The organism is Rhodococcus sp. P4_F3_2 (assembly GCF_056401335.1).
In genome coordinates this window covers 1-115,343 of sequence record NZ_JBFUJN010000019.1, presented here as the reverse complement: position 1 = coordinate 115,343, position 115,343 = coordinate 1, and the positions used below count along the sequence as shown (strand labels likewise).

Here is a 115,343-nt window from a genome sequence, read left to right as displayed (position 1 = left end):
GGTCGCGACGACCTCGCGCTGCGTATCGCAGTGCAGCCCGGCGGCTGTGCCGGACTGAAGTACCAGCTGTTCTTCGACGACCGCACGCTCGACGGTGACCTCACTGTCGACTTCAACGGCGTCAACCTGGTTGTCGACCGGATGAGCGCGCCGTACGTCGAAGGTGCGTCCATCGACTTCCTCGACACCATCGAGCAGCAGGGCTTCTCGATCGACAACCCCAATGCAACAGGCTCCTGCGCCTGCGGTGACTCGTTCAACTGAGTCTGTCGATCACAACTCAATTCACAAACAACTGACGCGGAACCGACATTCGGTTTCGCGTCAGTTGTCTGTGGTGACTCGCCTGCAGACGGTTCCGATCTCACGGCTCGGGCGCCGATACCGGCGCTACGGGCGGTAACGTGAACTTTTGCTCCACTTTCATTCTTGTACTCACTTCGCTGAAAGGCCACGATCCGTGACTATTGCGGTAACCGGTTCCATCGCCACCGACCACTTGATGCGCTTCCCCGGCCGCTTCGCCGATCAGCTCCTCGCCGATCAGCTCGCCCACGTTTCGCTGAGTTTCCTGGTGGACGATCTCGTGATTCGCCGCGGTGGTGTCGGCGGCAACATCGCTTACGCCATGGGCGTGCTCGGTGGGTCCCCGCTACTCGTCGGCGCAGTCGGTGCCGACTTCGCCGAGTACCGCACGTGGCTGGAGGACAACGGCGTCGACTGCAGCGCGGTCCGTATCTCGGACAAGGCACATACGGCGCGTTTCGTGTGCACCACCGACGAGGACATGGCGCAGATCGCGTCGTTCTACCCCGGTGCGATGAGCGAGGCCCGCGAGATCGAACTCGCGGCAGTGGCCAAGACTGCGGGCGCAGTCGAACTGGTGCTGATCGGCGCCAACGACCCCGAGGCCATGGTTCGCCATACCGACGAATGCCGTCTGCTCGGAATCCCGTTCGCAGCGGATCCGTCGCAGCAGCTTGCTCGCCTGTCCGGTGACGAGGCCAAGGCGCTCATCCACGGTGCGAAGTACTTGTTCACCAACGAGTACGAGTGGGGTCTGCTTCAGCAGAAGACTGGTCTGAGCGAGGAAGAGATCCGCGCGCAGGTCGGCATCCGTGTCACCACCCTCGGCTCCAAGGGTGTGGAAATTGTTGACGCCGAAGGTAATTGGGTGCGCGTCGACGTAGTGCCCGAGACCGGCAAGGTGGATCCGACGGGCGTTGGCGACGGTTTCCGCGCCGGGTTCCTGCTCGCACACGGCGCTGGCCTGAGCTTCGAGCGCGCCGCACAGCTGGGATCTTTGGTCGCTGTGCTGATCCTCGAGACCGTGGGAACGCAGGAGTGGGTGTTCAATCGCGACGAGGCCCTCAAGCGCCTTACCGACGCATACGGCAGTGCGGCTGCGGACGAGATCGCGACGATCCTGCCGAAGTAGGGCTCCGCCCCGTGAGTGGTTGAGGAGTCCGGAGACTCCCTGACCACTCACGGGGCCGAAGGCCTAGATGTTGACCGGGTACACCGGTTCCTGGATCTGCGGCACGATGCGCTTCTCCACGAAGATCCCGTGCCAGRCCATGAACGTCAGCACGGTCCACAGGCGTCGGCTGTGGTCGGACACGCCCTCGCGGTGATCGTTGAGCATCTTCACGACGGCCTGCTTGTCGAAGATGTGGTCGGTACCCGACTCCTCGATCTGCAGATGTGCCCAGTCGAAGAGTTCGGTGCCGCGCAGCCAATGGCGCAGGGGAACCGGGAATCCGAGCTTCGCACGGTGCAGAACATGGTGCGGCACAATGCCTTCCAAGGCCTGACGCAGTGCGTACTTGGTTGTGTCCTTCGTGATCTTCTGATCGAGCGGTACGCGTGACGCTACGTCGAAGACCTCGGGATCGAGGAACGGCACACGCAGTTCCAGCGAGTTGGCCATCGTCATCTTGTCGGCCTTGACGAGGATGTCGCCGCGCAGCCAGGTGAACAGGTCGAGATGCTGCATCCGGGCAACCGGATCCCAGTCCCGTGACTGCGCGTAGATCGGCGCGGTGACGTCCTGGTGAGTCCACTCGGGGCGGAAATCGCGAAGGACGGCGCGGAGTTGAGCGTCGTTGAAGCTACGAGCATTGCCGTAGTAGCGCTCCTCGAGGGTCAACGAGCCGCGATTGAGCAGACTCTTGCCGCGAGTACCGTCCGGGATGCGTTCGGACAACTTGCCCGCAGCCCGACGTAATCCCTTGGGGAGGTACTCGAAAGGCTTGAGCGACAACGGTTCACGGTAAATCGTGTAACCGCCGAACAGCTCGTCGGCACCCTCGCCGGACAGCACGACCTTGACGTGCTTGCGGGCTTCCTTGGCGATGAACCACAGCGGAATCAATGCCGGATCGGCTACCGGGTCGTCGAGGTACCAGACGATCTCGGGAATGGCAGCGGCGAACTCGGCGGGGGAGACCACCTTGACGACGTGCTTCGCGCCGATCGCCGCGGCAGATTCTGCAGCGACGTCGACCTCGGAATAGCCCTCACGTTCGAAACCGGTCGTGAAGGTGATCAGGTTGGGGTTGTGGCGCATCGCCAGTGCCGCGATCGCCGTGGAGTCGATACCGCCGGACAGGAACGAACCGACGGTGACGTCGGCGCGCATGTGTTTGGCGACCGAATCCTCGAGTGCCTCGGCGATTTCCTGGTAGCGCGCCTTCTCGGTGCCAGGTGCAAAAGGCTTGGCCGGGAACTTCGGCGTGAAGTACCGCGTGARCGTGGGTTCCTCGCCCGGACGGACCCGAGCGAAGCTGCCAGACTCCAGGCGTCGGATCTCCTTGTGCAGTGTTTCCGGCTCCGGGACGTACTGCAGAACGGTGTAGTGCTCGATGGCGCGCGGATCCAGCTCGGTACCGATGCCGATCAGATCGGTGAGTTCGAGCAGGCTCTTCTTCTCACTGCCGAACGCGGTGCCGCCGGCGCCGGTAGCAATGAACAGCGGCTTGATCCCGAACGGATCGCGCGCGATGAACAGCTCGCGTGTGTCGGTGTCCCAGATCGCGAACGCGAACATTCCGCGTAGGCGCCGGACCGCATCCTCACCCCAGTAGTGGAATGCAGCGACGATGGCCTCGGAGTCGCCCTCGGTGAAGAACTTGGCGTCGTGGTCCTTGACCAGTTCGGCGCGGATCTCCAGGTAGTTGTAGATCTCGCCGTTGAACGTGAGCGCATAACGCTCCGGGTTCTCCGGCGGGCCCCAACGCAGCGGCTGGTGGGAATGAGCGATGTCGATGATCGCCAGGCGGTTGAACCCGAAGACGAGGTGGTCGTCGTTCCACGTCCCGTGTTCGTCCGGCCCGCGGTGACGAAGGCAATGCATCGCCTGGTCGACCCGCGAGACGGCGTCCTCGCTGGTTCCGCCAGATGTCAGTAGCCCGAGCAGTCCACACACAGCGTCCGGTTCCTCGATTCAGAATTTTTGTAGAGAAGGCTCCCGGACACGAGTGTCGGGGAGAGGTCAACGAACTCTTGTCGAAAGTATGCCGCAGATCGACGTCCCTGCCGATCGCGGCGGAACGAATCGACGTGATGTGCGTCGCCGAAACGACCTGAGCCGTTCCTGAGCAGCACCTGAGAGAGCTGTGTGACGTCCGCCGCGACACGGGCGAGGACCCGAGGATGGATAGCGCCCGGCTTTGGTCTACGCTGCGTAGTAATTGGGCCTTCCCTCCGGGCATGCCCTAGTTGAATTTTGTGGCGATCAGGAAGGCGTGAACGTGGCGCAAGGTCGGATCCTTCGGCGAGCGGGGCTGGCAGTATCTCTGGGCATTGCTGCCTTGCTGCTGTCGGGTTGCTCCATCGACAACGAAGTGCTTCGTTTCGGGTGGCCTTCGGGCATCACCCCGGAGGCGACGCGCATGCGTGAGCTGTGGACGTGGTCGGTTGTAGCCGCCCTCGTCATGGGTGTGCTGGTGTGGGGGCTGGTCTTCTGGGCCGTCATCTTCCACCGCAAGAAGAAGGACTCGCCGGAATTCCCGCGTCAGACGGCATACAACGTGCCTCTCGAACTCGGTTACACGGCAGTTCCCTTCGTCATCATCGCGGTTCTCTTCTACTTCACCGTCATCGTCCAGAACCATGTTCTGGACAAGACGGACAACCCTGACGTCGTCGTAGACGTCACGGCATTCCAGTGGAACTGGAAGTTCGGCTACCGCTCCATCGAGTTCGGTGACGGCAGTGCCAAGTACAACGGCATCGACGTCGAAGCCGAAGAGGCTGCCAAGGCCGAGGGCTCCACTGTCAACGATCACGGCGAAGAAGTTCCCGGCCCGATCCACGGCAACAGCACCGAGGACCTGAGCTACCTGCACTACGACAAGATCGAGACTGTCGGCTCCAGCCAGGAGATCCCGATCCTCGTTCTGCCCACCGGCAAGCGGATCCAGTTCGAACTCGCTTCCTCGGACGTCATCCACGCTTTCTGGGTGCCTGAGTTCCTGTTCAAGCGCGACGTTCTCCCGAACCCCAAGGAGAACCACTCGGACAACATCTTCCAGATCAGTGAGATCGAGAAGGAAGGCGCGTTCGTCGGGCGTTGTGCAGAAATGTGTGGCACGTTCCACGCGATGATGAACTTCGAGGTTCGTGCGGTTTCGCCCGAGGACTTCGCCAAGTACATCGAACTGCGCAAGGGTGACGCGGAGGGCAAGGGTGGTCTGACGACCGCCGAGGCCCTGCAGGCAATCGGTCAGTCGCCGGTGGCTACGTCGACCACGCCGTTCAACACCGACCGCGAGTACCGTCAGGCAACCGTCGCCACTGCAGGCAACTGAGCCGGCCAGCCTCTTCACTGAACAAGGACAAGTGCTGATATGAAGATCGAAGCCAAGCTCTTCGAGATCCTGACGATGTTCTTCATTCTCGTCGCGATCATCTACGGAGTGTTCACCGCTCTGTCACGCACAGGTATCGAGTGGGCCGGACTGACGGCCATCRTCCTGTCTGCAGGTCTGACGCTCATCGTGGGTACCTACTTCCGCTTCGTTGCCCGTCGTCTGGACACCCGTCCCGAGGACTACGACGACGCAGAAATCTCGGATGGTGCAGGAGAACTGGGCTTCTTCAGCCCGGGTAGCTTCTGGCCGATCCTGCTTGCCGCCGCAGCTGCACTCGCGGCAGTGTCGCTGGCGTACTTCCAGCCGTGGCTCATCGCAGTCGCAGTTGTCTGTGTGCTCGCCGCAGCCGCAGGCCTGGTGTTCGAGTACTACACCGGACCTGAGAAGCACTAGTTTCACCCGCACTCGAACAGAGGCGCCGCACCCACCCGGGTACGGCGCCTCTGTTGTCGTATCTGCGAGTTGCGGTACGAGGGTGCCGATTACCCAACCGCTCTTTGTCAGTCGTGGAGCGAGTATTCGAGGTCGTAGCGGTGCAGACCGTCGACGATCTCGAGCTCGAGAGTGCCTGAGATCCCCTTCAGCTCGCCGGTTCCGGACCCCGGCACGATCTCGTACAGCAGCTTCTGCGTTCCGTTGATCATCTGACCGAACTGCTGCAGTGCGAACGATCCCACAGCTTCGTCGACCTGCCCGGTGACAAACTCCAAAGCGACGTAGCCCGCTTCACCGGTTGTCGGATCGCCGGCGGACAGCATGAGTCCGGTCGATGTGCCCTCGACGCCGCCGATGAACGTCTTGTCGAACTCGAAGCGCCCGACGCGTCCGGAGAGCTCAGGATCGGCGGGGCGGAGATCGATCTCGAAGGTGCCGCGTGCATGGGATGTCATGGTCCGAGTATCTCACCAGGCGGCAACGCCTCGAGGGGACTACCGAGAACGTGCAACACTCCGTAGATGATCCTCGAACATGCCGTCCTGCAGGTCGATCCGTCGCAGTCAGCGCGATTCGAGGCCGCGTTCGATGTGGCCCGAACCATCATCTCCGAGGTCCCCGGATTCATCAGGCTGCGACTCTCGCACTGCCTGGAATCGCCGGAGCGATATCTCCTGCTCGTCGAGTGGGAAGACGTGGAGTCACACACCATCGGGTTCCGTCAGTCCACGGGATACGAGAAGTGGCGAGAACTTCTCCACCACTTCTACGAGCCGTTCCCGACGGTGGAGCACTATTCAACTGTGCTCGAGGTCTAGCAAGGCGTCGTGGGGCCGCACTGGTCAACTGTCGTCCTTAGTGGAGTTCTCCACTCGAACCATCGGACTTGCCGTTGGTTCGGTTCTGGTAGTCCAGAAGGATCTGAAGCTGCTCGTGCTCAGCTTCGTGATGAGCGGCTTCGAGAGCCTCGCTCTCCTCGACTGGGTCAGCGGTGATGAGGCTACCGCTACCGGGCTTGCCGGCGAGGCCGAGCTTGTTCATCTTCTTCGGGACAGCAGCACCCTGGTACTCGAGCGGGATCGGGTGTCCGTGCTCGTCGACGGGGCCGAGCGGCTGATGGATCTCGATGTACTGGCCGTTCGGCATCCGCTTGATGATGCCGGTCTCGATGCCGTGTTCGAGGACTGCACGGTCACTGCGCTGCAGGCCGATGCAGAACCGGTACGTCACGAAGTACGCGATGGGCGGAAGGATGACCATGCCGATACGGCCGATCCACGTCATTGCGTTCAGCGAGATGTGCAGGTGGTACGCGATGATGTCGTTGATGCAGGAGATCGTGAGCACCAGGTAGAACGCGATGGACATCGCACCGATAGCGGTACGGACCGGCACGTCGCGCGGGCGCTGCAGGATGTTGTGGTGAGCGTCGTCTCCGGTGAGACGCTTTTCGATCCACGGGTACGCGATCAACAGTGCGAAGACGAGGCCCATGATCAGGGCGACGGCGAACACAGCGGGGATCGTGTAGCGGCCGAACAGGTAGATCTCCCACGCCGGCCACAGTCGAGCAAGGCCGTCCGTCCACATCATGTAGATATCGGGCTGGGAACCTGCCGAGACCTGTGACGGGTTGTACGGACCGATGTTCCAGACGGGGTTGATCTGGAACAGACCACCGAGCAGTGCGAGCACGCCGAAGGTCATGGCGAAGAACGCGCCACCCTTCATTGCGAAGACCGGGAGGATGCGGACGCCGACGACGTTCTGTTCCGTACGGCCGGGGCCGGGGAACTGCGTGTGCTTCTGGTACCAGACCAACGCGAGGTGGCCGGCGATCAGAGCCAGGATGATGCCCGGGAACAGCAGCACGTGAGCGACGTAGAGACGCGGGATGATGAGGTCGCCGGGGAAGTCGCCGTCGAAGATCAGCCAGTGCATCCAGGTACCGACGATCGGGATACTCATCGTGATACCACCGAAGGCGGCGCGAAGGCCGGTGCCCGAGAGCAGGTCGTCGGGGATGGTGTAGCCGAAGAAGCCTTCGAACATCGCCAGGATGAGCAGCAGGCAGCCGATGACCCAGTTCGCTTCACGCGGACGACGGAATGCGCCGGTGAAGAAGATGCGAGCGAGGTGAACGATGATCGACGCCGCGAACATCAGTGCAGCCCAGTGGTGAATCTGGCGAACGAAGAGACCGCCGCGCACCTCGAAGGAGATGTTCAGGGTCGTCTCGTAGGCGCGAGACATCGTGACACCGCGAAGCGGCTGGTACGCGCCCTGGTAGACGACGTGTGCCATCGACGGATCGAAGAACAGTGTCAGGAACACACCGGAGATCAGCAGGATCACGAAGCTGTAGAGCGCGATCTCGCCGAGCATGAAGGACCAGTGCGTCGGGAAGACCTTGTTGATCTGCCGGCGCATGCCTGCGGCGAGGTGGTAGCGGGAGTCCATAGCCTCCGCTTGTCCAGCCGCTGCCGCGCTGATCTTGGACGGTTTGGTTGTTGTTGTGGTCACGGTCGACGCTCCCAAAATGCCGGGCCGAGTGCTTCGATGAAGTCACCGTCGGCGACCAGGAAGCCCTCTTCGTTCACTGTAATAGGCAACTGCGGAAGTGCGCGAGCAGCGGGACCGAAGATCGGCTTGCCGTAGGTCAGTGCGTCGAACTGCGACTGGTGGCAGGGGCACAGAATACGGTTGCTCTGCTGTTCGTAGAGCGAGGTGGGGCAACCCAGGTGGGTGCAGATCTTCGAGTACGCGAAGTAATCGCCGTAGTTGAAGCTCTCCTGGCCCTTGCGCTTGGTGACACGCGCGGTGTCTTCCGTGCGGAGGCGGATGAGCATCACCGAGTTACGAATGCCGCGCAGTGCTGCGAGCAGAGCGTGCTCGTCGCCACGGTCGGACTCGCGGAACGGGAAGACCGTTTCCATCGAACCGGCATCGAGATCTTCCGGGCGAACGAGGACGATGTCCTCGGGACGGCCGGTGTCACGACGCAGGTAGATGGTCTCGCCCGGGTAGTTCGGGGTCCAGCCGGACACCCACAGGGGTGAGTCGTCGCCCTTGGCCCACGGGTTCTTGATGAGTCCGCCGAGAGGCATGACCATCATGACGCCGAGTGCGCCACCGCCGAACATCAAGCTGCGCTTGATGGCCTTGCGGCGGGGGAGGGTGGACGTATCGAGGGTGTCGCCGAGCTCGGCGACGATCGTGCGACGATCGACCTCGGTGGATCCACCGTCGTGGCGGTCCTGGATCGAGACCTCTTCGGGGATGAACTTCTTGGTGAACTGAACGGCACCGATGCCGACGCCGAGGATCGCCAGACCCATGGTCAAGCCGATCAGCGGGGTGTACAGGCTGTACTTGCCGTAGTTCTCGTCACCGGCACCTGCATACTCCCAGGGCCAGAACAGGTAGATAGCGATGAACGCGATCGCCGAAACGCCGGCGAGGCCGAACCAGAAGGCGACGTTGCGCTCGGCGCGCTTTTCCGCCCTGGTGCCCTTTACCGACCAACGATCACGGCGGTAGACGACATCGACGCCATCGAGATTGGTACCCAGCTTGACCAGGTCGTCGCGTGACATCGCGTCGAGCTCTTCATCTGTGTACTTCTTAGGCGTATCGCCGCCATGCTGGCCAGCGTCGCTCATGACCTTGCTCCGATCCACAATGCTGCACCGACGACAGCGATGATTCCGACGGCCCACATGGCGAGACCCTCAGAGGCCGGACCGAGGCCACCGAGCCCGTACCCACCGGGGTCCTTCGACTCGCCCGACGACTTGACGTAGGCGATGATGTCCTTCTTCTCCTCGATCGTCAGCTGACGATCCGAGAACTTCGGCATGTTCTGGGGGCCGGTAACCATGGCAGCGTAGATCTGCTGCTCGCTGGCCGGATCCAGGACCGGGGCGTACTTGCCCGAGGACAGTGCGCCACCGCGGCCGGTGAAGTTGTGGCACGACGCGCAGTTGAGCCGGAAGAGCTCACTGCCGCGTCCGATGTCGCCACCGCGCAGCGAGGACTGGGCGATTTCGCCGTTCTCGTCGCGGATGAGCGTCGGGCCGCCGCCGTTGGCCTGGATGAAAGCGCCGAGGGCGTCGGTCTGCGCAGCATCGAACTTGGGGTCCTTGCGTGCAGCCTGGGCCTCGTTGCGAGCTGCGGGCATACGACCAGAGGAGACCTGGAAGTACACGGCTGCTTCGCCGACGCCGATGAGGCTGGGACCGCGGTCCTGCACGCCCTGCAAGTTCGCGCCGTGGCACGTGATGCATGACGTGTCGTAGAGCTGCTTGCCTTCACGAATCAGGGCTGCTGAATCGTCGCTGGCGGTCGCAACCTGCGGAGCTGGTGTCAACGCCGAAGCGAGGAAACCTGCGCTGATCAATCCCATCATCAATACGAGCGCGCCGGTAACGCGCCGGCGGATTTTCCGCTGGCGACGCGACTTCGCGGCATTCGCTGAGTTATCGGATGCGGGAGGGGGGGATGAACTCATCTGTATCCCTTTGGTATGTCGGGACGGAACTGGACGTCAGGGGCTGCCTGGGGCGTACAGCTGATTAACGGATGAAATAAATCGTGGCAAACAGCGCGATCCACACGATGTCGACAAAGTGCCAGTAGTACGAAACAACGATCGCGGCGGTGGCCTGGGCGGGCGTGAACTTGCTGACCCGGGTACGTGCGATCAAGAAGACGAAGGCGATGAGACCGCCGATGACGTGCAGACCGTGGAAGCCGGTGGTCATGTAGAACACCGAGCCGTACACGCTGCTCGAAATCGTGGTGCCCTCGTGCACAAGGTGGTAGTACTCGTAACCCTGGCCGGAGACGAAGAACGCCCCCATGATCRAGGTGATGGTGTACCAGCGACGAAGTCCGAAGACGTCGCCACGCTCAGCCGCGAAGACACCCATCTGGCAGGTGAACGAAGATGCGATAAGCACCAAGGTCACCGGCACGGCCAGATACAGGTTCAATTCGGTTGGCTCCGGCGGCCAATTTCCGTTCTCCTGAGCTCGTGCCACGAAGTACATGGCAAAGAGCCCTGCGAAGAACATGAGCTCACTTGACAACCACACGATGGTGCCAACGCTGACCATATTCGGCCGGTTCAGCGAGTGCACGCGTTGGGTGATTGCCGATCCTGAAGTCCCTACTGCGCTCGTCACAGACAGAAGTATGACGCTTCGTCGTAAGAGACGACCACTCGGGTCCACCATCGGCGCGTCGCTCGGCTCGAGTTCGCGGGATCGGGCGGCGAACGCGCTGGTGGCGTGGTCGGAATATGCTGGCGCGATGGCAGCTACACACAAGAGTAGACCGTGGTTCCTGAGAATTTTCGGCACGAAGATTCCGACGCCGCTCGACGCGGGGCGGTCGGATCTGGTCGTCGTTGCCGAGGGCTTCGACGACGCCGAGGCGAGTTCGACCGCTCTCGAACGTGCCGGCTCCACCGAGCCGGAGTTTCGGGCGGAGTCCGAAGTGGTTCTGCGGCACCATCTCGACCTGCCGGAGGACTCGGTTGCCGATGCCGAGAACATCGTCGCTCAGGACGGATATGTGCGAGGCGCGAGTCGGCCCGAGGACGTGACTCAGGCGGTCGAGAATTCGGTTCGCGTCATCTTCGAGCGTGTCCAAATCCTTGACGCCCTGCATTGCTCCCAGGAGCGATCACGAATGGCCGGTCTGGCGCAGCGACTCGGTGGTTCCGTCGCCGGGTGGGACGCGCTCCAGCCCCCGATTCTTGCGGAGGCGACGCCCAAACGCGGTCGCCGAAAGACCTGAGCGGCCCTATTCGGTTTCCTTGCTACCTCACTGACTAGGCTGCGAGGGTCATCGGCAGCACGAAACGACAGCTCGAAACGACAGCTCGAAATCCAGCCCACATGAACGACAGGGGACCAAGGCACTATGGCCGGCACCGACGCATCCAACGCCGTGAACGTCGATTCGAGTGCAGTGGTGCGGTCGTGGCCGATGATTCTCGGTCTGCTCACGGACGGCAGTGATCTGTCGGAAGCCGACAGTCGGTGGGCGATGGGCGAGATCATGTCGGACAATGCCACTTCCGCTCAGATCGCCGCTTTCGGCGTCGGGCTGAAGATGAAGGGCGAAACCCCCGCGGAGTTGGAAGGGCTCGCCGGCGCGATGCTCGAACACTCCCGGCGCGTGCCGGTCGATTCCGACGTGGTTGACATCGTCGGCACGGGTGGTGACCGCTCCAACACGGTCAACATCTCGACGATGGCCTCGATCGTGGTTGCCGCGTCCGGTGTGCGAGTTGTCAAGCACGGCAACCGCGCTGCTTCGTCCAAGAGTGGTGGCGCCGATGTACTCGAGGCGCTCGGCGTTCGCATCAACCTCGGCCCGGAGCAGGTTGCGAGGTGCGTCGAAGAGGTCGGCATCGGTTTTTGTTTCGCGCCGGTCTTCCATCCCGCACTGCGCTTTGCGGCGGTGCCTCGCAAGGAAATCGGCATCCCGACGGCATTCAACGTGCTCGGTCCACTGACCAATCCGGCTCGTCCGCGTGCCGGGCTGATCGGGTGCGCATTTCCGAAGCTGATCTCGGTCGTCGCGGGAGTCCTTGCGCAGCGCGGTAATTCGGCGTTGGTGGTGCGCGGAGACGACGGACTCGACGAACTGACCACATCGACGACTTCGACGGTTCACATCGTCGGCGGTGGAAGTGTGCGAACTGTCACGCTGGATCCGCGCGACCTCGGAATCGACCGCGTTCCTCTCGAAGAGTTGCGCGGAGGAGACGCCGAATTCAACGCCACCGTCGCCCGAACGCTGCTTTCCGGGCAGAAGGGGCCGGTCCGGGACGCGGTCTTGCTGAACGCGGGAGCGGCCATCGCGGCGTTCAACGGTGTCGGTGACGATCTCGAGGGTGCGATCTCCGCCGGGATGGCTGCAGCCGCTGCCGCGATCGACGGCGGCGCCGGCGCTGAACTGCTTCACAAGTGGGCGGCACTCACCGCCGAACTGGCCGACCAAGCCTGATCGACGAGCTACTCGCCCAGCGAGAAACCGGCCTCGACGTCTGCGCTGGAGAAGGACTGGAAGGCGATGTGTGTGGCGGTTCGGAGAACGCCGGGCACCTTGTTGATTCCTCCGGTGACCACGTCGGCGATCTGGGCGTGGTCACGTACCTTCACGATGGCGATCAAGTCGACGTCACCTGCGCACGAGTAGACCTCCGTCACTCCGGACAGGTCGGCGACGGCCTGCGCGGTTTCCGGGATCCGAGCGGACTCGGCGTGAATCATGACGATGGCGTTGATCATTTCTCTCCTCGATTTCCAGGTGGGTTGTGATGACCCGGTGGTTTCGATCGAGCTTAGGGGTGCCGCCCCGTCGTTACGTCATCGATGTTCGGATTCGGTACCGGCCCGCGCGAGTCGGCACCAGGCTTCCCACTTGCCGGCGCCGCCCGCAGGTTCGACGTAGCCGGATGTCGCCGACACGATTCGGACACCGTCCGATGCGAGCCACCGTGCGATCAGGCCCAGTTCTTCGGGTGACGCGCCGCGGAACGGTGCGTCGTCCGGTAGGACGGTTTCGGCTGCCGCGGTGATGGCGTCGACGACGGGCATCGGGTGAGTTCCACGTCTGGCGAGCCCGGCGGACGCGAGACGTCCGGAACGGATCACCGACAGCTCCCAGCCGCCGTCCCCGGTGGGACGGGCGAGAATCAGTTGTTCGATCGCCGCGACTGCTGCAAGTCGCTGAGTGCGCCGCACTGCGGTAGAGACTGCGACCGTTCGGTCACGCAGACGAGCAGCATTCTCGAACAACGCGTGTTCGGACAGCTCGTCTATTCGCGCCTGCATTTGTTGGAGGGGAGCGTCGTTGGTTCCCCGGAAGAATCCACGCACAGTCTCAGGGGCGGCCGCGTAGTCCTGCGCAGTGAGTTCCGGTGCCCAGGAGGCGGGACACGCCCCCAGTTCGCGAGCGGGGCAGTCAGGGCCGTGAACGGCGCCGCGCCCGAGACGTTTGGTGCACGTGCGTAGGCGGCTGAACTCTGCGACGGTGTCGGCGACTTCGACTGCGTCGCCGCGAGAGGTGAACGGGCCGATCGAATCGGCCGTAGGCGTGCGAACCACGGACAGTCTGGGAAACGCCTCGTCGGTGAGAGTGATCCACCATCCTCTTTTGGGGAATTTGGAGCGACGGTTGTACGGGGGTGCATGCGCGCTCAGTAGTCGTAGTTCACGCACTCCTGCCTCGAGCGCATGGGCGCACTCGACGTGGTCCACACGGGTGGCGAGCGCGACCATTTCCTTCATCCGGCCGCGGGTCTCCGAACCGGTGAAGTAGTTGCGGACGCGGCGTCGAAGGTCGGTAGCAGTTCCTATATAGAGGGCTTCGTCCGAAGGGCCTCGGAAAAGGTAGACACCCGGGCTTCGCGGCAGGTTTGCGGCGAAGGACCGTTTTGCGCGCTGATGTGAGGAAATGTTGGGCAGGTAGTCGACGAGTTCGCTGTAACTGTGGACGCCTTGGTTCCCGACTCTGTCGATCAACCCGTGTAGGACGTCGACGGTCGCACGCGCGTCGTCGAGCGCGCGGTGCGTCGGTTGGGTGGTCACCTGGAAGAGATGGGCGAGTGCGGAGAGTTTGACCGAAGGCGCCTCGTCGCGGGTGAGCACGCGTCTGGCGAGCTTCACAGTGCACAGCACACGGAACGACGGCCACGGGCGTGCGCTGCGTGACGCCGCTGCTTTCAGGAAGCCGATGTCGAAGGGCGCGTTGTGTGCCACCAGAACCGCACCCTCGGCGAATTCGAGAAAAGCCGGTAGGACACGTTCGATGGGAGGTGCGCCGATCAGCATGGCGGTGGTGATTCCGGTCAGTTCGACGATGTACGGCGGAATCGATCGGCCGGGATCGACGAGTGTTGCCATTTCACCGAGCACTTCGCCACCGCGGATCTTGACGGCGCCGATCTCGGTGATGGAGTCCTGGTCGGCGCTTCCACCTGTGGTCTCGAGGTCGACGACGACAAACGTCGTTTCGCTCAGCGGTGTGTCCAGCTCGTCGAAGCTCAGTTGCCGCCCGACGTCGAACTTCTCCCCGTCGGAGAACGGGGACGGAGACGGAAATTCTCGGGCCGAGGCGGGACTCACACCGCAGACAGTAGAAGGACCCCCCGACACGAATTCGAGAGTGCATACGCGGAACCTGGCTCACTCCGACTTCCATTGGGAAAGCAACGGATTGACCCCCGTCAAAAGTACGAGAGACGAGGATCACACTTGCGGTGGGAACTCGCGAATGCGGACTCCTACCTACTTACCGGTAGGGCGATTCGTGAGGGTGTTGCTACGGCGATCAGTCGCCGAAACCGCCTGATTGATCGAAACGGGTTCTAGTTTCAAGTAATCGGCGTTGAACTGCATGGAAGATCGGATTGTCGGGTTTGGTGACCCTTGCCAGTGGGTAGCAAGCGCAGGTTTGCGGGCCAGGTGAGCCTCGCCGAACAGACCTGTTGTTATCTCTTCGTGACCCGTCCGGCGTATCGCGGGCGCGGCAGCATGATTTCCGGCGAATCGGGCGCGATTGTCACGAAGCGGTCGACATCGTCGCGATCATTTCGTAACCTTCCTGAGACCTAACGAAGTCTTGCCGGACCAAACAGGACCGGCATCGTCAGGAACCGCCTAATCGGGATCTCCGCGAGGAACCCGAACCGGGAACCCAAGTTTCCACTGGGGTGAATCCCGCCTGGGGTGCAGCACGCATGATCGCTGCGGACCACGCGGGTAGGGCTGATCTTCCCAGCCCGAACCCGTCAGCTAACTCGGTCGGCGGATGAATGGAAGAAATGGAGCACCCCTTAAGTGGCGTCACAGAGTTTCAAGCGTTCAGCGCAGTGGGCAGTAGCCGGCGCGCTCGCAGTCGGAGCATTTGCTGCAACCGCTGCACCTGCCTCGGCAGACCCCATCACCATCCCCGGCGTCGGCACCTTCGAGGTTCCGGGCGTTTCTATTCCTCAGTTGCCGGTCATCCCGGGCATCACCGACATCGCACCGGCCGCTCCGGCCGCTCCCATCTCCAGTGTTGGTGAGCAGGCAGTTCGCGCCGCAGAGAGCAAGCTGGGCTCCCCGTACGTGTACGGCGCATCGGGCCCGGACGCATTCGACTGCTCCGGTCTGGTCCAGTGGGCATACAAGCAGGCTGGTCTGAACCTGCCTCGCACGAGCTACGACCAGGCCGCAGCCGGCGTTGCCGTTTCACAGTCCGATCTTCAGGTCGGCGACGTGATCTCCTTCTACGGCGGATCGCACTCGGGCATCTACGCCGGCAACGGCAACGTCATCCACGCGTCGACCGCTGGTAATCTTTGATTCGAGGCCCACATTTTCGTTTCGCGACAATTCGCCCGGTACTTCACCCCGACACGCCTACCGGCGAGTAGACACAAACGTATGCCGTTCCGTAACCTTATCGAGACATTGCGCGGCCGAGACAGGTACTGTGGATAGTTGACAGCCAGCTAACAGATCGTCGACCGGTCCCGGTCGACGTCGCTTCACCGAGACGGAGAGTTGCATTCCGTGGTTTCATCGAAAAACAACAGTCGAGTACGCGCCGCATTGACAGTGGGAGTGCTGGCGTTCGGACTCGTCGCAGGGCCTTCGATGCAGGCCGGTGCCGACCCCGTCATCACCAACCCCACCGAGGCGCTCGACAAGCTCGGTGAACTCTCCCGGGTATCCGAGCAGACCAACGAAGCGCTGCACAACGCACAGATCGACCTCGACGCGAAGCTGGCGGTCGCGAATGATGCGGACGCGCGTTCGGCAGCCGATCAGGGTCTTCTCGACGCGGCTTCGGCACGTGTCGCCGAGTTCGCTCCGGCGGTAAACCGTATTGCCACAGCGAATTACCAGGGTGCGCGGACCAATCGCCTCTTTGCGTTGATGGTGAGCGACTCGCCGCAGCAGTTGCTCGATCAGATGTCCGCGCTGGACGTGATTTCCAACGACGCGGCAGTGCAGGTCTCACAGTTCAACCAAGCCACTGCCGAAGCGCGTGCCGCCTCGGAAGCATCGAAGCGGTCGGCCGAAGAAGCGCGGACCGCCGCCGATCAAGCCCGCGCACTCAGTGACGATTTGCAGCGCAAGCAGAGTGAACTGCAGACGCAGATCGCCGACGTGACCAAAGCTTTCCAGAGCCTCACCGACGACGAGCGTAACCAACTGAGCGGTACGCCATTCCCGCCGGATGTCGATCTCAGCAAAATTCTAGCTAACTTGACGCCTGGTTCGGGTGCTGCTGCTCTGCAGGCAGGCCTCACGCGGATCGGTGACCCGTATGTCTGGGGCGCGACCGGCCCGAACGAGTTCGACTGCTCAGGTCTGGTCGTATGGGCCTACAAGCAAATCGGGAAGACTCTGCCGCGTTCGAGCCAAGCGCAGGCGCAGGGCGGTGTACCGGTGTCGAGGGACCAGTTGCAGCCCGGTGACGTCGTGACTTTCTACAGCGACAACTCGCATGTCGGCATCTACGCCGGCGACGGAAACATTCTGCATGCGTCGACGTTCGGCGTACCGGTGAAGGTTCAGTCGATGGCAGGCATGGAGTTCTCCACTGCGCGTCGTTACTGACGGCTTGCTGCGCCCGAGCGGCGTGTGGCCAGCCGCCGTGAAGCGTCGAGTCGAGTTCTCCTACACTCGGCACCGTGCCGACTGAACCGATGACGACGCCCGACGTCGGCGCAGATCGAACACGCCGTTGGGAGTATCCAGCCCTCGTGGCGCTCGGCGTTGCAGTGGTGCTCGTTCTAGGTTTGACGATCTTCCTGACGAACAGGTCCGATTCCGACGAAAATGCGGCCAGTGAGCAGGACGCCGAACGCACCGCGCAGGTACAAGCATTTCTCGATGCATGGGCTACGGCGCAGATGTCCGACGATCCGTCGGGGCTGGCGAAGTTCGTCGACAGTGCTGCGGCACCCGGTGTGCTCGAAGCGGAAGTTCGACGAGCCACCGCTGCGGGAGCGCTCGACTTTGCCGACTGGGGATACGAGATTCCCAGCGGCGGCCTGACACCGGCGCCGCGAACCGGTGCACCGGACGGAGACGTCGAGGTCTGGAATGCGCAGGTTCTGTTGCGATACGCCCTCGACGGCGTTGACGCATTGCCCACTCGCAAGGCAGTGTCCATGACGCTCGCGAAACGCGGCGATCAGTGGTCGGTTCTTGCGGACGGGTCGATCGTCGGACTGGACGGAGCCCGAACGGCGGGCGAATCCTGGAACGGCCCTTGGGACTTCGGCCCGCTGGCCGTCGCCGAAAATACCGCGGGCAATGCACTCGTGATCGGTCACCCGGGTCAGCAGGTGTTCGTCGACGCTTTGGCGGCCGATGTGGACTCAGCCATCGAAAACACGACGCAGTTGTGGGGGCCGTGGTGGTCCGAGCGCGCGGTGCTCATGGTGGCGGGGTCCGCGGAGGAGTTCACCGCACTGGTCGGCTCCCATCACGACGGCGCTTCGATTGCCGCAGTGTCGGTCGCGGATGCAACGGCGGACGGGTCTTCCGACGTGAGCGGCCAGCGGGTGGTCTTCTCACCTGCCGCGGCTTCGAGGCTGACCGACATCACCAGGCGAACGGTGTTGCGCCACGAGCTCATGCACATAGCCGCCCGATCGAAAACCCGCGACGGGTCGCCGATGTGGGTGTTGGAAGGGTTCGCCGAGTACGCGGGAAATCGTGGATCCTCGCGGGCCTGGGGTGAGATAGCGCCGACTCTGGCAGCAGCGGTCCGCGCCGGCGATACTCCGACCGAGTTTCCGGACGACACACAGTTCGGCGGTGTCCCGGTCGTGAGTTCACTGGCGTACGAATCGGCGTGGTCTATCAACGCGTATATCGCTGATCGATTCGGCGAGGCGAAGCTGACCGACCTCTTTCGAGCCCTCGCCTCCGGAAAGATGACGGCCGAAGACCTCGACTCGCGGAGCCGAGCGGTCCTCGGCGTTGGAACCGAGGAACTGCGAGTCGGCTGGGTCGACTGGACCAACAGCCATCTGGGCTGAGCGGTTTGCGGCTGGACGTTCGACTCGGCGAGGTGAGCTTCGCAAGTCTCGAAGCACTGCGTGCCCTTGTCACGACTCCAAGCACAGCGTGCCCTACGGTGGACGGATGCGCCGGACCCTCTTGGTGACCAACGATTTTCCTCCTCGCCCCGGAGGTATCCAGTCTTATCTCCACACGTTTGCCGGGCACCTGCCGGCGGACAAGTTGGTGGTGTACGCACCGCGGTGGCGGGGCGACTCGCACAAGAAGTTCGATGCGGCACAGCCTTTCGAGGTCGTTCGGCACCCGACGACACTGATGCTGCCGTCGCCCTTTGTCGCTCGTCGGGCCGCGAAGCTGGTCAAGAAGCACGACTGTGAGTCGGTGTGGTTCGGTGCGGCAGCGCCCTTGGCGCTGTTGGCGCCGGTTGTTCGACGCGCCGGAGCGAGCCGAGTGATCGCGAGTACTCACGGCCACGAGGTCGGGTGGTCGATGATTCCCGGTGCGCGGCAGTCGTTGCGTGTGATCGGCGATCACACGGATGCGGTGACGTTTGTCAGCAAATACACCCGTGGACGGTTCTCGGCGGCTTTCGGCCCGCAAGCGGCGCTCGAGCACCTTCCGTCCGGAGTGGACACGTCGGTGTTCCACCCGGACTCGGTCGCCCGCGCAGAACTGCGCAAGCGATACGGGCTGGGAGAGCGGCCCACGGTCCTGTGCCTGTCGCGGCTCGTGCCACGCAAGGGGCAGGACATGCTCATCAAGGCGCTRCCGACCATTCGCAAGAGCGTCGACGGGGCGGTACTGGTGATAGTCGGCGGTGGACCGTACGAGGACCACCTCCGTCAATTGGCGCGTAAGACCGGGATGGACGATCACGTCGTCTTCACCGGCACGGTGCCCGCCGCAGAGTTGGCGGCTCACCACACGATTGCCGACGTGTTTGCCATGCCGTGTCGCACGCGAGGCGCGGGATTGGATGTCGAAGGACTGGGAATCGTCTACCTCGAGGCCTCGGCGACCGGTGTTCCGGTCATCGCCGGGCGCAGTGGTGGCGCTCCGGAAACGGTGCAGCAGAACAAGACCGGGCTCGTGGTCGACGGCACCTCTGTTCGTGACGTCGCCGAATCCGTGATCGAGGTGCTGTCCGATCGTGATCGAGCGGCCGCGATGGGAGCAGCCGGCCGGGCGTGGGTTGCCGAAGACTGGAAGTGGGACACGCTCGCTTCGAAGCTGCGTAATCTGCTCGGCTGAGCCACCGGGACTCGAACGCAAACGGCCCGCACCGAATTCGGTGCGGGCCGTTCGTTGCTGCGAGAAGCTGCTTGCCGAAAACCTACTTGGCGTAGATCTTTTCGATGTCGGCGGCAAAGCTCTCGTGCACGACGTTGCGCTTGAGCTTCATCGTGGGCGTGAGTTCGCCTGTGTCCTCGGAGAAGTCGACCGGGAGAATGCGGAACTTCTTGATCGCCTCGGCGTGTGAGACGAGCTTGTTGGCCTCGTCGATGGCGTCCTGGATTTCACCGACCAGTTCGCCGTCCGAAACCAGGTCGGCAGCTGTGGTTCCCGCGGCCTTGTTGTTGCGCTCGTTCCAGGCGGGAAGTGCCTCGGCGTCGATGGTGATGAGAGCGCCGATGAAAGGCTTCTGGTCGCCGACCACGATGGCCTGGCTGATCAGGGGGTGTGCGCGAAGGGAATCTTCGAGCTGAGCGGGGGAGACGTTCTTGCCGCCTGCCGTGACGATGATTTCCTTCTTGCGACCGGTGATCGTGATGTAGCCGTCCTTGTCGACGGTGCCCAGGTCTCCGGTGTGGAACCAGCCGTTCTCGATCGACTCGGCGGTCGCCTTCTCGTTGCGCCAGTAGCCGGTGAAGACCACCGGTCCCGAGAGGAGGATTTCGCCGTCTTCGGCAATGCGAACGGAGTTGCCGGCCAACGGCTTTCCGACAGAGCCGACCTTCTGTGCGCCGATGGTGTTGACGGCGAACGCTGCGGTTGTCTCGGTCAGTCCGTAGCCCTCGTAGATCGTGACGCCGATACCGCGGAAGAAGTGGCCGAGTCGAGCGCCCAGGGGTGCACCACCGGAAATGGCCAGCTGGCACTGTCCACCGAGTGCAGCGCGCAGCTTCGAGTACACGAGCTTGTCGAAGAGGGCGTGCTTGGCCTTGAGAACGATGCCCGCGCCGCCCTTGTCCTGAGCCTCGCTCCACGCGACCGCGGTGTCTGCGGCCGCGTCGAAGATCTTGCCCTTGCCGTCACCGTGCGCCTTGGCGCGTGCGCTGTTGTAGACCTTCTCGAATACGCGCGGCACCGAGAGGATGAAGTCGGGCTTGAACTCGCCGAACGTCGGAACGAGGTTCGGGATGTCGCTCGTGTGTCCAAGCGCTGCACCGGCATCGAACGACGCGATGCTGACTGCGCGAGCGAGAACGTGCGCGAGCGGCAAGAACATCAGGGTGCGAACGCCGGGAGTCTTGAGCAGCGTCCCGAGGTTGGAGTCGAGGATGCCCTTCGACTCCGCAATGAGGTTGGAGTGCGTCAGCTGGCAGCCCTTGGGTCGGCCAGTGGTGCCCGAGGTGTAGATCAGGGTCGCGGGATCGGAGGCCTTCAGTGCAGCGACGCGGGCGTGGACGTCCTCGTCGGAGATGTCGGCGCCCAGTGCGGTCAATTCCTCGACGACACCCTTACCGGCTGCCGCGGCATCGATCTGGTAGACCGTGCGCAGCGCGGGTGCGGCTGCAGCGACGTCCTTCACGGTCGCGGCGTGAGTGTCGTTCTCGACGATGAGGTCGATTGCTTCTGAGTCCTCGAGAATCCAACGAACCTGCTCGGCTGCGGAGGTTTCGTAGATCGGAACCGTCACGCCACCGGCTGCCCAGATGGCGTAGTCGACGAGCGGCCATTCGAAACGCGTCGCCGACATGAGGCCGACGCGGTCGCCCTGCTTGACGCCGATCGCGATGAGGCCCTTGGCGACTGCAGTCACCTGGGCGGCGAAATCGCCTGCAGTGACATCGACCCATGCATTTCCGACTTTGCGCTTGTAGACAACCGCCGCCGGCTTCGTCTTCGCGAAGGCGAAGACCGAGTCGACCGCGGAGGCATCCTCGGGAATGGTGAACGTCTGGGGTGCGCTGAACTCAGGCACGAAATACCTCCGACACTGCGAAATACTGACGAGTAGGGTTTTCGTCTCCTACTGTAGTCGCATGTCCGACGCAGTTGTGGCCAGGCTTACAGTCTGTCCGGTATGTAGTGGTGCGACACCCCCCGACGCTTCGCCGACGCGATATGTGAAGCTACTTCGGTGAGCAGCATTCAGGTCGCAGACCAGACTTTCATCGCCGCCCCGCCCGAGCGGGTCGCCGAACTGTTGTCCTCGCGCGCGCGGTGGCGTCGCTGGTTCAGTGATCTTGCGCTCGAAGTCCGGGAAGATCGCGGTCCCGCAGGATTCCGTTGGGGAGTGTCCGGTCAGCTGGTCGGCACCATGGAGGTGTGGCTCGAACCGGTCATGGACGGGACGATCGCGCACTACTTCCTGCACTGTGAACCGGTCGGCGTATCACCGTCGGATCTGGCGAACCTCGACCTCTCCGGGATGAACCGAGAGCGTCGGGTCGACGGCAAGGTCATGTCCTTCCAGCTCAAGCGCGAACTCGAAGCAGGACGTGCCGCCGGGGTAGCACCGGACTGATAATCGAAGTAGTGCTCGTTGTGCAGGTTCTGGACTTTTGACGAAGGAAGGTAGCGCAGTCGTATGGCCGAGAAGACCAAGGGGTTGATCAGCATCGACGCCCCTGCCGACGCCGTGATGGACGTCATCGCCGATTTCGCGCAGTACCCCGAATGGGTGGCCGCGGCGAAGTCCGTCGAGGTGACGGCGCCGGGGCAGGGCGGCCGCGCGGACCGAGTGCGTTTTGTCCTCGACGCGGGGATGGTGAAGGACACCTACGAACTGCAGTATTCGTGGGCGCCGGACGGTATGGCGGTGAGCTGGGAGCTGATCTCGGGTGAGATCCAGAAGTCCCAATTCGGTTCGTACACACTCGAGCCCGGCCCGAACGGCACCACCTCTGTCACCTACGAGTTGACGGTCGACCTGACGATCCCGATGATCGGTCTCTTCAAGCGCAAGGCCGAGAAGATCATTACCGACACAGCTCTGAAAGAACTGAAGAAGCGAGTCGAGGGCTGAGTGCCGGAGCAACGATCTCGCGTCCAACTGTTCGTCGGTAAAGGCGGAGCAGGCACGACGACGCTTGCCTCGGCGACGGCTGTGTCGGCTGCGTCCGACGGGGCACGAGTGCATTTGGTGTCGATCGATCAGGCAGGTTCTCTCGCGGATGTCGTGGGCGTGCCGGCGCTGCGAACGACTACACCTCTCACCGAGCGCCTCGACGTCCGGCAACTCGACACTTCAGAGCTCCTCGAGGAAAAGTTCCGAGGACTGTCGGGATTGATCGATGCTGCAGGAAATTTCGGAGCGGGAGATCACGAACACGGTTCGTCGTTCGAGGGGTTGGAACCGGAAGAGTTGACGGGATCCCTGGGGATCCAAGACATACTCGGACTCTCCGAGATCGTCGATATCTCGAGCAGCGGTGACTACGACCTCGTGATCGTGGACTGTCCGGCCGCAGCCGAAGCACTGCGGATCCTCGGGTCGCCGTCGATGGTGTCGGAGTATCTCGAGCGATTGTGGCCGCGGCACAGGCGGATGGTCGCCGTGACGGGCTCGGACATGCGAGTGTTGCTACTCGTGTCCGTCATCGAACGCGTGCTCGCGTCGGTGGATCGAATCGCCGTTCACCTCTCGGATCGGGAGAACACCAGCGTGCGCGTTGTGACGTCGGCCGATGGCGTGTCGGCCGCGGCGACTCGCCGGACGTTGTCCGGTCTGGCTCTGGCCGGATTGCGAGTCGACGGGATTGTGGTCAACAACCTTGTCCCGCAGTTCAACTCGTCGGCAGGGAAGGGTGTCGACGATTCGCCGGCGGCGCAGTGGCTCGCTTCGATCAGGGCGTCACAGGCACTCGTCGTCGACGAATTGCGTGGATCGACTGATGGAATGTCCGTCACAACGGTCGAGCGCGCCTGCGCCGAACCGGTAGGGTTGGCGGCTCTGGGCGAGATCGCGGCCACGTTCGAGGGTGGAACGGGCACGGATTCGGACACCGTCGACACAATCGACGCTGTCGACACCGCGGACAACATCGTGGTGTCGTTGGAGTCGGGGGCCGGAGTCGATTCGGTGTACGTGATGCGGATGTACCTTCCGCTCGTGGATCCGTCGTCGTTGTCGTTGGGCCGGGTGGAGGACGATGTGCTGGTGGGAGCAGACGGCGTACGGCGCAGAGTTCGTTTGGCGTCGGTGCTGCGTCGTTGTGTCGTGAACGGGGCGGAGTTGGACGGCAGTTACCTGATCATCCGGTTCAGCCCGGATCCCGCGGTGTGGCCAGTATGAGCGAAGAGCACGAGCGCCTCGTCGCGGAATTTCGTGCGTTGGCGGATACCGTTCTGACGCGCCTGGAACCGGTCTTGCAAAAGGCTGCAGCAGCGACGGCCGACGTTGCGGGTGACTCGGCGTCAGCGGACACGCAGCCGGTGTTCACTGGCTGCAGTTGGTGCCCGGTGTGCGCTCTCGCTGCACTGGTTCGCGGTGAGCACCACGAACTACTGGCGTTTCTCGCGGGTCACGCAGCGGCGTTCCTCGCATTGCTTCGCGAGATTCTCGACGAGTTTCTCGGGGGGCCGTCCGGCCCGGATCGCGGACCGGACAGCGGAGCGACGACGCCAGGTGCCGAGCGAACTCGAACGGCGGCATTTGTCCCGATCAACGTGACGGTCAAGGACTGACTTAGTACCCCGGGTAGAGCTGACGGCCCGAGATGAGCACAATCGACACAATGGTCACCGACGCACGAGGCACCGATACAGGGTGCGCACTCCAGCGGGCGCCGCTCGCGCGGGAATTGGCGCGATGAGCGCGCGCCGCTTGAAAGCGGTCTCCGACTCCACCATGGACGACATCTTGACGGTCGGCATCGACGTCGGCGGAACGAGCATCAGGGCCTCCGTCGTGGACGTCGACGGACAAGTGCTCGAGATGATTCAAGCCCCGACCCCGCAGTCCGCACGCGCTCTCGAAGACGGCCTCGATCGCGTCGTACGCGAACTGGTCACCCGGCACGAGGTATCTGCCGTGGGGTTGGCGGTCGCCGGCTTCATCACCTCCGATCGAAGCTCGGTTCGGTTCGCGCCGCACTTGCCCTGGGTGGACGCGCCGGTGGGCAGTGACTTGAGTAAGCGGCTCGGATTGCCCGTCGTTCTCGAGCACGACGCTAATGCAGCGGCGTTCGCGGAGCACCGATTCGGCGCGGCCGCAGGTGGCCGCAATGTCGTGATGGTGGCAATCGGGACCGGAATCGGCGGTGCGCTGCTGATCAACGGTGAGCTGTACCGGGGCAGTCACGGCGTCGCCCCCGAACTCGGCCACATCCAGGTCGTTCCGGGCGGGCGTCAGTGTGCGTGTGGCAAGCGTGGGTGTTGGGAGCGCTATTGCAGCGGAACGGCGCTCGTGGACACGGCAATCGAACTGCTGGCCGCCGACCCGGCTGCGTCGACGGTTCTGGCGCGCGAAGTAGCGGTGGATCCGGGTTCCCTCACCGGTCGCCGGATCGCCAACGCCGCGCAGGACGGTGACCCACTCGCTCTGGCAACCATTGCCGAGTTCACCCGTTGGCTGGCCGTCGGATTGGCGATGGTCGGGGACGTCTACGATCCCGATCTGGTCGTGATCGCAGGCGGCGTCGCGAGTTCTGCCCCACTGTTTCTCGACGACGCCCGTGAGCAGTACGCGACATTGTTGACCGGCGCGAAGCACCGCCCGCTGGCACGAATCCGTTCGGCTCAACTCGGCGAAGCTGCGGGCATGGTGGGCGCCGCCGCATTGGCGCGTTCGGTAGTGCCTCAGGATCTCGGTGGGGTCGACGGCGCTGGAACCACGTCTGCCGGACTGTGATCGGGTCGATCCTCCAGGGGCGTGTGTAGCGGGGGTTACCGGTCGGCAGTAAGGTCGTACTCAGCGAAATTCAGCTGTGAATGGGAGGGACGCCGTGTGGTATTGGCTCTTCAAGTATGTGTTGCTGGGGCCGATTCTCTGGCTGCTCGGGCGTCCGACGGTCAAAGGTCACGAGAACATTCCGACTGACGGCGCGGCCATTCTGGCCAGCAATCACCAGGCGGTTCTGGACTCGTTCTACCTTCCGCTTCGCGTCAACCGCCGCATCACCTTCCTTGCCAAGAGCGAGTACTTCACCGGTTCCGGCCTGAAGGGCGCTTTCCAGAAGTGGTTCTTCACCGCGGTCGGACAGGTCCCCATCGACCGAACCGGCGCGGACGCGGCGCAGGATGCGCTCAACGCCGGTCTCAAGGTTCTCGGTTCGGGCAGTCTGCTGGGTATCTACCCCGAAGGAACGCGTTCGCCTGACGGTCGTCTCTACAAGGGCAAGACCGGAATGGCGCGCCTCGCGCTCGAATCGGGCGTCAAGGTGATCCCGGTTGCGATGGTCGGTACCGACAAGATGAATCCGATCGGCTCACGGATGTGGCGCCCCGCGAAGGTCACCGTGATCGTCGGTGAACCCATCGATTTCTCCCGCTTCGAAGGCATGGGCGGAAACCGCTTCGTCGAGCGGGCTGTGACCGACGAAGTGATGTACAAGCTGATGAAACTCTCCGGTCAGGAGTACGTGGACATCTACGCGGCGAGCCTCAAGAACCAGGCGCCCACGAAACCCGAAGCTGCCGTCGATGTTCCGGCGGAAGGCGGCGAGTCGGTTGTTGATCTCGTGGTCTCGGCCGAGTCGAAGGAGTCCGCGAAGACCGACAAGGATTCGCTCCCGGACGCACAGGCCAGCTAGAGATTTCCCACACCTGCCGCACGCGCATTGGCTCCAGAGCCTGCGCGTGCGGCATAGTTTTCGGACGTGCGCTACTTCTACGACTGTGAATTCATCGAAGACGGTCGAACCATCGATCTCGTGTCCATCGGCGTTGTCTGCGAGGACGGCCGAGAGTATTACGCGGTCTCGACGGAGTTCGATCCCGCCCGTGCTGGTAGTTGGGTGCGCAAGAACGTGCTGCCGAAGTTGCCGCAGCCTTCGTCGCCGCTGTGGAAATCACGCGAGAAGATCCGCGACGATCTTCTGAAATTCTTCGTTCCGCGGCCGATGGTCGTTCCGGAGCTCTGGGCGTGGGTAGCCGCATACGACCACGTCGCGCTGTGCCAGTTGTGGGGCGATATGACCGAACTACCGCAGTCGATGCCGCGGTACACCCGCGAACTCCGACAGTTCTGGGAAGACAACGGCAGTCCTGCCCTCCCGTCAGCGCCCGCCGACGCACACGACGCACTTGCCGACGCCAGGCACAACCTCGTGAAGTTCGACGCGATTTCGGCAGCACGTTCACTTCGCTGACTCAGGTTTCGGTGCGCGAGAAGTGTCCCGATTGGGCTGCGATCGAGAGCCTGTGTGACGCGCCGACGGGCGAGCGAATATCCTGTAGAGGTGAACTGGACTGTCGACGTGCCGATCGACCGCTTGCCCGAACTCCCGCCGCTGCCTGCCGGACTGCGTAAGCAGCTCGACGAGGCACTCGCGAAGCCCGCTGCTCAGCAGCCCTCGTGGCCCGCTGACCAGGCGGCCGCCATGCGGACTGTGCTCGAGAGCGTGCCTCCCATCACGGTGGCCAGCGAGGTGGAGGCGCTGCAAGAGCGTCTCGCGCAGGTCGCGCGTGGTGAAGCATTCCTGCTCCAGGGCGGTGACTGCGCCGAGACATTTGCGGACAACACCGAGCCGCACATCAAGGGAAACATCCGCACGTTGCTGCAGATGGCCGTCGTGCTCACCTACGGTTCCTCGATGCCTGTCGTCAAGGTTGCTCGCATCGCCGGCCAGTACGCCAAGCCGCGTTCTGCCGACATCGACTCGCTGGGGCTCAAGTCGTACCGCGGCGACATGATCAATTCGCTCGTCGCCGACGAGGCAGTCCGCGCGCACGATCCTTCGCGTCTGGTGCGCGCATACGCCAACGCCAGCGCCGCGATGAACCTGGTTCGCGCGCTCACCGGCGCCGGCATGGCCGATTTGCACAAGGTGCACGACTGGAACCGCGAGTTCGTCGCAGCTTCGCCCGCGGGCGCACGCTACGAGCAACTCGCCGCCGAGATCGACCGCGGCCTGCAGTTCATGAACGCGTGTGGCGTCACCGATCCGAGCCTGCACCAGGCACAGATCTTTGCCAGCCACGAGGCCCTGGTTCTGGACTACGAGCGCGCGATGCTGCGTCTCGACAACGACAGCGACCACCCCAAGCTCTACGACCTGTCGCCCCACTTCCTCTGGATCGGTGACCGCACCCGTCAGCTCGACGGCGCGCACATCGCCTTCGCCGAGTTGGTCTCCAACCCGATCGGCCTCAAGATCGGTCCGAGCACCACGCCGGAAATGGCGGTGGAATATGTCGAGCGTCTCGACCCCACCAACAAGCCGGGTCGACTGACTCTGATCTCGCGCATGGGCAACGGCAAGGTCCGCGACCTGCTGCCGGCGATCATCGAGAAGGTCCAGGCCACCGGCCACCAGGTCATCTGGCAGTGCGATCCGATGCACGGCAACACCCACGAAGCCTCCACCGGGTACAAGACGCGCCACTTCGATCGCATCGTCGACGAGGTTCAGGGCTTCTTCGAGGTCCATAACGGCCTCGGCACGCATCCGGGTGGTATCCACGTCGAGCTGACTGGTGAGAACGTCACCGAGTGCCTCGGCGGCGCACAGGACATCTCCGACCTCGATCTCGGTGGTCGCTACGAGACGGCGTGCGACCCCCGATTGAACACCCAACAGTCGTTGGAGCTCGCGTTCCTCGTGGCCGAGATGCTGCGAGGCTGAAACCCTGCTTCGCCGAAGCTGATTCGCACCGGCACTGATTTTCGGCAAACGCCCTCACCCGCTCGCGCAGGTGGGGGCGTTCGCTATGTCGTGAATCGTGTGACGAATCGACGCTGCCAGGGCATTTCGACGGCGCGAGGTGAGTAGCGTGCGCGAACGTACGCGGTGGCGTCCTTACTCGGCACTCCGTCCATAATGGCAAGAGCGGCCAAAGCTGTTCCGGTGCGGCCGAATCCGCCACCGCACGCGATCTCGACTCTTTCGGTTTCCGAACGCACCCACACTTCGTGCAAGGCGCTGCGCAGCGCGTCGGGATCGCTCGGCAACCAGAAATCTCGCCAGCGGACCCACACCGAATCCCACTCGGTGGCGGGAGGTTCTTTACCGGTCAGGTAGACACCGAAGGTGGGGAGAGGTCCGGAAGGAAGTGGATTGCGGAGTCCTCGACCCCGAATCGATCTTCCCGACGGCAAGTCGAGTATCCCTATGCTCTCGGGTTCCCACGTGGCCATGAATTCAGACTAGGCCGAAGCGGACTGTCAGGGAATTGCGACGACGCTGATGTCGGTGCCCTTGGCAACGAGGTCGTTCTTGACGCTCTGGCTGATGATGACCGAGCTGTCGTTCTGGGTGAGCTGACGCACGGTGATCTCGAGGCCGAGGCGGCCGAGTTCTTCGCGTGCTGAGGAGACGGAGCGGCCGATCAGCGAGGGAACCTTGACGGAGTCGGAGATGAGGAGAACAACGGAGGTGCCGGCGTTGACGGAGGACCCGACTGCGGGATCTGTGCCGATCACGCTACCGCCCTCGACGGCGTCGTCGAATGTTGTTCTGGTGGTGCTGACGGAGATACCTACCTTGTCGAGGGCGGCGCGCGCAGCGTTCTCGGACATGCCCTTCACATCGGGAATGTCAACGGGCGGTGCCCCTTTGGACGTGATGACCTTGACCGAGGAGCCCACGGCAACCTCGGTTCCCGGCGCCGGGTCGAGCGCCGCCACGCCGCCGATCGGGATCTTGGAGCTGAATGTGTCCCCGCCGTCGACCGCGACGAGAGTACGGTCGGCGAGTTGTGCGCCCAGGGCCGAGACGTCGCCGCCGGCCGGAATGGGCGGAACAGTCGGACGCCCGAGCGAAGTCAGCAGCGCGACGGTCGAGCCTTTGGTAACCCTGGAGCCGGAGGCCGGGTCTGTCCCGATCACCGTGTCGATGGGTTGGGCGTCGGAGTACTGACCCTGGACGTCGGGGGAGAGCCCGGCGTCCTGCAGGGCGGTGACCGCAGTGTCCTTGGTCAGCCCGTCGATCGAGGGAACAGCTGTATAGCGGCCCGAGCCCATCCACCATCCGCCGAAGCCCAATGCAAGCGCGAGGACCGCGATGACGAGCAGCCAGATCAGGGTGGCTCGTCGAGACTTGCGTCGTGCTTCGACAAAATGAGCGTGCGGATCGTCAGGTCCCAGTTGGTCGTCGCCGAAATCGGAACCGTCGTCGAAATCCGAGTCGCCGTCGACCGTCGCCGGACGAGCAGTTTGTGCGGTGACCGCGCGAGTGTGCTGAATGCCGCCGGGGGGAGGAGAGCCCGTGCCGAGCGCCGTGGTGGCTGCCGCAGCCGGGGCCACGCCGGACGCCAATACCGTCGTGGCACCAGGGTTCGGGCGCGCAGCAGAGTTCGGGTGTACATCCGTCGGGGGCGCAGGCGCCGGTTGTGGCCGAGCCGGGGCAACCTGCGCGCTCTGGTGCTGGGCGCTTCGACGCGGAGCCGGAACGCGGTATGACGGAAGTTCCAGTTGTTCGCTCACACTGCGAAGTGCAGCTGCCATCTCACCAGCGTCGGCGAAACGATGTGCCGGCTCGCGGTGAGTGGCTTCGGCAACCAGGCGATCGAACTGTGCCGGTACACCGGGGATGCGTGAACCGGGGCGCGGGACATCGTCGTGGATGCGTTGGTAGGCGATGGAGAGCGACGTATCACCGGTGAACGGTGTTGTACCGGTGAGAAGTTCGAACATCAACACGCCGGTCGAGTAGACGTCGCTTCGAGTGTCGGCAATTCCTGACGTCACCTGTTCCGGCGACAGATAGGCTGCGGTGCCGAGGATCACGCTGTTGGAGGTGGTGGTTGCTGCCGCGGCTGCACGCACCAATCCGAAGTCGGCGATCTTCACTTCGCCGGTGTCCGAGATCAAGATGTTCTCGGGTTTGACGTCACGGTGAACCAGTCCCGCTCGATGCGCCACCGCCAACGCGTCCAGGACAGGTGCCACGACTGCAGCGACGGCGTGAGGCGGCATCGGTCCGCGCTCACGAAGGAGTTCGCGCAAAGTTCCACCGTCGACGAGTTCCATCACGAGGAACACGTGATTGCGATCGCTGCCCTGGTCGTAGACGGCCACAAGGGACGGATGCTTGAGTCTGGCCACGGCCCGGGCCTCGAACTCGAAACGAGTCAGGAACGCCGGATCGCCGGCAAATTGCGGGTCCATCACCTTGATCGCGACAGGTCGATCCAACCGTGTATCGAGGCCTCGATACACGGTCGACATACCGCCGCGCGCGATCGGTGCGTCCACTCGATAGCGGCGCTCGAGCATTTCGCCGATCAACCCTCGACCTCCGTAATGACTATTCCTCCGTGCTTGCGATCTGTGTGGTTGTGCTCTGTGTGGTTGTGCTCTGTGTGGTTGTGCTCTGGGCGGTAGCTGTCAGCATGTAAGTGTGGCCCCGCCGTACGGGCGCCGATTCGCGGTCACCACGAAATCCCAGTTCACGAAATCCCAGTTCACGAAATCCCAGTTCACGAAATCCCGGTTCGCGAAATCCCGGTTCACGAAATCTCGGTTACTGATACGCCGCATCCCGTCCATCGTAGCCAGCGATACCGACGCGGAAGTCTCGAGAACGTCACAGAGCGCTGTGACCCAAGCGGAGCGGCGGTTTCGAGCACTGCACCGGGCGGTACACAGCGGGCTCGCCGTACCGGATAAACTTCTCGCGGTGAGCGCGATTCCTTATTGTGATGATGTCCTGGATTCTTCGGTTTCCCTGTTCCAGCTGGTGGATGTGGCGAAGAACGTCGGGTTGCCGGTGAGCAAGGTTCACCAGTTGCTTCGCGATCACAAGATCATCGCAGTCAAGCGGCATGGCGTTCTCGGTGTCCCCGAAGTGTTCTTCGGCGAGGACGGCCAGATCGTCAAGTGGTTGCCCGGTCTGCTGGCGGTGCTGCACGACGGCGGCTACACCGATGTCGAAATCCTCCGCTGGTTGTTCCTGGCCGACGATTCCCTGCCGGGGCGCCCGGTGGACGCACTGCATGGGGATCTCGCGCGTGAGGTCATCCGCCGCGCACAGGCCATGGCTTTCTGAGATGCCGGCCTTCTGACAACTCACCTCATGCGGTTTTTCGCCGCGTAGGTTGCCGACCGGACCAGACCCGGCGCAGCGACTCGAAGTCGCGTGCGTCCGGGAACGGACACTCGTCGATGCAGTATCCGGAAGTCGGCGCGCTCGACCTGGTCGAGAATTGCTCCGTACAACACGAAAGCCGTGCGGATCGACGGCTGGACCCGCCGATCGAGCATCGGGATGCCGGATTCGGCGGACCGATACCGCCCCCGCGTCACGGCAATGAAGTGTGCCAGCGCGCGCTTGACCCGAACGTCCACGGTTCCGGTTCTGCGCCCGTGCTCGAGCATCTCGATGTCGACCCCGAATGCGGCGAACTCGCCCGCCGGGAGATACAGACGTCCCCGGTCGAGGTCTTCACCGACGTCGCGGATGAAGTTGGTCAGCTGAAACGCCTCACCGAGATTCGACGCGGGCACTACAGCTTCCTGCTGCGGAACGCTCACTCCGAGAATCGGGAGCATCTGCAAACCGATGACGACGGCGGAGCCGTACATGTACTCGGCAAGCTCGTCCATCGTGTTGTAGACGGGTCGAAACTTCGCGGTGTCGGGGGCGTCCATCCGCATGGACTCGAAGAAGGCGTCGAAGTATGCACGCGGAAGGTCGAACGTCTTCACAGCATCGGCGAAGGCAGGGAGTACGCGTGTCAGGTCGAGGGGAACCGTCGACGGGAAGCCACCTGTCGCAGTGGGGTTGTCGAGTGCGGTGACGGCTGCACGTTCGACGTCGGCGAGCACCGTGCCTCGTTCATGCGGACCCGAGGGTTCGTCCACGACGTCGTCGACGACGCGAGCAAATGCGTAGAGAGCGTGAACTGCGCGGCGTCGAGGCTCGGGCAGCAACCGAGCGGCCAGAAAGTACGTTCGGCCGTGTTCCCTCGTCACGTCCTCGCAGAATTCATAGGACGCAGACAATGCGTTCATGACACGCGGATCACGCAGATTCTGACGTCGAGGGCGCCGAGGCGGCTGACGTCATTTCGATCGGTTTCTCGTGTTTGCGTCCACGAAGTCTGAGTGGATCTTCCGTCTGCAAGGACATAGCCGCGATCACGGCAGCGACGATGGCCAGAGCCACATGCGGGAAGGTGTAGAGGCCGATCGATCCGTCAGGCTGGAACACCAGCATCAGCCAGGTGGACAGCCCGGTCAGTACGGCGAGAGTCGTCGGCGACATTGCGAAACCGGCCGCTACTGCCAGCGGCCAGGAGTAGTACCAGGGGAGTGCTGCGGGGGACAGAACGACGATGGCGACCATCACGATCACGATGCCCATGACGGCGTCGCGCTCGGTCTTGCGGTAGCGCCACCACACGACGGCGATGATCGCGATCAACACAACCGCCGAGATGGTCCGGGAGACTTCGAGGATGTCGTTGAAATGGTCACCGGCGAACCAGGAGGTGGCCATGGTTCCGATGTGCGCCACGATCGTGGGCAGCGAGAGCCAGTTGATGATCTTTGCCGAACCCGAGAGTGCCGTCGTCCAGCCGAGGCCGACGCCGGCGATCAGTGAGGTGGATCCGAGTACCGCCACGAATACCGCGAAACCTGCACCGGCCGTTTTGACGAACGATCGGATCGGTGACGCCGGTTCTCGCCCGGCCGCGGCTGCGTCCTCCCGTTCGTGGATCATCCAGATCCAGACGATGAAGGGAAGTGCGACGCCCGCGGTTGCCTTGATCGCGACGGCGAGTGCGATCAGCCCGATTCCGAACAGGTGCTTGCGTTCGAGAGCGAGCGCAATGCCCGCGGCCATGAGGCCGACCATGAGCATCTCGTTGTGAACGCCGCCGATCAGGTGGATCAGGACGAGGGGATTGAGTACTGCGAGCCACAGGGCGATCGAGGTGTTTCCGCCGAGCTTCGTCGCGAGATGGGGAACGGCCCACATCATCAGGGCGAGTCCGGGCAGCATCGTGATCCGCAACAGCATCGTGCCGGCGATGACGTTCTCGCCGGTCAGCCGAACGATGGCGTCGGCAAGGAGAAGGTGAACCGGGCCGTACGGGGTAGTTGTCGTCGTCCACACGTTGGAGACGTTGTCGAGCAGGATTCCCGGATTGACGACGGGGCCGACGGCATACGGGTCGAAGCCGTTGCGTAACAAGGCGCCCTGTGCCAGGTAGGAGTAGGCGTCACGGCTGAACATGGGCACCGCGAACAGCAGCGGAAACGTCCAGACCGGGACGACGTAGCGCAGGCCGCGCAACGAGACGTCACCGCGCAGAGTCGAGCGGCCCAGTCGAACCCAGGCAGCGATCATGCACAGGACACCGATCCAGACGATGGCCGCCGACAGAATCGATCCGTGTCCGAAACGGAGCCAGGACAGATGCATCGACTCGAGCAGCGGATCTTGGCGCCGGACGCTACCGGCACCGAATCCGCCGAACGTGATCATGACTGCGCCGAAGAAACCGAGCAGTGCACTGTGACCTTCGGGAGTCCGAAGGAAATTGGCGGCCCTTAGGTGCCACGGTCTTTCAGTGGCTGCGGCAGAGGACGTCATCGGTGCAGGTTCCTCCCCCGAGGAGATCGGTGTCGATCGGCGCATGCAGCGCCCGAGTCGGTGAATCGTGGATGAATGGTCGGTTACGAGGGGCTAGTTTAGTTGCTCGCACGAGTGCCCACCGCGCTGGCTCGCTCGCGTGTACCGGTAATACGTTCGGCGGCGAGCCGGCCGGACAGCAGAACGGTCGGTACTCCCACCCCCGGAACGGTTCCCGATCCGGCGAGAACGACGTTGTCGAAGCCGCGGGCGAGGTTCTTGCGTCGGAACGGCCCCGTCTGGGTGAAGGTGTGTGCCGCCGCGAACGGGCTACCCGCGGCCATGCCCTTCTCGAGCCAGGTCTGCGGGGTGTCGACGTGATCGATATCGAACCCCTCGACCAGTCCCGTATAGCCACGTTCTTGCAGCGTGAGGATGATTTCACGCACGTAGGCCGGGCCGAGAACTGCCCAGTCGAGCGGCGCACTGTCCAGATTCGGGCACGGCGCGAGGACTGACAGCGGTTCACGGATCCGGCCGTCTCGCGAGAAGGCCAGGCTCGGGTCGGTCTGCGCCGGTCGGGTGACGAGCAGTGACGGATCACTCATCAATTGCCCGCGGCCGCGGCGTGCCGTGATCTCGGCGAAGGTGCGCTTCCACGCCTCGCCGAAGTCGATCATGTGGTGTCGCTGCGCGGGCCATCCGTCGGCGACGGCTGAAGAAACAGTGCCGTGAATCACGACCGCGGACGGCGATGTACGCACCGGTCGCGGGCGCAATCGCGTATGCGGGCGCAAGAGGGAGTCCGTGACGGCCATGTCGGGGGCGAGGACTGCGACATCACAGTCGTAGCTCTCACCGTCGCGTGTGTGTACGGCACGCACGCGACGGTCGCTCGCCTCGAGTCGTTCGACCGTGCGGCCGAGATGCAGAATTCCGCCGGCCTCGGTGAAAGCGTCGGCCATCGACTCGGCGATCGTGCGCATCCCGCCCTCGGGAAAGTAGACGCCCAGTGAGGTGTCCATGTGAGCGATCGCCCCGTACACCGCGAGGGCTCGAGACGGAGCAACTCCCGCATACAGCGCTTGGAAAGTGAAGATCCGCCGGAGTCGAGGGTCGCGGATCTTGCGATCCACCTGCCCGCCCAGTTTCCCGAATCCTCCCAGTGCGACGAGTCGGCTCAGATCCTTGACTGCTTCACGCGAATTGACCAGTCCGAGGGGAGAATCGAAGTCGGCGTCCATGAAGCGGTCGAATTCCGCGTCGAAGATGCGGTTCAGCCATCGCCGCAACGCACGGTATCGCTGCGCTTCTTCCGGCCCGCAGACACGGGAGACTTCGGCAGCCATGTCTTCGGGGTCGGCGTGAACATCGAGAGCGGTGCCGTCTGCGAATCGCGCGTGGTACGTCGGATCGAGCTTGTGCACAACGAATTTGGGGTTTGTCGAGTCGGGGTCGGAGCCGACGGCCGCAAGAGCGTCTTCGACGAGTTCGGGCATCGTGAGCACCGTTGCGCCGTTGTCGATGCTGTAGTCACTGCCCTGGTAGACACCGACTCGCCCGCCGACCGAGCCGTTGCTCTCGAGGATCGTGACGTCGCGGCCGGCGCCACGCAGATACAACCCCGCAGACAGTCCGGCAAGTCCCGCGCCGACGATCACGACTCGATCGGTCGGCGAGCTGACGGTTCGAGTGCGGTGCACGTCTGCCACGGTCAGTAGCTTCGCTTCGTGGCCGCGATCGCCATATCGGTCAGGCGAGCCTTGGACTCTGCCGTTGCCGTGCTCGAGTCGAGGGCGTTCGCAGCTGCCTCGACGAGGGTGTCGATCTGCGTTTCGACGTCGGTGACGGCGCCAAGATCGGTGATCACCTGACGCAGAGTGTCGACTTCGTTGTCGGTCAACTGGGTGCCGATTCCGTTGCGGAGCAGTTCTGCTGCCGCCGGATCTGCGGCGTCGGCGCGGGCAAGCGCCATCGCGAACAGGACAGTCCGCTTACCGGCGATGAGATCGTCGCCCGACGGTTTGCCCGTGACGGACGGATCTCCGAAGACACCGAGCAGGTCGTCGCGAAGTTGGAAGGCAATCCCGATGTCGGTGCCGAACGTCCGGTAGGCATCGATCAACTCGGCGTCTGCACCGAACAGTGCGGCGCCGAGGTGCAGGGGGCGTTCGATCGTGTACGCGGCGGTTTTGTAACGGTTGACCCGCATGGCTGCCTCGACGGTCTCGTCTCCGCGGGCTTCGTTGCTGATGTCGAGGAATTGGCCACCGAGCACCTCGGTGCGCATTGCCGACCAGACCGGGCTCACTCGTGCGGCCGCGTCGGGGCTGATCCCGGATTCTCGGATCATGTCGTCAGCCCAGGCCAAGGCCAGGTCGCCGAGAAGAATGGCGACGGCCTCGCCGAAGTGCGCGGAGTCGCCGCTCCACTCCTCGCCTCGGTGCTGGTCCTCGAATTCGACGTGAACGGTCGGGAAGCCGCGCCTGGTCGTTGATGCGTCGATGATGTCGTCGTGGACGAGCGCGCAGGCCTGCACCAGTTCGAGGGCCGCGCACGCACGAATCACCGCCTCCGCGTCGCTCCCGTTCGGGTCGCCTCCGGCGCCGAGCCATCCCGTCCAGGCGAACGAGGGCCGGACGCGCTTTCCTCCGCGCAGGACGAAGGCTTCGAGGGTGCTGACGGCTTTCTCGTATCCACCGCCGATGTTCGAGACGAGTTCGCGGCGTGAATCGAAGAAGTCGCGGAGCGCTCCTTCGAACATGCCTGGCAGTTCGAGTGAGGTCGGATGCGGTGCGGTGTTGGTCGAACTCTGTCCAACGCGCGCGGTTCCTGCGGACAGGGTGGCCTCCAAGATCGGTATGTTCTCGCGCCGGAGGGTTACACGGAAGCGAGCTTGGGGCCCAGCTTAGTGGGGGTTGGAATCAACGGGGGTTCGGGCCGTGAACTGCGTGATCCTGACATTCGGGATACGCAGTCCTGGGCGATGAGCTTGTTTGCAGCTGGAAAACATATGCTTGACCGGTGACATTCGATCCAGTCAGGGGCCGCTCCAGCGAGGGGTGGGCCACCCGAACACCGTCGATCGTCGATCGGATCGCTTCCTCGACAGGTAGCCGTATTCCGTTCTCGGTCGAGTTTTCGCCGCCGCGCGACGCTGACGCCGAAGCGCGCCTGTGGCGTGCGGTGCGTACCTTCGAGCGGCTCGGACCGGCGTTCGTCTCGATGACTTACGGCGCAGGTGGCTCGACGCGCGATCGTACGGTGCGCGTCACCGGCGAATTGGCCGAGGAGACGACCCTGCTGCCGGTTGCTCACCTGACTGCTGTTTCGCACAGCACCGAAGAACTTCGCGCCATGGTCGGTGCCTACGCCGACCGTGGCATCAGCAACATCCTCGTGTTGCGCGGCGATCCGCCCGGCGATCCGCTCGGCGAGTGGAAGAAGCATCCCGAAGGCGTCGAGTACGCCGAGGAACTCGTGCGGATGGTCCGTGACCTGGGCGACTTCCACGTCGGTGTCGCGTCGTTCCCCGAGGGGCACTACCGCGCTCCGGACTTGGCGTACGACACGAAGTACCTGGTGTCGAAGTTGCGTGCCGGCGCCGAGTACTCGATCACGCAGATGTTTTTCGACGTGGAGGACTACCTGCGTCTCCGTGACCGGGTGAGTGCATACGACGCAGAACAGGGCGCCAAGCCGATCATCCCGGAGATCATGCCGGTGACGTCGCTGCGCTCGGTGCGGCGCATGCTCGAGCTCTCGGGCTCCTCATTGCCCCCTGCTCTCGAACGCCGATTCGACGCCGCGGCCGGAAGCGGTCCGGAAGAGAACCGTGCAGCGGTCCGCGAACTCGGCATCGATCTGGCCACCGAGATGGGAGAGCGGTTGATCGCCGAAGGCGCTCCGTGCCTGCACTTCATCACGTTGAACTTCGCGCGCGCCACCAGTGAGGTCCTCGAGCGACTCGGTCTCACCCCCGACACCTCTGTCGGGACAGCACAAGCCGTCTGATCCCGGTTGCCCCGCTCGACACCAATCGAGGGGGCAACCGCCAGGCGCTACTTCGTGGTGTTTTTCGGATTCCTGTTGTCAGCTTGCTTGCTGACAGGTGATTTCGTGACAGGCGTCTTCATGGCCGGTGCTTTCGCGGCGGGCGCGCGCTTGATCGGTGCTCGATTGCGCGCCATCCAGGCCATTGCACCGACGATAATCGCGACACCGAGCGCCAGTCCGGCCATGATTCCTGCCCACCCGGCGAAGCTTCGGGTGCTGGGGTCCGCGTAGTTGACCTCGGCGCGCATTGTCGACACCTCGCCGGCGGGCAAAGTCCACGACACCCGGGAATCGCCGTCTCGTGTTCCGTTGGTCGTGCCGACCCGTGCCGGGAAGGCGATGCTGACCTGGACGTCGGCGCCCTGAGTTGGAACCGTCTTCAGGTCTGCCTTGCCGTCGAGCGTGACGGTGTCCCCGGATCGCTTGAGGGTGATCTGGAACGACCCGGATCCCTCGGCATACATCGAGCCCAGTTGGGCGACGTCACCGAAGGACAAGTCGCTGAAGAACGCCTGGCTGCCGACGTATCCGTCCTTCTTGTATTCCTGAACCCGTATCTTGTCCTCCAGCGAGGAAGGCGGGGTCAGCTGCGGACCCTTGTCCGCCTCGTTCGCCGGAATAGCGGCAGCTACCACCTGTCCGGTCACACGATCGTTCGCGGACACTCCCATCGACACCTGCACGCGGATGCACCCGGCAAGCAAGGGAACAAGCATGAGGGCGAGCGCGGCAACCGTCAGGAAACGTTTCCGACTGGTCGGCTTGGCGGCGGGATCGGTGGACTGTTGCACAGTGGTCATCGTGCCAGCCGTGGCGTAGCCAGTCATCGAGGCGGGGGCGTGTCGGCGGGTGAAGTTCGGCGGGTGACCTTCACGACCTGCTCGAACGACGCAGCCACTGACTCGCTTTACCCCGGCGGCTGTCGGACAGTGCGATTCGAGCGGCACTGCGACCACTGGCTCCGGACACACCACCACCGGGATGCGTCGAGGCTCCGGTCAGATACAACCCGTCTGCTCCCGGAACGCGATGGCCGGACAGTTCGGGAAGCGGTCGCCACAACATCATCTGATCGAGTGACATCTCGACGTGCATGACATTTCCGCCGATCATCCCCAATTCCGACTCGATGTCGCGGGGAGTCTGAATGAAGCGGTCGAGGACGGAATCGGCGAATCCGGGTGCAAAAGCCTCCATCTCGCCGACGATCCGGTCGGCCTCGGCCTCGGCGACCGACGCCCAATCGCGATGTCCGCTGAGACGATACGGCTGCCACTGCGACCACAGTGTCACCTGATGCCGCCCGGCCGGGGCGATCGTGGGATCGATTCCGCTGAAACTCATTCCGAGAACCGCAGGGCGAGGAGGCAGTTCCCCTGCCAGTGCTGCGCCGTGTGCAGTGCGCAAGTGGGCGCGATCGGAAACGAGTAATTGCAATCCCGAGGTACTTTCCCGTGTCGTGGCGTCGCCGCGGTAGGAAGGGAGCGCAGATGTCGCCAGTCGCAATACAGCGCCGATGCCGGGGCCGACCCTGATCTTCCGCCTCCAGTGATCGAGCGTGGTTCGGTCGAAGCCTCCGTTGCCCAGGAGATCGAGTGTCGTGAGGATGTGGCAACCCGCGATTACCTTGCGAGCGTGAACTTCTCGACCGCTCTCGGTTGTGACGGTCCAGTGATTCGAGTTCCGGCGGATCGACGTCACGCCGTCACCGAGCGCGACGGTGGCGCCGTCGACAGCCATCCGGGAGGCCAACGCAGCACTCAGTGCGCCGCTCCCTCCGACTGCTCGCCCGGGCGGCAGGACGTGCATGAGGGCCGCGAAGCCGACCATCGGAGCGGTTCCCGGTTCCGACATCGGAGGCCCGGACTGGGCGCCGAACCACGCCAACGCTGCCTTGAGCGCCTCACTGTCGAAATACTCGTCCAGTAGTGCGTCGCCAGGCGCGAGGAACTGCCGCGACAGTTCGCTGTTGCCGCGCGCTGTGGCCAGTCCTCCGAACGCACCGATCAGGTTCGATCCGGTGGGCGGTGTGGAAAATGCCCTCATCACGTGTCGGCTGCGCTCCGACCACACCGCGACGAACCGCCGGTACGCGTCGGCGTCCTTTGTCCCGCAAGCTCGTTCGATGGACCGGCAGGTTGCATCGAGGTCGCGATGAAACACGATGCCCGGCCCGTCGGTGCCAGGGGCGGGCGGAGCGAACGCCCACGGGTCACAGTCGATGTAGCGAAGGCCGTGCGCGCCGAGTCCGAGTTCCTCGATGATGCCGCTGTGTCGGATCATGAGGTGCGCAGACGACCCCCGGTCCACCTTGTATCCGGGAAATCGCTCGACGGTCGAGACGGCACCGCCGAGAACCGTGTCCTTCTCGAGAACCTCGACCGACCAACCATCACGTGCGAGATACGCGGCCGAAACGAGCGCGTTGTGTCCGGAACCGACGACGACGGCGTCGAGAAATGCGCTCACAGCGGCAGTCCACGGCCGAGGACTGCGAACGGTCGGTTGTCGCCGGCAAAACGAAATCTGCGGAGTACGTCGCGAAATCCGAGACGGCGGTACAGCCGCCAGGCTCGGTTGTCCTCGTCGAACACCTCAGGTGTCGACAACAGAACGCTGCGTTCGGTTCGATCGAGGAGGAGGTGGCGCAAGAGCGATTCGCCCAATCGGTGACCTTGACCGTTCGGATGCACGTGGAGTTCGGTGAGTTCGAAGTAGTCGCTCAGAATCGCGTCGATCTCGCTCTGAGGGCGACCCGAGCGCCGAAGCCCGTGCAGTACCTGTTGATGCCACCACTGGTCCGGGCTCCCGCGATACCCGTAAGCGATCCCCACCAGCGGCAGATTTTCGTGTGACGGTTGCTGGGGAACCGCCAATGCGCCGACGGCTTTCCAGCCAGGCCGGTTCGCGTGCTCCTGCCACATCGGTGCGCGATGGAACTCGGTTCCTCGCGGATAGTCCATCGCAGTGACGTACACGGCCAGTGCCTCGTGGAGTCGACTCGCGAATTCTTCACGATCGAGGTCGACCGTATGTGGTGTCCAGGCGATCTGCGGGTCGACCGGTCTCACCTCTTCTCTTGACGGCGTGTCGGTGGGTGCAGTTATATTGAATAGGTCGAACAGATGTTCGATGTGGGTGATCCGGAGATGCCCGAAGGGAAGCGGGCATCTCCGGCCCACCTGGCCTTGGATCCTTACGGTGCAGGAGGTGCCCCGATGTCCGAGCATGTAAAGCCTGATCGTGTGAAGTGCCAACGAACTCTTCCGGCCGAGTTGTCGAGCCCGTCGGATGCCGCAATCTCGCGATTGCCGATATCGGCGAGACGGTCCTTCGGTGCGACGGACGCCAGCCACCGCACTGCGCAAGTGGGAAAGTCCGGTGTGGCGTGGGGGCTCCTCAGGAAGGCGGATGCGCTTCTCGAGGAAGCGATTGGGGCGGGCGATCCTGCCGACCGGTTCCGGTGTGCCTATCTGGCAGCACTACGTGGTGCCGGGGCAGTGTTGGCCGCAGCTCCTGCCGGTACCGGATCGAAGCGCAAGCGAAGTGGAAACGCGTGGGTTCTGATGGACGCCGCAGCGCCCGCGTTCGGAGCGTGGTCGAAGTTCTTCGCGGGGTGGTCCGCTGCGCGTGCGGCCGTGGAAACCGGTGTGTCGATCGTGATCACGGACTCCGATTCCGATGCATTCTTCGCCGAGGTCGGTCGTTTTCTCACGGCGGTCGAAGATTTCATCGGTCAGGACGCGTCCGAGCATTTGCGAGCGTCGTGAACAAATGGTCCGTGTTGGCAGTTGTTTCCGGGGAATTTCCTGGTCCGCACAGGCAAATGGAGCCGAATCGGGGCCCTTCGGCACGAATACGTACGCTTGTGGCGGAACTCGTACCCGGAGTTGGTGGTCCGAGACCTAAACTGCTCGTATTATGAAAACAGGTAATCGTCCAACTTGATTACCCGCCGCCCCACACCGTGGGGTGGTTGCCAAACTTCCAGTGCCGGGGGAGGTACCGTGCCACTCTCCGAGCACGAGCAGCGCATGCTCGATCAGATCGAGAGCGCTCTCTATGCCGAAGACCCCAAGTTCGCCTCCAATGTGAGGGGCGGCCGTATGCGGGCGCCGTCGAGTAGACGGCGGTTCCAAGCAGCGGCTCTATTCGTGCTGGGTCTGGTCCTGCTGATCGCGGGGGTTGCCCTCCCGCTCAAGCCGGGCGGTTTTCCGATCATCAGCCTGTTCGGTTTCTTGTTCATGTTCGGCGCAGGGGTCTTGTTCCTCTGGGGTGGTGGACGCAAGTCCGCAGCAGCAGCCGAACCCGCTTCCGAAGGTGGCAATCATCCCTCCGGTCCGCCGGGTAGGGGTAGTGCCGGTGGATCCGGGCGGGGACGCGGCCGCAAGTCCGGCGGCGGATTCTCGTCGCGGATGGAAGATCGATTCAAACGCAGGTTCGAGCAGGACTAGCTCTCCCGCCCTTCTTCGGGCGTACTTCGAGAGTGGTGCAGTTCGGACATGACGCCCTCTGTAGGGCACGGACGACCACACGTCGTTGGTGTGGGTGTTGTACATGTGTGCCGGCAATCCATCGAAGTGAATCAGTGACGCGCGAGCGAATCACTCGCCACCCACGGTCGCCCCTAGGCAAGCCCGCGGGCTTCCTCCACTTCGCTCCACTCGCCCCTCCACTTTCCTCCACCCTGGTCGAACTGCAACGCACGACCAGACCTCGTCCCGCTCACGTCTATTCGAAAACCGCGCTTGTACTGCGATTTTGCTTGGGGGAGCGACAAATCGTGGCGTGAAGGGTCGATATGACGGCGGTGTGGGCCGGGACACGGTTGCAAATTTCCCCCACGTATCCCCACCTGCGCTGACCTGCTATTTGTCAGCAAATGATGCTGAATAGGGACCATGTGCTCCTTGTTTGTGGGGGAAAGTGGGGTACTGTGGGTTCGGGCGGAGAGCTGAAGCACGATCCGCTCGATAGGGAGGGTTTCAGCGCAAGCTCGCAGGAGGTGTCGAGTGTTCCTCGGTACCTTCACGCCGAAGCTCGACGACAAAGGTCGGCTCACGTTGCCGGCAAAGTTCCGAGACGAACTGGCAGGAGGATTGATGATCACCAAGAGTCAAGATCACAGCCTCGCCATCTACCCCCGGGACGAGTTCGTCAAGCTTGCTCGAAAGGCAGCGGCAGCTCCACGCAATGATCCGGCAGCTCGGGCGTATGTACGTGCCCTGGCCGCCGGTACAGATGAACAGCACGCCGATGCCCAGGGGCGAATCACCCTCTCGGCTGATCATCGGCGTTACGCAAACCTGTCCAAGGAATGCGTAGTGACCGGCTCCGTCGATTACCTCGAGATCTGGGATCTAGCAGCCTGGGAGAGGTATCTCGGAGACAACGAAGAGGACTATTCGCAGGCAACAGGCGAATCTCTCAGCGAGATCGTCTAGGCGAAGAGCCCCCGGCGAATGCCGCGAGGCCTCTGCCCGGAAAGACCCTGACGCACTTCCCCAGCGCCAGGTTCTCCTTCGGGCAGGGACCTCGAAGCATTCGCCTTCTCGAACAGTCATCGCCTTCTCGGAAAGTCAGCACCTTTTCGAAAAGTCATCGGAAATCATGAAAGTAGGAGCCGGAGCAATCATGGTGGATCACGAGGTGAACGAACCCTCGGATGCCGATGGCTTCGCGCACGTCCCCGTACTTCTGCATCGTGCCGACGATCTTCTCGGCCCTGCCATCACCGCCGTCGGTGACGGTGGCGAAGGCGCATACATGATCGATGCGACGTTGGGGCTCGGAGGCCACTCCGAATTCTTCCTCGGCAAGTACCCGGGCCTTCACCTCATCGGTCTCGATCGCGACACCAACGCACTCCGCATCGCTTCCGAGCGTCTGGCGCCATTCGCGGACCGAACCACGTTCGTGCACACCACGTATGACGGGATCGAAGACGCGCTCGAACAGGCAGGTCTGTCGTCGACGGAGTCGGTTCACGCGATCCTCTTCGATCTGGGTGTGTCGTCGATGCAGTTGGACGAAGCCGACCGAGGTTTTGCGTACTCGATCGACGCCCCTCTCGACATGCGGATGGATCAGACGGTCGGGCTGACCGCGGCAGAGGTCCTGAACACCTACAGTCACGGCGACCTTGCTCGCATTCTGAGCACGTACGGCGAAGAGCGGTTCGCCGGAAAGATTGCGTCCGAGATCCTTCGGCAGCGTGAGCGTGAACCATTCACCACCAGTGCAGCTCTGGTCGAGTTGCTGTACCGAACAATCCCGGCGGCCACGCGGCGTACGGGTGGACACCCGGCCAAGCGCACCTTCCAAGCGCTGCGGATCGAAGTCAATGCCGAGTTGGATTCGCTTCGCGCGGCCGTTCCTGCCGGGCTCGATGCACTGGCAGTCGGTGGGCGAGTGGTGTTCATGTCCTACCAGTCGCTCGAGGATCGAGTTGTGAAGGCGGAGTTGGTTCCCCGCTCGAAGTCCTCCAGTCCCGAAGGTCTACCGGTCGAGTTGCCGGGTATGGGGCCGGAGTTCCGCATTCTCACCCGTGGCGCAGAACGTGCGTCTGAGCAGGAAATCGAAGAGAACCCACGATCAGCTCCGGTGCGTTTGCGTGCCGCAGAACGCATTTCCAGGAGGCGGGCATGAGTCGTCAGGGCAAATCCGGTGCAGCGCAACGCGCATACGACAAGCGCACCGCACGGGCGGCAGGCCGGACCGGAACTGCCGCTGCTGCCGGCCCGTCGATCTCTCCTCGGGCGATGCTCAAGGGGCGGGTACCGTTCGTGGCCTCCGTTATCGGACTTCTGTCCATCGGTCTCGCGGTGACTCTGCTGCTGACCACTCGCGCTGCCGAGGATTCGTACCAACTCAGTGATGCACGTGCATACAACCAGTCTTTGGTCGAGCAGAAAGCAGCGCTCGAACGTGACTTCCAGTCGCGTAACTCGGCTCCGGAGTTGGCAAATCAGGCAAGCGCTCTCGGCATGGTCCCCGCCAAGGACCCTGCACGTCTGGTAGTTCATCCGGATGGTTCGGTCGAGGTCGTCGGAACGCCGACTCCCCCGACTGCCGGCGCGATGCCGCCGCTCGATGCGCCCACATCGGTGCCCGCACCGACCGCGACACCGCCGCGCACCACAACGCCGGTTGTTCCTGGAGCCACGCCGAGCGTTCCGAATAACACGCGAAACCTCGCGCAGAGTGAACAATTGGTTCCTGTGATCCCCACGACGACAGCACCCGCCACCACGACGGCGGTGCCTGCTCCGCCTGAGGAACGTCGGTGAGTCAGAACTCCCGTAACAACCCCGGTCGGCGTCCGCGCCGCTCGGCCACTGCCTCATTTCCGTTTCGTCAGCGAGTCGGTCGTATCACCATGTGTGGTGCGCTCGCCGTTGCGGCATTGCAGCTCTTGTGGATTCAGGGAATCGATGCGCCGAGCCTGGCTGCGGAATCTGCGAATCAACGAACCACGACGCAGGTCGATCCGGCCGTACGCGGCTCGATAACCGATCGCAACGGAAACCCCCTCGCGTTCACCATGGAAGCCAAGGCGCTGACTTTCCAGCCGGTGCGAGTACGCAAGGAACTCGAGGAAGCGCGCGCGAAGAGCATCGAGCAGGGCGCCGAGGGTGACAAGCAGGCGCCGGAAGTCAGCGATCGCCTCGCCGAGATCGCCGCCGGAATCCACGCCAAGCTCGGCGATACCGTTCCGGAAAAAGATCTGCTTCAGAAGATGAACAGCAACGAGACTTTCACGTACCTCGCTCGCAGCGTGGATCCGGCGGTTGCTGCCGAGATCTCGGACAAGTTCCGGGAGGTCGGCCTCGAGCGACAGGACATCCGCGAGTACCCCGGTGGCTCTCTGGCGGCGAATCTCGTCGGCGCGACCGGCTGGGACGGGCACGGTTTGCTCGGCCTCGAAGATTCGATGGACTCCACGCTCGCCGGAACCGATGGATCCGAAACGTACGACCGCGGTTCCGACGGCGCTGTGATCCCTGGTAGCTGGCGTGACAAGCAACCGGCCGTCAACGGTTCGGGTGTCGAGCTGACCATCGATTCGGACCTCCAGTTCTACGTTCAGCAGCAGGTCCAGATCGCCAAGGACAAGTCGGGCGCCAAGAACGCTTCGGTTGTGGTCATGGACTCCAAGACGGGACAGGTGTTGGCCATGTCCAACGACAGCACCTTCAACCCCGCGATCGGCATCGACAAGAACGCGCCGACAGCCGAAATGGGCAATCCGTCGGTCAGCACGCCGTTCGAGCCCGGATCGGTGAACAAGATCGTCACCGCAGCAGCGGCCATCGAGGACGGTAAGACAACTCCGGACGAAGTTCTGCAAGTCCCGGGCAGCATCACGATGTCCGGTGCCACAGTCAAGGATGCGTGGGATCACGGTGTGGCCCCGTATACCTCTACCGGTGTGTTCGGAAAGTCCTCGAACGTCGGCACCTTGATGCTCGCTCAGCGAGTGGGCGAGGATCGCTACGCAGACATGCTGAACAGGTTCGGCCTCGGACAACGCACAGACGTCGGACTTCCCGGCGAGAGCGCCGGCAGCGTCCCGAGTCGCGATCAGTGGTCCGGCGGAACCTTCGCGAACTTGCCGATCGGGCAGGGTCTTTCGATGACAACCTTGCAGATGACCGGGATGTACCAGGCCATTGCCAACGACGGTGTGCGAATTCCTCCGCGAATCGTGAAGTCGACTGTCGATTCTTCCGGCACTCGGACCGAGACGCCGCAGCCCGAGGGTGTCGAGGTGGTCAGCGCCCAGACAGCGTCGACGGTTCGGGACATGTTCCGATCGGTCACTCAGGAAGACACCGGCAACCAACGAGGAACYGGTGTTGCCGCGGGCGTCGAGGGATACCAGGTCAGCGGAAAGACCGGCACCGCGCAGCAAGTGGATCCCGCGTGCAAGTGCTACTCCAACTCCAACTACTGGATCACCTTCGCGGGGATCGCGCCCGCGGACAACCCCCGATTCGTGATCGGAATCATGCTCGACGCACCGGTTCGCGGTGTGGACGGCGGCGGCGGTCAATCGGCAGCACCGTTGTTCCACAACATCGCGTCGTGGATGCTGCAGCGTGACAGCGTTCCGATGTCGCCGGACCCCGGTCGCAAGTTGGTGTTGCAGGCGGACTGATTGCGGTGTGTCGGTTTCGACAGGGTCTTCGGGTGAATCCCGGACACGGTAATCTCAAACGTCGCAGTAACCTCATTCATCGCAGTACGCCGAACTTTGCTTGCGCTGCGACCGCCACAGAACAACGACCGCGATAGAACAACGACAATTGCCAGGAGTCGAGTGACAGTGCCGAATCGTTTGCAATCGTCGAACTCGGACGGCGCTCCCGGGACGCGTCCGACACAACCGGTTGCTACCGCGATCACGGCGCTCTCCGAACTGTCCGGAGCTCGCCTCGAATGGGTCGGGCAACCGGGATCACAGTCGTCGGAGGTCGTCGTCAAGGGCGTCGACCTGCGTGCGCAGGGAATCGTGGCCGATGACCTCTTCGCCGCTCTGCCCGGTGCCAGGACGCACGGCGCTCAGTTCGCCGTCGACGCTCTGGGGCGCGGTGCGACCGCGATCTTGACCGACGAGGCCGGTCTCGAATTGATCGAGGCCGCCGGCAAGGCGCCCGACCGGTCCGTCCCGGTTCTCGTTCATCCGAACCCGCGGGATGTGCTCGGTGAGATCTCAGCGGAGATCTACGGCCGGCCATCGGAGAAGATGCAGGTCGTCGGCATTACCGGCACATCCGGCAAGACGACGACGTCGTACTTGCTCGAAGCGGCGATTGCCGGAGCCGGCCGCAAGCCCGGTCTGGTTGGCACCATCGAGACTCGGATCGACGGCCGCCGAGTACCCAGCGCTCTGACCACGCCGGAAGCTCCGCAACTCCATGCTCTTTTCGCCGTGATGGCAGAGCAGGGGATCGATACCGTCGTCATGGAGGTGTCCAGTCACGCGCTGGCTCTCGGACGCGTCGACGGCATCCGCTTCGACATCGGCGCGTTCACCAATCTTTCGCAGGACCACCTGGATTTCCATCGGGACTTCGAGGAGTACTTCCAGGCCAAGGCTCGACTGTTCGATCCCGAGTCGACGGTGCGAGCCGAGCATGCCGTCGTCTGCGTCGACGACGTATGGGGTCGACGGATGGCTGAGTTGGCCGCGACCGACGAGAGCGATGCGGTGACCACGGTCTCGACCTCGACGGCCGAGGCCGAGTGGAAGGTCGGCGCCGTCCAGGTTGCCGAGGACGGCTCGCAGACCTTCGAGTTGGTCGGACCGGACGGACAATCGTGGCCCGTCTCGCTTCGCCTCCCCGGTCGATACAACGTGGCCAACGCAGCCTTGGCACTGACTGTCAGCTTCGCGGCCGGACTCGATCCGGACGCTGCTGTTCGAGCACTCGGAACGGTGGATGTCCCCGGACGGGTCCAGCGGATCGACCGTGGGCAGAGCTTCCTGGCAGTCGTCGACTACGCCCACAAACCGGCAGCGCTCGAAGCCGTGATCGCCACCCTGCGCAATCAGGTTCCCGGCCGAGTGGCTGTGGTCGTCGGTGCGGGCGGTGACCGCGACGCCGGCAAACGCACCCTCATGGGCGAAGCTGGTGCGAGGGGCGCAGACCTGCTGATCGTCACCGACGACAACCCGCGCACCGAGGATCCCGCGAAAATTCGCGCTTCGGTTATGCAAGGCGCCATCGACGTTCCCGAATCCGAACGCGGCGAGATTCGCGAAGTGGGGGACCGGGCGCTCGCGATCGAGCAAGCAGTCCGGTGGGCGCAGCCAGGCGACGTAGTACTGGTGGCAGGCAAAGGCCACGAAGTGGGTCAAGAAATCGACGGGGTCAAACACCCATTCGACGACCGCGAGGTGTTGGGCGAAATGATCGGCCGATTCGCGATCAACACAGCACATGGAGGCAAGCAATGATCCCGATGACGCTCTCTCGGATCGCCGAGATCGTCGGAGGAACCCTGCATGACGTCGACGATCCGTCGACTCAGGTGACAGGAACCGTCGAATTCGATTCGCGCAAGGCTGGTCCAGGTGGACTGTTTCTCGCACTCCCCGGCGCACGCGTCGACGGTCACGACCATGCGGAAGCGGCGGTGGCCGCCGGTGCGGTGGCGGTGCTAGCAGCGCGGCCGGTCGGGGTTCCGGCGATAGTTGTCCCGTCGGTACCGAACGACGGTCCGAGCGCTGTGATGTTGCTCGAACATGACACAGACGGATCCGGGGCTGCCGTCTTGCATGCCCTCGGCCTCCTGGCCAGGGCCGTGGTCGACGAACTGGCAGCAGAGGGGTCGGCTTCGGGGGGCGGGCTGACGCTGGTCGGTGTCACTGGTTCGGCAGGCAAGACCTCGACCAAGGACCTGATTGCGGCGCTGCTTCGCGAGCGCGGTGAGGTGGTCGCCCCACCAGGCTCGTTCAACAACGAACTGGGTTTGCCGTGGACTGTGCTCCGCGCCGACGAGAAGACCCGCTTCCTGGTCCTCGAGATGTCGGCCCGTGGGGTCGGTCACGTCGGCGAACTGACCAAGATCGCGCCGCCGAAGATCGGCGTCGTTCTCAATGTCGGCACCGCCCATCTCGGTGAATTCGGTTCGCGTGAAGCGATCGCGGTCGCCAAAGGTGAACTGGTGGAAGCACTCCCGTCGGCAGCCGACGGTGGAGTTGCGGTCCTCAACGCCGACGACCGCATGGTCGCCGCAATGGCGAGTCGAACCAAGGCCCGGATCGTATTCGTCGGTCAGTCCGAAGACTGCGACGTTCGGGCGACCGACGTTGTTGTCGACGACCAGGCCCGGGCTTCCTTCACGCTGAACTGTTCACAGGGTTATGCACGTATTCGCCTGGCCGTTCACGGCGAACATCACGTGAGCAACGCTCTTGCCGCTGCGGCCGTCGCACTCGAGAACGGCCTCGCGGTTGCAGACATCGCGCGTGTCCTCGAGGGCACGAAGGCAGCGTCCGCGAGGCGGATGGAAGTCACCGAGCGCGCCGACGGCGTCACCGTCGTCAACGACAGTTACAACGCAAATCCCGATTCCATGCGCGCTGCGCTCAAAGCGTTGGTGTCCATGGCGCGATCGGATCGGCACTTCGGGCGCCGTAGCTGGGCTGTGCTCGGTGAGATGGGTGAACTCGGGCCGGAATCGGTCGTCGAGCATGACGCGATCGGTCGCCTGGCCGTCAGACTAGATGTCAGCAAGTTGATCGTCGTCGGAACGGGCCGCACCTCGCGTGCGATGCATCAAGGTGCGGTGATGGAGGGGTCGTGGGGTGACGAGTCCGTCGTCGTGCCAGACGCAGCTGCGGCAATCGCCATTCTCGAAGCGGAACTCGAACCGGGCGATCTCGTCCTGGTGAAGGCATCCAAGTCTGTTGAACTGTGGACGGTCGCCGAAGCGATTCTGGCCGCAACGTCCAGCGACAACACCGGTGACGCGAACACCGATGGCGAGAACGGCGGGGATTCGCAGTGATCCAGATTCTTCTCGCCGCAGGCATCGCGCTGGCGGTCTCCATCATGCTCACGCCGATCCTGATCAAGGCGTTCTCGAAACAAGGTTTCGGGCAGGAGATCCGAACCGAAGGTCCAGCCAGTCACCAGGCCAAGCGAGGCACTCCCACGATGGGCGGCGTCGCGATCCTGACCGGAATCTGGGCCGGCTATCTCGGCTCACACCTCATCGGTCTCGGAATGGACAACGCGGAGGGGCCATCGGCGTCCGGCCTACTCGTTCTCGGTCTGACCACCGCGCTCGGTGGAGTCGGTTTCCTCGACGACTTCATCAAGATCCGCAAGCAGCGCAATCTGGGACTGAACAAGACCGCGAAGCTGGTCGGCCAGTTCGTCGCTGCCATTGCCTTCGGAATCTTGGCCCTGCAGTTCCGCGGTGACGACGGGCTGACTCCGGGCAGTGTTCATCTGTCGTACGTCCGCGACATCGCCACCGTCTCACTCGGTTCCGTGGTCTTCATCGCCTTTTGCTACCTACTGGTCAGCGCCTGGTCCAATGCCGTCAACCTGACGGACGGCCTCGATGGACTGGCCGCCGGAGCGATGAGTTTCGTTCTCGGCGCCTACGTCATCATCACGTTCTGGCAGTTCCGCTACTCGTGCGAGACGAATCCCGGTAAGGGTTGCTACGACGTCCGAGACCCGCTCGATCTCGCGGTGCTCTGCGCGGCAGGCGCCGGCGCGTGCATCGGTTTCCTCTGGTGGAATGCCGCACCCGCCAAGATCTTCATGGGCGACACCGGTTCTCTTGCCCTCGGCGGCATGCTCGCCGGATTGTCGATCACCACAAGCACGGAACTGTTGATGGTGGTCATCGGTGCACTGTTCGTCGCGGAGGCCGCGTCGGTGGTGATCCAGGTAGCGGTGTTCCGGTCCAGCCGACGGCGGGTCTTCCGAATGGCGCCGTTCCATCACCACTTCGAACTCGCCGGGTGGGCTGAAACCACGGTCATCATCAGATTCTGGTTGCTGGCGGCTATTGCRTCGGCTATCGGATTGGCACTCTTCTACAGCGAATACCTCGCAGCGCTCGGAGGCTGAAAACCATGACCAGCTCAGCGGATTCCGAGAACGACCTGTCCTGGCTCCGCGGTACGCGAGTGCTGGTCGCCGGAGGGCGGGTGTCCGGTCAAGCGACCATCGAACCTCTCGTCGCTCTTGGTGCTGTCGTGACGGTCGCCGATTCGACCTTGGACTTTGCGGAGCGCTGCGCCGAGCTCGGCGCGGACATGGTGACCACCACCTCGATCGAGGATGCTCCGGATTCGATCACCGAGTACGGGCTCGTCGTCACCAGTCCGGGCTTTCGGCCCGATGCACCGATCCTTGCAGCGGCCGCCGGTCACGGGATTCCCATCTGGGGAGACGTCGAGTTCTCGTGGCGCGTCGACCACAGCGGGCACTTCGGCGGTCCCCGTAAGTGGCTCGTCGTGACGGGGACGAACGGCAAGACCACGACGACGTCGATGCTGGCGTCGATTCTCGACGCCGCCGGAGTTGTCGGCCGAGCCTGCGGGAACATCGGGCTTCCGATACTCGACGCACTCGCCGAGACGTCGCCGCGCGTGGAGTACCTCGCTGTCGAACTGTCGTCTTTCCAATTGCACTGGGCGCCTGCGGTGCGTCCGGATGCCGGCGTCGTCCTCAATGTCGCCGAGGATCACCTCGACTGGCACGGCGGAATGAGCGCGTACGCCGAGGCAAAGTCGCGGGCGCTGAGTGGAAAGGTCGCGGTGGTCGGCCTCGATGACGCAATCGCTTCCGAACTGGGAACTCGCGCAACTGCAGACATTGTCACCGGGTTCAGATTGGGTGAACCGGGCGAAGGAGAACTGGGTGTCGAAGCGGGACACCTCGTGGACAACGCTTTCGGCGATCACGTCCGCTTGGCCGAAGCAGCTTCCATAGATCCGGCCGGCCCGGCAGGCGTCATGGACGCGCTGGCCGCTGCCGCTTTGGCGCGGGCACTCGGATTCGAGGCCGACGTCGTCGAACGCGGTCTGGCCGCACACAAGGTCGGCCCACACCGAGGGGCCCTGGTCGGTCGTGTCGGGTCCGTTGTGTACATCGACGATTCCAAGGCCACCAATCCGCACGCAGCCAGGCCGTCGATACTCGCGCACGACCGCGTCGTCTGGGTTGCAGGCGGTCTGCTCAAGGGCGCAAGCGTCGAGCAGTTGGTGAGCGAAGTGGGACCGAGACTGTCCGGCGCCGTTCTTCTCGGCCGTGACGCCGGTGTGATCGAGGACGCGCTGGCGCGACACGCGCCCGATGTTCCCGTGGTGCACGTGCTGTCGGGGGACGATGAAGCGGTGAGCGAAAACAGCAGCAACTCGACTCTCACCATCCGGCTGCCGTCGGGTGCCGACGCGGATGCCGTCATGGCCGCAGTGGTCGTCGAAGCTGCCGAGTTGGCGTCCCCCGGTGATGCAGTTGTACTTGCCCCGGCCGCCGCGTCCTTGGACATGTTCGCCAGCTACGGACACCGTGGTGACAGTTTCGCCGCCGCCGTAGCCGCATTACCCGATCCGTTCACGGATTCGCCTGGCCAAGCCGGGAAGTTGCGATGACCAAGGGTCCCAAGACCCGAATCGGTGCCTGGTTGGCGCGGCCGTTGGCGTCGTTCCACCTGGTGGTGACGATTGCCACGATGTTGACYGTCTTGGGGCTCGTGATGGTTCTGTCGGCGTCGAGCGTCGAGCAGTACGTGTCCGGTGGCTCGGCATATTCGTTGTTCACCCAGCAGTTGATCTTCGCGATTCTCGGGGCGGTGCTCTTCTACGTCGCGCTGCGAATCCCGGCGAGAGTGCTCCGGCAGTATTCGTTTCCGCTGTTCGTCGTCGTGCTGATCATGCTGGTACTCGTTCTGATTCCGGGAATCGGCACCGAAGCGCAGGGTGCGCGTCGCTGGTTCAACGTCGGTGGATTCTCGGTGCAACCATCGGAAATCATGAAGGTCGCCTTGGCGATCTGGGGCGCGCATCTGTTGGCCTCGAGGCGTCCGGACGACCGATCCGTGAAGTCGATCCTGATTCCGCTCGTGCCCGCTGCGATGCTGGTCTTCGCCTTGGTCGTCGCGCAGCCGAACCTCAGTACGACCATCGCACTGGGAATCATCGTCGGGGCCTTGCTGTGGTTCGGTGGGCTTCCACTGAAACTCTTCGGCTCGATAGCGCTGACAGGCGTTGTCGGCGCCGCTGTCCTGGCCATGACGGCCGGGTATCGATCCGACCGAGTCCAGGCCTTCTTCAACAAGAGCGATGACCTGCAGGGCAACAACTATCAGGCCAAGCAGGCCTTGTATTCGCTCGCTGACGGCGGCGTTTTCGGTCGCGGACTCGGGCAGAGCGTCGCCAAATGGAACTACCTACCGAACGCTCACAACGACTTCATCTTCGCGATCATCGGCGAAGAGTTGGGATTTGTCGGCTGCGCTGTGGTGATCGGTTTGTTCGCTGTATTCGTGTACACGGGATTGCGGATCGCAGCCCGCAGCATCGATCCGTTCTGGCGGCTCCTGTCGGCCACCGCAACTACCTGGATCGTCGGCCAGGCGATGATCAACATCGGTTACGTCATCGGACTGCTACCGGTGACCGGACTCCAGTTGCCCTTGGTCTCCGCCGGTGGTTCGTCCTTGGCGATCACGCTGTTCATGTTCGGGGTCATCGCCAATGCAGCGCGCCACGAGCCAGAAGCAGTTGCCGCTCTGAACTCCGGGCAGGACGGCAAGATCTCGAAGTTGCTCAGACTGCCCAAGCCGGTGCTGTACCACCCGCCGTCAGGGGGCCGGCCTATCCGTCGACCGAAGCCCGCACGACAGATCGAACCGGCACGCGGACGCGACGGCCGGCGCGCGATCGAGACGGGCGATCGACGCAAGCGGGCAGATCAAGGCGCTCGCCCTTCCTCGGATTCCAACCGAGGTGCGGCCGCTGGGTCACGGAAGCGCACCGCGGGAGGGCAGAATGGTCAGCGTCGGCAGGCGCCGACACGTAGGGCACAAGATCCACGAGAAGTTCGAGAGCGAGGAATTCGTAGGTGAGCGGCAACAAATCGGCTCTGTCGGTAGTGGTGGCAGGGGGAGGCACGGCTGGTCACATCGAACCCGCACTTGCGGTCGCGGACGCGGTCAAGGCCGCTCAGCCCGACACCAGGATCACCGCACTCGGGACAGCACGTGGTCTCGAAACCACCTTGGTGCCTGCCCGCGGGTACACACTCGAGCTCATTCCGCCGGTTCCGCTTCCTCGTAAGCCCACGATGGATCTGGTGAAATTGCCGACACGCATCCTCGCCTCGGTGCGCAAGACCCGTGAGGTACTCGATTCCGTCGACGCCGACGTGATCGTCGGTTTCGGTGGTTACGTCGCGCTTCCGGCGTATCTTGCCGCACGTGGCGGTGTTCTTCGGCGCCGGCGCAAGATTCCGATCGTCATCCACGAGGCGAACGCCAGTGCCGGTATCGCGAACAAGATCGGTGCTCGTCTGGCGACGCGGGTGCTTGCCGCTGTTCCGGGTTCCGGAGTGAAGAACCGCGGCGATCAGGACGCCGAGATCGTCGGCATCCCGGTTCGCGCGTCGATCGCCAATTTCGATCGAGCGGGACTCCGCTCGCAAGCTCGCGAGTACTTCGGACTTCCTCAGGACGGTCCCGTTCTGCTCGTCTTCGGCGGATCGCAAGGCGCGAAGTCGCTCAACGACGCGGTGTCCGGAGCAGCGGAAGAACTGGCGAAGGCCGGGATCTCGGTCCTTCACGCACACGGACCCAAGAACTCCCTCGAGGTCACGCAGTACTCGGAGACGGCACCGTATGTGGCTGTACCTTATCTTTCGCGGATGGATCTCGCGTATGCCGCAGCCGACGCGACGATCTGTCGTTCGGGCGCGATGACGGTCGCCGAGGTCTCGGCGGTCGGACTACCGGCCGTTTACGTTCCGCTGCCGCACGGCAACGGTGAACAGGAACTCAACGCGAAACCCGTTGTCTCAGCGGGCGGCGCGATCATCGTCTCCGACAACGAGCTCACGCCGACGTTCGTCGCCGGCACCGTCGTCCCGATGCTGAGCGACAGCGCGCGTCTCGACAAGATGAGCAGTGGCGCTGCCAATGTCGGGCACCGCACGGCGGCAACAGAGATCGCACGGATCGTGCTCGACATCGCGGCAAAGGAAAACGCCGTCCAGGAAAATGCAAGGGGAAACCGATGACCGCGCTGCCCGCCCACCTCGAGCGAGTACACATGGTCGGAATCGGCGGTGCCGGTATGTCCGGCATCGCTCGAATTCTGCTTTCCCGCGGGGGCCTTGTCTCGGGTTCGGACGCCAAGGAGAGCCGAGGAGTCCTGGCGCTTCGTGCACGCGGGGCACAGGTCCGGATCGGCCACGACGCCGATGCTCTCGACCTGCTGCCAGGTGGACCGACCGTCGTCGTCACGACGCACGCAGCTATCCCGAAGGACAACCCGGAACTCGTCGAGGCCGCTCGCCGCGGAATCCCGGTGATTCTTCGGCCGGCTGTCCTTGCATCACTCATGCAGGGCAATCGCACGTTCCTGGTTTCGGGTACACACGGCAAGACGTCGACGACGTCGATGCTCGTGGTCGCCCTGCAGCACTGCGGTTTCGACCCCTCGTTTGCCGTTGGCGGCGAACTCAACGAGGCGGGCACGAATGCCCATCACGGCAGCGGTGACGTCTTTGTCGCCGAGGCCGACGAGAGCGACGGGTCGCTGCTTCAGTACGACCCCAACGTGATCGTCGTGACCAACATCGAGGCCGATCACCTCGACTACTTCGGCAGCGTCGAAGCGTATGTGAAGGTGTTCGACGATTTTGTCGACAAGCTACGTCCGGGTGGACTTCTGATTGCTTGCCTCGACGATCCAGGATCTGCGGATCTCGCGAAGCGAATCGTGGCCTCGGGTCGTTCGGACATCCGTGTGCTCGGTTACGGATCAGCGGATGCGCAGGAAGTGGAAGCGGGCACTGCCTTCGAACCTGTCGACGGCGTCGAGGTCGGAGTCCGACTACTGGGCTTCCATGCACACGACGTCGGGGGAGTCCTGCAGTTCCAACTGGCCGGCGAGAGCGCCGCGCGAACCGTGCGGATGGCAGTGCCTGGTCGGCACATGGCGCTCAACGCACTTGCCGCCCTGCTGGCCGCCCGTGATGCGGGCGCCGAGACCGAGGAGATCGTCGAGGGGCTCGCCGGATTCGGTGGCGTCCACCGCCGCTTCCAGTTCACCGGCCGCGAGCGTGGTGTCCGGGTGTTCGACGACTACGCCCACCATCCGACCGAAGTTCGTGCGGTTCTCGGCGCGGCCGCGGATCTGGTTCGACCGGAAGATGATTCGTCGTCGACCAATTCGGCAGCCGGACGTGTGATCGTGGTCTTCCAACCTCACCTCTATTCGCGCACAGCGGCATTTGCCGTGGAGTTCGCGCAGGCACTGGACTTGGCCGACGAGGTAGTGGTTCTCGATGTCTACGGTGCTCGCGAAGAGCCGATGCCGGGAGTCAGCGGTGCGCTTGTCGCTCAATCGGTCACCAAACCTGTTCACTATCAACCCGATCTGTCGCAGGCACCGAAGCAGGTGGCGGCGTTGGCTCACCCCGGCGACATCGTCATCACGATGGGCGCCGGTGACGTGACCATGCTCGGCAAACAGATCCTCGATGCTTTGCGTTCGGCGCCGCATCCCGCGCCGCGATGACACCCGACGCACGAAGTCGTCGTGGGCGTCGAGATCCTCAGGCCAGGCGAGCCACCAGTACGCGTCGGCGCAGTACTCGCACCGAATCGCGATACTCGACGCGGTCGACGGAGCCGGCTCCCGAACCCACGCCGACTCGTAAGTGGTTCAAGCGACCGCTGATCGTGGCACCGCTGGCAATCGTGCTGGTGGTGGGAATTGCGCTGACGGCCTGGTTGTCTCCGGTGCTCTCGGTCCGGGGCACCGAAGTTCTCGGTGCGACGACGGTCAGTGAGGAACAGATCCTTTCGCTTCTGGCAGTACCGACCGGTCAGCCGTTGATGCGGGTCGACACCGGTGCGGCAGCCGCACGTGTAGCGACGATTCCGAAGGTGGCCTCCGCCCGAGTGCAGCGGATGTATCCGTCGACCATTCGCGTCACCGTGACCGAACGGGTACCGGTTGTCTTCGTCGACTCACCCGAGGGGGCACACCTGCTGGACGAGAAGGGTGTCGACTTCGAGATGGGCGTCCCGCCGCCGGGGGTTCCGCGTCTGGTGACACCGACGCCGGGATGGAACGACGAGCCGACGCTTGCCGCGCTCGAGGTGTTGTCGGTGTTGCCGCCGGATCTGAGATTTCAGGTGGGAGAGGTTGCCGCTCGGTCGATTTCGAGTGTCACGCTGACTCTGCTCGACGGTCGCGTCGTAAACTGGGGCGGTGTCGAGCACTCGGATCGTAAGGCTGCCGTGACGCTTCCTCTCTTGACTCAACCGGGGCAGACGTACGACGTGTCCAGTCCTGATCTTCCGACGGTCCGATAGCGCACGGTGCACCCGTGCGCCGGTGCGTGGCAAATACTTCGGTGTGTCTCGGCGCGCCTAATGGCGGAACGCGACGACGGTGCATAGCGTTTCGTTTCAGATCGAATACTTGACATAACTCTAACCCTGTGGTTGAGGTTTAGAGTTTATCTCGAACACCAGCAGTAACAAATACACCAGCAGTTACAAATACAGCAGCAGTAAAAAGACAGCAGCACTGACAAGCAGCGTGAAACACGACACGGAAGGCGAGAGCCGATGACGCCCCCGCACAACTACCTCGCCGTAATCAAGGTCGTCGGCATCGGCGGCGGCGGCGTGAACGCAGTCAACCGCATGATCGAACAGGGACTCAAGGGAGTCGAGTTCATCGCGGTCAACACGGACGCGCAAGCCCTTCTGATGAGTGACGCCGACGTCAAGCTCGACGTCGGTCGTGAATTGACCCGTGGCCTCGGCGCCGGTGCTGACCCTGAAGTGGGTCGCAAGGCAGCCGAAGATCACAAGGACGAGATCGAAGAGGTCATCAAGGGCGCCGACATGGTGTTCGTGACCGCAGGCGAGGGTGGTGGCACCGGAACCGGTGGTGCCCCTGTCGTGGCAAGCATCGCCCGGAAGCTGGGCGCACTCACCGTCGGCGTCGTGACTCGGCCGTTCTCCTTCGAGGGCAAGCGTCGTGGGGGACAGGCGGATACCGGAATCCAGGCGCTCCGGGAGTCCTGCGACACGCTGATCGTCATTCCCAACGATCGCCTGCTCCAGTTGGGTGACGCGGCCGTCAGCCTCATGGACGCCTTCCGCAGCGCCGACGAGGTTCTCCTCAACGGTGTCCAGGGCATCACCGACCTCATCACCACCCCGGGTCTGATCAACGTCGACTTCGCGGACGTCAAGGGTGTCATGTCCGGTGCAGGCAGTGCGTTGATGGGCATCGGATCCTCACGTGGTGAGGGACGCGCGATCAAGGCGGCGGAATCTGCGATCAATTCGCCTCTCCTCGAAGCATCGATGGAAGGCGCCCGCGGCGTTCTCCTGTCGATCGCCGGCGGTAGCGATCTGGGCCTGTTCGAGATCAACGAGGCGGCTTCGCTGGTGCAGGAAGCCGCGCACATCGACGCCAACATCATCTTCGGAACGGTCATCGACGATTCACTCGGTGACGAGGTTCGTGTGACGGTCATCGCTGCGGGATTCGACGGAGGAGCTCCGGCTCGTCGTCCCGTGGAGTCGACCGCACAGGGACGTGGAGCTATCGGCGCCGGGCGCGCGGGTGAGGTCGGCCGGTCACCGGTGGCCGCCGAACCTGCTGGCGAGCAGCCGATTTCCGCAGCGCGCGAGACGACGGGTTCGGGTAGCTTGCCTCCGATCGGTGGCCCACGCCATGCGCCGGTCCAGGAAGACGAGGGCGACGACGACGTCGATGTGCCGGTCTTCATGCGTCGCTGACGCAGGGCTACAAACAGTTTCGAGAACAGGGTGCCCGGAATTTCTGGGTACCCTGTTCTTGACTGGATGTCCGGTCACGTCTGAGCCGGACGACAACTTTCGACGTTTGTGAGCACACTTATCTTGAGTACCGAGAAGTCGACCACCCGCACCCGCGTTCGCCGCGTCGTGACCAGCCGAGCCGGTGGTGTTTCCGCGTCGCCGTACGAGTCGTTCAATCTCGGCGATCACGTCGGAGACGCTCCGGCAGCCGTCGAGGCGAATCGCCGTCGTCTGGCACGCGAAATAGGCGTCGAGCCTGACCATCTCGTGTGGATGGAACAGATCCACTCGCGCAACGTCACTGTCGTGACGGAACCGACCGACGAAGTGATTCCCGTGACGGACGCTCTGGTCACCACCGTTCCCGGCCTGGCGCTCGCCACCCTCAGCGCAGACTGTGTTCCCGTTCTGCTCTCCGACGAGGAGGCCGGTGTGATCGCGGCAGTTCATGCCGGACGGATCGGTGCCCGCATCGGTATCGTCCCGCGTGTCCTCGCGGAGATGGTGCGACAGGGCGCGGACGTCTCACGTATCGGTGCCTTCCTCGGCCCGGCAGCGAGTGGACGCCAGTACGAGGTTCCCGCCGCGATGCGTGCGGACGTGGAAAAGCACTTGCCGGGCAGCGCAACTCGCACCGAGAAGGGTACGCCGGGACTCGATCTGCGTGCGGGACTGCGTAAGCAGTTGCTCGCCGCGGGTGTGTCCGGTGTTGCCGAGGACCCGCGGTGCACGATCGAGGATCGCGCGTTGTTCAGTCATCGCCGAGAATCTCTGACCGGGCGTCAAGCTGCAGTGATCTGGATGGAAGCGCCCGCAGCGCAGGAAACCGTCTAGGCAGAAATGCGCCAGACAGATATGCGGCTGACAGAAATATCGACGGCACTCGACTCGGTGCGTGCGCGGCTGGCGGCCGCCTGCCTTGCCGCCGGTCGTGAAGTTTCCGACGTAGCACTGCTGCCAGTTACCAAATTCTTTCCGGCGTCCGACGCCCGAATCCTGTACGAACTGGGTTGCCGTGAATTCGGTGAGTCTCGTGAGCAGGAAGCAGTGGAGAAGGTCGCGGACTTCGACGGCGCTGCACAGAGCGGCGCGATCGACGATCCGGTTCGCTGGCACATGATCGGGCAGTTGCAGCGCAACAAAGCGCGTTCGGTAGCGAAGTGGGCCTACGCAATTCACTCGGTGGACAGTGCACGACTGGCCGATGCACTCGATCGGGCGGCGCTCGGAGCTTTGTCCGACGGGGAGCGTAACGCGCCGCTGCGGGTGCTCATCCAGGTAAGTCTCGACGGAGACCCTGGGCGTGGCGGAGTTCCCACGGGAGAGCTAACCCCTCTCGCCGAGCGGATCGAATCAGCCGAAGGTCTCGAATTTGCGGGACTGATGGCCGTCCCGCCGCTTGGATCAGATCCGGACGAGCAGTTCGAAATCCTCCGCAGGGCACATCTTTTGATTCTCGAATCGCATCCCCGGGCAACCGAACTCTCGGCTGGCATGACCGGTGATCTGGAGGCCGCAGTGCGCCACGGATCAACGTGCGTGCGTGTCGGAACCGCACTGCTCGGCTCACGACCAGTAATCTCGAGGTGATCGCTCAGGTGATCGCCCAACCCGTCCACACCGCTGCGACCGGTCGCAGTCGGATTGATTCCGCCGCGCCAAGGAAGGTCGATCAATGAGCAACCTGCATAAGTTCAAGGCTTACTTCGGCATGGTTCCCCTCGATGACTACGAGGACGAATACGTGGAGGAGCCCGATCAGGCTCGCCGCGCACCCCGTCGTAGTCACGACGGCTATGCCGAGCGCGACGACCGCGAGTTCGTCGAACCTGCCTTCTCGAAGGCGAGCTACGCGCCCAGTCGTCGTGACGAAGAGGACGCGGAGTTCGATCGCTACGATTCCCGGCCCCGCGTCGACACCGTTCCCAGCCGCAGTAGCCGCCCGGCGATGGCGCCGCGTCCGGCAAGCCGTGGAAACCTCGCGGTCGACGCCCGTGCAGAGCGTCCCGAAGCGCGACGTGCGCCTGTTGTCGATGACGGCGGCCCGCTCGCCAAGATCACGACACTGCGTCCGCAGAGCTACGCAGAGGCCCGCACCATCGGTGAGCGGTTCCGCGACGGCACCCCCGTCATCATGGATCTGGTCGACATGAGCAACGCCGACGCGAAGCGTCTGGTCGATTTCGCGGCCGGCCTGGCGTTCGCATTGCGTGGTTCTTTCGACAAGGTAGCCACCAAAGTGTTTCTTCTCTCACCGGCTGACATCGACGTTTCCGCTGAGGAACGCCGTCGTATCGCGGAGACGGGTTTCTACAGCCAGAAATGATGGTCTCGACCGCAGTCCGGCCCCTGAGCAGGGGTGACGTGAGCACATTCGAACGGCGTCCCGTCTCGGCGGACGCCGCATTCGGACCCATCGCCGGCCGTTACAAGACGGACTCGATGCGGGCCGGTTCCGGAATTGCTGCGGTGTGTCTGTTTTGGACACACCGCAGAAGTCAGGCAGAGTGAGGGTGTGGACGCGCTTCTCTCTGTGATCTATCTGGTGCTGGTTGTCTTCTGGCTGTTGCTGATCGGCAGAGTGATCGTCGAGTTCGTTCGTTCGTTTGCCAGAGATTGGCGACCGACCGGATTGGTCGCAGTCATTCTCGAAACCATTTTTACGATCACCGATCCTCCGGTGAAACTGCTCCGCAGGTTGATCCCCCCGATCAACCTCGGTGGAGTTCGCTTGGATCTATCCATCATGGTCTTGCTTTTCATCGTCATCATCCTGATGTCGGTTGTTCGCTGAGCGCAGTCCGAGTGAGTGGTATGCCAGAATGGAAGCCATAACTCATCCGGTGGTTCGCCACTACGTAGACTGTGTTGCAACTGAATGCTTGCTAGACCGCCAAATGACGCGTGAAGGGATCCTTCCATGCCGCAACTGACTCCAGCTGACGTGCACAACGTTGCGTTCAGCAAGCCGCCTATCGGCAAGCGTGGCTACAACGAGGACGAGGTCGACGCATTCCTCGACCTCGTCGAGCAGGCGCTGTCGCAGCTCATCGAAGAGAATGCGGACCTGCGCCAGCGCGTAGGTGAGCTGGATCAGGAGCTCGCGGCTGCCAAGAAGTCGCCGGCACCTGCTCAGCAGGCAGCACCCGTCGCAGCGCAGCCCAAGCCGGAGCCCGCTCGGGTTGTCGAACCGCCCAAGCCTGCACCCGTTGCAGCTCCGGTTCCCGCCGCCGCTGCCGTTGCAGCGCCGCAGAGTGGCGACACCCACATGCAGGCCGCGAAGGTCCTCGGACTGGCTCAGGAGATGGCGGATCGCCTCACCAACGATGCCAAGACCGAATCCGAGCAGCTGCTCGGCAGTGCTCGCACCAACTCCGAGCAGCTCATGAGCGAGGCTCGCAGCAAGGCCGACGGCATGATCGCGGATGCGCGCAACAAGTCGGAGGCAATGCTGACCGACGCTCAGACTCGCTCCGAGACCCAGCTTCGCCAGGCTCAGGAGAAGGCAGACGCTCTCAAGGCAGACGCCGAGAAGAAGCACACCGAAATCATGGCGACCATCAACCAGCAGCGTTCGGTCCTCGAGGGCCGTATCGAGCAGCTCAAGACGTTCGAACGTGAGTACCGGGTGCGCCTGAAGTCCTACCTGGAATCTCAGCTCGAAGAGCTCGAACAGCGTGGCTCGGCCGTTCCGGTCGACGGTGGACAGGATTCCTACAGCCCGTCCTTCGCCAAGGGAAACAGCTGACCGAGAGCGCCTCGTCGGCTCAGCTATCGGACCGGACAAAGGTTGATACGTGCTGGTCGTGACGTTGGTTCTCGCGGGAGTTGGCTTCGCTCTCCTGATCGTTGCCCTGACCACAGGGTCGCTGATCTGGGCGTGGGCATGTATCGCGATTTGTGTAGCAGGTGCCGTCCTCCTGCTGGTCAGTGCGCTGACCAGCAGGAAGGCGGTTCCTTCGTTGGATGACCCGGTATCGGGCAGCGGCGTGTCGTCGTCTTATGGTCGAGTCGAGAGTTCCTCGGATTCCTCGTCCGATGATGCAGCTACTGCAAACGACGACAATCAGGGAAATCACGGCGGGTCGCCGGGTGGCCCCGACAAGTCCTAGGGCGAGTTCCGACAAGGTCCAGGACGAGTATTAGACTGTCCAACACGAATACCAGGCTGTGATCCGGCAATCACCGGGGAGCTTTCGGAAGAACGGTTGTCGACGCTTTCATACGTGTCGAGGACCCAGTAGAACCGAACGGGTGAGCCCGTCACAGCTCGATCGAGTGGCAGCTCGAGATCCGGTGTGAAAGCACGGATCTGCGGGGTGCAAACGGGGTGGTACCGCGGTGTCGGCGCACAAGCGTCACGTCGTCCCCGTGCCGAGTCCGACTGGCACGAGGAGATCGCCATGGCGAGTAACGGGTATCCCAAAGTAGACTACGGTGTCCCCGCCGACACCGGAGTCAAGTTCCCCGAACTGGAACAGAAAGTCCTGAAACAGTGGGACGACGACGACACCTTCCGTGCGTCGGTTTCCAATCGGGACGGTAACGAAGAGTTCGTTTTCTACGACGGACCGCCATTCGCAAACGGTTTGCCGCACTACGGCCACCTGCTGACGGGGTACGTCAAGGACCTGGTGCCGCGCTTCCAGACAATGCGTGGACGCAAGGTCGAACGACGCTTCGGCTGGGATTGCCACGGCCTTCCGGCAGAGCTCGAAGCGGAGAAGCAGCTCGGCATCAAGGACAAGGCCGAGATCGAAGTCATGGGTCTGGCCAAGTTCAACGAGTACTGCAAGGCCTCGGTGCTCAAGTACACCGACGAGTGGCGTGACTACGTCACCCGCCAGGCGCGCTGGGTCGATTTCGACAACGACTACAAGACCCTGGACGTCGACTTCATGGAGTCCGTCATGTGGGCCTTCAAGGAGCTGCACGACAAGGGCCTGATCTATCAGGGCTTCCGTGTGCTGCCCTACAGCTGGTACGAGCAGACTCCACTGTCCAATCAGGAGACTCGCCTCGACGATGCGTACAAGATGCGTCAGGATCCTGCAGTCACGGTCGACATGCCGCTGGTCGCTCCGGGTTCACCCCTCGACGGCGCAAACGCGATCATCTGGACCACGACTCCGTGGACACTGCCGTCCAACTTGGCCACTGCGGTTCATCCCGAGGTCGACTACGTCCAGGTGCTCGGCGAGGACGGAAAGCGGTACGTGCTCGCAGAAGCACGGGTAGCTCATTACGCACGTGAGCTGGGGGAGGACCCCGAGGTCGTTTCCCGTCACAAGGGCGCCGAACTGGTCGGACTGTCGTACACACCGCCGTTCGACTTCTTCCTCGGACATCCGAATGCGCACGTCGTGCTCTCGGCGGACTACGTGACAACCGACTCCGGAACCGGAATCGTCCACCTCGCACCGGCTTTCGGTGAAGAGGATATGGACGTGGCCACGGCCAACGGTATCGAGGTCGTACAGCCGCTCGATCCGGGTGGAAAGTTCACCTCGATGGTTCCGCCGTACGAGGGCCTGATGGTGTTCGACGCCAACCCGGTCATCATCAAGGACCTCAAGGCTGCCGGAAAGCTGCTGCGGCACGAGACGATCGAGCACTCGTACCCACACAGTTGGCGCAGTGGGCAGCCGCTCATCTACATGGCGGTTCCCTCGTGGTTCGTCGCGGTCACCAAGTTCCGAGATCGCATGGTCGAGCTGAACAAGGACATCACCTGGGTGCCCGAGCACATCCGTGACGGCCAGTTCGGCAAGTGGCTCGAAGGTGCACGAGACTGGAACATCAGCCGAAACCGTTACTGGGGCAGCCCGATCCCGGTGTGGGTGTCGGACGATCCGCAGTACCCGCGTACGGACGTGTACGGATCGCTCGATCAGTTGGAGGCAGACTTCGGCGTGCGGCCGACCGATCTGCATCGCCCGATGATCGACGACCTGGTCCGTCCGAACCCCGACGACCCGACCGGGAAGTCGATGATGCGCCGCGTTCCCGAGGTGCTCGACTGCTGGTTCGAATCCGGTTCGATGCCGTACGCGCAGGTGCATTACCCATTCGAGAACCGTGAATGGTTCGAGGGCCATTTCCCGGGCGATTTCATCGTCGAGTACAACGGGCAGACTCGCGGCTGGTTCTACACGCTGCACGTACTGGCAACCGCACTCTTCGATCGTCCGGCGTTCAAAACCGTTGCTGCGCACGGCATCGTGCTCGGCGACGACGGACTGAAGATGAGCAAGTCCAAGGGCAACTACCCGGACGTGAAGGAGGTGTTCAACCGCGACGGCAGCGATGCCATGCGATGGTTCCTGATGTCCTCGCCGATCTTGCGCGGCGGAAACCTCATCGTGACCGAGCAGGGCATCCGCGAAGGCGTACGTCAGGCGTTGCTCCCGCTGTGGAACGCCTGGAGCTTTTTGCAGTTGTACGCGCCGGAATCCGGTGTGTGGCGTACCGATTCGGAGAACATCCTCGATCAGTACATCCTGGCCAAGCTCGCTACCACCCGCGACGTGATCACCGAGGCCCTCGAGGTCAACGACATCGCCGGCGCGTGCGACGAGCTTCGGTTGTTCTGTGATGCGCTCACCAACTGGTATGTGCGACGGTCTCGTTCGCGGTTCTGGGACGAGGATCGCGACGCGATCGACACCCTGCACACCGTGCTCGAGGTCGTGACGCGTCTCGCTGCGCCGCTGTTGCCGCTGGTGTCCGAGGTGATCTGGCGCGGGTTGACCGGGGAGCGCTCGGTTCACCTGGCTGATTGGCCCGAGGCGTCGGAGCTCCCCGCGAACCCCGAGCTGGTAGCGGCGATGGACGACGTCCGGACCGTGTGCTCCACGGTGCTGAGCCTGCGCAAGGCGCAGAATCTGCGAGTTCGTCTTCCGCTGCCCGAGGTCACGGTTGCGGCGCCGGATGCCGAGCGTCTGCGTCCGTTCCTCGGACTGATTGCCGACGAGGTCAACGTCAAGAAGGTCGATCTGACCGATGACGTCGACGTGCACGGGCGCTTCGAGATCGCGGTCAACGCGCGTGCTGCAGGACCGCGTCTGGGCAAGTCCGTTCAGACTGTCATCAAGGCGGTCAAGGCGGGCGACTGGACCGAGAACGCGGACGGCGTCGTAGTTGCGGCGGGCATCGAACTGCTGCCCGAGGAGTACACGCAGAAACTGGTTGCAGCCGAGCCTGATTCGACGGCTGCATTGCCCGACGGTGCGGGACTCGTCGTACTCGATTCCGTCGTGACGGAGGAACTCGAAGCCGAGGGCTGGGCGAAGGACCGTATCCGTCAGTTGCAGGATGCGCGTCGTGCCGCCGGTTTGGACGTCTCGGACCGGATCAACGTCGTACTCGAGGTTCCGCAGGACTGCAAGGAGTGGGCGGAGCGTCATCGCGAATTGATCGCCGGTGAGGTTCTGGCCACCTCGTTCTCGGTGGGTGAAGCGGGAGACGACGCCGTCGATCTCGGTGACGGTATCCGCGCCGCGATCACGAAGGTCTAATACCGCCGTAACTACTCCGGCTCCCCGATGAATGTCTGTATGTCGGGGTGCCGGAGTAGTTTGCTCTCATGAGTACGAGCAAGGAAACCGTGGCGCGCATTCTCGAGCAGTTGGAACCGCTCGACGTGCGGGCAAGGGCGATGTTCGGCGAGTACGGATTGTATTGCGACGAGAAGATCGTGGGCTTGATCTGCGGAGACGTTCTGTTCGTCAAACCCACCGAGGTCAGTACGGAGTTCGGATCAGAGGCCGATCTGGCTCCGCCGTACCCGGGAGCGAAGGATTACTACCGGGTTCCGGAGGAACGGCTGCAGGACCTCGATCACCTGCACGCCTTCATTCAACGGACTGCCGACGTACTACCCCTGCCGAAGAAGAAGTCGCCCAAGAAGAAGGCGCGGACGTAGATTCTGCACCTACTTTTGAGAGAACCGTAACGCCCGATGAATCAAGGTGATCCCACACGAAGTCGCAGGTGGGTGCTGCATCTCGACATGGATGCATTTTTCGCTTCCGCCGAGCAGTTGACCCGTCCCACGCTGCGAGGTCGCCCGGTGCTGGTCGGCGGCTTGGGCGGGCGCGGAGTGGTGGCCGGGGCAAGTTACGAAGCGAGAGTTTTCGGTGCGCGTTCGGCAATGCCGATGCACCAAGCACGCCGGATGGTCGGTGGCGGAGCGGTGGTATTGCCACCGCGGATGTCGTTGTATTCGGTTCTGAGTAAACGCACCTTCGACGCGTTGCGCCTTCGTATGCCGATCCTCGAGCAATTGTCGGTGGACGAGGCCTTCGGTGAACCGGTGGAGTTGGCCGGAGTCGGCGCCGACGAGGTCCGCGCGTTTTGTGAGGACCTGCGGGCGTTGATCAAAGCCGAGACCGGGTTGGTTGCCTCGATCGGTGCCGGCGCAGGTAAGCAGGTCGCCAAGATCGCGTCGGGACTGGCAAAGCCCGACGGCGTCGCAGTGATTCCTCCCGGGATGCAGCACGAGTTGCTCGATCCACTTCCGGTGCGAAAGCTGTGGGGGATCGGCCCTGTTGCCGAGGAAAAGCTCAAGCGTCTCGGCATCGAAACCATCGGAGGGTTTGCCCGCACTCCCATAGCGGAGGTGGCGTCGATACTCGGAACCACTGTCGGACCGGGGTTGCACCGCCTCGCGCAGGGGATCGACGATCGGCCGGTCGCCGAGCGTGCCGAATCCAAGCAGATCAGCGCGGAATCCACGTTCGCCGCAGACATCGTCACGATGGCGCAACTGCGCGCAGCCGTCGAAAGTAGTGGTCGTGCAGCATTTTCCAGGCTGGAGAAGGACGGAAGAGCTGCTCGCACCGTCGTACTGAAGCTCAAGAAGTCCGACATGAGTATCTTGACTCGATCCGTGACGCTGCCGTTTGCCACCATCGACCGCCAAATCCTTGTCGCGACCGCGCAGAAACAGGTCATCGATCCACAGGAATTGGGGCCGATTCGCCTGGTCGGTGTGGGATTCGCCGGTTTGTCCACCGTTCGGCAAGGATCACTTTTTCCCGAGTTGGATCAGGATGTTCCCGGCTATCCGGTCGAGACTCTCACGGGCGCCCTCGATGAGGCCGAACTCGACGTTCCGGTGGCCGCACGCGTCCCGCAGCGCTACTGGCACCCTGGTTTGGACGTGAAGCATCCAGAATACGGACACGGTTGGGTGCAGGGCGCCGGGCACGGAGTGGTGACAGTTCGCTTCGAAACCCGTTCCAGCGGAACGGGAATAGCCAAAACCTTCGCCGAATCGGATGAGGTGCTCGAGGTAGCAGATGCGGTCGACAGCCTTCTCTGAGGATGTCCTTAGACTTTTTCCGCTTACCGTTGGGTAATGTTGTCGACGATCCTCGAGCAAGCACGATGTTCGACTGACGCTCGAATGTGAACACCCGAATGGATAGGACTGAGAAGTTGAAGCTTCAGAAGATGACCGTTGCAGCCGTGGCGATCGCAGCAGCCCTGACGATGACCGCTTGTGGTTCGGACGGAGGAGACTCCGACAAGACGACTTCGGCGAAGCCCACGACCACCACCGCTGCGGCACCCACGTCCGAGGTTGTCCTGCCGACGTCCGCTGAGCTCAACGCCAAGGTCGCTCAGGCACTCGACGAGACCGTTCCGGCCGCAGACAAGGTCGACCTCGTCCAGGGTGCCGAGCAGGATCCCGAGCTGATCAACCAGGTCGCCGCTGCCGCCAAGGCTGCCGGCGCGCAGGTCGAGATCCTCGACCCGGTCACCGACACGGGTAGCGAGACGGCCGCAGCTTCGCTGAACATCGTCGTCAACGGCCAGCCGCTGCAGCAGGGTCTGCAGGCTTCGTTCGTCTACGAGGACGGCGTCTGGGCCGTCGACTCCCGAAAGGGAGTCGGCGGCCGCTCTTCATGCAGTGAGCGTCGTCAGTGATGGAATCCCTCGGTGACGCGTGGCCGCGGCATCGGGCTGTCGAGTTCGTCGAGGAACGCGGTTTCCTCTTCGATGATGCGCAGCAGATTGGCTGCCAGGTCCATGCTCAGTCCGTTACGAACCACGATGCGCTGCACTGTCAGATCCGAGAGATCGTCCGGCATGGGATAGGCCGGCACCAACCAGCCCTTGCCCCGCAGTCGGTCGGACAGGTCGTACAGCGTCCAGTTGGACGTGTGGCCCTCGGCGAGGCGCCACGCGAAGACCGGGATGTCGGAACCGTCGTTCCACAGTTCGAAGGCGTCCAGTTTCCCGATTCCTTCGGCGAGGAATTTCGCCACGTCCTGTGAGGACTGCTGGATCGCGCGATAGCCGTCGTGGCCGAGACGCAGGAACAAGTAGAACTGCAGGATCACCTGAGCGCCGGGCCGCGAGAAGTTCAGCGCGAAGGTCGGCATACTGCCGCCGAGGTAGCTCACCTTGAACACGAGGTCGTCGGGAAGTAGATCCTGCGATCGCCAGACCACCCAGCCGAGGCCGGGGTAGACGAGTCCGTACTTGTGCGCCGAGGTGTTGATGGAGTGCACGCGCGGGAGCCGGAAATCCCATTCGAGTTCCGGCTGTAGGAACGGGGCGATCATTGCGCCGGAAGCGCCGTCGACGTGGATGGGAACGTCGAGTCCCGTCTTTTCCTGGATCGCGTCGAGTGCCTTCGAGATTTCCAGGACCGGCTCGTACATCCCGGTGTACGTGACACCCATGATCGCGATTACGCCGATGGTGTTCTCGTCGACGTACTTGTCCAGATCGTGACCGTCGAGGGTCCGGTGTTCCTCGCTGATCGGCACGTAGCGCGCCTCGACGTCCCAGTAGTTGCAGAATTTCTCCCAGCACACCTGGACGGCGGAACTCATGATGAGATTTGGTTTTTCGGTGGACTTCCCCGCGGCTTTTCGTGCGTGCTGCCAGCGTCGTTTCATCGCCAGGCCACCGAGCATGCACGCCTCGGACGAACCGATCGTCGAGGTACCGATTGCGTCCTTGGGGGAGGGCGAGTGCCAGAGGTCGGCAAGGATGCGCCAGCAATAGGTTTCGATCGCGGCGGTCTGTGGATACTCGTCCTTGTCGATCATGTTCTTGTCGAACGACTCGGCATACAGTTTGGTGGCGTGATCGTCCATCCACGTGCTGACGAACGTCGCGAGATTGAGCCGCGCATTGCCGTCGAGCATCGTTTCGTCGTGGACGATCTGATACGCGGTCTCGGGAAGCATGCCGTCGGGTTCGAGTGTGTACTTCGATGCAACCGAATCCTCGCCAGGCCTCGAGAAGATCGGATTGACGGCTACGTAATCGGTGTGATCTGACCTTCTGGGTTCCGGCATGAACTCTGGCTCCTCACATCAGTGTGTCGCGTTGGTCTGTTTCGTACCTACTCTCACCGTTCAGTGTGGACGGGCAGTTGTCAAAGGGTCTGTGGTCCCGAATCATTCGCGTAAGGCCGAGACGGGACTAATCCGCTCGTTGTCAGGGCGTTTGTGCGCGCAGGCGATCGGCGGCGGCCGATGCCATCGAGTGCAGCACGTCGGGGGCGATCGGACTCGGCGCAGTTGCGGACACCTGGGTCAACGTGGTCCCGACTGCGGCCACGATCGCATCGGCGACCAAGGTGAAACCGCCACTCTCCGTGATGATTCGGAAAGCGAAAGACGCGTCGCCGACGTTCGGGTCCGACGCTCCGCCGACGCGATAGGTGATTGTCGTTCCGTCGGCATCGGTTCCCGAATATTCCGCGCACCCGGCCAGCGTGGTCTGAAGTTTCTCGAAAGCTGCTGCTGCCGCTGCGCCGTCGGCGTACGAAGCAGAGTCCTGATCGATGCTCGTGAAATCGGGGCCGGTGAACATGTCGGAGAGGTCGGCGACGGATCCGGCGGCCTGGGTGGCTATCGGTGCCAGAACCTGAGCGCAGACGGCGGGGTCGGTGCTCGACTTGTCCGCCTCCGAACTCTCCGGCGCCGGTGCGAGGCCGAGGTCGTCGACCGGGTCGGGAACTATGTCGAAGTCCGCAGGTAGTTCGGAGAGGGTGAGCGCGGCTCGTTGCAGCGCATCACGGTCGAGAGGTGCCCCGCTCAGCGGTGCGGCCGGAGCAGCTGTGAACGGCGCCAAGCCGACCTGTGGGGCGGAAACCTGCGTAGTTGTGTCAGCACTAGGAGAGTCGTCCGAGCCGCAACCGGTGACGACGAACAGTGCCGCCGTTGTTGTCAGGCCCAGTGCGAGCGACCGGCGTGTCACGATTCCCACCGAATGCTGTTGGAGATCGTCTGCCGGATCACCGAGGAGCTGTCCGGATCGCCGTACGCCTGGTCGCCGCCGACGGTCATCTGTCCGGCGATCGGCAAGGGGAGTGAGAGGTCGACGGTGAGGTTTCCGGAGCCGGCCATGACGTACTGATCGATGTTCAGCGTTCCGGCGTCACCGGCCAGGTTCCAGACCGGGCTCTGCGGGGTCTGCGATACGTCCACCGCGAGCGAAAGCCGATTGCCCTCCCGCGCGGTGAGCGTGACGGTGGTTGTCTGATCGAGCAGGATTTCACTGCTGACTTGTTGTCGAACCACCCAACGTGCGCCGACACCGACCGGAGCGTCGGGGAGTGCAACGGTCCGGTAGACCGCTTGGCCGAGCGCCTGTTCGATTGCAGCGCGGGCAGCATTGGCCGAGTTGGCGGACGGCTTCAACCGTAGGGCGGTGATGGCGCCCGAATCCGTGACCGACAATCCGGCCGCAGATCCGTCGGCCCCGCTCAGCGCTGCCTGCAGCGTTGCATCCGGCGAGGTCATCGACGACAGCGTCAGGTCCACGACAGCGGTGGGATCGTCAGCGGTCACGTTTGCCGAGAGCGGGATCGTGATCTCCGGCGAAGAGAAATCTTGTGCCGGCTGTTGATCGATCTGCTGACTCACGACCGCCTGGGTGACGAGCGTCGCCGTCTGCGTGGTGCCGACAGGCAAGTTCATGCGCAACACCTCGCGCGGTTCGCTTCCCGCATCGAGTACCTCGACGGTGGCGGCGGTCACCGGAACAGTGACTTCGCTCGGCGACGAGGTAGGTGTGGTGGGAGGTTGATCCGAGTCGCCGCAAGCGGTGAGAACGGTGGTGAGAGCGAGGGCAGCGAGGGCGAACGGAACTCGTCGGCCGGTCGTGGACAGCAGTGGCACGCGCTCCAGGCTAGCCGCAGTTGCAGAGTGCGTGACCCGGTGCGGTGAACATGAGGGATGATGGTTGCGTGAGTACAGACCACCCAGACCGAGATGTCAACGCGGAGGATCAGCCGATTACCGAAATCTCGAAGGCCGACGAGCCCGAAACCGTGAAACCGGAAGCCGTGAAATCGGAAGACGGTGACCTGGCGGTTGCGCCGGTCGCAAAGCCCCGCCGGCTGACCATGCTCATTGCCATCGCCGCCGTCATCCTGCTCTCGGACATTCTCACGAAGGTGTGGGCCGTCGCCGCGGTCAAGCCGGGGCAGCCGATCGAAATCATCGGTGACGTGGTCACATTCACGATGGTGCGCAATCCCGGTGCAGCGTTCTCGATGGCGACGTCGATGACGTGGATCCTCACCCTCGTCGCCATCGGTGTCGTCATCGGTGTGATCAAGATCGGTCGCACGCTCCGATCACCGTGGTGGGCGCTCGGTCTCGGCCTCGTTCTCGGCGGCGCGCTGGGTAACCTCGTCGACCGATTCTTCCGCTCTCCCGGAATCATGCGCGGACATGTGGTGGACTTCGTTTCCGTCGGTTGGTGGCCCGTGTTCAACATCGCGGATTCCGCGATCGTCTGTGGCGCGATCCTGCTCGTCGTACTGACTCTTTTCGGCTTCGAACCCAACGGTGAACGCCTGCGTGATCACAAGGCGGACGACAAGAAGCTCACCGAATCGAAGGCCGCAGCCGAGGGAGAAACCAAGTGAGGGAATCCCGTTCGATGCCCGTGCCCGACGGCCTCGACGCCATGCGGGTCGATGCCGGCCTCGCGCGCCTGCTCGGACTCTCGCGCACCGTGGTCGCGACACTCGCGGAAGAAGGCTCGGTACTCGTCGACGGTGTGGCCGTCGGCAAGTCCGATCGTCTGACCGCAGGATCGTGGCTCGAGGTTGTCCTGCCCGAACCGCCGCGGCCCCTGACCATCGAGGCGACACCGGTCGAGGGGATGGAGATCCTCTACGCCGACGACGACGTCGTTGCAGTCGACAAGCCCGTCGGAGTTGCCGCGCACGCCAGCGTCGGGTGGACGGGACCGACCGTCATCGGCGGACTTGCCGCGGCCGGTTTCCGTATCTCGACGTCCGGTGCCCACGAGCGTCAGGGCATCGTCCACCGTCTGGACGTCGGAACGTCGGGTGTCATGGTGGTTGCCACCTCCGAGCGCGCATACACGTTGCTCAAGCGCGCTTTCAAGCAGCGGACCATCGACAAGCGCTACCACGCTCTCGTGCAGGGACACCCCGACCCGAGCAGCGGAACCATCGACGCCCCCATCGGACGCCACCACGGGAACGACTGGCGGTTCACGGTCACGGCCGATGGCAAGCCCAGCGTCACGCACTACGACACCATCGAGGCGTTCCAGGCAGCGAGTCTGCTGGACGTGCACCTCGAAACCGGTCGCACGCACCAGATCCGTGTCCACTTCTCGGCGTTGCGCCATCCGTGCTGCGGCGACCTGACCTACGGCGCGGACCCCCGACTTGCCGAGAGGCTCGGTCTCGAACGCCAGTGGCTGCACGCAGTCTCGCTCGGCTTCGCCCACCCGGCGGACGGTCGCTGGGTCGAGATCAAGAGCAAGTACCCGAAGGACCTCGAACACGCACTCGAAGTTCTCCGGTCCTCATGACACCGCGCGGGCTTACCCCCGCGCTGGCCGTCGTCGCGGTGGTGGTCGGTGTGGCGGCGGTGGTGGGCGTGGGGTTCGCGAATCCCGTGCTGACCCCGCCGATCACGACGGACACTCTCGGTCCGGACAGTGGGGAAGCTGTGCCGGACTACCTCGACCGAGCGCGAGATTCTGTCGCGTCGGTCGATGGGCCGGTGTGGGCGTTGGTCTCGTTCACGAAGGCACTCACCGTCGACGAGGTCATCACGTCGACCAGCAGTGTTCAGGTGCCGGGCGCTGAGGTCTCGGGCGTTCGCGTGTCCAGGGTCATGTTCCGAGTTCCGATCGAGCGCGTCCAGACGCCGCTCATGTCCGTGCCCGTTCCCGACAACGACGAAGCAGTGCGCAGATCGCCCGGTGTTGCAGCCACGCGACTGATCTCGCTCGGCGGCGACACCGATCGTCAGCAACAGGTGGCGCTCGCGTCGGCGAAGCAATTGTCCGCCGGGTGCACCTGCGCGGTGGGCGTGCTGGTGCGAGCTACTCCCGAAGGACTGGACGCGATTACACGTGAGTCGAATGTCCGTGCAGTGGAAGCGTTGCCGTCCGACGCCTCGCCGTGGTTGGCGGCCGTCCGTCCCTTGCTGCCGGAGTACGTGGACGTCGTTGCTCCCGGCCCCGACGACGGCCCGGTCCCGTGAACTCCGGTTCCGCGAACTCCGGTTCCGTGAACAAGGACGGACGCGCTAGGTCCGGTTCGTCCTCGGGGATCCTCTACGGTGTGGCGGCGTTCCTGTTGTGGGGAACGTTCCCGGCATTCTTCGGACTACTCGACTTCGCCGATCCGGTCGAAATCCTTGCGCACCGAGTGGTGTGGACCCTTCTGTTGATGCTGATCGTGTTGGCCTTTGCCGGCCGCCTCGGATCGCTTCGCGGAATCAGCGCACGCACCTGGCTGCTGGTGACCGCGGCATCAGCGGCGATCGCGGTGAACTGGGGAACGTACATCTATGCCGTGGTGTCAGGCCGCGTCGTGGAGGCGGCCCTCGGGTACTTCATCAACCCGCTGGTCACTGTTCTGCTCGGCGTCGTGATCTTCCGCGAACGATTGCGCCGCGCTCAGATCGCCGCCCTTGTTCTCGCTGCAACGGCAGTTGTCGTGATCACGGTCGACTTCGGTAAACCGCCGATCGTCGCATTGGTGCTCGCCGGTTCGTTTGCCACCTACGGGCTGGTCAAGAAGGTGGTTCCGCTCGATCCCCGAACCAGTTTGACTGCCGAGGGAGTCGTCGCCGCACCCTTCGCGGTCGGCTACCTCGTGTTTCTCGGCCTGACCGGGGCCGGTGCCTTCATCAGCAGCGGCGCCGGACACAGCCTGTTGCTGCTTGCCGCCGGCCCGGTCACCGCACTGCCACTGCTCCTGTTCGGCGTTGCCGCTCAGCGAGTTCCCTTGGCGACGATGGGCATGCTGCAGTACCTCACCCCGGCGCTGCAGATGGCGTGGGGTGTGGCCGTCATGCACGAGGACATGCCGGCCTCACGCTGGATCGGCTTCGTTCTGATCTGGGCTGCGCTGGTGATCTTCACGACAGATACCTTCGTCGCCAGTCGACGTTCGCGGCGTTCGATGAGGTCGAGCGCCGAACCCGAGGTTCCGGTCACGTGATCGGAGGCGGCACACTGCGACTCCACGATGGCGGTCGCCGAACGTGTCGGCAACGCGGCATACACTCGATCTCGCTCCCAGACCTTCAGAGAGGCGCACGTGGCTGACTCGTTCGTACATCTTCACAATCACACCGAGTACTCGATGCTCGACGGTGCGGCCAAGGTCGGCGCCATGTTCGAGGAGGCCGCTCGTCTCGAAATGACCGCTGTCGGCATGACCGACCACGGAAACATGTACGGCGCCAGCCAGTTCTACAACGAGGCCAAGAGTGCCGGCATCAAGCCGATCATCGGCATCGAGGCGTACATCGCACCCGAATCCCGCTTCAACACAAAGCGAGTTCTCTGGGGAGATCGCAGCCAGAAGTCCGACGACGTCTCCGGTAGCGGTGCGTACACGCACATGACGATGGTGGCCGAGAACGCCACGGGGCTCCGAAACCTCTTCAAGCTGTCTTCTCTCGCGTCAATCGAGGGACAGCTCGGCAAGTGGCCTCGCATGGACGAGGAACTCATCGCGGCGCACGCCGAGGGCATTATCGCCACCACCGGTTGCCCTTCGGGTGAGATTCAGACGCGTCTTCGTCTCGGTCACGATCGCGACGCTCTYGAAGCTGCCGCGAAGTGGCAGGAGATCTGGGGACCGGACAACTTCTTCCTCGAACTGATGGATCACGGTCTCTCGATCGAGCGCCGGGTGCGCGAGGGTCTGCTCGACATCGGCAAGCAACTCGGTATCCCGCCGCTTGCCACCAACGACTGCCACTACGTCACCAAGGACGCCGCCGAGAACCACGAGGCGCTGCTCTGTATCCAGACCGGCAAGACGCTGTCCGACCCCACTCGCTTCAAGTTCGACGGCGACGGCTACTACCTCAAGTCCGCTGCCGAGATGCGCGCCATCTGGGACAACGAAGTACCGGGGGCGTGCGACAACACCGTGGCCATCGGCGAGCGTGTGCAGTCGTACGAGGACGTGTGGGCGTTCCACGACCGCATGCCGATCTTCCCGGTCCCGGAGGGTCACACGCAGCAGACCTTCCTGCGCGCCGAGGTGATGCGCGGACTCGATCGCCGCTTCCCGAGCGGACCTCCGCAGGAGTACCTCGCCCGCGCCGACTACGAGATCGGCGTCATCAACGAAATGGGCTTCCCGGCCTACTTCCTGGTGGTCGGCGACCTGATCAACCACGCCAAGGACGTCGGAATTCGCGTCGGGCCCGGCCGTGGATCGGCTGCCGGTTCGTTGGTGGCCTACGCGATGGGTATCACCAACATCGACCCCATCCCGTACGGGTTGCTGTTCGAGCGATTCCTCAACCCCGAGCGTGTGTCCATGCCCGATATCGATATCGACTTCGATGATCGCCGTCGCGGCGAGATGGTTCGCTACGCGACGGACAAGTGGGGCAACGACAAGGTCGCCCAGGTCATCACCTTCGGCACCATCAAGACCAAGGCTGCCATCAAGGACTCGGCTCGCGTCCAGTTCGGCAAGCCGGGCTTTGCCATCGCCGATCAGATCACCAAGGCGCTCCCGCCGCCCATCATGGCCAAGGACATCTCGGTTTCCGGTATCACCGATCCGAAGCACGAGCGGTACAAGGAGGCAGTCGAGGTTCGAGCGCTCATCGACTCCAGCCCGGACGTCGCGAAGATCTACAAGACCGCGGTGGGTCTGGAAGGGCTGATCCGCAACGCCGGTGTGCACGCCTGCGCGGTCATCATGTCGTCCGAACCGCTCACCGACGCAATCCCGGTCTGGAAGCGCGCCCAGGACGGCGCCATCATCACCGGTTGGGACTACCCATCGTGTGAAGCTATCGGCCTGCTCAAGATGGACTTCCTCGGTCTGCGAAACCTCACGGTTATCGGCGACACGCTCGAGAACATCAAAGCCAACCGCGGCATCGACCTCGACCTCGACACTTTGCCGATGGACGATGCGGCAACATACGAACTGCTCGCCCGCGGCGACACTCTCGGTGTGTTCCAGCTCGACGGCGGCGGCATGCGCGAGTTGCTGAAACTGATGCAGCCCACCGGATTCGGCGACATCGTCGCCGCATTGGCGCTGTATCGACCGGGACCGATGGGTGTGGACGCCCACATCTCGTACGCCAAGCGCAAGAACGCCTTGGAAGACGTCAAGCCGATTCACCCCGAGCTGGAGGAGCCGCTAGCGGAGATCCTCTCGGAGACATACGGCCTGATCATCTACCAGGAGCAGATCATGCAACTGGCGCAGAAGGTGGCCGGTTACACCCTGGGTCAGGCCGACTTGCTGCGTCGCGCCATGGGTAAGAAGAAGCTGTCCGAGCTGGAAAAGGCCTACGCCGGCTTCCGGCAGGGCATGTTGGACAACAACTTCAGCGAAGCCGCCATCAAGGCGCTGTGGGACACGGTCCTTCCCTTCGCCGGGTACGCATTCAACAAGTCGCACTCCGCCGGCTACGGACTCGTGTCGTACTGGACTGCGTACCTCAAGGCGAACTACCCGGCCGAGTACATGGCAGGTCTGCTGACCTCCGTCGGTGACGACAAGGACAAGTCCGCGATCTACCTCGCAGACTGCCGCAAGTTGGGCATCACCGTTCTCCCACCCGACGTCAACGAGTCACGCGTCGACTTCGCGACGGTCGGCGACGACATCCGTTTCGGTATGGGGTCGGTGCGCAACGTCGGCGCCAACGTCGTCGCCTCGATCATCAAGGCGCGCACCGAGAAATCGAAGTTCACAGATTTCTCCGACTATCTCGGCAAGATCGACGCGATGGCTTGCAACAAGAAGGTCACCGAATCTCTCATCAAGGCCGGTGCTTTCGACTCGTTGGGTCACCCGCGCAAGGGCCTGATGTTGGTCCATGCCGACGCCATCGATTCCGTGATGAGCACCAAGAAGGCAGAGGCGATCGGACAGTTCGACCTCTTCGGCGGTGCCGAGGCGGACGAGTCGATCACCTCGGTGTTCGACGTCAAGATTCCCGAGGAGGAGTGGGACTCCAAGCATCGCCTGGCACTCGAACGAGAGATGCTGGGGCTGTATGTTTCCGGTCACCCGCTCAACGGCGTCGAGCACATTCTTCGCCAGCAGTCCGACACGTCCATCGCCGCGATACTCGAAGGCGGCGTTCAGGACGGTGCCCAGGTAACTCTCGGCGGCATCATCGCCTCGGTGGACCGCCGGGTCAACAAGAACGGTCTGACCTGGTGCATCGTGCAGCTCGAAGATCTCGTGGGTGGAATCGAGGTGCTGTTCTTCCCACAGGCGTACGCGGTGTACGGAATGGACATCGCCGAGGATGCCATCGTGTTGGTCAAGGCTCGCGTCTCGATCCGAGACGATCGGATGTCGCTGATCGGCAACGACCTTGCGGTGCCTGATATTTCGGCGATCGGGGTCGCACGCCCCCTGTCGGTCTCACTGCCCCTTCGGCAATGCACCAAGGACAAGCTCAGTGCTCTCAAGCAGGTGCTGACGAGGCACCCCGGAACGTCCGACGTCCATGTCCGGCTGATCGGCGGAACCGAGATCAGCTTGTGGAAGGTCGACGACGTCCTTCGGGTCGAACCGTCCTCGGCGCTGATGGGCGACCTGAAGGCATTGCTCGGGCCGAGCTGTCTGACGGTCTGACCGCCGATCGAGCGCACCTGAACAGAACGAAGGGACCTTGCTGCATCAGCAGCAAGGTCCCTTCGTGGTTCGCGGGAGATCGGGGAGTGGAGTGATCAGGTGGTGCGCGAGTAGTACACGCGACGCGCCCACCAGGTGATCACAGCGGCTGTTGCGGCAGTCAGTACGGCTACCTGCATCGACTGGGTGACAGCTCCGGCGACCACGAACAGCACAAAACCGACCGCGAGAGCTTCGATCTTGTACAGCGGCCACTGAGTCCCGGCCAGATCGACGAAATGGTCGGACGAGGGGCGTGATTCGCGAGTGGAGATATCTGCGGTAGTCATCTCGTCCCCTTCTCGGTGCAGTCTGTTCTCGATGCGGCTTGGCTAGCGATACGGCTGTTCGAAGCTGTGGTTTCAGAGTAGCCAGAGATGAGAGTTCGGGCAAGCGAACTTTATTGATCGGCAGCTCACTTAATCGATCAACCAGGGGAGTGTGCCGACRACGGTCCTGGTCGGTGTGGTTCGGTGGCCAAGGTGCTCGAGTGGGTGTTCACTGGTACACATGCCAATCACAGGTGAGTACGAACCCAGTCCAGCGTCGTGGGCCGCCGATCAGGTCGCACGCATCGAGAACTCCGGTGGCAACGAGGGAAACGATATGAACGGCATGCCCGTCGTCGTTCTCACGACCGTCGGGGCAAAGTCCGGCAAGGTCAGGAAGACGCCGCTGATGCGCGTCGAGCACGACGGCTCGTATGCCGTTGTGGCTTCGCTTGGTGGCGCTCCGAAGAATCCGGTTTGGTACTACAACGTCAAGGCCGATCCGCACGTCACGCTGCGTGACGCGACGCAGGTCTTCGACCTGGTTGCTCGTGAAGTCACCGGAGACGAGAAGGCGATCTGGTGGGAGCGCGCTGTCGCTGCGTACCCCGACTACGCCGATTATCAGACGAAGACCGATCGTGAGATCCCGGTGTTCGTGCTCGAACCCAAGTAACGCACTGCAGTCCTCACGAAACGGCAGTCCACAAGAAGCACTGCATAAACCACAAGCAAATCGTCACTCGCGGGGGTCGGCGATCCCGACTCCCGTGAGTGTGTCATGGAGGTCTGATGAGTCCGAAAACCGTTGCAGATCAATTGGTTCAGCAGCTCGTTGACGCGGGTGTCAGTCGGATCTACGGAATTGTCGGTGACAGTCTCAATCCCATCGTCGATGCGGTACGTCGCACCGGTGGTTCCGAAAAGGGCGGAATTGACTGGATACACGTCCGTCATGAGGAAGCAGCTGCGTTTGCGGCCGCAGCGGATGCCCAGATCACCGGGAAACTCGCAGTGTGTGCCGGATCCTGCGGTCCCGGAAACCTTCACCTGATCAACGGCCTGTACGACGCTCATCGTTCGGGCGCGCCGGTCCTCGCGATCGCCTCACACATCCCCAGCGCCCAGATCGGAATGGGCTACTTTCAGGAAACGCATCCCGAGCGGATCTTCATCGAATGTTCGAGTTACACCGAACTCGTCAGCACGGCAGTCCAATCACCTCGCGTGGTGCAGTCGGCGATTCAGCATTCGGTGGCTCGAAACGGCGTCTCGGTGATCGTGCTTCCCGGGGACATCGCCGATTGTCCGGCAGAAGGCACCCCGCCGACGCTCGTCGAAACCCGAAGGCCGACAGTCGTTCCGGATGCCGGTGACGTCAAGGCGTTGGCAGATGTGATCAACGGCTCGCGTAAGGTTGCGATCTTCGCCGGCGCAGGCGTGCGAAACGCACGCGCCGAGGTGTTGGCGCTGGCCGAAACCGTCGGGGCTCCCATCGGGCATTCGCTGCGCGGCAAGGAATGGATCCAGTACGACAACCCGTACGACGTCGGGATGACCGGATTGCTCGGTTACGGTGCGGCGCACGACGGTATCCACGGCGCCGATCTCCTGCTCCTGATCGGTACGGACTTTCCTTACGACCAGTTCTTGCCCGATGACGTTCGTACCGCTCAGATCGACATCGCGGCCGAGCGGTTGGGGCGTCGAACCAGCCTGGACCTGGCGGTGCACGGTGACGTCGCGAGCACCTTGAGCGCACTGATTCCGCAGCTCGATCGAAAGACCGACCGCGGGTTCCTGGAGGATACGCTCGCAAAGCACAACACTCTGATGACCAAAGTGGTTGGTGCGTACACGGATCCGGTCAAGCAGCGCACACCCATTCATCCCGAGTATGCGGCCTCGATCCTCGACGATCTGGCGGCCGACGACGCAATCTTCACCGCCGACACCGGGATGTGCAACGTGTGGACGGCGCGCTATCTCAATCCGAACGGATCGAGACGCTTCATCTCCTCGGCGCTGCACGGATCCATGTCCAATGCGCTCCCACATGCGATGGGTGCGGCATGGTCGAGTCCGGGGCGTCAGGTCATCTCGGTGTCGGGCGACGGTGGATTGTCGATGCTGCTCGGTGAGTTGGTCACCGTCGCGATGTACAAGTTGCCGGTCAAGATCGTGGTGTTCAACAACTCGACGCTCGGAATGGTCAAGCTCGAGATGCTGGTCGACGGCCTTCCGGATTTCGGGGTCGACGTGCCCGCGGTCGACTACGCGGCGGTTGCTGCTGCGCTCGGTATCTTCTCTCGCCGAATCGAGAATCCCGCGGACATCGAAGCGGGCCTACGCGCCGCGCTCGATCACGACGGTCCGGCCTTGGTTGATCTGGTGACCGATCCGCTGGCATTGTCGTTGCCGCCCACCATCACCGGTGGTCAGATGAAGGGCTTCGCTTTGGCGATGTCGAAGATGGTGATGAACGGCGGCGTCGGCGAGGCTGTGCAGATGGCCAAGTCGAATCTGCGGAACGTGCCACGTCCCTCACAGTTGGATCCTCGCGGCTGACCTACCCGCCGCCCTGCCTCGCAGACCATGTGGGGCGGGGTGGTGGGAAGGTTGATCCCCGACGTGCGAAAATGGCGGAGTGTCTAACTCGCCCGATGTCGTAGTAACGAAGTCCACCGTCCCCGCGCTCGACGCGCAGGAGATCGACGCGGCCATCGAGCGAATTCAGCACGTCATTGCGGCGACACCCCTGCAGTACAGCGACCGTCTTTCGGCGTTGACCGGCGCGCACGTGTACCTCAAGCGCGAGGACCTCCAGGGCGTTCGTTCGTACAAGATTCGTGGCGCGTACAACCTGATCGCTCAGCTCAACGAGGCCGAGCGCGCGGCCGGCGTGGTGACTGCCAGTGCCGGTAACCATGCGCAGGGTGTTGCCTTCGCGTGCCGAACGATGCAGATCAAGGGTCGGATCTACGTTCCGGCAAATACCCCCAAGCAGAAGCGTGATCGCATCCGCGCCCACGGTGGAGCGTTTGTCGAACTGTTCATGATCGGTGAGACCTATGACGCCGCCGCTGCTGCGGCCGCGGAGGACGTAGCCGAAACCGGCGCAACCATGGTTCCCCCGTTCGACGACGTGCGCACCGCTGCGGGGCAAGGAACCATCGCAGCGGAGATTCTCACGCAACTGGACGCACCTCTCGACACGATCGTCGTGCCGGTCGGCGGCGGCGGTTGCATCGCGGGCATAGCCACCTATCTGCACGAGCGATCGCCCAAGACGTCGATCGTCGGGATCGAGCCGTCCGGCGCGGCGTCCATGACGGCCGCTCTCGTTGCCGGGGGCCCGGTGACTCTTCCCGACGTCGATCCATTTGTCGACGGGGCAGCGGTCAAGAGGATCGGCGATGTTCCCTACGAGGTCGTCTCACGTCTGGGTGCCGCCGTGGTGTCGCACGCGTCGTTGCCGCTCGTGGCTCGTCAACTTCAGACACGGTCCGGTTCGGGATCGTTTGTCGTCAATCAGATCGACGAGGGCGCTATCTGCACGGCGATGCTCGAGCTGTATCAGAGCGAGGGCATCATCGCCGAACCCGCGGGAGCGCTTTCCGTTGCGGCACTTCAGAATTTGACGTTCGAGCCGGGTTCGACCGTCGTGTGCCTGATTTCCGGTGGCAACAACGACGTCTCCCGTTACGGCGAAATCCTCGAGCGCTCGCTCGTTCACCTCGGGCTCAAGCACTACTTCCTGGTGGACTTTCCGCAGGAACCGGGAGCGCTCCGTCGCTTCCTCTCGGACGTGCTCGGGCCGGACGACGACATCGCGCTGTTCGAGTACGTCAAGCGAAACAATCGCGAGACGGGTGCCGCGTTGGTGGGTATCGAACTCGGTTCCGCCGACGGTTTGGCGGCCTTGCTCGAGCGAATGGAGCGCGCGCCGATGCAGTCCGAGAGGCTCGAGCCGGGAAGCCCGGCGTACCGCTATCTGACGTAAGGGACGCCCCCGGTCAGGGCCGCAGTCGCTCGACCACCTGTCGATGCAATTCGGGATCTGGCTGGGGGAGCCCGAGCATGGCCGCCAAGTACAGACCGTCGCCGACGAGTCGGATGATCTCGGCTTGTATGGGATCGGCGATCTCGGTCTGAAGGCCTTTGTCCCAGCTGCGCATCACGTGGGTAACGGCTTTCTGGATCTCGTCGTGTTGTCCGTCGACTGTTCTCAGTGCCGCGATGATCGACCGGAAGAGTGAGAGTTCTTCGCTTTCGTTCGCATCGGGGATCTGCAGATAGAACTCGGTGACCGTCGTACCGCCTGCTACGGCGTCTTCGAGTTGTTGATCCGAGCGTTCTCCGAGTCTGCGGACCATTGCCGCGAGGAGTGCTTCCTTGCTGGGGAAGTGATAGAGAAGTCCGCCCTTGGAAACCCCGGCTTCGGCGGCAACGCCTTCGAGCGTGACTTGGGCAACGCCGCTGACCAGCAGCAGCTTCTCCAGTGCGTCGAGAATTCGATCGCGAGTGTCGGCAGCCATGTGATGTGACCCTACCCGGAAATAACTTTACCGCTTGGACGGTTCACTGTTACCGTAGACCTACTGTACCGGCTGGACGGTTCAGTGAAATCTTTTCGAAAGAACTCAGAGAAAGTCGCAGGGGAGCAATGTCAGTGTCGGCAGATCAGACGTCTGCAATCAATCCCGACGAGGTTCGGGCGACAAAGCGTGACTGGGCGGGCTTGATAGTCCTTGCCTTTGCTGTGTTGCTCATCGCAGTCGACGGCACGGTGCTCGATCTTGCGCTTCCGTTCATCAGCGCCGACCTCGAGCCGAGCAGCACGCAGTTGCTGTGGATCATCGACGTCTATTCGTTCGTGCTCGCCGGTCTGCTCATCACCATGGGTACGCTCGGTGACCGGATCGGTAGGCGAAAACTGCTCCTGATCGGCGCAGTCGGCTTCGGTCTCGCCTCGATCATCGCCGCTCTTGCTGTCAGTCCCGAGATGCTCATTGCCGCCCGCGTGCTGCAGGGTATTTCCGGTGCAACGCTGATGCCGGCCACCCTCGGTCTGATCCGCACGATCTTCGTCAACCCGCGTCAGCGCACCGAGGCAATCGGTGTCTGGGGCGCGATGGCCGGTGGCGGTACAGCGGCAGGCCCTTTGGTCGGTGGTTGGTTGCTCGAGCACTTCTGGTGGGGTTCGGTCTTCTTGATCAACATCCCGGTCATGATCGCGCTGGTAGTACTCGGCCCGATCCTGATCCCGGAGTCGAAAGACCCCAACCCGGGTCGATTCGACCTCATCAGCGCTGGTCTGTCGATGGCGACCATGTTGCCGTTGGTGTACGCGGTCAAGGAATCCGTGGTGCACGGCGTCAGCATCACGTTGCTGGTGATCGGYCTTGTGGGTCTCGCCGCCGGCTACGTGTTCGTGCGTCGTCAGCGGATGCTGAAGGATCCGATGTTGGATCTGAAACTGTTTGCCAATGCGTCGTTTTCCACCGCCGTCATCACCAACCTGCTCTCGATCTTCGCACTCGCCGGTGTCCTGTTCTTCGGCTCGCAGTACCTGCAGTTGGTGCTGGGTAACTCGGCGCTCGACGCCGGCCTGCTGATGCTCCCGGGTATGTTGCTCAGCGCATTCACCGCGGTTGCGGCGGCCTGGTTGATTCGCCGGTGGTCGGTGTCTCACGTGCTCAGCGCAGGCCTCGCGGTTGCCGGTATCGGTGCTGCGATGCTGCTCGCCCTCGGGGTGGACAGCGGCCCGTTGATGTTCGTGATCGGCTTCGGTCTGGCCGGTGCAGGTGTCGGTGTCGCACTGACCCTCACGTCGGATCTTGTGGTCAGTTCGGTGGAACCCGAGCGTGCCGGCGCTGCGTCCGCGGTGTCGGAGACTGCGTACGAACTCGGTATCGCGCTCGGTGTGGCGATCCTGGGCAGTGTGGTGATGGCGATCTTCCGCAAGGGAATCGACACGTCCATGCTCGAAGCAGATCAGGCGCACGCTGCGCAGGGCACCCTCGGCGGTGCGCTGCAGGAGGCGACGTACCTACCTGGTGAACTCGGTTCGGTGCTTGCCGATTCCGCGAAGGCGGCGTTTGTCGACGGTATGCACGTTGCCGCCGGCGCAACCGCTTTGGTTCTGTTCGTCAGTGCCGCATTGGTATTGCGGATGCTGCGGAGTACACCAGAGAACGCGAAGCGTTGATGCGTGGAACGGTAGAACGCGAAGCGTTGACCCCTGCAGAATCCGGGTAGTCAGCTTTCGAGTACGACGAACGAGTGCCCAGGCACGACTGTTGCGGACGCGGTCTCGTCCTGTGTCGGCGGATCCCACCAGAGGATGGGGGTTCCGCCGGCTGGGACCGAGGCCGCGTCCGTTCCCAGATTGCACACGATCTGTAATGCGCCGCGGCGCAGGGTGATCCACTGGTCGTCCTCGTCGTAGTCGACGTGCAGGTGCCCCAGCCAGGGGTCGGTGATCTCGATTCGCTTCTTGCGCAGGGCAAGGAGATCGCGATAGCACGCCAGGACGCGAGCATGTGTCTGGTCGGTTCGCTCGTCCCAGTCCAGTTTCGATCGCAGAAATGTCTGTGGATCTTGCGGATCCGGAATGTCGTCGCTGTTCCAGCCGTGTGCCGCGAACTCCGCCTTACGGCCCTTGGCGGTGGCCTCGCCGAGTTCCCGTTCCGGATGCGAGGTGAAGAACTGGAACGGAGTGGTGGCTCCCCATTCTTCGCCCATGAACAGCATCGGCGTGTACGGCGAGAGCAGGACCAGTGCTGCCTTGATCGCCAATTGTCCTGGCGTCAGATAGGCGCTCGGGCGGTCGCCGATCGCTCGGTTGCCGATCTGATCGTGGGTGCACGTGTATGCGAGCAGAGCACTGGCGGGCTGATGCGTGATGTCGATCGGCCGGCCGTGAACCCGCCCACGGAATGAGGAATACGTTCCGGCGTGGAAGAACCCGCGCCGCAATGTACTTGCAAGGGATTCCAAGGATCCGAAGTCGGCGTAATAACCCTGACGTTCRCCGGAGACGGCTGTGTGAATGGTGTGGTGGATGTCGTCGTCCCACTGCGCGTCCAAGCCGAACCCGCCGGCCGCTCGTGGCGTGATCAGAGTGGCGTCGTTGAGATCACTTTCGGCAATCAACGTGAGCGGTCGGCCCAGATGGGCCGACAGTGTTTCCGTTCGGACGGCGAGTTCCTCGAGGATGTGCGTTCCGGTGTGATCGACCAACGCGTGGACGGCGTCGAGGCGTAGGCCGTCGATGTGGAAATCACGCATCCATCGCAGGGCATTCCCGATGATGTATTCGCGAACCTCGCCCGACTGCGGGCCTCCGATGTTGATCGTTCGGCCCCAGGTGTTCGCGCCATCGGCAATGTAGGGGCCGAACTTTTCGAGGTAGTTACCCGACGGGCCCAGGTGGTTGTAGACCACGTCCAGGATCACGCCGAGTCCACGTTCGTGGGCCGCATTCACCAAGCGCTGTAACCCGTCCGGGCCACCGTAGATCTCGTGGACCGTGTACCAGAGCACACCGTCGTAGCCCCAGTTGTGAGTTCCGTTGAAACCGTTGACCGGCATGATCTCGACGAACCCGACGCCGAGGTCCACGAGGTGATCGAGACGCTCGATCGCGGCGTCGAAAGTTCCTTCGGGGGTGAACGTTCCGATGTGCAGTTCGTAGACCGACGATCCTGGGAGTTGCCGTCCGGTCCACTGAGAGTCGGTCCAGGAGGACTCGTCGAGTTGGTGCAGTTGGGAGCGGAGATGCACGCCTTCGGGCTGGCGTGGTGACCGCGGATCCGGGAGTATTTGACCGTCGACGACAAAGCCGTAGCGAGCTTCGTTGTCGCAGTCGACCTCGCCTCGCCACCACCCGTCGTCGGTCCGCTCCATGTCGTGCGTGATGCCATCGACTTCGACCCGGACCGATTCCGGCGTTGGCGCCCAGACCTCGAAAGTATGCACACGATCAGCATGCCTTGTTCGGTCGGATGTGGCAGCCCGGCGGGGTGGATCCGTCGTCATGGACTGTTTCTAGCCGCGGGTGTTGCCAGACGGAGCGGACAACGTGATCAGTTCCGGAGTGGGTGCGCCGCAGCATCCGCCCTCGGCTTCCCCGCCCTCGGCTTCCGCTGCGTCAGCTTCGTCGAAAACACCTGCACCGCCGCAGACTCCGGTCTCCGGAAGGATCAACTCGACCCGGGCTGCGGCGTCGTGATCGCCGGCGAGTTCGGCGGCGATGCTGCGAACCTGCTCGTAGCCGGTCATCGCCAGGAAGGTGGGTGCCCGGCCGTAGCTTTTCATTCCTGCCAAGTACACGCCTGGCTCCGGATGGCGAAGCTCCTTCGCGCCATGCGGGTACACCGTGCCGCACGAGTGGACGTTCGGGTCGATCAGTGGAGCCAACTCGACCGGTGCTTGTAAGACCGGGTCGAGGCCGAGTCGGATTTCCGAAAGCCAGGAAAGATCGGGGCGGAATCCGGTCAGCGTTATGACGTTGTCCACGTTCTCGATGCGATCACCGGCATCGGAGGCAAGTACGAGTTGTCCCGAAGGGGTTGTTGTCACCTCTGCGGTGCGGAAGCCGGTGACCACTCTCAGTAGTCCGTCCTCGACGGCCTTCTTTGCGCGCAATCCCAGGGCGCCGCGAGCGGGCAGTTCGTCAGCTTCGCCGCCACCGAACGCTGAGCCGACGTTTCCTCGGCGGACCGCCCAGATGATGAGGGTGTTCGGAGCCTGCTCCGCCAACCCCGACAGCGCAACGATCGCCGTCAGCGCAGAGTGGCCGCTCCCCGCGATGACCGTGTGTTTTCCGGCAAACTGTGCACGCACCGCCGGATCGTCGAGATCAGGAACCCGRTACCGGATCGCAGTGCCCACAGCGCCCTCGCCGAGGGCGGGAAGACCTTCACCGCCGAGCGGGTTGGGAGTACCCCAGGTGCCGGATGCGTCGACAACCGCCTGGGCGAACACGCGGTCCTCGGTTCCGTCACGGCGGCGCAGATGAATCGAGAGGGGTTCGGTATCGCGGCCGGCGTCGACGACCAGGTCACGTCCGCGTCGGGCTACGCCGATCACTTCGGTGTCGAACTGGATGGCGTCGCCGAGTGCTGAGGCGAGTGGCCCGAGGTAGAGGTCGCGCCATTGACGGCCGGTCGGGTACGTCTCAGCGTCGGGAGAGCGCCATCCGTTCTGCTCGAGGAGTCGCCTCGCGGCGGGGGAGACGAGTTCTGACCACCGGGAGAACAGTCGAACGTGATTCCACTCGGAGATCGCAGCACCGGCTGTGCTTCCGCACTCGAAGACAAGGGGTGTAAGTCCGCGTTCGCGCAGTTCTGCTGCGGCCGCCAGGCCGATCGGGCCGGCCCCGATCACGACAACGGGTAGGGGGTTCATCTCGTACCTTTCATCGACGATTATCGATCTATATTGAACTGTATCGACAATCATCAATGTAGGCAACCATCGACAGCTGTCGATATAGTGGTTAGATGACATCGCTGCAGACTCCGACGGTGCGCGTCGGCGATTCGTACCCGGAACAGATTGGTTCTTCCGTCCTCGCGCAGGGCGATGCCGATACCTACGCGCAGTGGTTCGCCTGCCTTGCCGAGCCGATGCGCGTCCGATTGCTTCACCGGGTGGCGAGCGCGGTCGGTGGTATTACCGTCGGAGCGCTCTCCGAAGCGTTGGGGATCGGACAACCGACGGTGTCGCACCACCTGCGCAAGCTCGCCGATGTGGGTTTTGTGACCACGCGTAAGGAGGGGACGAGCACGGTCGTCGCGATGAATCCGACGTGTTGCGTTGCCTTGCCGCAGGCGGCGGACGTGGTGATGGGAGTCCTTGCTCCGCGTCCTTGCTGCCCGAGTGATCTGCCCGACGATGTCTCTGTCCGGGCCATGATCGACGACGACTGGGATGCGGTTCGCCGTATTTACGGCGAGGGTATCGACACCCGAAATGCCACCTTTGCTACTGAGGTCCCCTCGCGTGAGCATCTCCACGAACGGTGGCTGTCGAAGCATCGGTGGGTCGCGACTATCGAGGGTGTTGTTGTCGGTTGGGCTGCGTTGAGGCCAGTTTCCGAGCGTGACTGCTACCGCGGGGTGGCGGAAAACTCCGTGTACGTCGCGGGCGGAATGCGTGGTCGGGGTGTCGGAAAGGCGTTGTTGCGCAAGCAAGTCATGGCCGCTGATGTCGACGACCTCTGGACACTGCAGACGGCGATATTTCCCGAGAATCGCGCCTCCATCTCGCTGCATCATTCGGCCGGGTTCAGAACTATCGGTCTCCGCGAGAAGATTGCCCAGCTCGACGGTGTGTGGCGTGACACCGTTCTGCTCGAACGACGTGCGGTGACCGCCGAGGGGTGAGTCCGGGATCCGGCCGACCGGGCACTCGATTGCGCGTTGATTCGATATCTGTCAATATCGAAGAATGTCGAATCAAGAGCCACCGGAGTCCGAGGCTTGCTGCACCCCGCTCATCCGTGAACCTCTGACCGAGGATTGGGCCGGCGACCTGTCGCGGATGTTCAAAGCCCTCGGCGATCCCGTCCGCCTCCGCTTGCTCAGCTTGGTGGCAAGTCACGAGGGTGGTGAAGCCTGCGTCTGCGACATCTCCGACTCGTTCGATCTGTCTCAGCCGACTATCTCGCATCACCTAAAGGTGTTGCGGCAGGCCGGGCTGCTTGACTGTGAACGACGCGGGACCTGGGTGTACTACTGGGTTATTCCTACTGCACTGCAACAGCTTTCCGCCGTTCTACTGGTTGAAGGTACGAGCGTGAGTGTCGCGGACACGTGCGGAGAGGTCACCGCATGAGCAACACCGCTGCCACCACCGGACACCCCGCAGTCGTCGGAAAACTCTCCACCCTCGACCGCTATCTGGCGGTCTGGATCGGCGTGGCCATGGTCGTCGGCCTGCTGGTCGGGCGCTGGATCCCGGGTGTGAACACTGCCCTGGACAAGGTGCAGATCGACGGCATCTCGTTACCGATCGCCCTCGGCCTGCTGATCATGATGTACCCGGTGTTGGCGAAAGTTCGCTACGACCGCCTCGACACTGTCACCGGGGACAAGAAACTCCTCGCCGGCTCCCTGTTCCTGAACTGGGTTCTCGGCCCGGCGCTGATGTTCGCCCTCGCCTGGCTGTTTCTGCCTGACCTGCCGGAATATCGCACCGGGCTGATTATCGTCGGTCTTGCTCGCTGTATCGCGATGGTGATCATCTGGAACGACCTGGCCTGCGGAGACCGCGAAGCCGCCGCGGTGCTGGTCGCCATCAACTCGGTGTTCCAGGTGATCATGTTCGCCGTGCTCGGTTGGTTCTACCTCTCGGTCCTGCCCGGGTGGCTCGGCCTCGAACAGACCACCATCGACACCTCGCCCTGGCAGATTGCGAAATCGGTCCTGATCTTTCTCGGTATCCCGCTGCTGGCAGGTTTTCTGTCCCGCTTCTTCGGTGAACGCGCCAAAGGCCGCGACTGGTATGACACCAAGTTCATCCCCAAGATCAGCCCCTGGGCGCTCTACGGTCTGCTGTTCACCATCGTCGTGCTCTTCTCGATGCAGGGCGAACAGATCACCTCCCAGCCCTGGGACGTCGTCCGGATCGCGTTGCCGCTGCTGGCGTACTTCGCGCTCATGTGGGGCGGAGGCTACATCCTCGGCGCCGCAATCGGATTGGGCTATGAACGCACGACGACCCTGGCGTTCACCGCCGCGGGCAACAACTTCGAACTCGCGATCGCCGTAGCCATCGCCACCTACGGCGCCACCTCGGGGCAAGCTCTTGCCGGTGTTGTCGGCCCGCTGATCGAGGTACCGGTGCTCGTCGGGCTGGTCTATGTCTCCCTCGCTCTACGCAAACGCTTTGCAGTCGAAGAGGTTTCATCCATTCGAGAAAGTGCGAGGTCATGAGCAAACCATCGGTGTTGTTCGTCTGCGTCCACAATGCCGGCCGATCTCAGATGGCCGCGGGATTCCTGAGCCATCTCGCAGGCGACGCCATCGAGGTCCGTTCCGCCGGATCCGCACCCGCCGAGACCGTCAATTCGGCAGCGGTCGAGGCGATGGCAGAGCACGGTATCGATATCTCAGCTCAGTCTCCGAAGATCCTCACCGTTGACGCCGTCCAGGATTCGGATGTCGTCATCACCATGGGCTGCGGCGACACGTGCCCGATCTTCCCCGGCAAGAGCTACCGAGACTGGGTTCTCGACGATCCGGCCGGACAGGGCCTCGAAGCGGTTCGCCCGATCCGTGACGAAATCGAGCGTCGCGTTCAAGCCTTGATCGCTGAACTCACCACTGCCGCGAAGTCTCCCTGACCGATCGGGGAATCGACAGGATCATTCGCCCGCGGGCTCGATGTGTTCGGCACCGAGGACCGAGAGTCGGTATTCCTGTGCGTCCTGCTCGGTTTCGAAATCTTTCTCTTCGAGGAGGTTTCGATCGGCGTCGAGGTATCGGTAGGTAGTCATTCCTCCACCGTGCCACTGATGTCCGATTCGTGCTCGGATACCGGTTCGATTTCGTCGACGACTGTTTGAATCAGACTTCCGTAGCGCCGGATCAGGTCCTTCGACGACAACGAATCCTCACCGAGGAGTTCGAGCGTCCGCATGCCGGTGGCAAGTCCGAGCAACAGTGAGACGACGACCTGACTGCGAACCAAACCGGGCTCGGTGTCGCCGATGCGTCGCGCGATCCCGTGAACGTATCGTTCCTTGATCTCTGCCCGGGCGGCGTCCGGATCTGGCGCCTCGTGAACGTGTACTGCGAGCATTGCCCACGGATCGGTTTCGTCGGATTCTCTACGAGCGACAAGTTTCTCGACCAGTTGACAGCCGATGTTTCCGGTGGCGTCGGCATTCGGATCCTCGTCCATCGGAGGTGCGGACGGGATCGCAGCCGAATACAACCGAGCTTTGCTGCCGTAGATCTTCATGACCAGGGCAGGGGAGTAACCGGCCGCGACCGCGATGTCCTTGATGGTCGTCGATGCGTAACCTCGTTCCGCGAACAAGGCTTTTGCTGCTGTGAGGATGCTGGCTTCACCGCTGCTCATGCCGCTCGCCTCGGTACCCGATCGCCATGCGTTTGGTTGCTCATACTGTCGTCAACGGCTCGGCATCGACGGGTACGTCGAAGTCGACGACGGTGGACTGCGCGATGACCGCTATCTGACGAGCCAATGTGCCGTGTCCACTCTCGGTCAGCGCGGTCAGGATGTACCGGCCGGATGTCGGGAGTGCGATTCCGTAGTGCCCGGTTCCGTCGGTGACGGTGGATGCGACGAATTCGCCGGTCGGTTTCGTGAGTGTGACGACGGTTCCCGAGGTTGTTCGGCCGTCGACTCCGACCTTGCCGGAGATGGTGAGGCGGTCACCGAGTTCGACGGTGTGCGTCGATTGCGCGCTGTCGAAAGCGATCACCTGCGACCGAGGGGACCAGCCGTCGGCACTCGTCACTACCAAATACCGTCCGGGCCGGGGTAGTGCGAGGGAGAAGTTGCCCTCGTTGTCGGCGCGACTCCAGTCGATCGGTCGCCCCTCCATATCCATCACGGTGACAACAGCCTGCCGGATCGGTCGGCTGTCGGCTCGGACCACACGACCGGCAACCACAATTTCCGTTTCGGACGCGGCGGCATCGGGAAGCTCGAACCCTTCCGGGGTCACCGGGCGAAGCGCCGTTTCCGGTTTTGCGCCGCGGCGAGGAATGAACGCAGCGGCAGCGGCAGCAGCCACGGCGGCGAGGGCGGCCAGCCAGAAGATGTTCTTGAAGGCGTCGATCGACGGAAGGCCCTCGCCCGGCCCGGACGGGATGACCATCGAGGTGAGCATGGCGGCAACCACTGCACTGGATGTGGACGTACCGACTGAGCGGAGCAGCGAATTGAGGCCGTTTGCCGACGCGGTTTCGGTGATCGGAACCGATCGCATGATCAGCATCGGCATCGCGGAGTAGGCGATTGCAGTTCCGATGCTGACCACCGCCGCGCTGATGATGATCAGTGCTATCGAGCCGGTCAGGAACACGCGCGCGATGTAGGCGAGCGCGAGCACAGTGCCGCCGACGATCAGGGTGATCTTGGCTCCGAATCGTTTCGTGATGTTCGCGGAGACGGGAGCGAAGAAGACCATCGCGAGGCCTGCCGGAATCATGCACAGTCCGGCCGCCATCACTCCCAGTTCGAAGCCGTAGCCGGAGATCTTCGGCATCTGGAGTTGTTGAGTGGTGGAGAGGTTGTTCGCATACATCGAGAAGCCGACGAGGATCGAGGCGACGTTGGTCAGGAGAACGGGCCGCTTGGCCGACGTTCGCAAGTCGACCATCGGCTGGGTGACGCGAAGTTCGTACGGGAACCACAGTGCGAGCGTCACGATTCCGATGACGAACATGAGCAATGTCAGTTCGCTCGTCCATCCCCAACGGGCGCCCTTGGAGATGGCGAGGAGGATCGCCGTGAGTGCTGTCGAGAGCATGACCGCGCCGAGGAAGTCGAATTTGCCGCGGGTGCGAACACTCGATTCCGGGACGACGGCGGCAACCGCGATGATCAACAGGACGCCCACGATTGCCGAGAGCCAGAAGATGGCGGGCCAGCCTAGATGCTCGAAGATCAACCCGGACAGGGGGAGCCCGAGTGCGCTGCCGATTCCGAGAGTGGCACTCATCAAGGCTGTTGCCGACGCCACCTTCTCCTTGGGCAGTTCGTCGCGCATGATGCTGATTCCGACGGGGATCATCGAGATCGCGAAGCCCTGGAGGCCACGTCCGATCAGCAGGGCGACAAAGTTGCCGCCGATCGCCGCGACCAGTGATCCGACCACGATCATCGTCATCGAGATCAGCATCATGCGTCGTTTTCCGAACATGTCTGCCAGGCGGGAGACGATCGGAGTGGCGACGGCGCTCGTGAGGAGTGTGACGGTGACGAGCCAGGAGGCGTCGTCAGCGCTGACGCCGAGGATTTTCGGGAAATCTGGCAACAACGGAATGACCATCGTTTGCTGCAGCGCGACCACGGTGCCGGAAAGACAGAGAATTGCGGTGATGAGCCGACTTGAACGGCGAGTGGTCGGAGACGAGTGCAATGCCAAGAGACGGTCCTTCACGCGGCGGTGGTGAACGGGAGTTCACCCATGAGTGAACCACTGTTCACCCCTCGCTGTCACCTTCGGTGAATATGCGATTCCTCACGACGGCAACCCGCCCAGGGTTTCCAAGTCGGTATCGCGGGAACAACGTCAGTGGTTGGTCTGCGCCCGCGCGAGCGGGCAGCGAGGAGGAGTGATGCATGCCGAAGTGGGTGACCGTCTCCATGTCCAGGGACGCGTGGTTGGGCAGGCGGAGGTAACTGCCGAGGTCCTTGAAGTTCACGGGGAGGACGGAGGGCCGCCCTATCTGGTCAGGTACGACAACGGGCACGAGGCGTTGGTGTTTCCCGGTAGCGACGGCTGGATAGATCACCCCGGAAAAGGCTCCTGAACTGCACGATTCTTTCCATGCATGGCCGTTGCATCGAATGCGGCTAAAGTGTGCGCAATGGAGGGCAGACGCCAGTACCACTCCCGCGTGCGTGAAGCTTCCGCACAGCGAACGCGTGAACTCATTCGTGATGCGGCGACGACCTTGTTTGTCCGAGACGGATACGTCAGTGCCACCGTCAAACAGATTGCCGACTCGGCCGGCGTCGCCAACCGGACGGTGTTCACAGCCTTCCCGGGCGGGAAGCTCGAGATCTTCGAAGCGGCCCTCGCCGCGGCGCTCGATGCCGACGAGGTTCCACTCGGCGCGCCGAACCTGGCCTCGGACCCCGATGACGTTCGCCGGATCGTCTCCCAGATCGTGGCACAGGGCATCGGACTGCTCGAACGTGCCGGCGCTCTGATGATGGTCGCGGTCGAATCGTCAGGTGCGGATGCCGACATGCGGCGACTGTCCGAGGAATCGTCGGATCAGTCGGCCGTCAATGCGATGTCGATAGCCGAGGGTCTGTCCGAGCACGGATTGTTGAGGCCCGAGATTTCGCTCGAGAAAGCCGCGGGCATACTTGCCGCTTTCGTCTCGCCTCAGCTTCATCAGCAATTGCGTCGGGTCAGTGGATGGGATGTCGATGCATACCGAGGATGGCTCGAGTTCAACATTCGCCAGAATCTAATGTACTAATCGGTCTGTTTTCGTTAGCATGGCGAGGGTTTTTTATTCTCGGGAGGAATCGCCAGCGTGCCCTATGCCTTGTTCGGCCTCATCACGATGTTGCTGTGGATTTTCTGCATCGTCGACGCCATCACGAGAGATGACGCCTACATCCAGTACCTACCCAAGGTCGTCTGGATGCTGATCATCATCTTCCTTCCCACCTTGGGGTCCGTTCTGTGGCTGGTGGTCGGGCGCGGACAGAACGCGCCCCGCGGTTACGTCGGTCCAACCGGTTACGGCGAATACGAGCGTCCGGGACGCGCCGTTGCGCAGGATCCGGCGGCGGACGAAGCATTCTTGCGTCAGTGCCGCGAGCGGGCGGAAGAGCAGCGTCGAATTGCCAAGCAGCAGCGCCGCGACGGCGACGCTGATCGGATTTGAGTTATCGGTAGGCCGTGAGGCGGTCCAGCACGAGCCGAAGCGGCGGCCACGACGATCGGCCGCGACGCGTCACCGCATAGGCGGTGAGGATGACAGGCGGATCGGTCAGCGGCATGACGCGTACGCCTTCGCGGGTCTTGCGTTCGAGTGGCATCAGCCCCACGCCGTAACCACTGAGGATCAAGAGTTCGACCAAGTCGAGACTGTCGATCTGGTGAGTGATCCGAGGGGTGAATCCAGCCAGTGACGCGAGGGTTCGCACGGCCCGCTCGTCGGCTGTATTTCGCGAGTTCACTATCCATGGTGTGTCTGCGAAGGCACGGAGATCGATCCCGGATTTCGTGGACTCGTCGGGTGTGCGGGCGTTGTCGGGAACGCATAATCCCCACGGCGTCGACCAGAGCGGTAGTGCTTCGAGTAACGAGCTCGGGGATGCGGGGGCGAGGTTGTAGTCGTACGTCAGCGCGAGGTCCAGGTCGTCTCGTTCGAGTAGGGCAAAAGCCTCGGCCGGTTCGTACTCGCAGATCACCACGTCTACCTGTGGATGGCTGTGTTGCAGGCTCAGGGCGACGGGGAGCATCGCGGTTCTGACGGCAGTAGCGAATCCGCCGACTCTCAGTGTCCCCTCCGGTTCGGCGGTCGGATCGAGGTCCAGGCGAGCCGCATCCACGGCTGCCAGGATGGTGACGGCATGATCGGCGAGTCGTTGACCGGCAGGTGTGAGGCGAACGCGTCGGCCTTCCGGTTCGATCAATGCAGTACCGGTTTCCGCGGTCAAAGCCGCGAGCTGTTGGGACACTGTCGATGTCGTGAGGTTGTGAGCTTCGGCGACCGCGCGCATGGAACCCAAGCGGGAGAGTTCGAGGAGGAGATGGAGTCGACGGGTTTCCATCGTTCGATCATTCACTAATCGTGAACATAATGTAGGTCAAAATCGCGTGGACACGAACGGTTGGCGTCCCGTTCAATTCAGCTATGGATACGAAAGCGCGGGCCGGAGTGGGCCTGGCTGTTCTGGCGATGTTGTGCGTGCAGCTCGGGCTCGCCGTGTCTGTGGGTCTGATCGATCAGCTCGGAGCAGACGGAGCAGCGTGGATACGTCTCGCCTGGGCGGGCATCATTCTTCTGATCATCGTCAGGCCCCGTCCCTCCGCGTTCACTCGCAAAGCGTTTCTGGCCTGCGTGGTCCTGGGTGTGGTCACCGCCGGCATGACGCTGTTGTTCATGGCGGCCGTCGAGCGTCTTCCTCTGGGAACGGCAAGCGCGCTGGAGTTCTTTGGTCCGCTGACGGTTGCTTTGCTCCGGGGGCGTGGCCGCGTTYTGTGGCCGGTTCTGGCAGGCGTGGGCGTAGTCCTTCTCACCGAACCGTGGGCAGGGACAGTCGATCTGGTCGGTGTGGCGTACGCACTTGGCGCGGCGCTCTGCTGGGCGATGTACATACTGCTCACCCAGCGGGTCGGCGACGAGGTTGCCGGTATCAACGGGCTGGCGGTGTCGATGGCGGTTGCCGGGTTGGCCGCGACAATTGCCGTGGGCCACTCGGCCATTGGGCGGCTGACCCCGCACCTGGTTCTCGTGGGCCTCGGACTTGCGATCTTGCTGCCCGTCGTGCCGTTCGTTCTGGAGATGGTCTCACTGCGGCGGCTGTCGACGGCAGCATTCGGCACGCTGATGAGTCTCGAACCCGCATTCGCGCAGCTCATCGGTCTTGTTGTGTTGCAACAAGTTCCGAGTGTTCTGGCAGTGGCAGGTATCGCATGCGTCGTCGTTGCGGGGATCGGCGCGGCCCGCGGTGGTGCTCGGGGTGGTGGCGGGAAGCCGGCAGGCCCACCCTCCGATTCCGAGCGAACGTACCTTTCAGCGCCTTCATGAGACCGAGAGTGCCGTTCGCTCAGGGCATGTCAGCTCAGTGCACGGCCGCCGCAGCGATGGCTCCGGCGAACACGTCGGCGACCTCGCCGAGCGAATCGAGGATCGGTTGACCGGATCGTTCGACGCGAGCCCGCACCAGCGAACCCTCGAGTGCGGACACTGCCAGGACGGCAAGCCGTTCCGCTCGAGTGCGTGCGACACCGGACTCGATCAGTGAGTCGCGCAGTAGCGAAGTCCACTGTCGGTAGACCGCCTGTCCTGCGGCTGTCACGCTTTCCGAATCGGGGGCAAGTTCCAACAACACCGTCGTGATCGGCGAGCCTTCGTGGAAGTCCGAATCGCTCACCCATCCAGCGAGCAACCGCGCATACTCGCGCAGCAGTCCTCCGGCGTCCGGGTGGTTGTCGGCGAGTTCGGTCAGAGTGTCGGTGACCAACTGCCCGCCGACGCGGACGACCTCTTCGCCGATCTGCTCTTTGCCGCCGGGAAAGTAGTGGTAGAGCGAACCTTTCGGGGCGCCACTCGACTTGAGGATCTCGTTGAGCCCCGTAGCCGCATACCCCTGGCGGCGAAACAGATCGGCTGCAGCTCGTACCAGTGCTTCGCGGTGTTTCGGGGGAGTCGCCACGAGTTGGAGCTTAAACACCCCAGCGATCCACCACAATCTATGTAGACTGGTCTACATGGAAAATTCGGAAATGCTGGAACAGTTGCGCGCAGTCAACGCCTCGGCGGCCTTCAACCGGTGGGCCGGATTCGAAGTGACGGAGGCCGAACCAGGACGTGTCTGCCTGCGGCTCGAATGGCGTGAGGATCTCGGCCAGTACTCGGGACACTTGCACGCTGCGCTTGTGGCGGGACTTATCGACACTGCGTGCGGATTTGCTGCCTTTACACAGGTTGGTGTCGTGGCGGCGTCCAACTGCGCGGTCAATTTCGTGAGCCCGGGAGTAGGAACGGCATTCGTCGCCACGGCACGCTCGGTCAAGGCTGGGCGCAAGCAGGTGTTCGTCACTGCCGAGGTACATGCCGAACGCGAAGGCGAATCCGTGCTCGTCGCGTTCGGCACTACCCTCTTGGTTCCACTCGCCGTTCAGGCTTAGGGAACCTCAGGGAATGAGGATGAACTTCCCGGCGGGATGAGAACTCTGCAACTCGGTGTGAGCGAGTGCGACGTCTGCGAGTGGGAAGGTCTTGGCGATCTTCACGGTGAGGTGTCCGGACCCGGCTTGTTCGACCAGTTCGGAGCGAGCCTTCAAACGTGCTTCGGCACTTGCCGGATTGCCTCCGCCGACAGACGCGAAGCCGTCGGTCTGGGCGCGTCCGAACGCGACGATGGTGACGATACGGCTCTTGTCGGTGACCAACGCCAGAGATGTATCGACGGCTTCGTCAGTTCCGGCGGTGTCGAAAGCGGCGTCGACACCGTTCGGTGCGAGTTCACGAACGCGGGCTTCGAGGCCCTCGCCGTAGAGCACCGGCGTGGCGCCGAGCGAGCGCACGTAGTCCTGATTCGATGCTCCCGCAGTGCCGATCACGGTGGCACCGCGTGCTGCGGCGAGCTGAACCGCAATAGCGCCGACGCCACCGGACGCGCCGTGGATGAGGACAGTGTCCCCGGAGCCGACGCGAATGGTGTCGAGGGCGTCGACTGCAGTTCCGCCGACGAGAAGGAGTCCGGCCGCCTGTTCCCAGCTGATGCCGGCGGGCTTCGCGGTGATCGAGGAGACCGGAACGACTACCTGTTCGGCGTAAAGACCGTTGCCGGGGCTGACGATCACCTCGTCGCCGACTGCAACACCGGTAACGCCGTCGCCGACCGCCGAGACGACGCCCGCTGCCTCGCCGCCGAGGCGGATCGGAAGTTTCTCGGGATCAGTGCCGAAAGCACCGCTGTAGAGCTTGAAGTCGAATGGATTGACGCCGATCGCCTTCACGTCGACCAGGACTTCGCCTGATTTCGGTGCCGGTAAATCGATGTCCACCAGCTCCAGGACCTCGGGCGTGCCGTACGTCTGCGCTACAACAGTTTTGGTCATGTCTCGCGCAACCGTCCTCGGGGAAGCGATATTCCCCGAGGACGGGAAAAACTCGAGAAGATTCGATCAGCGGATCAGGGTGCCCAGATCGAGCGGCATCGCGATGCCGGTGATGTGATGGGCCTCGTCGGAACCGAGGAACGCGACGGCTGCGGCGATGTCCTCCGGCTGGCTGACCGGGTCTGGCAAGGTCTGCATGAAGATCGGACCGAGGGTGTGAGCGTTGGCGTCGATGAGCGGCCGCATGTCCGTCATCTGCATTCCGGTTTCCACGCCGTGCGGGTGGATGGTGTTGACCCGAATGTTGTACTGCCCCAATTCCGAGGCCATCGTCTTGGCCAGACCGGTGATGCCGTGTTTGCTCGCGACGTAGTGGCCGAGGAAGGGGAGCCCACGCAGGCCGGCGACGGAGCTGGTGAAGATGATCGAGCCACCGGTGCCTTGCTTGATCAGGTGCGGGATCGCTGCCTTGGCGGTGTGAAAGACGCCGGTCAGGTTGACGTCGAGCGTTTCCTGCCACTGCTCGGGCGTGATTTCCCAGGACATGTTGGCAGAACAGATTCCGGCGTTCGCGACGACGACGTCGAGGCGCCCCAGTTCGTCGATGCCGGCATCGAGCGCCGCGGACAGCGCAGAGAAGTCGCGGACGTCGGTCTTGATAGCGACAATTCGTCGGTCCAGAGCCTTGACCAGTTCGACTGTCTCGGCCAGGTCGTCTTCGGTGGCGCCGGCGTAAGACGTGGATTCGAATTGAACACACGCGTCGACGGCGATGATGTCTGCGCCCTCTTCTGCCAGCCGGACAGCTTCGGCGCGCCCCTGACCACGGGCGGCTCCGGTGATGAAGGCAACTTTTCCGGTGAATCGACTGGCGGCCATGCTCAAACCTCCGACTAGTGGTGACGATCTGCTCTTCGGAAGTTAGCGTGACGAAGTTCTTTTCGGGGGTGAATGCCCAGTCAGCGGAAACCGCTCAGCGCACCCTGGTCAACAGGGCACATGGCCCGGCAGCGAAGATGTCCCGCGCATCCGAAGACAAGACGGGTTGTCCGCTCAGTGCGTCGACCCATTCGCCATCTGGCAGGTCCACTCGCGTATCTCTCCAACCGTGCGACGAGAGTCCGAGCGAATGTCGCGTCGCCAGAGCAACGACCATGGGCGGATCACCTGCCGGGCCGCGCGAGAAGCCGACCAGATGACCGGATCCGGAACCTGAAGCGAAGACCGGCCGGTACTCACCGTGATCGAACCACGAGGGGTTCTCCCGCCGCAGTGTCAGTGCCGTGCGAACGAGGTGCAACTTTGCGGTTCCTGTTGCGTCGATCGGCGCGGCGCCGGAATCGAGCAGTGATCGCCTCGTTCCGTAGTCGACAAGCCGCCGGTTGTCCGGATCGACCAACGAGTCCTCCCACAGCTCAGTGCCCTGGTAGACGTCGGGAACGCCGGGCCCGAGAAGTTGGAGCAGCTTTTGGCCGAGAGAGTCCGACCAGCCGTGACGCGCGATCCGGCCGACGAATTCGCTGACCGAATCACCGACCGGGCCGTCGATCACCTCGTCGATCCAGCGGTGCACTGCCGACTCGAAGTCGACGTCCGGATCGTTCCAGGAAGTTCTGGCGCCGGACTCGCGGACGGCTTTCTCCGCATAGGCGTGCAAACGCTCGCGCAGCTCTGGAACCGAGGCTGCCGAGCGGCCGTCCGCCGGCCACACACCGATGATGTTCTGCCACAAGAACAATCCGGTAAGCGGATCAGGGCTGGGGCACACGTCTTCCCACTCGCGAATCAGCCGGGCCCACAGCGTCGGCACCTGAGACACAACACCGATCCGTGCCCGCACGTCCTCGCCGCGTTTGGTGTCGTGAGTGGACAGACTCGTCATCGCCCGCGGCCACCGCTTCGCTCGGTCCGCGTTGTGGAGATGGAATTCGGCGACGGAGACGGCAAGTGATGCAGGGTTGCCGCCGACTTCCTGACGTGAGACCAGTCGCGCCGTCCGATAGAAGAGTCGATCTTCGACGGACTTCGCCATGACGGCGCCGCACACCTGCTGGAAGCGAACCGCCGCTTCACCGCCGTTCACCAGGGACTGCGCCAGCACGTTGAACGCTGCTTCATGCCCAGGAGCCAGTTCGTGCATGTCGCCGACGATGCGAGCGGCCAAACCGGCGAGCGGACTGTAGTCGGATCGATAGACCGGCATCCGAGCGATCGCGACGACAACTGCGTCGTTCAGTTCGGTCTCACTGCAACGACTTCCGGTTTCGCGTCGGATTGCGCGCACGAGTCTGCGAACCTCGGGTGCAAGGTCACCGCGCCCGGTGTCGCGTTTGAACTGACGTTCGGTGTGATGCAACCACGTACTGTCCCCGTCGTCGCCGGTCAGATCTGCGGAGAGTTCGGTCAATTCGAGTTCGGCGGCGGGATCGACGAAAATGCCGCCCAGTTGATTGAGTGCGTCGTATCCGGTGGTGCCGTCGATCGGGAGCAGCGGATCGAGTGGTTCCGTATGGCCGAGGATCTTTTCGATCACGAGCCACTGATCTGGTCCGATCAGTTCCCGCAGGCGCCCCAGATACTCCGCCGGATCGGCGAGTCCGTCCGGGTGATCGATGCGAACGCCGTCGATCAGTCCTTCATCGACCCACGACTTCAATTGCCGATGGCAGAGTTCGAAGACTTTGGGGTCCTCTTGGCGCAGTGCAGCGAGTTCGTTGACGGCAAAGAACCGTCGGTAGTTGATGATTCCGGCGTTCCACGGTACGAGTCGGTACGACTGCCTGGAGTGGACCTCCTGTGGAGATCCGAATTCGGTGCCGGAGGCGACAGGGAAGCGGTGCTCGTAGAACGCGAGAAGTGTTTCCTCACCATCCTTCTCGACAGTCAGTGCGTCGAGATCGTCCTGGCTGCCCAGCACCGGGAGCGAGAGTTTGCCGTTGGCCCCGTTGTTGTCTGCCCAGTCGATGTCGAAGAAGTCCGCGTACTCCGACGACTGCCCGTGCGTGAGAACGTCCCACCACCAAGCATTTTCGCGAGGTTTGGCGACACCGACATGGTTGGGGACCAGATCGACGATCAGGCCCATCCCACGTGATCGAACCGCGCGCGATAACTCCACCAAAGCCTCGCGGCCACCAAGTCCTTCGGACACGGTCGTCGGATCGGTGACGTCGTAGCCGTGCGTCGACCCGGACGTCGCAGTGAGGATGGGGGAGAGATAAAGATGTGAGACCCCCAATGCCTCGAAGTAGTCCACCTGTGCGGCCGCATCACGAAGAGTGAATGCATCCGGTCGCAACTGCAGTCGGTAGGTGCTGGTTATCGGGGCCATGTGCACGTCTCCCTCAGGCGGTTCTGCGAAGTACCGTCAATGCTCGCGCTTTTACATCCAATGTTGTTCCGGCCTTGATCACGGTATCGCTCTCACCAGTGGGGACCGAGGTGTCGAGTACGACGGTCCACTCCGACGCGTAGTCCGCGTTGGGGGTGGAGAATTCGAGATCTTCGTAGTGAGCGTTGAAACACAGGAGGAACGAATCTCCCGTGACACGCTCGCCGCGGTAGTTCGGTTCCGGGATCGCGTCGCCGTTGAGAAAGACGGCCAACGACTTACCGAAACCGCTGTCCCAGTCGGCCGGAGTCATCTCCTCGCCCGACGGCGTGAGCCAGGCGATGTCTCGGCCCTGATCGCCACTTCGAATGGGTCGGCCCTCGAAGAATCGACGACGCCGGAAGACCGGGTTCTTGGCGCGCAAGGCAATTGCGCGCTTGGTGAACTCGACGAGGTCCGCATTGGTTTCCGCGAGCGTCCAATCCATCCATGACAGTTCCGAATCCTGGCAGTAAACGTTGTTGTTACCCTGCTGAGTTCGGCCCATCTCGTCGCCGTGAGCAAGCATCGGGGTGCCCTGGCTGAGCATCAGCGTAGCCAGGATGTTTCGGCTCTGACGTCCACGCAGTTCGAGGATTTCGGGGTCGTCTGTGGGGCCTTCGACGCCGCAGTTCCAGGATCGGTTGTGCGATTCGCCGTCGTTGTTGTTCTCGCCGTTGGCTTCGTTGTGCTTCTCGTTGTACGAGACGAGGTCGTGCAGGGTGAAACCGTCGTGGGCGATGACAAAATTGATGCTCGCGCCGGGGCGACGTCCGGTCGCCTCGTAGAGATCAGAGGATCCGGTGAGGCGGGAAGCGAACTCGCCCAGCGTTGCCGGCTCACCACGCCAGTAGTCGCGGACGGTATCGCGGTACTTGCCGTTCCATTCGGTCCACAGGCCTGGGAAGTTGCCGACCTGGTAACCGCCTTCGCCGACGTCCCACGGTTCGGCGATCAGTTTCACCTGACTGACGATCGGATCCTGTTGCACCAGATCGAAGAAGGCGGAAAGGCGGTCCACGTCGTGCAGTTCACGGGCGAGTGTCGAGGCCAGGTCGAAGCGGAAACCGTCGACATGCATTTCGGTGACCCAGTACCGCAGCGAGTCCATGATCAATTGCAGGGTGTGCGGATGACGGGCATTGAGGCTGTTGCCCGTTCCGGTGTAGTCCATGTAGTGCGCTTCGTCGCCGTCGACCAGTCGGTAGTAGGCGGCGTTGTCGATTCCGCGGAAGCTGATGGTCGGCCCCATGTGGTTGCCCTCGGCAGTGTGGTTGTAGACCACGTCGAGGATCACCTCGATACCCGCCTGGTGGAAACTGCGCACCATTGCCTTGAATTCCGCCACGGCCGCATCGGGTTTGGCGGCCGAGGAGTAGTCGGTATGTGGAGCAAGAAAGCCGAAGGTGTTGTAGCCCCAGTAGTTTCGCAGTCCCTGATCGAGCAGCACCTGGTCGTGCATGAACTGATGGACCGGCATCAGTTCGATCGCCGTGACACCCAGATTGGTGAGGTGCTCGATGATCACCGGATGCGCGAGTCCGGCGTAAGTGCCGCGCAATTCCTCCGGAACTCCGGGGTGCGTCGCGGTCATACCCTTGACGTGCGCTTCGTAGATGACCGTCTCGTGGTACGGACGCTTCGGCGAGCGGTCGGATGCCCAGTCGAAGAACGGATTGATGACGACGGTCGACATCGTGTGACCGAGCGAATCATGTTGGGGGAAAGGGATGGTAGCGGGTTCGTCGACGAGCGGTTCGGGATCGAAGGGTTCTGGGTCGAGGCTCTCGTCCGATTCCTGATCGTCCGTGGGTGACTCGTCTTCGAGGCCCACCTCGCCCGATTCGGCCTCCGAACTCGTTTCGTCGGTGGCTTCTTCCGGCTCCACGGCAGGAGTTTCGTCGTCTCCAGCAGGTTCGGGGTCCGCCGCCGACTCGACGTCGTACGAGAACAGTGAACGATCTCCGTCGAAGTCTCCGTCGAACGCTTTTCCGTACGGGTCCAGCAGGAGTTTGCTCGGATCGCAGCGCAGACCTGCAGCCGGATCGTACGGCCCGTGCACGCGGTAGCCGTATCGCTGGCCGGGGGACACGGACGGAAGGTACGCATGCCAGACGTAACCGTCGACCTCGTCCATCCGAATGCGGGTTTCGGTGCCGTCCTTGGCGATCAGGCACAGTTCGACGGCTTCGGCGACCTCGGAGAAGAGCGAGAAATTGGTCCCCGCGCCGTCGTAGGTGGCACCGAGTGGGTACGCACTGCCAGGCCATACCGGGATGGGAGTGGCTGAGGGCGCGCTCGGCGGTTGATCCATGAATCAGACCCTATCGGGTGCAGCCGATCGAATCTTGTCGACTGTCTACGCCGCTGATCACCGTTTCGCCTGGCTGCGGGCGGTTGCAAGCATTCCGGCTGTGATCTGTTCCACCTCCGCGTCCGAACACAGGTACGGAGGCATCGCGTACACGAGGTTGCGGAACGGTCGAAGCCAGACCCCGGCGTCGACGGCCGCATCGGTGGCGCTCTGCATCTCGACCGGCTGCTCGAGTTCGATCACCCCGATTCCGCCTTTGACTCGAACATCCACCACCCCGGGAATTGTGACGGCTTCGGCGAGGCCGCGAGTGAGGCCACCTTCGAGGGTTGCGACGTCACGCCGCCAGTCCATTGCGAGCAGAAGTTCGGTCGACGCGACCGCGACAGCGCACGCGAGTGGATTGCCCATGAAGGTGGGGCCGTGCATCAGTCCGCCGCCCTCGCCGGCAGTGATGGTCTCTGCGATCTCCGTGGTGCACAGCGTTGCCGCCAGACTCATGTACCCGCCGGTCAGTGCCTTGCCGACGCACATGACGTCGGGACTGACGCCGGCATGATCGGCGGCGAACAGTTCACCGGTGCGTCCGAATCCGGTCGCGATCTCGTCGAAGACCAGGAGGACTTGGTATTTGTCGCAGAGGTTACGGAGGTCGATCAGGTATGCGGGGTCGTGGAAACGCATTCCGCCGGCGCCTTGGACTACCGGTTCGACGATCACCGCGGCGAGGTCCTCGTGATGCTCGGCCAGCAGCGTTTCCAACTCCTGCACGTATTCGGGGAGATAGTCCGCCGGGGGAGTCTGCGCGAAGACCTGAGGGCGAAGGACGTCGGTCCAGAGAGAGTGCATGCCGCCGTCGGGGTCGCAGACGCTCATGGGGGTGAATGTGTCGCCGTGATATCCGCCGCGCCAGGTCATCAAACGATTTTTCGACGGTTTTCCGAGGCTCCGCCAGTACTGCAGGCACATCTTGACTGCTACTTCGACGGCCACCGAACCGGAGTCGGAGAGGAACACCTTGTCGAGGTGAGGTGGTGTGATGTCGACGAGCAGTCGCCCGAGGCGAGCGGCGGGTTCGTGCGTCAGTCCGCCGAACATGACATGACTCATCTTGCCCAGCTGCCGTGCAGCAGCAGTGTCGAGCACGGGATTGCGGTATCCGTGAATGGCGGCCCACCACGAGCTCATTCCGTCGACCAATCGGCGGCCGTCGGAGAGCGTGAGGGTAGCCCCCTGGGCAGAGTCGACGATCAGCGGACGAGTCGACGCGGGAAATGATCCGTACGGATGCCAGAGGACATCGGCATCGATGGCGGAGACGTCATGGGGATCAAATCCGGTTGTGAGCACGGATGCACCCTAACCATTGAGTTGAACGGTGTTCAAGTATGGTCGGAAAAGTGAACACCTCGCTGAATTGGCTCACTGCCGTCGAAGCGGACCGTAGGGCCGCTGGACTGCGCCGCGAACTCCGTCCTCGCACGGTCGACTCCCCGTTGATCGACCTGGCGTCGAACGATTACCTCGGACTCGTGCGGCACCCCGACGTGATCGAGGGTGCAACGGCGGCTCTGCGCCGTTGGGGCGCGGGCGCCACGGGTTCGCGTCTGGTCACCGGCACCACCACCGAACACGACCTGCTCGAAGTCGAACTGGCCGAGTTCGTCGGGGCGGACTCCGGACTGGTCTTCTCTTCCGGCTACACAGCCAATCTCGGCGCGGTGACGGCGCTCTCGGGTCCCGGATCGTTGATCGTCTCCGATGCGGGATCGCATGCCTCACTCGTGGATGCCTGCCGCCTGTCACGTGCCCGGGTTGCGGTAGCTCCGCATTCGGACGTGAGCTTTCTCGCCGACACGTTGCGCAGCAGAGTGGAAGAGCGAGCGCTGGTCGTCACGGATTCGGTCTTCAGCGCCGACGGAGACCTCGCGCCGCTGCGGGAGATGCATCAGGTGTGCCGCGAGTACGGGGCGATCCTGCTGGTCGACGAGGCGCATGGCATCGGTGTGCGCGGTGCCGGTGGACGTGGACTCGTCCACGAGTCGGGCCTGGCGGGTGAACCTGACGTCGTCGTGACGGCAACGCTGTCCAAGTCGCTCGCCAGCCAGGGCGGAGTTGTACTCGGCGACAACAAGATTCGCGCGCATCTCATCGACGCGGCAAGAACGTTCATCTTCGACACCGGTCTCGCTCCCGCCGCTGTCGGCGCGGCMAGAGCTGCACTCGCCGTACTCCAGCGCGAGCCGACGCGAGCGCTCGACGTCCTGGCCCGGGCATCCGAACTCGCCGACGTCACCGGTGCGCCGTCGCCTGAATCTGCTGTCGTCTCGGTCGTTCTCGGCGATCCGCAACGGACGTTCGATGCCGCGTCGGCGTGCCGGGACCAGGGGTTGCATGTCGGTTGCTTCCGCCCGCCGTCGGTTCCGGAAGGAACGTCACGGCTGCGTCTGACCGCACGAGCGACGCTGTCCGCATCCGAGATGGAGCAGATCGCTCTCGTACTGCGCGGCGTCTTGGCCGGTGCCCGAGCATGAGCATTTTCCTGGTGACCGGAACGTCGACCGACGTCGGAAAAACAGTGGTGACAGCCGCATTGGCATCGGTGGCCTTGCAGTCGGGCAAGTCGGTTGCAGTGCTCAAACCGGCCCAGACCGGCGTCGACGTGGACGGTGCGGGTGATCTGGCCGAGATCGAGCGTCTGACCGGTGGCGGCATGACGCTGGTCGAGTTGGCGCGGTATCCCGAACCTTTGGCGCCGGATACTGCTGCACGTCGAAGTGGTCTCCCGTTGTTGGCGCTCGACGACGTAGTCCGAGTTGCTCGCGACCTGGACACCACCCACGACTTGACCCTGATCGAAGGTGCCGGCGGCTTGCTGGTTCGGTTGGGGGTGGACGGGTTCACCGCGCGCGATCTCGCCGCAGCTCTGGCAGCACCGGTAGTGCTGGTGGTTGCGTCCGGCCTGGGCACGCTCAATCACACCGCTCTGACCGTGGAAGCGCTGGGTGCATCCGGTGTGGAATGCGCCGGGTTGGTGATCGGTTCGTGGCCGCAGGAACCGGACCTCGCCGAGAGGTGCAATCGCGAGGATCTTGTCTCGGTCAGTGGTGTTCCCCTTCTCGGGTTGATGCCTGCGGGAAGGGGCAGCGAGAGTGTCCAAGAGTTTGCTCAGACCGCTTCGGGCGCGCTCGGTAAGTCTCCTTTGGCCATCTGACGCCGTAACATCCGATTTGTCTGCATCGATAGCCAAGGCACAGTAGGGCGAATTGTGAGTAGGTCAGCCGAATGTAGGTGGTGAGCACGGTCGAAAAGTCGTTGTCGTCATCGGCCGTACGTCGCGCACTGCTTATCGGCGTAGTCGTCTTCGCCTCGTGCCTGGTCGGAATTCTGAGCCGCCTACCGGGCACGCTTGCTGACTTCTGGCCGGCCAATGCGCTGCTTCTCGGGATTCTCTTTCGATCGCCGCGCTCGGCCACACCGCTCACCTGGATCTGCGCTGCAGCCGGCTACGTTGGAGCCGACCTCATCACGGGCGGGGCGTGGGAGTCCACGGTGTGGCTCAACGCGGCCAACGTCGTCGGTGTTGCGAGTGGCTTTTACGCCTTCCGCTGGGTGGGCGGCGACGATCGTCGACTGACCAGTATTCAGTCCGTCGGCTATCTCGTGTCGATGACTGTCGTGGCCGCGTCGATGGCGGCGCTCGTGGGCGGAATCGCGAACCGCGTGCTGTTCGGCGGGCAGTGGTGGGACGGCTGGTTGCTCTGGTTCTCGAGTGAGTTCGTCAACTACATGACCATCGTCCCGTTGGTGCTGACTTTCCCTTCGCTTCGGCGGGTGGATCGAGACCCGAAAGCTGTTGCCACACTTCTGCGTCGATCAGTTGTTCCGACAGCGCTGCTGGCCATCTGCATCATCTTGGAGTGGGTGATCGGCGGCGCCGGAGCGATCGCGTTTGCCATGCCGGCGCTGGTGACTGCCGCTTTGCTCACCAATGTCTTTGTCACGTCGGTGCTCACCGCCGCATCAACTGCCTGGACGTTGGTACTGACGGCCGACGGGCATCTCGGATTGTCCAGCGAAGGCGTCTCGCCCGTCAGTGCGTCCGTCCAGATCGGATTGTCGTTGCTGGCGGTAGCGCCGATCGCGGTGGCGTGTGTGATCCTCGAGCGCCGCCGCGCGCTCGAGGCACTCACACAGGCCGTCACCCACGACGATCTCACCGGTGCGTTGCGCCGGGACGAGTTCTTGCGGCGAGGCGGCAGCGTGACGGGTGCGCCCGATCCGCGTCGCCACTCTGGTCGTCCGGTGAGCGTCCTGATGATGGATCTGGATCACTTCAAGATGGTGAACGACAACCTCGGCCATCGCGCCGGCGATACCGCGTTGGTGAGTTTTGCCGATCAGGTGCGGCGGAACCTCGATGACAAGCATCTCTTCGCCCGGTTGGGCGGTGAGGAGTTCGTCGTACTGATGGCCGGCGTCGATCTCGAGGGTGCGACCGAAACGGCCGAGATGATTCGACGCGCACAAGCGGAGAATTCGTCGGCGGTATTGGGTGAACTCGGGCCGACGGTCAGCATCGGCGTCGCATGTTCACCCCACGGCGACGCAGACCTGACGCAATTGGTCGATTGCGCTGACGAGGCGTTGTACCGAGCGAAGAAGCTGGACCGGAATCGAACCGTGGCTCTCACGGTCGGTAGCTGAAGAAACACGTGCGGACCCACATTCTTGCGGGTCCGCACGTGTTGGTGGAATCCAGCGAATCAGAACAGATTGATCAGGGCAGGAACGCTGAACAGCGCCACGTAGTAACCCATGAACAGAACACCGCCGTGAATCTTGAACAGGCGCCCGAGAAGGCCACCGACCAGGCCGACCGTCACGGTGATCAGAAGCCCGAGGATGCCGCCCTCCCAGATGCTGATGACCACGACCAGTCCCGTGAACACCGCGATCACAGCTTCGTGACTGATGTGCTTGACCACCGTTGACGCAGCGCGGTACGCGTAGTTCATGGCAAACGGGTACGCGATGACCGTTGCCGTGACCACTGCGAGCAGTCCGTAGAGCAGGAACTCCCACTGCGTCAGGTACGTGGAGAGATTGTTGATCACTCCGGTTTCCTGATTGGTCTCGAAGACCGGCGGAGCGTTGAACAGAGGGGCCGCGGGACCTGCTGCCAGCGGGCTGAGCGGAAGGCCGAAGGCCACGAGAGGGATGAGGGTTTCCGCGATGTAGGTGGATTCCGTCGTACCGTTCTTTGCCGAGACCATGGTGGTCAGTCGGTGATATCCGTTCTTGATCCGCGCACCTACCAGCTCACCCATCAGAACTGTCATGGCGACGGGGCTGAAAACGAACGTTGCGCTCGACACCGTGGAAGCGGCTGCGGTGTAACCGATCTGCTTGCGATCGAGGACCTTCAGAGGATTGGGGAAGTATCCCTTCCATCCTTTGATGTCCGGGGCCAGTGCGACGGTCTTGGGTTCGCTGCGTTCCATGTCCTTGCGGCTCGACGGCCCCAGGGTCAGCGCGAGGTCGGCGATCAGCGGCCCGACCGCAATGGCCAGGAAGTAGCTGATGTTCAGCGACACATCGTAATTCGACGTCAACGCGCGGGCGCCGAGGATCAAGATGACAAACGGAACGAGGGCGACCACCCCGGCCCAGCGGCCTGGTGAGGCATAGGCGATGCCGATGGCGGCGACCAGGAACAGCCACGGTGCGATCGACTGAACGGTGTCGGCGAACGGCGCGAGGATGGTCGCGAACAGGACGGCAACCGGCACGGCGACGAACGCCGAGATCACTGCTCCCGAGATCGCCTTGCGGAGTGCGATGTGCGGGATGCCGAGTGAGCGCATCATCTGCGCTTCCGGCAAGAGCGGAATCGCCATCGTGTCGCCGGGAATGCCCAGCAGCATCGTCGGCACCGCATGCGTCATGTGTTTGGCGATCGCACCGGAGAGGAAGAACGTGAAGACTGCCGCCGGGGGAGCGCCGAGCAGAATCACGAGCAGAGTCAGCGGTGCGATGGTGGCGGTCTCGTCCGTGCCGGAGATCAATCCGATGAACGTGAACGCGACAGCACCGATGATGCCGAAGAGAACGGCGATGAGAATTTCGTTGGTCAGAACCGAACTCATGCGCGCCCACCGTCCTTCGGCGGGTTCGAGGGCGATGTCTTCGAGGCCTGTGCGTGCTCGGCCTCGGCAGCGGCGAAGTGGTCGTACAGACCGAGTTCGCGAAGTTCCTGTCGACTCTGCTCCGGWATGTCGGCGAGAGTGCCCAGACCCTGACGCTGCTCACTCATCGTCGTGATGACACCGTCGATCGACTCCGCATCGGCGGCGGCCAAGGCGACTATCCGCTTCGGCTTGATGAAGATTCCGCAGACGACGCCGGCGAGCAGGCAGGCCGCGATCCCGACCAGCAGGCTGTACGCCTGGGCCAACGAGGGTTCGCTGACGACCCGTTCGAACAGCGACTGGGCCGCAAGCAGAGCCGAGGCGCCCACGACACTGCCGACTGCGACGGAGATCGCGAGGTGTCGACCGTTGACAGTGTCGCCCCAGACTTCGAGGTATGTCTGCTGATCGGTCGGCGCGGTTGTGGTGGTCGGCGTCGTTGCCGACTGCGGTGGTGACATCAGTCTTCTCCAGTGTCATGCATGGCAGGGGGTCGTACAGGGAGGGGCTTGCGTGCGAGTGTCAGGTACGTGCTGCGCGGAGGGCGGTGACGACTCGGGACGGACTCGAGTGTCCGATCTGTTCGGCCATCCAACTACTTGTGTCGGTAAGGGAATCCAGGTCGATGCCGGTGTCGATCCCGAGGCCGTGGAGCATCCACACCAGGTCCTCGGTGGCGAGATTCCCGGTCGCGCCCTTGGCGTACGGGCACCGTCCGAGACCACCTGCTGAACTGTCGAATTCGGATACTCCAGCGGTCAACGACGCATAGACGTTCGACAGCGCCTGGCCGTAGGTGTCGTGAAAGTGCATGGCGATCTGCGATGTGGGGATGCCACGTTCTCGGAGGGCGTCGAGTAAGGCGAGCACATGGCCAGGTGTGCCGACGCCGATGGTGTCGCCGAGTGAGAGTGACGTGACACCGCTGTCGACCAGGGTCTTCGCGATGTCGGCGACACGTTCGACGGGCACAGTGCCTTCCCAAGGGTCGCCGAAGCACATCGAGATGTAGCCGCGGACGGGAAGTCCCAGAGCTCTTGCGGCGGCAGTGACCTCGGTGGCCGCGGCTATAGCGCCGTCTACCGTCGAGTTGAGGTTTCGTTTAGCGAATTCCTCTGTAGCGCTGACGAATACTGCAACTTCGCGCGCTCCGGCGGCAACGGCCCGCTCGAGACCCTTGCGGTTCGGGACAAGAACGACCGTACGTACCGAGTCCGGCAGGTGCAGCCGATCCATCAATTCTTCCGCGTCCGCGAGTTGCGGGATCCATCGAGGTGAGACGAAGCTCGTCAATTCGACAGTGCGGGAACCGGCCGCGACGAGGCGTTCGATGAACTGGGCTTTCGTCTCGGTCGGGATCACCGCCGTCTCTGCTTGAAGTCCGTCGCGTGGCCCGACTTCGTAGATCCGGACCGAGGTCGGTAGTCCCGGCGCCGGCACTCGATGAGGCGCCGGCTTCCACACTGGTGATCCTGCAACTGTTTCGGTCATTGTCGTCAGTTTCCGCCGCGGATCTCGGCGAGAACCTTCTCGGCATGTTCGACGCGAATGCTCTTGTCCGCGATCAGGCGTGCGACCACGGCGTCGATCTCGCTCTTCTGCGCTCCGGCGGTGGCAGCGATGTTGCGGGCGTGCAGTCCCATGTGTCCGCGTTGGACACCTTCACTGGCCAGAACGCGGACAGCGGCCAGATTCTGCGCCAGACCGACTGCCAGGATGATGCCGGCGAGTTCCTCGGCGCTCTCGACGCCGAGCATCTTGATTGCGGCCTGCGCTACGGGGTGCACTTTGGTGGCCCCGCCGACGAGGCCGACCGGCATGGGCAGCTCGAGGGTGCCGACGATGTTTCCGTCGGCATTCTTCTCGAAATGCGAGAGCGAGGAGTAGATTCCGTCGGCGTTGACTGCATGGGAGTGGCATCCGGCTTCGACTGCGCGCGTGTCATTTCCGGTAGCCAGCACTACGGCGCTGATGCCGTTCATGATGCCCTTGTTGTGCGTCGCGGCGCGGTAGGGATCCAGCTCCGCCAAGCGCGCGGCATGGATCAGGTTGTCCACAACCTCTGCGCCGCCGATCAATTCGGCGTCGAACACGGCGCGCACGCGCGTCAGCCGCAGATCGGCCTTGTTGGTGAGAATGCGCAGGACGACGTGTCCGCCGCCGATCTCGGCGACTCGATCCGCGATTGCCTCGGCCATCGTGTTGACGGCGTTGGCGCCCATGGCATCTCGTACGTCGACATGAAGATGGAGGACCACGTAGGTGGCCTTGTCCGAAGGAACGATGCGAACCGAAATGTCCTTCACACCACCGCCGACGCTGACCAACTTCGGGTCCTGCTCGTTGGCGAGTGCAATGATTTCCTCGCGAGCCTCGAGGAGTCGGATTCGGGCGGCCGCCGGATCCACGACGTCGACGAGTTGTATCTGGGCCTGCATGATCGGCGGGGTGCTCGAGACGTGAAAGCCGCCGAGTCCGCGTGCGATGCGGGCAGCGTTACTCGCGGCTGCGACTACCGACGGCTCCTCGGTGGCGAGAGGGATCAGGTAGTCCGTGCCGTTGATCGTGAAGTTGGTGGCGACGCCGACCGGGATGCCGATGACGCCGACTACGTTCTCGACCATGCGATCGGCCTGATCGATGGTGAGACCGTCGGCAGCGTCGTAGACCGCGATGTCTGCTTCGGTCAGGTCCGTCTGGCGGAGA

The 115,343-nt window shown here is 63.2% G+C and carries 107 protein-coding genes and 1 riboswitch (1 of these 108 running past the window's edge); of the genes, 68 read left to right on the top strand and 39 right to left on the bottom strand.

Going from position 1 to position 115,343, the window contains the following annotated elements; translation table 11 throughout:
• Both AC1DWA_RS20445 and AC1DWA_RS20440 read left to right on the top strand, forming a co-directional pair.
• Positions 1-264, top strand: partial view of a HesB/IscA family protein gene (locus AC1DWA_RS20445; RefSeq protein WP_007730053.1) — the 3' portion only. Its footprint begins 87 nt before the window's first position; only the last 264 of its 351 coding nucleotides appear in the window; its start codon lies beyond the left edge, outside the window; the stop codon is at positions 262-264.
• 196 nt (positions 265-460) lie between these two features.
• Positions 461-1,438 (top strand): carbohydrate kinase family protein, encoded by a 978-nt coding sequence (locus AC1DWA_RS20440; RefSeq protein ID WP_003941700.1) that lies wholly within the window; start codon positions 461-463, stop codon positions 1,436-1,438.
• A 63-nt stretch (positions 1,439-1,501) separates the two neighbouring features.
• Here the strand turns inward: AC1DWA_RS20440 and asnB are convergent, their stop codons facing one another.
• A complete protein-coding gene (asnB, locus tag AC1DWA_RS20435; RefSeq protein WP_477916959.1) occupies positions 1,502-3,427 on the bottom strand; it encodes an asparagine synthase (glutamine-hydrolyzing) in 1,926 nt (641 codons plus the stop codon).
• 319 nt (positions 3,428-3,746) lie between these two features.
• On the opposite strand from asnB, the gene ctaC reads away from it, so the two are divergent.
• Together ctaC and AC1DWA_RS20425 are read left to right on the top strand one after the other, a co-directional pair.
• Positions 3,747-4,811, top strand: a complete 1,065-nt coding sequence (gene ctaC / locus AC1DWA_RS20430) for an aa3-type cytochrome oxidase subunit II (protein WP_019748910.1) — start codon at positions 3,747-3,749, stop codon at positions 4,809-4,811.
• Positions 4,812-4,850: 39 nt separating this feature from the next.
• Positions 4,851-5,267 (top strand): cytochrome c oxidase subunit 4, encoded by a 417-nt coding sequence (locus AC1DWA_RS20425; protein WP_477916957.1) that lies wholly within the window; start codon positions 4,851-4,853, stop codon positions 5,265-5,267.
• A gap of 107 nt (positions 5,268-5,374) precedes the next feature.
• Here AC1DWA_RS20425 and AC1DWA_RS20420 read toward each other — a convergent pair whose 3' ends face one another.
• Entirely contained in the window at positions 5,375-5,764 is a 390-nt protein-coding gene (locus AC1DWA_RS20420) for a DUF3224 domain-containing protein (protein ID WP_020908106.1), read from the bottom strand.
• A 66-nt stretch (positions 5,765-5,830) separates the two neighbouring features.
• On the opposite strand from AC1DWA_RS20420, the gene AC1DWA_RS20415 reads away from it, so the two are divergent.
• Positions 5,831-6,127, top strand: a complete 297-nt coding sequence (locus AC1DWA_RS20415) for an antibiotic biosynthesis monooxygenase family protein (protein WP_020908105.1) — start codon at positions 5,831-5,833, stop codon at positions 6,125-6,127.
• 37 nt (positions 6,128-6,164) lie between these two features.
• On the opposite strand, the gene qcrB is transcribed toward AC1DWA_RS20415, so the two are convergent.
• The 4 genes from qcrB to ctaE form a co-directional block, all read right to left on the bottom strand.
• Positions 6,165-7,769: a cytochrome bc1 complex cytochrome b subunit gene (qcrB, locus tag AC1DWA_RS20410; RefSeq protein ID WP_044480654.1), complete on the bottom strand. Its 1,605-nt coding sequence runs from the start codon at positions 7,767-7,769 to the stop codon at positions 6,165-6,167.
• Between the two features lie 59 nt (positions 7,770-7,828).
• Entirely contained in the window at positions 7,829-8,971 is a 1,143-nt protein-coding gene (qcrA, locus tag AC1DWA_RS20405) for a cytochrome bc1 complex Rieske iron-sulfur subunit (RefSeq protein WP_020908103.1), read from the bottom strand.
• A complete protein-coding gene (gene qcrC / locus AC1DWA_RS20400; RefSeq protein WP_020908102.1) occupies positions 8,968-9,819 on the bottom strand; it encodes a cytochrome bc1 complex diheme cytochrome c subunit in 852 nt (283 codons plus the stop codon). The genes qcrA and qcrC overlap by 4 nt, the downstream gene beginning before the upstream one ends.
• A gap of 64 nt (positions 9,820-9,883) precedes the next feature.
• A complete protein-coding gene (gene ctaE / locus AC1DWA_RS20395) occupies positions 9,884-10,495 on the bottom strand; it encodes an aa3-type cytochrome oxidase subunit III (protein ID WP_477916955.1) in 612 nt (203 codons plus the stop codon).
• A 127-nt stretch (positions 10,496-10,622) separates the two neighbouring features.
• Between ctaE and AC1DWA_RS20390 the strand changes: the two genes are divergently transcribed.
• Both AC1DWA_RS20390 and trpD read left to right on the top strand, forming a co-directional pair.
• Positions 10,623-11,111 (top strand): hypothetical protein, encoded by a 489-nt coding sequence (locus AC1DWA_RS20390; RefSeq protein WP_037134446.1) that lies wholly within the window; start codon positions 10,623-10,625, stop codon positions 11,109-11,111.
• A 126-nt stretch (positions 11,112-11,237) separates the two neighbouring features.
• The gene (trpD, locus tag AC1DWA_RS20385) at positions 11,238-12,329 is read left to right on the top strand and encodes an anthranilate phosphoribosyltransferase (protein ID WP_195791316.1); all 1,092 of its coding nucleotides are present in this window, start codon (positions 11,238-11,240) and stop codon (positions 12,327-12,329) included.
• A gap of 8 nt (positions 12,330-12,337) precedes the next feature.
• Here the strand turns inward: trpD and AC1DWA_RS20380 are convergent, their stop codons facing one another.
• The gene (locus AC1DWA_RS20380) at positions 12,338-12,613 is read right to left on the bottom strand and encodes an Lrp/AsnC family transcriptional regulator (RefSeq protein WP_003941677.1); all 276 of its coding nucleotides are present in this window, start codon (positions 12,611-12,613) and stop codon (positions 12,338-12,340) included.
• 78 nt (positions 12,614-12,691) lie between these two features.
• A complete protein-coding gene (locus AC1DWA_RS20375) occupies positions 12,692-14,452 on the bottom strand; it encodes a DEDD exonuclease domain-containing protein (protein ID WP_019748905.1) in 1,761 nt (586 codons plus the stop codon).
• A 521-nt stretch (positions 14,453-14,973) separates the two neighbouring features.
• Positions 14,974-15,152: riboswitch (cyclic di-AMP (ydaO/yuaA leader) on the top strand.
• A 14-nt stretch (positions 15,153-15,166) separates the two neighbouring features.
• Here AC1DWA_RS20375 and AC1DWA_RS20370 point away from each other — a divergent pair.
• The 4 genes from AC1DWA_RS20370 (at position 15,167) to AC1DWA_RS20355 (ending at position 19,603) form a co-directional block, all read left to right on the top strand.
• On the top strand, positions 15,167-15,673 hold the full coding sequence (locus AC1DWA_RS20370) for a C40 family peptidase (RefSeq protein ID WP_477916953.1): 507 nt from the start codon (positions 15,167-15,169) through the stop codon (positions 15,671-15,673).
• Positions 15,674-15,883: 210 nt separating this feature from the next.
• Entirely contained in the window at positions 15,884-16,936 is a 1,053-nt protein-coding gene (locus AC1DWA_RS20365) for a C40 family peptidase (protein WP_020969878.1), read from the top strand.
• 74 nt (positions 16,937-17,010) lie between these two features.
• The gene (locus AC1DWA_RS20360) at positions 17,011-18,369 is read left to right on the top strand and encodes a hypothetical protein (RefSeq protein ID WP_477916951.1); all 1,359 of its coding nucleotides are present in this window, start codon (positions 17,011-17,013) and stop codon (positions 18,367-18,369) included.
• A gap of 106 nt (positions 18,370-18,475) precedes the next feature.
• The gene (locus AC1DWA_RS20355; protein WP_031333520.1) at positions 18,476-19,603 is read left to right on the top strand and encodes a glycosyltransferase family 4 protein; all 1,128 of its coding nucleotides are present in this window, start codon (positions 18,476-18,478) and stop codon (positions 19,601-19,603) included.
• Between the two features lie 82 nt (positions 19,604-19,685).
• Here the strand turns inward: AC1DWA_RS20355 and AC1DWA_RS20350 are convergent, their stop codons facing one another.
• Positions 19,686-21,497 (bottom strand): AMP-dependent synthetase/ligase, encoded by a 1,812-nt coding sequence (locus AC1DWA_RS20350; RefSeq protein WP_019748900.1) that lies wholly within the window; start codon positions 21,495-21,497, stop codon positions 19,686-19,688.
• Between the two features lie 159 nt (positions 21,498-21,656).
• Here AC1DWA_RS20350 and AC1DWA_RS20345 point away from each other — a divergent pair, with 159 nt between their 5' ends.
• The 8 genes from AC1DWA_RS20345 (at position 21,657) to AC1DWA_RS20310 (ending at position 28,305) form a co-directional block, all read left to right on the top strand.
• On the top strand, positions 21,657-22,043 hold the full coding sequence (locus AC1DWA_RS20345; RefSeq protein ID WP_021344585.1) for an SRPBCC family protein: 387 nt from the start codon (positions 21,657-21,659) through the stop codon (positions 22,041-22,043).
• 63 nt (positions 22,044-22,106) lie between these two features.
• Complete coding sequence (locus AC1DWA_RS20340; RefSeq protein ID WP_019748898.1) at positions 22,107-22,544, top strand: SRPBCC family protein; 438 nt, start codon at positions 22,107-22,109, stop codon at positions 22,542-22,544.
• Positions 22,545-23,813 carry an ArsA family ATPase gene (locus AC1DWA_RS20335; protein ID WP_279164180.1) on the top strand — a complete coding sequence of 423 codons (1,269 nt, stop codon included), beginning with the start codon at positions 22,545-22,547 and terminating at the stop codon, positions 23,811-23,813.
• Positions 23,810-24,205, top strand: coding sequence for a hypothetical protein (locus AC1DWA_RS20330; protein WP_019748896.1), 396 nt, complete (start codon positions 23,810-23,812; stop codon positions 24,203-24,205). The genes AC1DWA_RS20335 and AC1DWA_RS20330 overlap by 4 nt, the downstream gene beginning before the upstream one ends.
• 124 nt (positions 24,206-24,329) lie before the next feature.
• A complete protein-coding gene (locus tag AC1DWA_RS20325) occupies positions 24,330-25,370 on the top strand; it encodes an ROK family protein (RefSeq protein WP_020969875.1) in 1,041 nt (346 codons plus the stop codon).
• Between the two features lie 94 nt (positions 25,371-25,464).
• Positions 25,465-26,271, top strand: a complete 807-nt coding sequence (locus AC1DWA_RS20320) for a lysophospholipid acyltransferase family protein (RefSeq protein WP_020969874.1) — start codon at positions 25,465-25,467, stop codon at positions 26,269-26,271.
• A 66-nt stretch (positions 26,272-26,337) separates the two neighbouring features.
• Positions 26,338-26,829 (top strand): polyadenylate-specific 3'-exoribonuclease AS, encoded by a 492-nt coding sequence (locus AC1DWA_RS20315; RefSeq protein ID WP_003941683.1) that lies wholly within the window; start codon positions 26,338-26,340, stop codon positions 26,827-26,829.
• Between the two features lie 90 nt (positions 26,830-26,919).
• Positions 26,920-28,305 carry a class II 3-deoxy-7-phosphoheptulonate synthase gene (locus tag AC1DWA_RS20310; protein WP_477916949.1) on the top strand — a complete coding sequence of 462 codons (1,386 nt, stop codon included), beginning with the start codon at positions 26,920-26,922 and terminating at the stop codon, positions 28,303-28,305.
• Between the two features lie 83 nt (positions 28,306-28,388).
• On the opposite strand, the gene AC1DWA_RS20305 is transcribed toward AC1DWA_RS20310, so the two are convergent.
• On the bottom strand, positions 28,389-28,817 hold the full coding sequence (locus tag AC1DWA_RS20305; RefSeq protein WP_021334100.1) for a protein-tyrosine phosphatase family protein: 429 nt from the start codon (positions 28,815-28,817) through the stop codon (positions 28,389-28,391).
• Positions 28,818-28,844: 27 nt separating this feature from the next.
• Positions 28,845-30,908 carry a Stk1 family PASTA domain-containing Ser/Thr kinase gene (gene pknB / locus AC1DWA_RS20300; RefSeq protein WP_477846918.1) on the bottom strand — a complete coding sequence of 688 codons (2,064 nt, stop codon included), beginning with the start codon at positions 30,906-30,908 and terminating at the stop codon, positions 28,845-28,847.
• Positions 30,909-31,299: 391 nt separating this feature from the next.
• On the opposite strand from pknB, the gene AC1DWA_RS20295 reads away from it, so the two are divergent.
• Positions 31,300-31,668, top strand: a complete 369-nt coding sequence (locus AC1DWA_RS20295) for an Rv2175c family DNA-binding protein (protein ID WP_003941747.1) — start codon at positions 31,300-31,302, stop codon at positions 31,666-31,668.
• 20 nt (positions 31,669-31,688) lie between these two features.
• On the opposite strand, the gene AC1DWA_RS20290 is transcribed toward AC1DWA_RS20295, so the two are convergent.
• The 4 genes from AC1DWA_RS20290 to AC1DWA_RS20275 all read right to left on the bottom strand — a co-directional run bounded on the left by AC1DWA_RS20290 (position 31,689) and on the right by AC1DWA_RS20275 (position 37,054).
• Entirely contained in the window at positions 31,689-32,633 is a 945-nt protein-coding gene (locus AC1DWA_RS20290) for a phytoene/squalene synthase family protein (RefSeq protein ID WP_092763427.1), read from the bottom strand.
• A gap of 10 nt (positions 32,634-32,643) precedes the next feature.
• Complete coding sequence (locus tag AC1DWA_RS20285) at positions 32,644-34,221, bottom strand: alpha-(1->6)-mannopyranosyltransferase A (RefSeq protein ID WP_020969867.1); 1,578 nt, start codon at positions 34,219-34,221, stop codon at positions 32,644-32,646.
• 98 nt (positions 34,222-34,319) lie between these two features.
• A complete protein-coding gene (crtI, locus tag AC1DWA_RS20280; RefSeq protein WP_477846917.1) occupies positions 34,320-35,912 on the bottom strand; it encodes a phytoene desaturase family protein in 1,593 nt (530 codons plus the stop codon).
• Between the two features lie 2 nt (positions 35,913-35,914).
• Positions 35,915-37,054 (bottom strand): polyprenyl synthetase family protein, encoded by a 1,140-nt coding sequence (locus AC1DWA_RS20275; RefSeq protein ID WP_021344573.1) that lies wholly within the window; start codon positions 37,052-37,054, stop codon positions 35,915-35,917.
• Positions 37,055-37,224: 170 nt separating this feature from the next.
• Here AC1DWA_RS20275 and AC1DWA_RS20270 point away from each other — a divergent pair, with 170 nt between their 5' ends.
• Positions 37,225-38,214: a methylenetetrahydrofolate reductase gene (locus AC1DWA_RS20270; protein ID WP_020908084.1), complete on the top strand. Its 990-nt coding sequence runs from the start codon at positions 37,225-37,227 to the stop codon at positions 38,212-38,214.
• 47 nt (positions 38,215-38,261) lie between these two features.
• Here AC1DWA_RS20270 and AC1DWA_RS20265 read toward each other — a convergent pair whose 3' ends face one another.
• The 3 genes from AC1DWA_RS20265 to AC1DWA_RS20255 all read right to left on the bottom strand — a co-directional run bounded on the left by AC1DWA_RS20265 (position 38,262) and on the right by AC1DWA_RS20255 (position 41,327).
• Positions 38,262-39,056, bottom strand: a complete 795-nt coding sequence (locus tag AC1DWA_RS20265; protein WP_202022304.1) for an LppM family (lipo)protein — start codon at positions 39,054-39,056, stop codon at positions 38,262-38,264.
• A gap of 70 nt (positions 39,057-39,126) precedes the next feature.
• Positions 39,127-40,725 carry a phytoene desaturase family protein gene (locus AC1DWA_RS20260; protein ID WP_092763431.1) on the bottom strand — a complete coding sequence of 533 codons (1,599 nt, stop codon included), beginning with the start codon at positions 40,723-40,725 and terminating at the stop codon, positions 39,127-39,129.
• Positions 40,722-41,327 (bottom strand): GNAT family N-acetyltransferase, encoded by a 606-nt coding sequence (locus AC1DWA_RS20255; RefSeq protein WP_020908081.1) that lies wholly within the window; start codon positions 41,325-41,327, stop codon positions 40,722-40,724. Before AC1DWA_RS20255 ends, AC1DWA_RS20260 begins: the two co-directional genes overlap by 4 nt.
• A gap of 147 nt (positions 41,328-41,474) precedes the next feature.
• On the opposite strand from AC1DWA_RS20255, the gene AC1DWA_RS20250 reads away from it, so the two are divergent.
• From AC1DWA_RS20250 to AC1DWA_RS20125, 26 genes are all read left to right on the top strand, one after another.
• The gene (locus AC1DWA_RS20250) at positions 41,475-42,026 is read left to right on the top strand and encodes an SAV_6107 family HEPN domain-containing protein (protein ID WP_477846916.1); all 552 of its coding nucleotides are present in this window, start codon (positions 41,475-41,477) and stop codon (positions 42,024-42,026) included.
• Between the two features lie 237 nt (positions 42,027-42,263).
• Positions 42,264-42,710 (top strand): DUF3040 domain-containing protein, encoded by a 447-nt coding sequence (locus AC1DWA_RS20245; RefSeq protein ID WP_019748880.1) that lies wholly within the window; start codon positions 42,264-42,266, stop codon positions 42,708-42,710.
• Between the two features lie 558 nt (positions 42,711-43,268).
• On the top strand, positions 43,269-43,700 hold the full coding sequence (gene mraZ, locus AC1DWA_RS20240) for a division/cell wall cluster transcriptional repressor MraZ (protein ID WP_003941779.1): 432 nt from the start codon (positions 43,269-43,271) through the stop codon (positions 43,698-43,700).
• A gap of 190 nt (positions 43,701-43,890) precedes the next feature.
• A complete protein-coding gene (rsmH, locus tag AC1DWA_RS20235) occupies positions 43,891-44,904 on the top strand; it encodes a 16S rRNA (cytosine(1402)-N(4))-methyltransferase RsmH (protein ID WP_477916946.1) in 1,014 nt (337 codons plus the stop codon).
• Complete coding sequence (ftsL, locus tag AC1DWA_RS20230) at positions 44,901-45,545, top strand: cell division protein FtsL (protein WP_477916944.1); 645 nt, start codon at positions 44,901-44,903, stop codon at positions 45,543-45,545. Before rsmH ends, ftsL begins: the two co-directional genes overlap by 4 nt.
• Positions 45,542-47,416 carry a peptidoglycan D,D-transpeptidase FtsI family protein gene (locus AC1DWA_RS20225; protein ID WP_020908076.1) on the top strand — a complete coding sequence of 625 codons (1,875 nt, stop codon included), beginning with the start codon at positions 45,542-45,544 and terminating at the stop codon, positions 47,414-47,416. The genes ftsL and AC1DWA_RS20225 overlap by 4 nt, the downstream gene beginning before the upstream one ends.
• Before the next feature lie 168 nt (positions 47,417-47,584).
• Positions 47,585-49,219, top strand: coding sequence for a UDP-N-acetylmuramoyl-L-alanyl-D-glutamate--2,6-diaminopimelate ligase (locus tag AC1DWA_RS20220; RefSeq protein ID WP_021344563.1), 1,635 nt, complete (start codon positions 47,585-47,587; stop codon positions 49,217-49,219).
• Positions 49,216-50,775: a UDP-N-acetylmuramoyl-tripeptide--D-alanyl-D-alanine ligase gene (locus AC1DWA_RS20215; RefSeq protein ID WP_477846915.1), complete on the top strand. Its 1,560-nt coding sequence runs from the start codon at positions 49,216-49,218 to the stop codon at positions 50,773-50,775. The genes AC1DWA_RS20220 and AC1DWA_RS20215 overlap by 4 nt, the downstream gene beginning before the upstream one ends.
• Entirely contained in the window at positions 50,772-51,854 is a 1,083-nt protein-coding gene (gene mraY, locus AC1DWA_RS20210; protein ID WP_003941699.1) for a phospho-N-acetylmuramoyl-pentapeptide-transferase, read from the top strand. The genes AC1DWA_RS20215 and mraY overlap by 4 nt, the downstream gene beginning before the upstream one ends.
• 5 nt (positions 51,855-51,859) lie before the next feature.
• Positions 51,860-53,383, top strand: coding sequence for a UDP-N-acetylmuramoyl-L-alanine--D-glutamate ligase (gene murD / locus AC1DWA_RS20205; protein ID WP_477916942.1), 1,524 nt, complete (start codon positions 51,860-51,862; stop codon positions 53,381-53,383).
• Entirely contained in the window at positions 53,380-54,858 is a 1,479-nt protein-coding gene (gene ftsW, locus AC1DWA_RS20200; protein ID WP_019748873.1) for a putative lipid II flippase FtsW, read from the top strand. The genes murD and ftsW overlap by 4 nt, the downstream gene beginning before the upstream one ends.
• Positions 54,855-56,024 carry an undecaprenyldiphospho-muramoylpentapeptide beta-N-acetylglucosaminyltransferase gene (murG, locus tag AC1DWA_RS20195; RefSeq protein ID WP_315873791.1) on the top strand — a complete coding sequence of 390 codons (1,170 nt, stop codon included), beginning with the start codon at positions 54,855-54,857 and terminating at the stop codon, positions 56,022-56,024. Before ftsW ends, murG begins: the two co-directional genes overlap by 4 nt.
• Positions 56,021-57,529: a UDP-N-acetylmuramate--L-alanine ligase gene (gene murC, locus AC1DWA_RS20190; RefSeq protein ID WP_019748871.1), complete on the top strand. Its 1,509-nt coding sequence runs from the start codon at positions 56,021-56,023 to the stop codon at positions 57,527-57,529. Before murG ends, murC begins: the two co-directional genes overlap by 4 nt.
• Positions 57,526-58,332 (top strand): cell division protein FtsQ/DivIB, encoded by an 807-nt coding sequence (locus AC1DWA_RS20185; RefSeq protein WP_019748870.1) that lies wholly within the window; start codon positions 57,526-57,528, stop codon positions 58,330-58,332. Before murC ends, AC1DWA_RS20185 begins: the two co-directional genes overlap by 4 nt.
• Before the next feature lie 258 nt (positions 58,333-58,590).
• On the top strand, positions 58,591-59,778 hold the full coding sequence (gene ftsZ, locus AC1DWA_RS20180) for a cell division protein FtsZ (RefSeq protein WP_003941788.1): 1,188 nt from the start codon (positions 58,591-58,593) through the stop codon (positions 59,776-59,778).
• 108 nt (positions 59,779-59,886) lie between these two features.
• On the top strand, positions 59,887-60,654 hold the full coding sequence (gene pgeF / locus AC1DWA_RS20175) for a peptidoglycan editing factor PgeF (RefSeq protein ID WP_256064339.1): 768 nt from the start codon (positions 59,887-59,889) through the stop codon (positions 60,652-60,654).
• A 6-nt stretch (positions 60,655-60,660) separates the two neighbouring features.
• On the top strand, positions 60,661-61,410 hold the full coding sequence (locus AC1DWA_RS20170; RefSeq protein ID WP_256064341.1) for a YggS family pyridoxal phosphate-dependent enzyme: 750 nt from the start codon (positions 60,661-60,663) through the stop codon (positions 61,408-61,410).
• Between the two features lie 85 nt (positions 61,411-61,495).
• Positions 61,496-62,146 (top strand): cell division protein SepF, encoded by a 651-nt coding sequence (locus tag AC1DWA_RS20165; protein ID WP_003941752.1) that lies wholly within the window; start codon positions 61,496-61,498, stop codon positions 62,144-62,146.
• 38 nt (positions 62,147-62,184) lie between these two features.
• Positions 62,185-62,331, top strand: coding sequence for a hypothetical protein (locus AC1DWA_RS20160; RefSeq protein ID WP_229756996.1), 147 nt, complete (start codon positions 62,185-62,187; stop codon positions 62,329-62,331).
• 4 nt (positions 62,332-62,335) lie between these two features.
• A complete protein-coding gene (locus AC1DWA_RS20155) occupies positions 62,336-62,614 on the top strand; it encodes a YggT family protein (protein WP_003941780.1) in 279 nt (92 codons plus the stop codon).
• 126 nt (positions 62,615-62,740) lie between these two features.
• On the top strand, positions 62,741-63,568 hold the full coding sequence (wag31, locus tag AC1DWA_RS20150; RefSeq protein WP_003941722.1) for a DivIVA-like cell division protein Wag31: 828 nt from the start codon (positions 62,741-62,743) through the stop codon (positions 63,566-63,568).
• A 49-nt stretch (positions 63,569-63,617) separates the two neighbouring features.
• Entirely contained in the window at positions 63,618-63,932 is a 315-nt protein-coding gene (locus AC1DWA_RS20145) for a hypothetical protein (protein ID WP_195791326.1), read from the top strand.
• A gap of 291 nt (positions 63,933-64,223) precedes the next feature.
• On the top strand, positions 64,224-67,337 hold the full coding sequence (ileS, locus tag AC1DWA_RS20140; RefSeq protein WP_020908068.1) for an isoleucine--tRNA ligase: 3,114 nt from the start codon (positions 64,224-64,226) through the stop codon (positions 67,335-67,337).
• A gap of 68 nt (positions 67,338-67,405) precedes the next feature.
• Positions 67,406-67,744 carry a TfoX/Sxy family protein gene (locus AC1DWA_RS20135; protein ID WP_042952111.1) on the top strand — a complete coding sequence of 113 codons (339 nt, stop codon included), beginning with the start codon at positions 67,406-67,408 and terminating at the stop codon, positions 67,742-67,744.
• Positions 67,745-67,780: 36 nt separating this feature from the next.
• Positions 67,781-69,145, top strand: a complete 1,365-nt coding sequence (locus tag AC1DWA_RS20130) for a DNA polymerase IV (protein WP_019748863.1) — start codon at positions 67,781-67,783, stop codon at positions 69,143-69,145.
• 131 nt (positions 69,146-69,276) lie between these two features.
• The gene (locus AC1DWA_RS20125) at positions 69,277-69,753 is read left to right on the top strand and encodes a WKL family lipoprotein (protein WP_477916939.1); all 477 of its coding nucleotides are present in this window, start codon (positions 69,277-69,279) and stop codon (positions 69,751-69,753) included.
• On the opposite strand, the gene gad is transcribed toward AC1DWA_RS20125, so the two are convergent.
• The 3 genes from gad to AC1DWA_RS20110 form a co-directional block, all read right to left on the bottom strand.
• Positions 69,747-71,138, bottom strand: a complete 1,392-nt coding sequence (gene gad, locus AC1DWA_RS20120) for a glutamate decarboxylase (protein ID WP_046378698.1) — start codon at positions 71,136-71,138, stop codon at positions 69,747-69,749. The genes AC1DWA_RS20125 and gad overlap by 7 nt on opposite strands.
• Positions 71,139-71,280: 142 nt before the next feature.
• Entirely contained in the window at positions 71,281-72,045 is a 765-nt protein-coding gene (locus AC1DWA_RS20115; protein ID WP_232816917.1) for a sensor domain-containing protein, read from the bottom strand.
• On the bottom strand, positions 72,042-72,968 hold the full coding sequence (locus AC1DWA_RS20110) for a hypothetical protein (RefSeq protein ID WP_097387282.1): 927 nt from the start codon (positions 72,966-72,968) through the stop codon (positions 72,042-72,044). Before AC1DWA_RS20110 ends, AC1DWA_RS20115 begins: the two co-directional genes overlap by 4 nt.
• 68 nt (positions 72,969-73,036) lie before the next feature.
• Here AC1DWA_RS20110 and lspA point away from each other — a divergent pair, with 68 nt between their 5' ends.
• The 5 genes from lspA to dnaE all read left to right on the top strand — a co-directional run bounded on the left by lspA (position 73,037) and on the right by dnaE (position 79,927).
• Complete coding sequence (gene lspA / locus AC1DWA_RS20105) at positions 73,037-73,723, top strand: signal peptidase II (RefSeq protein WP_021344550.1); 687 nt, start codon at positions 73,037-73,039, stop codon at positions 73,721-73,723.
• Positions 73,720-74,646, top strand: a complete 927-nt coding sequence (locus tag AC1DWA_RS20100) for an RluA family pseudouridine synthase (RefSeq protein WP_007733161.1) — start codon at positions 73,720-73,722, stop codon at positions 74,644-74,646. Before lspA ends, AC1DWA_RS20100 begins: the two co-directional genes overlap by 4 nt.
• Positions 74,643-75,326, top strand: coding sequence for a hypothetical protein (locus AC1DWA_RS20095; protein ID WP_211917651.1), 684 nt, complete (start codon positions 74,643-74,645; stop codon positions 75,324-75,326). The genes AC1DWA_RS20100 and AC1DWA_RS20095 overlap by 4 nt, the downstream gene beginning before the upstream one ends.
• Positions 75,327-75,352: 26 nt before the next feature.
• The gene (gene rarD, locus AC1DWA_RS20090; RefSeq protein WP_047890087.1) at positions 75,353-76,291 is read left to right on the top strand and encodes an EamA family transporter RarD; all 939 of its coding nucleotides are present in this window, start codon (positions 75,353-75,355) and stop codon (positions 76,289-76,291) included.
• A 99-nt stretch (positions 76,292-76,390) separates the two neighbouring features.
• Positions 76,391-79,927: a DNA polymerase III subunit alpha gene (gene dnaE, locus AC1DWA_RS20085; protein ID WP_477846911.1), complete on the top strand. Its 3,537-nt coding sequence runs from the start codon at positions 76,391-76,393 to the stop codon at positions 79,925-79,927.
• A 95-nt stretch (positions 79,928-80,022) separates the two neighbouring features.
• On the opposite strand, the gene AC1DWA_RS20080 is transcribed toward dnaE, so the two are convergent.
• A complete protein-coding gene (locus AC1DWA_RS20080; protein ID WP_020908060.1) occupies positions 80,023-80,256 on the bottom strand; it encodes a hypothetical protein in 234 nt (77 codons plus the stop codon).
• Between the two features lie 220 nt (positions 80,257-80,476).
• Here AC1DWA_RS20080 and AC1DWA_RS20075 point away from each other — a divergent pair, with 220 nt between their 5' ends.
• The 3 genes from AC1DWA_RS20075 (at position 80,477) to ilvA (ending at position 84,238) form a co-directional block, all read left to right on the top strand.
• A complete protein-coding gene (locus AC1DWA_RS20075) occupies positions 80,477-80,911 on the top strand; it encodes a nitroreductase family deazaflavin-dependent oxidoreductase (RefSeq protein ID WP_477846910.1) in 435 nt (144 codons plus the stop codon).
• Positions 80,912-81,027: 116 nt separating this feature from the next.
• Positions 81,028-82,803, top strand: coding sequence for a pyruvate dehydrogenase (locus tag AC1DWA_RS20070; protein ID WP_019748852.1), 1,776 nt, complete (start codon positions 81,028-81,030; stop codon positions 82,801-82,803).
• Positions 82,804-82,882: 79 nt separating this feature from the next.
• Complete coding sequence (ilvA, locus tag AC1DWA_RS20065) at positions 82,883-84,238, top strand: threonine ammonia-lyase IlvA (protein WP_019748851.1); 1,356 nt, start codon at positions 82,883-82,885, stop codon at positions 84,236-84,238.
• Between the two features lie 13 nt (positions 84,239-84,251).
• Here the strand turns inward: ilvA and AC1DWA_RS20060 are convergent, their stop codons facing one another.
• Positions 84,252-84,773: a TetR/AcrR family transcriptional regulator gene (locus AC1DWA_RS20060; RefSeq protein WP_019748850.1), complete on the bottom strand. Its 522-nt coding sequence runs from the start codon at positions 84,771-84,773 to the stop codon at positions 84,252-84,254.
• A 128-nt stretch (positions 84,774-84,901) separates the two neighbouring features.
• Here AC1DWA_RS20060 and AC1DWA_RS20055 point away from each other — a divergent pair, with 128 nt between their 5' ends.
• Positions 84,902-86,446, top strand: coding sequence for an MFS transporter (locus tag AC1DWA_RS20055; RefSeq protein ID WP_019748849.1), 1,545 nt, complete (start codon positions 84,902-84,904; stop codon positions 86,444-86,446).
• Positions 86,447-86,496: 50 nt separating this feature from the next.
• Here the strand turns inward: AC1DWA_RS20055 and treZ are convergent, their stop codons facing one another.
• Entirely contained in the window at positions 86,497-88,218 is a 1,722-nt protein-coding gene (gene treZ, locus AC1DWA_RS20050; RefSeq protein ID WP_084324817.1) for a malto-oligosyltrehalose trehalohydrolase, read from the bottom strand.
• 69 nt (positions 88,219-88,287) lie between these two features.
• Entirely contained in the window at positions 88,288-89,649 is a 1,362-nt protein-coding gene (locus tag AC1DWA_RS20045; RefSeq protein WP_477846909.1) for an NAD(P)-binding domain-containing protein, read from the bottom strand.
• A gap of 95 nt (positions 89,650-89,744) precedes the next feature.
• Between AC1DWA_RS20045 and AC1DWA_RS20040 the strand changes: the two genes are divergently transcribed.
• The 4 genes from AC1DWA_RS20040 to AC1DWA_RS20025 all read left to right on the top strand — a co-directional run bounded on the left by AC1DWA_RS20040 (position 89,745) and on the right by AC1DWA_RS20025 (position 92,590).
• On the top strand, positions 89,745-90,629 hold the full coding sequence (locus AC1DWA_RS20040; RefSeq protein WP_477846908.1) for a helix-turn-helix domain-containing GNAT family N-acetyltransferase: 885 nt from the start codon (positions 89,745-89,747) through the stop codon (positions 90,627-90,629).
• Positions 90,630-90,693: 64 nt separating this feature from the next.
• Positions 90,694-91,080 (top strand): ArsR/SmtB family transcription factor, encoded by a 387-nt coding sequence (locus AC1DWA_RS20035; protein ID WP_477846907.1) that lies wholly within the window; start codon positions 90,694-90,696, stop codon positions 91,078-91,080.
• Entirely contained in the window at positions 91,077-92,180 is a 1,104-nt protein-coding gene (arsB, locus tag AC1DWA_RS20030) for an ACR3 family arsenite efflux transporter (protein WP_259119492.1), read from the top strand. The genes AC1DWA_RS20035 and arsB overlap by 4 nt, the downstream gene beginning before the upstream one ends.
• The gene (locus AC1DWA_RS20025; RefSeq protein ID WP_021333708.1) at positions 92,177-92,590 is read left to right on the top strand and encodes an arsenate reductase ArsC; all 414 of its coding nucleotides are present in this window, start codon (positions 92,177-92,179) and stop codon (positions 92,588-92,590) included. Before arsB ends, AC1DWA_RS20025 begins: the two co-directional genes overlap by 4 nt.
• Positions 92,591-92,611: 21 nt before the next feature.
• On the opposite strand, the gene AC1DWA_RS20020 is transcribed toward AC1DWA_RS20025, so the two are convergent.
• Genes AC1DWA_RS20020 through AC1DWA_RS20010 form a run of 3 tightly spaced genes read right to left on the bottom strand, consistent with a single transcriptional unit; the run spans position 92,612 to position 95,383 of the window.
• Positions 92,612-92,743, bottom strand: a complete 132-nt coding sequence (locus AC1DWA_RS20020) for a hypothetical protein (RefSeq protein ID WP_007733137.1) — start codon at positions 92,741-92,743, stop codon at positions 92,612-92,614.
• Positions 92,740-93,330 carry a TetR/AcrR family transcriptional regulator gene (locus AC1DWA_RS20015; protein ID WP_019748842.1) on the bottom strand — a complete coding sequence of 197 codons (591 nt, stop codon included), beginning with the start codon at positions 93,328-93,330 and terminating at the stop codon, positions 92,740-92,742. The genes AC1DWA_RS20020 and AC1DWA_RS20015 overlap by 4 nt, the downstream gene beginning before the upstream one ends.
• Positions 93,331-93,370: 40 nt before the next feature.
• Positions 93,371-95,383 carry an MFS transporter gene (locus AC1DWA_RS20010; RefSeq protein WP_021333707.1) on the bottom strand — a complete coding sequence of 671 codons (2,013 nt, stop codon included), beginning with the start codon at positions 95,381-95,383 and terminating at the stop codon, positions 93,371-93,373.
• 178 nt (positions 95,384-95,561) lie between these two features.
• Here AC1DWA_RS20010 and AC1DWA_RS20005 point away from each other — a divergent pair, with 178 nt between their 5' ends.
• The 3 genes from AC1DWA_RS20005 to AC1DWA_RS19995 are packed head-to-tail and all read left to right on the top strand — an operon-like array spanning position 95,562 to position 96,851.
• Positions 95,562-95,756: a DUF1918 domain-containing protein gene (locus AC1DWA_RS20005; protein WP_003941743.1), complete on the top strand. Its 195-nt coding sequence runs from the start codon at positions 95,562-95,564 to the stop codon at positions 95,754-95,756.
• A gap of 57 nt (positions 95,757-95,813) precedes the next feature.
• Positions 95,814-96,437, top strand: a complete 624-nt coding sequence (locus AC1DWA_RS20000; RefSeq protein WP_019748839.1) for a TetR/AcrR family transcriptional regulator — start codon at positions 95,814-95,816, stop codon at positions 96,435-96,437.
• Positions 96,438-96,494: 57 nt separating this feature from the next.
• Positions 96,495-96,851 carry a PLD nuclease N-terminal domain-containing protein gene (locus AC1DWA_RS19995; protein ID WP_477846906.1) on the top strand — a complete coding sequence of 119 codons (357 nt, stop codon included), beginning with the start codon at positions 96,495-96,497 and terminating at the stop codon, positions 96,849-96,851.
• A gap of 1 nt (position 96,852) precedes the next feature.
• Here the strand turns inward: AC1DWA_RS19995 and AC1DWA_RS19990 are convergent, their stop codons facing one another.
• Positions 96,853-97,743 carry a LysR family transcriptional regulator gene (locus AC1DWA_RS19990; RefSeq protein ID WP_387405432.1) on the bottom strand — a complete coding sequence of 297 codons (891 nt, stop codon included), beginning with the start codon at positions 97,741-97,743 and terminating at the stop codon, positions 96,853-96,855.
• Positions 97,744-97,826: 83 nt separating this feature from the next.
• On the opposite strand from AC1DWA_RS19990, the gene AC1DWA_RS19985 reads away from it, so the two are divergent.
• The gene (locus AC1DWA_RS19985; protein ID WP_477846905.1) at positions 97,827-98,723 is read left to right on the top strand and encodes an EamA family transporter; all 897 of its coding nucleotides are present in this window, start codon (positions 97,827-97,829) and stop codon (positions 98,721-98,723) included.
• A 34-nt stretch (positions 98,724-98,757) separates the two neighbouring features.
• On the opposite strand, the gene AC1DWA_RS19980 is transcribed toward AC1DWA_RS19985, so the two are convergent.
• Positions 98,758-99,351 (bottom strand): TetR/AcrR family transcriptional regulator, encoded by a 594-nt coding sequence (locus AC1DWA_RS19980; protein WP_416315414.1) that lies wholly within the window; start codon positions 99,349-99,351, stop codon positions 98,758-98,760.
• A gap of 55 nt (positions 99,352-99,406) precedes the next feature.
• Between AC1DWA_RS19980 and AC1DWA_RS19975 the strand changes: the two genes are divergently transcribed.
• Positions 99,407-99,826 carry a PaaI family thioesterase gene (locus AC1DWA_RS19975; protein ID WP_020908051.1) on the top strand — a complete coding sequence of 140 codons (420 nt, stop codon included), beginning with the start codon at positions 99,407-99,409 and terminating at the stop codon, positions 99,824-99,826.
• A gap of 6 nt (positions 99,827-99,832) precedes the next feature.
• Here the strand turns inward: AC1DWA_RS19975 and AC1DWA_RS19970 are convergent, their stop codons facing one another.
• The 5 genes from AC1DWA_RS19970 to AC1DWA_RS19950 all read right to left on the bottom strand — a co-directional run bounded on the left by AC1DWA_RS19970 (position 99,833) and on the right by AC1DWA_RS19950 (position 107,796).
• Positions 99,833-100,762: an NADP-dependent oxidoreductase gene (locus AC1DWA_RS19970; RefSeq protein WP_020908050.1), complete on the bottom strand. Its 930-nt coding sequence runs from the start codon at positions 100,760-100,762 to the stop codon at positions 99,833-99,835.
• Between the two features lie 66 nt (positions 100,763-100,828).
• A complete protein-coding gene (locus tag AC1DWA_RS19965; protein WP_477846904.1) occupies positions 100,829-101,641 on the bottom strand; it encodes a mycofactocin-coupled SDR family oxidoreductase in 813 nt (270 codons plus the stop codon).
• 94 nt (positions 101,642-101,735) lie between these two features.
• On the bottom strand, positions 101,736-104,093 hold the full coding sequence (treY, locus tag AC1DWA_RS19960) for a malto-oligosyltrehalose synthase (protein ID WP_477846903.1): 2,358 nt from the start codon (positions 104,091-104,093) through the stop codon (positions 101,736-101,738).
• Between the two features lie 13 nt (positions 104,094-104,106).
• Entirely contained in the window at positions 104,107-106,446 is a 2,340-nt protein-coding gene (gene glgX, locus AC1DWA_RS19955; RefSeq protein WP_020908048.1) for a glycogen debranching protein GlgX, read from the bottom strand.
• Positions 106,447-106,503: 57 nt separating this feature from the next.
• The gene (locus AC1DWA_RS19950; protein ID WP_477846902.1) at positions 106,504-107,796 is read right to left on the bottom strand and encodes an adenosylmethionine--8-amino-7-oxononanoate transaminase; all 1,293 of its coding nucleotides are present in this window, start codon (positions 107,794-107,796) and stop codon (positions 106,504-106,506) included.
• Positions 107,797-107,834: 38 nt separating this feature from the next.
• Here AC1DWA_RS19950 and AC1DWA_RS19945 point away from each other — a divergent pair, with 38 nt between their 5' ends.
• The 3 genes from AC1DWA_RS19945 (at position 107,835) to AC1DWA_RS19935 (ending at position 111,153) form a co-directional block, all read left to right on the top strand.
• The gene (locus AC1DWA_RS19945; protein ID WP_477846901.1) at positions 107,835-108,980 is read left to right on the top strand and encodes an 8-amino-7-oxononanoate synthase; all 1,146 of its coding nucleotides are present in this window, start codon (positions 107,835-107,837) and stop codon (positions 108,978-108,980) included.
• Complete coding sequence (gene bioD / locus AC1DWA_RS19940; protein WP_477846900.1) at positions 108,977-109,660, top strand: dethiobiotin synthase; 684 nt, start codon at positions 108,977-108,979, stop codon at positions 109,658-109,660. Before AC1DWA_RS19945 ends, bioD begins: the two co-directional genes overlap by 4 nt.
• 80 nt (positions 109,661-109,740) lie before the next feature.
• Complete coding sequence (locus AC1DWA_RS19935; protein WP_477846899.1) at positions 109,741-111,153, top strand: GGDEF domain-containing protein; 1,413 nt, start codon at positions 109,741-109,743, stop codon at positions 111,151-111,153.
• Positions 111,154-111,212: 59 nt separating this feature from the next.
• Here the strand turns inward: AC1DWA_RS19935 and AC1DWA_RS19930 are convergent, their stop codons facing one another.
• From AC1DWA_RS19930 to AC1DWA_RS19915, 4 genes are all read right to left on the bottom strand, one after another.
• The gene (locus tag AC1DWA_RS19930; protein WP_283568198.1) at positions 111,213-112,595 is read right to left on the bottom strand and encodes a tripartite tricarboxylate transporter permease; all 1,383 of its coding nucleotides are present in this window, start codon (positions 112,593-112,595) and stop codon (positions 111,213-111,215) included.
• Complete coding sequence (locus tag AC1DWA_RS19925) at positions 112,592-113,098, bottom strand: hypothetical protein (protein WP_019748825.1); 507 nt, start codon at positions 113,096-113,098, stop codon at positions 112,592-112,594. Before AC1DWA_RS19925 ends, AC1DWA_RS19930 begins: the two co-directional genes overlap by 4 nt.
• Before the next feature lie 61 nt (positions 113,099-113,159).
• Positions 113,160-114,128, bottom strand: coding sequence for a hydroxymethylglutaryl-CoA lyase (locus tag AC1DWA_RS19920; protein ID WP_080910802.1), 969 nt, complete (start codon positions 114,126-114,128; stop codon positions 113,160-113,162).
• A gap of 5 nt (positions 114,129-114,133) precedes the next feature.
• The coding region (locus AC1DWA_RS19915) for a hydroxymethylglutaryl-CoA reductase, degradative (protein ID WP_477916937.1) at positions 114,134-115,343 on the bottom strand (1,210 nt) is incomplete at its 5' end.

What these genes read in the sequence shown, in the direction of transcription:
- AC1DWA_RS20250 (WP_477846916.1), top strand. Translation starts at nt 41,475, where the DNA reads ATGTCCGAGCATGTAAAGCCTGATCGTGTGAAGTGCCAACGAACTCTT.
- AC1DWA_RS20415 (WP_020908105.1), top strand. Translation starts at nt 5,831, where the DNA reads ATGATCCTCGAACATGCCGTCCTGCAGGTCGATCCGTCGCAGTCAGCG.
- AC1DWA_RS19990 (WP_387405432.1), bottom strand. Translation starts at nt 97,743, where the DNA reads ATGGAAACCCGTCGACTCCATCTCCTCCTCGAACTCTCCCGCTTGGGT.
- AC1DWA_RS20025 (WP_021333708.1), top strand. Translation starts at nt 92,177, where the DNA reads ATGAGCAAACCATCGGTGTTGTTCGTCTGCGTCCACAATGCCGGCCGA.
- ftsL (WP_477916944.1), top strand. Translation starts at nt 44,901, where the DNA reads ATGAGTCGTCAGGGCAAATCCGGTGCAGCGCAACGCGCATACGACAAG.
- wag31 (WP_003941722.1), top strand. Translation starts at nt 62,741, where the DNA reads ATGCCGCAACTGACTCCAGCTGACGTGCACAACGTTGCGTTCAGCAAG.
- AC1DWA_RS20080 (WP_020908060.1), bottom strand. Translation starts at nt 80,256, where the DNA reads ATGACTACCGCAGATATCTCCACTCGCGAATCACGCCCCTCGTCCGAC.
- AC1DWA_RS19975 (WP_020908051.1), top strand. Translation starts at nt 99,407, where the DNA reads ATGGAAAATTCGGAAATGCTGGAACAGTTGCGCGCAGTCAACGCCTCG.
- rsmH (WP_477916946.1), top strand. Translation starts at nt 43,891, where the DNA reads ATGGTGGATCACGAGGTGAACGAACCCTCGGATGCCGATGGCTTCGCG.
- trpD (WP_195791316.1), top strand. Translation starts at nt 11,238, where the DNA reads ATGGCCGGCACCGACGCATCCAACGCCGTGAACGTCGATTCGAGTGCA.
- bioD (WP_477846900.1), top strand. Translation starts at nt 108,977, where the DNA reads ATGAGCATTTTCCTGGTGACCGGAACGTCGACCGACGTCGGAAAAACA.
- AC1DWA_RS20215 (WP_477846915.1), top strand. Translation starts at nt 49,216, where the DNA reads ATGATCCCGATGACGCTCTCTCGGATCGCCGAGATCGTCGGAGGAACC.
- AC1DWA_RS20130 (WP_019748863.1), top strand. Translation starts at nt 67,781, where the DNA reads ATGAATCAAGGTGATCCCACACGAAGTCGCAGGTGGGTGCTGCATCTC.
- AC1DWA_RS20380 (WP_003941677.1), bottom strand. Translation starts at nt 12,613, where the DNA reads ATGATCAACGCCATCGTCATGATTCACGCCGAGTCCGCTCGGATCCCG.
- qcrC (WP_020908102.1), bottom strand. Translation starts at nt 9,819, where the DNA reads ATGAGTTCATCCCCCCCTCCCGCATCCGATAACTCAGCGAATGCCGCG.
- AC1DWA_RS19930 (WP_283568198.1), bottom strand. Translation starts at nt 112,595, where the DNA reads ATGAGTTCGGTTCTGACCAACGAAATTCTCATCGCCGTTCTCTTCGGC.
- AC1DWA_RS20390 (WP_037134446.1), top strand. Translation starts at nt 10,623, where the DNA reads ATGGCAGCTACACACAAGAGTAGACCGTGGTTCCTGAGAATTTTCGGC.
- AC1DWA_RS20265 (WP_202022304.1), bottom strand. Translation starts at nt 39,056, where the DNA reads ATGACCACTGTGCAACAGTCCACCGATCCCGCCGCCAAGCCGACCAGT.
- ileS (WP_020908068.1), top strand. Translation starts at nt 64,224, where the DNA reads ATGGCGAGTAACGGGTATCCCAAAGTAGACTACGGTGTCCCCGCCGAC.
- AC1DWA_RS20285 (WP_020969867.1), bottom strand. Translation starts at nt 34,221, where the DNA reads ATGACGTCCTCTGCCGCAGCCACTGAAAGACCGTGGCACCTAAGGGCC.
- AC1DWA_RS20185 (WP_019748870.1), top strand. Translation starts at nt 57,526, where the DNA reads ATGACACCCGACGCACGAAGTCGTCGTGGGCGTCGAGATCCTCAGGCC.
- gad (WP_046378698.1), bottom strand. Translation starts at nt 71,138, where the DNA reads ATGCCGGAACCCAGAAGGTCAGATCACACCGATTACGTAGCCGTCAAT.
- AC1DWA_RS20005 (WP_003941743.1), top strand. Translation starts at nt 95,562, where the DNA reads ATGCATGCCGAAGTGGGTGACCGTCTCCATGTCCAGGGACGCGTGGTT.
- AC1DWA_RS20040 (WP_477846908.1), top strand. Translation starts at nt 89,745, where the DNA reads ATGACATCGCTGCAGACTCCGACGGTGCGCGTCGGCGATTCGTACCCG.
- AC1DWA_RS20340 (WP_019748898.1), top strand. Translation starts at nt 22,107, where the DNA reads ATGGCCGAGAAGACCAAGGGGTTGATCAGCATCGACGCCCCTGCCGAC.
- AC1DWA_RS20035 (WP_477846907.1), top strand. Translation starts at nt 90,694, where the DNA reads ATGTCGAATCAAGAGCCACCGGAGTCCGAGGCTTGCTGCACCCCGCTC.
- AC1DWA_RS20000 (WP_019748839.1), top strand. Translation starts at nt 95,814, where the DNA reads ATGGAGGGCAGACGCCAGTACCACTCCCGCGTGCGTGAAGCTTCCGCA.
- AC1DWA_RS20165 (WP_003941752.1), top strand. Translation starts at nt 61,496, where the DNA reads ATGAGCAACCTGCATAAGTTCAAGGCTTACTTCGGCATGGTTCCCCTC.
- AC1DWA_RS20290 (WP_092763427.1), bottom strand. Translation starts at nt 32,633, where the DNA reads ATGAACGCATTGTCTGCGTCCTATGAATTCTGCGAGGACGTGACGAGG.
- AC1DWA_RS20125 (WP_477916939.1), top strand. Translation starts at nt 69,277, where the DNA reads ATGACCGTTGCAGCCGTGGCGATCGCAGCAGCCCTGACGATGACCGCT.
- treY (WP_477846903.1), bottom strand. Translation starts at nt 104,093, where the DNA reads ATGGCCCCGATAACCAGCACCTACCGACTGCAGTTGCGACCGGATGCA.
- AC1DWA_RS20135 (WP_042952111.1), top strand. Translation starts at nt 67,406, where the DNA reads ATGAGTACGAGCAAGGAAACCGTGGCGCGCATTCTCGAGCAGTTGGAA.
- AC1DWA_RS19920 (WP_080910802.1), bottom strand. Translation starts at nt 114,128, where the DNA reads ATGACCGAAACAGTTGCAGGATCACCAGTGTGGAAGCCGGCGCCTCAT.
- glgX (WP_020908048.1), bottom strand. Translation starts at nt 106,446, where the DNA reads ATGGATCAACCGCCGAGCGCGCCCTCAGCCACTCCCATCCCGGTATGG.
- qcrB (WP_044480654.1), bottom strand. Translation starts at nt 7,769, where the DNA reads ATGGACTCCCGCTACCACCTCGCCGCAGGCATGCGCCGGCAGATCAAC.
- AC1DWA_RS20020 (WP_007733137.1), bottom strand. Translation starts at nt 92,743, where the DNA reads ATGACTACCTACCGATACCTCGACGCCGATCGAAACCTCCTCGAAGAG.
- murC (WP_019748871.1), top strand. Translation starts at nt 56,021, where the DNA reads ATGACCGCGCTGCCCGCCCACCTCGAGCGAGTACACATGGTCGGAATC.
- AC1DWA_RS20015 (WP_019748842.1), bottom strand. Translation starts at nt 93,330, where the DNA reads ATGAGCAGCGGTGAAGCCAGCATCCTCACAGCAGCAAAAGCCTTGTTC.
- ftsZ (WP_003941788.1), top strand. Translation starts at nt 58,591, where the DNA reads ATGACGCCCCCGCACAACTACCTCGCCGTAATCAAGGTCGTCGGCATC.
- qcrA (WP_020908103.1), bottom strand. Translation starts at nt 8,971, where the DNA reads ATGAGCGACGCTGGCCAGCATGGCGGCGATACGCCTAAGAAGTACACA.
- AC1DWA_RS20060 (WP_019748850.1), bottom strand. Translation starts at nt 84,773, where the DNA reads ATGGCTGCCGACACTCGCGATCGAATTCTCGACGCACTGGAGAAGCTG.
- AC1DWA_RS20330 (WP_019748896.1), top strand. Translation starts at nt 23,810, where the DNA reads ATGAGCGAAGAGCACGAGCGCCTCGTCGCGGAATTTCGTGCGTTGGCG.
- AC1DWA_RS20420 (WP_020908106.1), bottom strand. Translation starts at nt 5,764, where the DNA reads ATGACATCCCATGCACGCGGCACCTTCGAGATCGATCTCCGCCCCGCC.
- AC1DWA_RS20075 (WP_477846910.1), top strand. Translation starts at nt 80,477, where the DNA reads ATGCCAATCACAGGTGAGTACGAACCCAGTCCAGCGTCGTGGGCCGCC.
- AC1DWA_RS19965 (WP_477846904.1), bottom strand. Translation starts at nt 101,641, where the DNA reads ATGGCCGCCAGTCGATTCACCGGAAAAGTTGCCTTCATCACCGGAGCC.
- AC1DWA_RS20070 (WP_019748852.1), top strand. Translation starts at nt 81,028, where the DNA reads ATGAGTCCGAAAACCGTTGCAGATCAATTGGTTCAGCAGCTCGTTGAC.
- AC1DWA_RS19970 (WP_020908050.1), bottom strand. Translation starts at nt 100,762, where the DNA reads ATGACCAAAACTGTTGTAGCGCAGACGTACGGCACGCCCGAGGTCCTG.
- AC1DWA_RS20095 (WP_211917651.1), top strand. Translation starts at nt 74,643, where the DNA reads ATGACACCGCGCGGGCTTACCCCCGCGCTGGCCGTCGTCGCGGTGGTG.
- AC1DWA_RS20305 (WP_021334100.1), bottom strand. Translation starts at nt 28,817, where the DNA reads ATGGCCACGTGGGAACCCGAGAGCATAGGGATACTCGACTTGCCGTCG.
- AC1DWA_RS20170 (WP_256064341.1), top strand. Translation starts at nt 60,661, where the DNA reads ATGCGCCAGACAGATATGCGGCTGACAGAAATATCGACGGCACTCGAC.
- murD (WP_477916942.1), top strand. Translation starts at nt 51,860, where the DNA reads ATGACCAGCTCAGCGGATTCCGAGAACGACCTGTCCTGGCTCCGCGGT.
- arsB (WP_259119492.1), top strand. Translation starts at nt 91,077, where the DNA reads ATGAGCAACACCGCTGCCACCACCGGACACCCCGCAGTCGTCGGAAAA.
- AC1DWA_RS20325 (WP_020969875.1), top strand. Translation starts at nt 24,330, where the DNA reads ATGAGCGCGCGCCGCTTGAAAGCGGTCTCCGACTCCACCATGGACGAC.